Below are 112,894 nucleotides of genomic sequence, written 5' to 3'. Positions count from 1 at the left end.
GAAGGGGGTGCCCGGGGCGAACGTCGAGACCCACTCGCCGTCGAAGGCTCGCGAGGGGCTCACCAGAACGCGGCCCGCGGCGGTGTCGACAATGCTCATGCCGACCTCGGTGGTGGCTTGTTGCCCGTCCCGGCGGCAGCCGGCGACGACCTCGACGTAGCTGCGCGGTCCGGAGAAGACCGCCTCCACCACCGGCCGCGCTGACGCCGGGATCCCCAGGTATTCAACGACTTCCGACAGCGATGCGCCGGACCGCAGCCGCTCGTCGGCCCGGGCGCCGACGCGCATCGGCATGCTGAACTCGTCGAATCGCGCCGGCGGCCGCTGGGCCAGCCCGACGCCGAGGACCGGGACCAGCCCCCGCGCGTCGTCGATGTCCATCGCGGTGAACGTGACCAGCTGCGCGCTGCGCAGCGCGACGACCGTCTTGGCCGTCGCACCGGGTCGCTGCGCCACGGCACCGCGCAGCAACTCACCGGTGCCGGCGGCGGTGGCGGGTCCCACGTAGCGCAGGTCGAACCACCGGTCCGGGAAGCAGACGGCCTTGATCCAGCCGGCGACCGCCGGGTTGACGAGTCCGTCTTGCGTCACCAGACCCATCCGGGTCAGCTCGGCACGCTGCCGCTCGAAGAACTCGGCGCGTTGCGCGGCGTCGCGATAGGGCGTGGTGATCGCGAGAACCCACGGGAAGGTGCCCGCCCCAATGGTTTCCGCGATGAACCACGCGTGGTCGACCGTCAGCTCGACGGCGTTCGGTGCTGTGTTCATCGAGCGCGAGTTAACCGCCCCATTTGGCGGCTTCGGCCTGGTCGCGCGCGAGCATGGCGGTGGTGTTGGCCTCGTGGGTGCTGGCCATCGCCTGGTAGGCGCGCACCAACGACTCCATGGCCTGGTTCCACTGGGCCTGCCACACCTGGTAGGTCATGCCGGTGTCGCCCTGCCAGGCGTTGGACAGCGTCGCCTGCTCGCTGGCGATGTCGGCGCCGAGGCCCTGCAGGGTGCCGGCGTAGCCGGACATGTCCGCGGCGTGGCTCAGCATCGCGGGGTAGTTGTACATGATCTGTGACATCACAAGTCCTTTCGCGGTTATGGCTTTGATCAGATCGAGGTGTAGCCGGAAGCGGCGGCTGCGTCGGCGGCCACGTAGGTGCCCGCGGCGTCACCGAGATTGGCCTGGGCGATGTCCAGCAGGGTGTTGACCCGCGCGGCGGCCTCCACGAAGCGGGCGTGCGCGGCCTGGAACGCCGCCGAGGACTCGCCCTGGTGGAACGCCTGCGCCGACATCGCCTCCTGCTCGGCCTGGCTGATCGTGCTGCGCATCAGCGCCGCCTTGGCGGAGAACGCCGACTGCGCCGCCACCAACTGCGGGATGTGAGCGTCCAACATGCTCATGGTGATTGGTTTCCTTTCGCTCTCTTCGGATTTCGGTTGCTCACTGCCACGTTACGAACCGTCGTCTCCCCCTCTCACCGACTCACCCGGGCCCTCGTGATCCCAGGTGCCGGGCACCATTGGCACCCGCGGCCCGCCGCCGAACTCGTCGCCGGCCAGCTTGGTCAACCCGGCCGCCCCCACGGCGGCGTCGCTGGGTGCGGTCCCCGCGAATCCCAGCCGCCCGGCGCCGCTCCCGGACGCCACGGCCGACGCGAGCTCGTACTCCGGCGGGACGCCGATGTCGGCATCCATGTCGAGGAACTCGTCGCCGTATTCGCGCATTGCCGCCCGCCGGCGCCGCCGTGCCCGCGCCTCCGCCCGGACGGGCGCCGCCGCGCCGGCTGCCGGGATGGTGGCCGCCGGCGCCTTGACCTGTCCGCGGGGGCCGAGCGTCGGCCCGGCCTCCGGGCCCGCACCGGCGCCGAAAGCCACCAGGTAGGGGAAGGTTCCGGTGGCTGCCGCCGGGGCGGGCGCGGCCGGCGCGCCCGATGCGGCAGGCGCGGACGCGGGGGCGCCCGCGGGAGTGGCGATCGCCGAGGGGGCCACGCCGGCGACCGGCCACACCGAGGAAGCCGTCACGGCCGTCACGGCGACACCGCCCGCCACAGGCGCCGCCAGCGCGGGAGCCGCCGCGGCCGCGAGCGCCAGGGCCGGCTGCAGTGCCACCGGGAGCACAATGGCGAGGAACGGACTGAGCAGCAGCGACGGGTACGTGATCCCCGCGCCGACCCAGGAGAAAGCCTGATAGGCGATCGCGAACAACAGCGGGCCGTAAAGTACCAGTGCCTCAGACGGATTCGTCATGAAGGCCTGGATGATCTTCACCGAGTTCCCGATCGGATCCTGGAAGAACGTGGCCAGCTCCTGGAACATGTTTCCGTAGAAGTTGGTGTACTGCGACAGCAGCTGGGACAGCAGGTCGGCCGGGTTGAGCGACGCCGCGCCGTTCTGATTCACGATGCTGGGCGCCGAGGCCGTGCGCGGCGCCGAGGCCAGCGCGCCGCCCGAGGCGGCCTGATAGGCGCCCATCGTGGTGGCGGCCTGCACCCACATCCGCACGTAGTCCGCTTCGTTCAGCGCGATCGGAATCGTGTTGATCCCAAAGAAGTTCGTCGCCACCAGGACCCCGTGGATGACGTGGTTGGCGGCCAGCTCGACCAGGGTCGGCATCGCCGCCAGGGCGCTGGTGTAGGCCGCCGCGGCGACCTCGTGCTGGGCCGCCACGCCCGCGCTGTCGGCGCTGGCCTGCTGCAGCCACGCCAGGTACGGGGCGTGCGCCGCCACGTACTGCTCGGCGCTCGGTCCCTGCCACGCGCCCGCCTGCACCGCCCCCAGAAGCCCGCTGAGTTCGGCCGCCGCCGAAGCGTATTCGGCGCTGAGCGCCGACCAGGCCCCGGCGGCCGCCAGCAGCGACCCCGGTCCCGGACCGGTGCTCAGCGACGCCGAATGCACTTCCGGCGGCAAAGCCATCCAAACGGGCGCCGTCATGCTCTAGCCGCCCGCCACCCCATAGGTCGCGGCCGCCGCGGCGTCACCGGCGAGATAGCTTGCGCCGGACTCACCCACGCCCACGCCGGCGCGGCCGAGCTCTTCGACTCCCTGGGCGGCGATGGCGGCATGCTCCTGGCCCTGCGCGCTGAATCCCGCCGCTGTCTGCAGCGACACGGGGTCCGCCGCCGGCGGCACCACCGCGGTAATCGCGGGGGCGGCCGCCGCGTGCGCGGCCGCCAGTCGCGCCGTCAGCGCCTCCACGGCCGCGCTGGCCGCGGCCAGGCCCTCGGGAACCAATCGCAACGTCATGACTAACTCCCCTTCTGTTGCGTTTCACCAAACATGGCGGCCTCGCCGATCAACGGGTTGACCAATTGCACGTACGTCGGTATGTCGCTGTCGCCCAGCAGAACCCCGCGGCCGGCCGGCATCCGGCCGAACCGCTGGCCCCGGATCTTGCCGCTGTCTTGCGGGTTGCCGGACAGCATCAGCGTGGTCGCCTGCAGGTCGTTGAAGCGGCGCAGCAATGGGCTGGTCATCAGTCCGTGGGCCGAGCCGGTGGCGCGCGCCGTGACGATCACCCGCAGGCCCAGATCGCCGGCCTGCGAAAGCTGCGCGATCAGTGGGGTCCACGGCCGCTGCCCGATGTAGGGACCGCTCATCGCCGGCGAGTCCGGTATCTGGTCTACGTCGTCGATGATCAGGTAATGGGTGTGGCCCTGGTAGGTCCAGCGGGACAGCTCCTCGGGTGACAGGCCGGCCGGCGGCCGCCGCGACTCGATGATGTTGGCCAGACCCAGCATCGCGGGGGCGACCCGGTCGATGTTGGCCGTGTATTCGTTGTCGGGGAACAACGGCTCGTCGACCAGGTGCAGCCGCCGATCCAGCACCGTGAAGGCCACCTGGTCGGCGGTGGAGTGCTCGCGGATGGTGCGGATGACGTGGCGCAGCAGCGTGGTCTTACCGGACTTGCTGTCGCCGAAGACCATCAGCAGCGGGTGCTCGGCGAAGTCGAGGACCACCGGTGCGAGGTCCTCTTCGCGCTGGCCGATGACCACCTTCTCCGCGCCGCGATAGAGCGGCCCCAGCGCGTCGGGCGCGAGATTGGTGGGCAGCAACCGAACCGGGGGCGCGGAGACCCCGGGGTAGCGCGCGTTGATGGCGGCGATCTGGTTCAGCTCGGGAGCCGCGAACAGGAAATGCTCGGCGGCCATGGTCAATCCGCGGCCCGGCTGGTCGTGTGGCACGGCCTCGGCCGGGCGGCGCAGCGCGCCGACCAGCCGCACGTTGCTGTCCCGCGCGTCGTGCAGCTTGAGCTCGAGCCGCAGGCCGAGCCCGTCGCGCATCGCCAGCGGCACCTCCAGCCAGCTCGGCGTGGTGATCACGACGTGGATGCCGTAGGCGAGGCCGACGTTCACCAATTCGGTCACCTTGGCCAGCAGGGGATTACGGGTGTTGAACTGGTCGGTGTTGTCCCGGCCGAACGCGTAGAGGTTGTCGATGACCAGGAACACCTCGCCGTAACCGTCGTCGGGCGCGGACCCGTGCTTCTCCCGGAACGCCTCGCGCTGCTGGCGGGCCAGCAGCAGCTGCTCCAGCTCGCCGAAGGTGCGGCGGATGCGTTCGGGTTCCAGCGCCGACGCGACGCTGCCGACGTGCGCCAGCCCGTCCAGCGCCCGCAGTTGCCCACCGCCGTAGTCCAGGCAGTAGAACGTGACCTCGCGCGGCGAGTGCAGGTTTGCCGCCGACAGGATAAACGTCTGCAGCGCGGTCGATTTCCCGGACTTCGGGCCGCCGTGGATCACCATGTTCCCCGCCGAGGACGCGGCGTCGAAAACCAGCGGGTCGCGGCGCATTTCGAACGGCTTGTCGATCTCGCCGAGCGGCCAGCGCCATTGCCCGTGCGGCACCCCGGCGCGGGCCAGCACCGCGGTCAGCGGTATCGGTTCGTCCAGCGGCGGCAGCCACAGCTGCGGCGCCCGCGGCCCGTAGCCGGCCAGCTGTTCGCCGATCGTCGCGATCAGCTTGCGCGGCGGCCCGGCTACTTCCTCGTCCTCGCCGGTGGATATCACGGTGCCGTGGTCGGGCTCCACCATCCCGGCCGGGAACAGCTTTGGCGCCGGGTTCGATTGCACCACCAGGGTTTTCGCCTTCTGCGGCGGCTCGTAGATGCCGTCGACGTACGTGCTGCGGAACTTGATCGGCGTGGCGCCGGGGGCCGGCACCAGGAAGCCGACGCCCTTGTGCTCCTTGCCGGACTCGATGTGGTAGGCGTCCTCCACCCCGATGATCTGGCGGGACACGCTGGGGCTGGCCACCTTCAACCCGATGCGGTAGGAGGTGTTCTTGTCGATGTCCTTGATCTTGCCCACGTCCAGCGTCTGGGACGCGAACAGAATGTGGATGCGGAACGAGCGGCCCTTGCGGGCCACGTAGTCGAACAGCTCCGCGTACTCCGGATGGTCGGCCAGCATCAGGGTGAACTCGTCCGCGACCACGAACAGCGTCGGGAGCGGCGGCAAGTCATGCCCGGCCGCGATCGCGTTCTCGTACTCGGTCACCGAGTTGAACGCGCTGCCCTGCACGCGGCGCCCCGCCTCGCGCAGCAGCGTCTCGCGCCGCGCCACCTCGCCGCGCAGCGTGTCGGCGAACCGGTCGGCGAGCGACTTCTTCTCGGCCATGTTCGAGATCACCGCGACAACCTGCGGGAAGTTCCGGAAGCTGTCGGCGCCGGCCTCGCCCTTGAAGTCGGCGTAGATGACGATCAGCCGGTCGGCCGAGTGGGTTGTCAACAGCGACAACAGGATCGACATCAGGGTCTGCGACTTCCCGGAGCCGGTCATACCGATCATCAGGCCGTGCGGGCCCATGCCGCCCTCGGCCTCGTCCTTGAGGTCGAACATCAGCGGCTCGCCGGTCGCGGTGACCCCGATCGGAACGCGCAACTCGTCGTCGCGGTGGCGCGGCGCCCACATCGTCGGCACGTCGAGCTGCGACGCGTCGCCGATGCCCAGCAGCGTGGTGAAAGTCGCGCCGCGGGTGGCGGCGGAGCGCAGCCCGGCGTGGGTCGGGTTGGAGTCCCACCGCGACAGCCGACGGGCCAGGTGCGCGGCCTCGGCGGCGCCGAGTTGATCCGCGCTGTCGATGTACGGTTGCCAGCCGCCCGTCTGCCAGCGCTCGATAGCGCCGCGCGCGACCCGCAGGATCGGCCTTTCGGGATCCGAATACTGCTCCCGGTGCGGGGGCGTCGCGGAGCAGTGCACGACGGTGACGCCCGCCCGGCCCAGCGCCAACGCCGAGCCGTTCAGGTCGTAGTCGGGGTCGTCGACGACGATCAGCAAGTGCCGCAAGGCATCCGCGGGCCCACCCGTGAACGCGGGCCGGTCGACGAGCGCCGGTCCCAGCGCCGCGACGAGTTCGTCGGCGTCGGTCGACAGGAAGCGGGCCGGGCCGACGCCGTCGAGCTCGCCGGGAATGTCGACGTGCGGCAACCACTTCAGCCACGACCAGTCCGGGCCCTCCAGGTCGCGCGCGGCCAGCGCGACGCCGAGCACGGTCGGGTCGTGCCACGTCACCGCCTGAGCGATCCAGGCGCGCAACGCCGCCCGCACGTCCGTCACCTCGCCGACGACGGTGATCCGCGAGACCTTGGTCAGGTCGATCCCGGTCGGCACGTCGCGCACGGTGCGCTGGGTGTCGAGCAGGCTGCGCAATGCGCTGTGCGACACGGGTTCCAGGTCGATCTCGTCGGCGGTGTCGCTGACCCGCAGCGCGGCGTCCAGGGGCACGTGGTGGCGGCCGGCCCGCAGCACCAGAAAGTCTGGGTCGTGCGGGTCACGCTCCCACTGGCGGCGTGATCCGGGCACCGCCACGAGGCCGGCCGGGTCCGGGTGAGACCACTCGGCGGCCGCCCGCTGCTGGGCGGCCTGTGTTCGGATGTTGTCCCGGACCACCGACAGGTAACGCAGGTAGTCGGCGCGTTCGGCGTCGACCTCCTCGGTGCGCGCCTTGTTGTCGTTGCCCCGATAGAGCGCGGTCGCCGCGAGCAGCAACACGAACGGGAAGAACAGGGTCTGCGGAGAGATCACCCGCATCCCGGTGGCAACCAGGGCCACCACCATGCCCACGATCAGGATCACCAGCACATAGGGCATCGCCCGGCGCAGGAACGACGGCGGAATCACCCGGGGCAGCTCCGGCGGCGCCTCGATGGTGATGGTGCCCTTGCGGGTGGCCGGCGGTGCCAACCGACGGCGCGCCTCGAAGATCAGTCGGCTCATCGGCCCTCCCCCTCCGCCGAAACCGGGCGCCCGGGCTTGGCGTCGGGCGCCAGGCCGTCATGGGCCAGCAGCGCGTCGCCGCGCGACAGCGTCGGACCCGGCGCGAACAGCGACAACACCGACCACGGCGCCGGAACCGCGGGCGGGTTCAAGCCAAGGGCCTCAACGGTTTTCGAGCGGCCCGCGCCGTCGCCGGTCTCGGTGTCGATGCCGTAGCGCACCCCGGTGTCGGAGACCCAGAACAACGACCCGGCGGGCGGCGCCGCCGATCCGCCGCCCACCGTCTGGGCGAAGTAGCCGGTGCCCGGGGCCAGGGCGACGCGGGCCGCGGCGCCCTGGGCGCCGCCACCGACCAGGTCGACCGTGCGTATCCCCTCGGGCACGGGCAACACCGAGCCGGAAAGCAGGCCGAGCGTGCTGGTCGCGGCCCCGGCCGGCTTGCTCCAGTGGGCACAGGTGACGGGATCCTTGGCCGCGTCGACGAGCACGACCTGCTGGTCCGGATAGCGGGTCGTGTCGAGCATCCGCGACACCGGCAGCTTGGACACCTCGTCGGCGCCGAGCCGCGGCGGTTGTTCCAGGCCATAGGAATTGGAGTTGCGCAGGATCGCGGCCAGCACCGGCGAAATCGGCTGCAGGCCGTCGGGCAGCACCGCGTAGTAGTGCAAGTTCTGCTCGAGGCCGTAGGAGACGACCACGCCACCGACCGGGGCCGGCACCGAAAAGCCCGCGGGGCCACCGGCATTCGGGATCGACGGCGCCGTCAGCGCGGGCGATTCGGGTATCGCGTTGAACAGCCCCTGCGCGATCGGCCGCGCCGCGGGCACCTCGGTACCCAGGCCCAGCGCGTTGGTCACCGCGTGGTTGGCCAGGTCGATCTGGCTGCGCTTGCCGTCCCAGAGCAGCCAGGTGCCGGTGCCGTTGTCGACCAGGATTCCCTGATCGGCGCGGATCGCGCCCGCCCGCGCGCCGCCACCGTCGGGACGACCCACAACCACCGTGACACCCGTGCTGTGGGCGCCATGTGAAGTTCCGCTGACGGCGTCGCACACCGTCCAGTCGGCGTCGTGCGAGGCGTTCTGCACCATGCGCTCCGGGGCGCCCGGAATGCCGATCAGGTTGCCGCGCGGAAAGCGGTCCAGTTCAGAGCTTTTCACCGTGGTCGGGTTGACCGGCTTGCCGACGATCAGCCGGGCCGAGGTCAGGTTGAGCACCGGGTGCAGGTCCTCGCCCACCCGCACGTACAGCGCGGCGGTCGACCGGTCGGCGAGCACCGCGTTGCTACCCGCGGAGCCGCTGGGCCGGATCAGCGAGAACACGAAGCAGCCCGCCAGCCCGGTGATCAGGATGAGCGCGCCCATCAGCACCGCCCGCGACTGGGTGCGCAGCGGGTCGACCAGCATCCTGGTGTCGTGCAGGGCGATACCGGACGCGATACGGCGCATCACGAAGCGCCAGCCCGTCACCTGGTGGCGCGTGACGAAGCCGCGGCGGTATTCGACCCGCTCGGGGTTGTCGTTGACCGGGGTTCGGGACGCGAACGAGCGCCGATCCCCTTCGGGCTCATGGTTATTGGCCGTCATGCCGGCACCGACAGCCCGAGACCGCGCAGCAGCGGCTCCACCGACTTCTCGACGTCTTGGTCGGTGATCGTCATCAGCTCCTCGTCACTGAATTCCCCGGTCCCGGCGTGCTCCGAGTGGTCCAGCCGGAATTCTCGCTCCTCCTCGGAGCGTTCGACGATGTTGCGGACGAACCGGCCGTTGCCGGCGATATCGAGGCTGCGCCGCGAGATTCCGTTCGCGTCGGGCGTCGACTGGCTGGCCAGCTTGGAGAACAAGGCCTCCATGTGCTCGAGCGCGGCGGGCTCGAAGACGCTGTCGCGTTGCTCGGCCATCTTGTGCGCGATCTCCACCAGCTCACCAGGCGCGTAGGAGGGAAAGTCGATGTTGCGGGTGAACCGGGACCGCAGGCCCTCGTTGGTGTCGAGGAACTTGTCCAGGTCGGCCCGGTAGCCGGCGATGATGACCACCAGCCGGTCGCGGTCGTTTTCCATCCGCGCCAGCAGGGTGTCGATGGCCACCAGTCCGAAGTCGTTCTTGGCGCCGGTGGCCACCAGGGCGTAGGCCTCGTCGAGGAACAGCACGCCGTCCAGCGCGCTGTCGATGATCGCGTTCGTCTTGGCCTCGGTCTCACCGATGTGCTGACCGATGAGGTCGGCGCGGTGCACCTCCCTGATGTTCTCCCGCTTCAAAAGCCCCAGGCCGCAATAGATCTTGGCGACGACGCGGGCGATGGTGGTCTTACCGGTCCCGGGCGGTCCGGCGAAGACCAGGTGGTGGGCGCGCTGCGCGACCGCGAGCCCGCGCTGCTTGCGCACCAGCTCCATGGCCACCGAGCTCTTCAGCCGCGACACCTGGTTCTTGACCTCGTCGAGCCCGATGAATTCGGCAAGCTGGCGCTCGGCCTCGTGCAGCAGCACGGCCTTGCGCTCGTGGGCCGCCGGGTCGACGAAGTCGTCGGCGCTGGGCTCGGTGGCGGGGTCCCAGGGGTCGGTGCGGGCGTCGATGCGGGCCGCGGTGGTGGTCACGATCCCAAAGCTGGTGTCGGACAGGGCCTGTTCGATCTGTTCGTTGGCGGGGTGGGCCGCGTACAGGTCGTGCAGCACGTCGCTCGCCGACTCCTCGTCGACGTGCGCCCGCAGCACCAGCGCCTTGGCCAGCGCGCCGTCGACCGCCGCGACCGCGACGGGGCCCTCGGGTTCCTCGAGGTACGACAGCGCGGGCGCGAACATGCCCAGGCGCGCCAGCGCGGTGCCCAGCGTGACTTTCGCCGCGTGCGAGAAGGTTTCGTCGAGATCGGTGTCGTTGACGATCGGGGTGAGCAGCTTGACGACATCCGACCAGCGCTCGGCCCGGTAGTTGATGACGACGGCCACCCAGCGGGCCTCACGCCAGCTCGGGCGGCGTTCGATGAGGCCGGCGACGATCCGGGCGGCGTCGGCAAACCGCCCGTCGGTTGCCAGCGCCGCCGCGTGGGCGAGGTGGAAATCGTCGGGCGTAGCGGCGCGGAACTGTAGGTACAGGCCGGTGTCGTAGCGGAAGCCCAGGGCGCCTGGCGCCAACTCAACGTGGCGCTGCAACGCGCCGGCCGTGGTCGCGGTGGCCGAAACGGCCTCCAACACGCGCAGGGAGACGTCGCCAGCGGCGGCCAGCCCGGTCCAGGCGTCGCATTGGTCGTGCGCGATGCGCGTCAGCGCCGTGAACCCGGTACGCGCGGCCGCCAGGTCGGCGGGCCGCCGGCGCTCGTAGACCGCGATGCCGAGCGCGCGACAACACGTCGCGAACCGGCTCACGATGTCGCCGTCTATCCGGCCGTCCGGCCGAGAATTTGCAGGCCGAGCTGCGAGCACGCCGGCGTCACCGCGTTCCACGGCTGTTGCTTCCCATCTATGTAGCTTCCCCTAACCTAACCCGCCTGAAGTTAGCATTGCCTAAGCTGGATGTCGAGGCAGCCCCCGTTCATCCGACCCCGCCGCCGCCTCCCTTTTCGCCACCGCTGACCAGGACATTCCGACCGAGCACCCCGGACCAGCCGAGCTTACTGAAAATCGTTTTCATTATCAAAACCGTCGGGCGCCCAGGTTTGCGGCATCATCGGCACCGACGGGCCGCCGCCGAACTGGTCGCCGGCCAGCGTGGCCAGGCCCGCCGCCCGGGCCGCCTCCGCGCGGGCGGTCCCGGCGAAGCCCACGGACCCCGCGCCGAGGTCGGACGCGGCGGTCGCGGCCCTGTCCAGGCCGGGCTCTTCGTCCGTTTCCCACTCCGGGTCGACGTACTCGTACCGGAAGCCGCGGTGGTGGTCGTTCATCGCCGCCCGGCGCCGACGGCGCGCCCGGTCCCGTTGTCGCGCCGCCGCCCCGGCGGCCGCCGCGGCCGCGGCGCTATCGGGTTCCGGGGCCTTTCGTCGAGCGGCGGTGCCCATCCCGGTGTCCGCCCCGATCGTCGGGCCGCCCACCAGGTACGGAAAGGCTCCTCCGGCGACACCGGCGGGCGGCGGGGTTGGGGGCCCGGCCGCCACCGACGCCGTGGCCGGCGCGGGAGCCGCAGCCGTGGCCGGGGTCGGGGCCGGGGCGCTGGAGGCAACGGTTACCGCCGGGGCGCCGGCGAGTGCCGGCATGGGGGGCGCGTCGGGCACGGGTGCGGCCACCACGGCGGGGGCCGGGCCCGGCTGGATCCCCGACAGCCCGCTCAGGCCCGCGAACCCGGCCAGCGAACTGGCGCCGAGCGGCGTGATGAGCGCGAGCGGGATGACGGCCTGCAGCTGCGGGAACGTGTCGATGACTTCCCCGACGTGGGTGAACTCGTCCGCAACCAACAGCGGGATGTCGTTCTCGACCTGCGCTATGGACTCGGCGGGGTTTTCAGGAAATTCCTCCAGGTCGCGGCCCAGTGTCTGAGTAACTTCGGTGAGCCGGTTGACCCACCAACTCCATTGCGTCGGGTCGCCGCCGTCGTTGTCGATGATGTCCCCGCTGTCGCCGGTGTCGCTGCCGTCGCTGTTGTCGTCGGCGGCGTGCAGGATCTGTGGCGCCGCATCGGTCTGCGGCGCCGCGGCGACCGCGGTGCCGGCGACGGTCTGATAGGTGGCCATCGTCGTGGCCGCCTGGATCCACATCCGCACGTAGTCGGCCTCGTTCAGCGCGATGGGGATCGTGTTGATGCCGAAGAAGTTCGTCGCCAGCAGCACCGCGTGAATCGCGTGATTGGCGGCCAGCTCCAGCAGGGTGGGCATCGCGGCCAGCGCCGTGGTGTAGGCGGCGGCCGCGGTCTCGTGCCGGGCGGAGGCCGCCGCGCTGTTGGCGCTGGCTCGCGTCAGCCACGCCAGGTAGGGCGCGTGCGCGGCCGCGTACCGCGCGGCGGTGGGCCCCTCCCACGCCCCGGCCTGGACCGCGGCCAGGACGGAGGTGAGCTCGTCGGCGACCGACGCGTACGTCGCGCTCAGCGAGCCCCATGCCGCGGCGGCGGCGAGCAGCCCGCCGGATCCCGGACCGCTGCTCAGCTGCGCCGAATGGATCTCGGGGGGCGACGCCATCCACACGGGCGCGGTCATAGCGGCGACGACTCCTTAACGATCCGGGCTGGACTTGACGGCCGCCTGGGCCGTTGGGCAGCGTCACGAGCCCGTAGGAGTAGTCGCTCACTGGCGCGGGAAAGTTCCCGGCCGGTTTCGGTCAGTCCTTGACGGCGCTGACCAGCGTGTTGCGGGCGATCATCGGGCCGGCCTCGGTATCCGGGCCGGGCACCGGCCGCCCGACCTGTCGCAGGTAATCCGCGAGCGGAGTGCCGACGGCCGTCCATCCGCGCCGGCCGAACCACTCGGTGGCCGGGGCGCACTGCTCGTTGTAGACCAATCGGAAGAACAGGCGCTGGTCACCCTCCGCGGCGGCCGCGCGTTCTTCCTCCACCGCGGCCTCGAATTCGTCCGGCTCGAGGGGGGCGCCGTCTTCGATCGCGACGTGGCTGCCGTGGCCGGCCAGGCCGTCGATGCCGGTGAACAGCTGCTCCTGCGCGCTGGCGGGCAGATAGATCAGCAGGCCCTCCGCGATCCAGGCGGACGGCTTGACCGCGTCAAAACCGCTGTCCCGCAGGGCCTGCGGCCAGTCGTCGCGGAGGTCGACGGCGACTTCGCGACGCTCGGCGCGCGGTTGGGCGCGGTGCTCCGTGAGTACCTCGCGCTTGAAGTCCAGGACCTGCGGGCGGTCCAGCTCGAAGAGCGTCGTCGCGCCCGGCCAGTCCAGCCGGTAGGCGCGGGAGTCGAGCCCGGCCGCCAGGATGACCACCTGCCGCACGCCCACGTCGGCGGCCCGCCGGAAGTATTCGTCGAAGTACCTGGTGCGGGCGCCCTGGAAGTTGACGAAATGCACGCCGAAATCCTCGGACTTCAGCGGGTGGTCGGGGTCCTTGCCGTCGAGGACGTCGGCCGACGGACCGCCGACGGCGCGGCAAAACAGCTCCGCGTACGGGTCGACGGCCAGCGGGTCGGGCTTCTGCGCCTCGAGCGCTCGGGCGGTCGCGACGAACAGCGCCGTCGAACCGACACTCGTTGTGATGTCCCAGGTATCACCTTCGCTACGCACTCAACCGACACTACCGCGAGCCGCTGAGACGTCTCGGCTGCCGTATCGCCGTCGGAATTTCTCCACTTGCCCCGCGCTGTCGACGATGCGTCGACCCCCAGTCCAGAAGGGGTGCGAATCGGAGGTGACTTCGACGACAAGGAGCGGGTACGTCCGCACTCCGAGCGGCGTATGCCACTCGATGGTGCGCGAGCTGGTGAGCGTCGACCGGGTCAAAAACATCGCACCGGTGGTGGCGTCCTGGAACACGACGGGATGGTAATCGGGGTGGATGCCGCGCTTCATCGGCCGCCTCCGTCCTCCGTGTAGCGCGCGGGCGTGTTCTCGACGTCCTGCGTCAGGGCCGGACAGGGGTCTTCGTGCCAGTGGCCGAACGGGTCCTCGTAGTGAGCCCAGTCCAGCGGGGAGCGGTACTCCTCGTCGGTGAGCAACGCGCCGTGCAGGCCGTCGAGAATCTCGGAAAGCTCGGCCCCGCAGATCAGTACGGTCATCGCCGTATGCCGGTCACCATGCCGCTCGTCCCAGCGCAGCTCGGCGAAGGCGCGTCGCTCGGCATCGACGCCGGCCAGCTCAGCGGGGGTCATGGCGGCAAGCCATTTGCCGGCCGAGCTCACCCGCAGTCCGCCGCCGGCCGATTCCAACCACATCGCGTGCTCCGGCTGGCTGGCCAGCCAGAGCCGTCCCCGGGTTCGGATCACGCCGTCGAGCAGTAGGTCCACACAAGCGTGCAGGCGCTGCGGATGAAAGGGGCGCCGGGAATTGAACTCCACCAACGTAATCCGTCCGCGGGAATCCAAGGGCGGCTCTCCGGCCAAAAGCGGACCGTGTGGATCATCGCTTCGCCCCCGCCTCGCGTCGGACGGCAGATTATTCACAGCGCGGTCGATGTGGTCCGGGCCCACCTGAATGCGCGCACGCGGCGACAGACGGCGCAGCGCGCCACCCACCTGCGGGTCGGGCCGGTTGAGCACGACCACGTCGGCGAATTCGGCCTGACCGACGACTACCTGGGCGCGGGTGCGGCCGTCGTCGAGTTCGGCGTCGCCGAGCGCGTCGCCCAGCCACACCGACGAATCGACACAGGCCACCACAGCGGCGATCGACACCTCCAGCGCCGCCGGCCCATCGACGTACTCGGGCGCGACACGGATCGGGACAGTGTTGATGGCGAAGCAGATTGGTTCAGGTTCCAGCCACGGCGCCAGGTGCACGACGATGCGCTCGACGTCGTCGCGGCGGTGTAGCTGACGCAACAGCACCAGCAGGTCGTTGCGGATGGTGCACGACACGCACCCGTGCGCGAGCTCCACGCCGGCCTCCGCGGTCGTCAACACCCGGTGCTGCAGCATCGTCGTCGTCCGGCGCACCACGTGACCGTCGAAACGATGCTCTACGACCAGAGTCCCGGGAGTCCGCAGCAGCGCCCCCACAACCGGGTCGGTGCCGGCCTGGCCGGCCACGAGGATGACGGGCGTTCGCATCGCTCCCCTTCATGACAATCATTTTCAATAAGCCCTCCCGTACGGTACCGTGTTCGGCGGAGCTTGTCGAAAATGATTTTCAATAAGACGTTTAGGTCTGGGGAGGAATGGGTGTCCGCTCGTTGTCAAATAACCGGCCGCGCACCGGGTTTCGGTAATGCGGTATCGCATTCGCACCGCCGCACCCGCCGGCGCTGGTCACCCAACATCCAGCTCAAGACGTACTACCTGCCGTCGGAGGACCGCCGCATTCGCCTGCGGGTCAGCGCCAAGGGCATCAAGGTCATCGACCGTGACGGCATCGAGGCCGTGGTGACCAGGCTGCGCCGGAAAGGGCAGCGAATCTGATGGCGCGCAACGAGATACGCCCCGTCGTCAAGCTGCGCTCCACTGCGGGCACCGGCTACACCTACATCACACGCAAAAACCGGCGCAACGACCCCGACCGGCTGGTACTGCGCAAGTACGACCCGGTGATCCGCCGCCATATCGACTTCCGCGAGGAGCGCTGACGATGGCCAAGAAATCCAAGGTGGTCAAGAACGACAAGCGGCGAGCCATCGTGGCGCGTTATGCGGAACGGCGCGCCGAACTCAAACAGATCATCCGTTCCCCGTCGAGCGCGGCCGAGCAACGGGACGCCGCGCGACGGGAGCTGTCACGACAGCCGCGCGACGCCAGCGCCGTGCGGCTGCGCAACCGCGACGCCGTCGACGGGCGCCCCCGCGGGCACCTGCGCAAGTTTGGCCTGTCGCGGGTACGGGTCCGCCAGTTGGCCCACAACGGACAGTTGCCCGGCGTGCGGAAGGCGAGTTGGTGATGGCGCGGAATGGCTAAGAAACCTCGGCGCGATCGTCGGACCGCGGAACTGCTCGTCAAGCCCAAGAGGAACCTCCTGGCCAGCCTGGGGCTCAGCGCGGTCGACTATAAAGACGCCGCGTCGCTGCGCGTATTCATTTCGGAGCGAGGCAAGATCCGCTCTCGGCGCGTGACCGGCCTAAGCGTCCAACAACAACGGCAGGTCGCCACCGCGATCAAGAACGCGCGCGAAATGGCGCTGCTGCCCTATCCCGGCCCGACCGCGGGCCATTGAGACAAGTGGGCTGCTAGGAGATGACTTCGTCACGCCGCGGTACCGACCGCCCGTTCACCGTCGTCGTATGCACCGCGTGTGCGCCAGACGATGTTCTCCCCGTCATCGAAGAGCTTCGTCCCACCATCCGACGCTGTCCCCACGCCATGCTGGTCTCCGCAGCTTGCATGCTCGGACCACTCACCTGCGCGTCCCGCCCAACCGGATGCGGTGTCATGGCGGTCGTCCAACCCTGCACGGGCGACCGGAAGCCCTGCGGGCCACCCCATTGGATCGGCCCCATCAGTGACAACGACGAGACCGCTACGCTGTGCCGTTGGCTGGAGCGCGGACAATGGGAAAACAGTCCTGCGCCAAGGCATCTCGGCAGGCATCAGTTTTGGACCCGCAATGCCGGTCGAAGCAATTGAGGGTACGAGAAGTCATCAGCGGGCCTTCACCTCTAAAAGTGCGCAACCCTAACTGTCGCGCCGTTCGCCGTCGCGTACACCTTCACCACCCTCACTAGCACCGCCCGTGCCCCACGTGCCCGGCACCATCGGCATCCGAGGGCCACCGCCGAACTCGTCATCGGCCAGCGTGGTTAAGCCGGCCGCCTCGGCGACGGCCTGCCGAGGCTCGGTGCCGGCAAACCCCAATCTGCCGCCGCCCCGCTCCGAGGCCGCGGTCGACGGGGGCTCGTCCCAGTCCGGGTCGACGTCGACGTTCATATCCAGGAATTCGTCGGCGTGGTCGCGGCCCTTGGCACGCCGGCGCCGCCGCGCGCGCGCCTCCTCCCGCGCAGCCGCCGCTGCCGCCGCCGCGGCCGTATCGGGTTCCGGCGCTTTCCTTTTGGCGCTCGAGCTGGCGCCGGCACCCATTCCCGAGCCGGATCCCATGCCGGGGGGCCCGACCGCGTAGGGAGCGAGGAAGCCCACCGGGCCCGCGGTCGCGGGCGGCGCCGTGGGAGCGGGGCCCGCGGGAGCCGGCGGGGCGGAGGGCGCGGGCGCGGGCGCCGGCGCCGAGGCCGGGACCGCGGCCGGCGCGGCGAAGGTCGGGCCCATCGCGACCGGCACCATCGGCGGCGCGGCGGGCACGGGTGCCGGTGCCGGTGCGGCACCGGCTGGGGGTACGGCGGCCAGGCCGGCAAGCCCCCCCAAACCGCCTAGTGCTCCGGGAGCAATGGCGGGGGTGGCCGCAAGCGCCAGCGCCGGGTTGGAGACCGCATAGGAAGCGACTTCGAGTATGTGGGTGGGGAAATCGAACAGTTGCCAGCTAATCAGCCATTGAAAAGCCTGCACCGGGTTTTGCGTCAGGTCGACCCCAAAGTTTTGAAAATCCTCAAAAAGTTCGAGGCTTCGAGCGATCCAAAACGAGGCCTGTCCGGGGTTCGTGAATGTGTCGTAGGTGGCTCCGTTGATGGTGCCACCCGCCGGATCCCAATTAATGCCGAAGTGCTGCAGGATGTTCGCAAGGAAGTCATCGATCGGCAGATCGATCGTCGGGTCGTGCGCAAGCTGACTATTTCCGATACCCAGGTTGTTTTGCAGAAAATTCACCAGCCCCTGCGGAAGCCCCAACGGGTTGTCGCTGTTCATTTGGCCTTGCAGGATCTGCAGGATCTGCTGCTGCAAACCCAGGGGGTTTTGCAGAAACTCCTCGACCTGCTGCGTGATCGCTTGCTCGAACCCCCGGAGCAGGCTAGACGCGTCCTGCGCATAGTTGGACACCGCCGACGCCGGGGCATTGCCCTCGGTTTGCGCGTCGGATTTGAGGATTTGCGGCGCAGGGGTGGCCGGCGGGGTGGACGCCACCGCCGCGCTGGACACCGCTTGGTAGACGCCCATGGTGGTGGCCGCCTGAACCCACATCCGCACATAGTCGGCCTCGTTGAGTGCGATCGGGATCGTGTTGATGCCAAAGAAGTTGGTCGCCACCAAGGCCCCGTGGACGACGTGGTTGGCGGCCAGTTCGGGCAGCGTCGGCATGGCCGCCAGCGCGGCGGTGTAGGCCGCGGCCATCGTCTCGTGCTCGGCGGCCTTTGCCGAGCTGTTCACACCGGCCTGCGTCAACCACGCCAGGTAGGGCGCGTGGGCAGCCACATACGATTCGGCGCTCGGGCCCTCCCAGGCACCCGCTTGGACGGACGCGAGCACCGCGGTGAGTTCATCGGCCGCCGAGGCGTATTCGGCGCTCAGCGCGTTCCACGTCCCGGCCGCGGCCAGCAGCGACCCCGGCCCCGGGCCGCTGCTCAGCAACGCCGAGTGCACCTCCGGTGGCGACGCCATCCAGACAGGCGCGGTCATGGGCACTCCTCGGGCTGTGAGGTGGGACCCGAGCGAGCCTAATGAAAATGATTGTCGTTATCAACCCGGCCGCGCCGGCCTTAGACCAGCGGCCGCCCCGTCCTGATCCGGCGGTCCAGATCCCAGAGCATCCAGTTGAACGGGAACTCTCGGACTCGTCGCGGAAGCAGGTTGTTCACCGCCCCCACGATCTTCATCAGGCGATCGAAGCGGCGTTGTTTGGCGGCATCCCACGGCAACCGCATCTCGTCGCGAAACCGTTGCGGCAAGAACCCGGTGGTGATCAGCAGGTTGAGATCCTCCGACCGCCGTTGCAGCCAACGGGGCAACGAAACTCCGCTAATCCGGGACGCGGCGATCGGGTAGAGGAATTCACGGACGGTGTCGTCGATGTGGATCTTCTCCAGCGATTCCTGCCAGTACCGATCGAAGGCGGCCCGATCCGGTGGCCACATCTCCGGCGGTACCTGCAATGTGGTGCCCAGCGTCATGCCGTCGCGGTAAAAACGCTCCGCTTCCTCGTCGTTCATCTCACCGACGAAGGTGCGATAGATGTCGATGCCGCCCTTGAAAATGCACGCCGCCACCCACAACTGCAGCTCGGGGTCGAACGCGTTGTACGACACCGGGCTATCCGAAGTTGAGTAGACCTGCGCGTGCGAGCCGTTGACGGCGCGGCGAAACGCCGCCTTCTGGGCCTCGGTTCCGGCGTTCGCCACCGCGATATAGGTGAAAGTGGTGCGCGCGCGCTTGATTGGGTGGCGGTCGATTCGGCCACTTTCGACGCGGCTTTCCACGACGCCGTGGCCGACGCCGGGCCGCGACAACTCCATGATCACGTTGGCGGGACCCGCCAGCAACGCCACGCCCATCATGCCGTAGTCGGCCGCGGCTCGCCGGCGCCGAATGGAATGCGGACGCGGCGGATCGGAGACCGGGCGCTCCACATGAGGGATGGGCCCATGGACCGTCTGCTGGATCGCCATGCGGAATCCCCTCTGCGCAAAATGTGCGAACGTATGTTTCCTGATGTTGTCCCGTATCACGGTCGGTGTCAAGATGGTTGTCATGGCGCAGGCATCCGGAGCGCGGCCCTACCGGGGCGTCGACGCCGCCGAGCGGGTGGCCGTCCGCCGCCGCCAATTCCTGACCGCCGGGCTGGACCTGCTGGGGGCCGACCAGCAGGACATCTCCGCGCTGACCGTCCGCGGCATCTGCGACCGGGCGGGCCTGGCGGCCCGTTATTTCTACGAGAGCTTCAGCGACAAGGACCAGTTCGTCAGTCGGGTGTTCGATTGGGTGGTCGCCGAGCTGGCCGCCACCACCCAGGCGGCCGTGGCGGCGGTGCCGGCGTCCGAGCAGACCCGCGCGGGCGTGGCAAACATCGTGCGGACCATCGCCGGCGACGCCCGCATCGGGCGCCTGCTCTTCAACACACAGCTGGGCGACCCGGTGATCGTGCGCAAGCGCGCCGAGTCCAGCGCGCTTTTCGCCATGCTGTCCGGCCAGCATGCCGTCGATACGTTGCGCGCGCCGGCGAACGACCGCGTCAAGGCCGCCGCGCACTTCGCGGTGGGCGGCGTCGGGCAGACCATCAGCGCCTGGCTGGCCGGCGACGTCCGACTGGAGCCCGACCAGCTCGTCGATCACCTGGCGTCGCTGCTCGACGAGCTCACCAATCCAAACCTGTACCGGCTCAAGGAAACAGCGGCAGGTGCCACAGCCGCATCCGGGGATCCAGGAGCCACAAGCGCATCATCGTGAGCCGCATGATGCGAATCGCGCCGCGGATCAGCAAGATCGCCAGCGGCACCTCGATGCCCAGCGCGGTCGCCACCGATATGCGCACGTCCGCGGGTCCGGCGGTCATCAGGTCGAACCACGCGTCGCAGATCAGCAGCACGCCCGCGGTGAACGCGGCGAGCACCACCAGCTGGCGACGCAGGTAACCGAGGAGCGCCGTCGCCACCATGAACACGACCAAAAGGATGTCGAAACCCACCCACGTGGCGGTCCAGTTGTGGGCGACGTAGTTCGACGGCAGCGTGATGGACAGATACCCCAGCCAGGGAACCATCGCGATCGAGCCACCGATCATCAGGCTCATGCGGGTGCGCCGTATCCGGCTCAGGAGCACCGGGTCGATCACGTCGCTCAGCGGCCGCTCCAGCCGGTTGATCAGGTCACGCCGCTGCTCGGGCGTCAGCGCGGCGATCTGAGCGTCGGACAAAATGCCGTTCGTCGTCATGGACATCCCCCGGCTCAGGCACGGTGTTGCCCTTTCAGCGTACGGCCTCCACCGGGGGTCGCCGGTCGGCCGCCGTCTTGGGGACGGCCTTGTTGTCGCTGGCGCTGAATTCCTTGACCCAGCAGGCGAATTCCAGCGTAATGCCGTCGGGATCCTGGAAGTAGAACGAGCGCACGTACACCCCGGGATGCACCGTCGCCGAGACTTGGCGCTCACTCTCGTCGTGGTTCAGCACCGGCCCGACCCGCACGCCCTTGTCCTTGAGCCGCTGCCGGTAGGCGTCGAACTGCTCGGCCGGCACGTGGAATGCCAGGTGGTTCATGGTGCTCACCGCGCTGGTGATGTCGCCGATGCCCGGGATGGCGCCCGGCGACGAGATGCCCGGCACCCGGTCGGCGGCGTCGGCGAACCAGAAGAACGCGACGCAGTCGCCGTTGCCGGCGTCGAAGAAGAAGTGCTGGCCCGCCCCATCGGGCAGATCGAGCGATTTGATCAGGGGCATGCCAAGGATGTTGGAGTAAAAGTCCACGGTCCGCGCCATGTCGGAACACACCAGTGCGACGTGATTGATCCCGCCCAGCTCGAATTCCGCGTTGGCGTTGCGCGGCTTGATCATCGTGCGGCTCCTATCGATCCGCGTAAACCTGGTCAAGAACCGAATCTGAATCTAACATCAGGTCCAGTTCTGCTCCAGGAGGTTTGCGCAATTGTCCACTGCGGCCGAACCTGATGAGCGACCCGGCCCCGTCCCGGCGTTTCCGACGCACCGCGGGCGGCGAACGCAGGCCGCGATCGACATGGCCGCCCGGACGGTGATCGCGCGCAAAGGCGTTCTGGCGACCACGATTGCCGACATCGCCGCAGAAGCGGGCCGCTCGGCCGCGTCGTTCTACAACTACTACGACTCCAAAGAGGCGATGGTCCGCCAGTGGGCCCTGCGGTTCCGCGACGAGATCACCGGGCGTGCGCGTTCGGTGACCGAACATGGCCTGTCCGATCGCGAGCGCGCGTACGAGGCCGCCGCCGCGCAGTGGTGGACCTATCGCAACCGGCTCGCCGAGGTCATCAGCATTTATCAGCTGGCCATGATCAACGACGACTTCGCGCGGTATTGGACCGAAATCTGCGCTACTCCAATAGCTTTCATCAGCGAGTCGGTCCGGCGCGCCCAGGCCGAGGGCCACTGCCCCGACGACGATCCGCGGCTGATCGCCGAGGCCATTTTGGCCATGTTCTACCAGTTCTGCTACATGCAGCTCGCCGGGACCGGTGAACCCGACGACGCCGCGTGCATCCGCACGCTGGCCAACATCTACTACCGAGCCGTCTATGCCGGCGGAGGGGAGCCGAATTGAGCCGTCAAAACGGCGCCCGGGGCGTGATGCAGGAATTCGTCGGGCTGCCATCTCCCACCGCGGGCCGGGCCGGCGCCGGCGGCCACCCCTGCCAGGGGCTCTACCACCGAGCGGTGGGACGCAAACCGAAGGTGGCGATGATCGCCGCGCACTACCAGATCGACTTCGCCGAGCACTATCTCGCCGACTACATCGCCACCCGCGGCATCGGATTTCTGGGCTGGAACACCAGGTTCCGCGGCTTCGAGAGCAGCTTCCTGCTGGACCATGCCCTGGTCGACATCGGCGTCGGCGTGCGTTGGCTGCGCGAGGTGCAGGGCGTGGACTACGTTGTGCTGCTTGGTAATTCGGGCGGCGGTTCGTTGATGGCCGCCTATCAGTCACAGGCGCTCGAACCGAACGTGACGCCCTTGGAAGGCATGCGCCCGGCGGCCGGGCTCACCGAGTTGATCCCCGCCGACGGCTACGTCGCCACTGCCGCCCACCCCGGCCGCCCCGACGTGCTGACAGCGTGGATGGACGCCGCCGTCGTCGACGAGAACGACCCGGTCGCCACGGACCCCGACCTCGACCTGTTCGACGAGCGCAACGGCCCGCCGTACTCGCCCGAGTTCATCGCCCGCTACCGTGACGCCCAGATCGCGCGCAACCACGCCATCACAGACTGGGCCGAGCGCGAGCTCAAACGCATTCGCGCCGTGGGCTTTTCGGACCGGCCGTTCAGCGTGATGCGCACCTGGGCCGATCCCCGCATGGTCGATCCGAGCATCGAGCCGACCAAGCGCCAGCCGAACCTGTGTTATGCCGGCGTCCCCGCCAAGGCGAACCGCTCCGCGCACGGCATCGCCGCCGCCTGCACCCTGCGCAACTGGCTCGGCATGTGGAGCCTGCGGGTGGCCCAAACCCGCGCCGAACCGCACCTGACGCGCATCACCTCCCCGGCACTGGTGATCAACGCCGCGGCGGACACCGGTGTCTTCCCGTCGGACGCCAAGCGCATATTCGACGCGCTCGCCGGCACCGACAAGACCCGGGCGTCGATCGACACCGACCACTACTTCACCACCCCGGGCGCGCGCAGCGAGCAGGCCGATACCATCGCCAGGTGGATCACCAAGAGGTGGCGCTGAGAGTTCTCGCCCATTTCGTCCCCGGCGACAGGGTGCTCGACTTCGTTGCGCCAGAATCGGATTGGCTCGACATCCGGTGGTGCGCCGAGGACGACGATGCGGGCTTCTATCGGGAGCTGCCGCAGGCGGACGTCATCTGGCATGTGCTCCGGCCGCTGTCGGGCGCCGACCTGGGGCGGGGGGCCAAGCTGCGGCTGGTGCACAAGCTCGGGGCCGGGGTGAACACGATCGACGTGCAGACGGCGACGGAACGCGGCATCGCGGTCGCGAACATGCCGGGCGCCAACGCGCCGTCGGTGGCCGAGGGCGCGGTGCTGCTGATGCTGGCCGCGTTGCGCCGGCTGCCGGGTCTGGACCGCGCGGTCCGCGACGGCCGGGGCTGGCCGTCGGACCCGGCACTGGGCGAGACGGTGCGCGACGTCGGCGGCTGCACCGTCGGGCTGGTCGGCTACGGCAACATCGCCAAGCGGGTGGGGGAGATCGTCACCGCGATGGGGGCGACCGTCGTGCACACCAGCACCCGCGACGACGGCCGGCCCGGCTGGCGGCCGCTGCCCGACCTGCTGGCCGCCAGCGACATCGTCTCGCTGCACCTGCCCCTGACGCCGCAGACCCATCACCTGCTGGACCGCGACGCGCTGGCCCGGATGAAGCCGAATGCGGTGCTGGTCAACACGTCCCGCGGCGCGGTGGTCGACGAAGGCGCCCTGGTCGACGCGCTGCGGGGCGGGCGGCTGGCCGCGGCGGGGCTCGACGTTTTCGAGGTGGAGCCGGTGGCGCCCGGCAACCCGCTACTGGGCCTGGACAACGTGGTGCTGACGCCGCACGTCACCTGGTACACCGCCGACACCATGCGGCGATACCTGACGGAGGCGGTCGCGAACTGCCGCCGGCTGCGCGACGGGCAACCGCTGGCCCATGTAGTCAACCAACCGACTGGTTGTTAGCTTGGAAGGCGCTGGCACGAAACGTGAGCCAGCAAAGGGACGAGGAAGGCGACCAATGCCGATCGCGATATCTCCTGAGCATCAAGACCTGGCCGACTCGGTGCGATCCCTGGTGGCGCGGGTCGCGCCGTCCGAGGTGCTGCACGCCGCGCTGGAATCCCCGATCGACAACCCCCCGCCGTACTGGCAGGCCGCGGCCGAGCAGGGCCTGCAGGGCGTGCATCTCGCGGAGGCGGTCGGGGGCCAGGGTTTCGGCATCCTCGAATTGGCCATCGTGCTGGCCGAGTTCGGCTACGGGGCGGTACCCGGGCCGTTCGTGCCGTCGGCGATCGCCAGTGCGCTGATCTCCGCGCACGACCCCGAGGCCAAGGTGCTCGCCGAGCTGGCGTCCGGCGCGGCCATCGCCGCCTACGCGATGGAGTGCTGCGCGCTGACCGCCACCCGCCAGGGACCCAACGAGGAGGTGCTGGTGATCCGCGGCGAGGTCCGCGCGGTTCCCGGCGCCGCGCAGGCCTCCTTGCTGGTGCTCCCGGTCGCGATCGACAGCGGCGAGGAATGGGTGGTGCTGCGCGCCGAGCAGCTCGAGATCGAGCCGGTGAAAAGCCTTGACCCGCTGCGCCCCATCGCGCACGTGCGGGCCAACGCCGTCGAGGTCGGCGACGACGTCGTGTTGAGCAATCTGACGATGGCCACCGCGCACGCGCTGATGGTCACGCTGCTGTCGGCCGAGGCCATCGGCGTGGCGCGGTGGGCGACCGACACCGCGTCGCACTACGCGAAGATCCGCGAGCAGTTCGGCAGACCGATCGGCCAGTTCCAGGCCATCAAGCACAAGTGCGCGGAGATGATCGCCGACACCGAGCGGGCCACCGCGGCGGTGTGGGATGCCGCCCGCGCGCTGGACGAGTCCCACGAGAACGGTTGGGACATGGCGGCTTGCAACGCCGAGTTCGCCGCGGCCGTGGCGGCGACGCTGGCGCCGGCCGCAGCCCAGCGCTGCGCGCAGGACTGCATCCAGGTGCACGGCGGGATCGGGTTCACCTGGGAGCACGACACCAACGTCTACTACCGACGGGCGCTGATGCTGGCCGCCTCCTTCGGGCGCAGCTCGGAATACCCGCAACGAGTCGTGGACACCGCGACCACGACCGGAATGCGCGCGGTGGACATCGACCTGGATCCCGACACCGAAAAGCTGAGGGCCGAGATTCGCGCGGAGGTCACCGCGCTCAAGCAGATGGACCGCGAGCCGCGCACGGTGGCGATCGCGGAGGGCGGCTGGGTGCTGCCCTACCTGCCCAGGCCGTGGGGCCGGGCGTCCAGCCCGGTGGAGCAGATCATCATCGCCCAGGAGTTCGCCGCCGGGCGGGTCAAGCGGCCGCAGGTCGGCATCGCGGCGTGGATCATTCCATCGATCGTCGCGTTCGGCACCGAGGAGCAGAAAGGGCGGTTCCTGCCGCCGACCATGCGCGGCGAAATAATCTGGTGCCAGCTGTTTTCCGAGCCGGGCGCCGGATCGGATCTCGCCGGGCTGACCACCAAAGCGACCCGGGCCGACGGCGGTTGGCGCATCACCGGCCAGAAGATCTGGACCACCGCCGCGCAGTACTCGCAGTGGGGGGCGCTCCTGGCGAGAACTGACGCCTCCGCACCCAAACACAATGGCATCACGTACTTCCTGCTGGACATGCGCAGCGAAGGCGTCACGGTCAAGCCGCTGCGTGAGCTGACGGGCCAGGAGTTTTTCAACACCGTCTACATCGACGACGTGTTCGTGCCCGACGAATGCGTGCTCGGCGACGTCAACCGGGGCTGGGAGGTCAGCCGCAACACGCTGACGGCCGAACGGGTCTCGATTGGCAGCAGCGACGCGAATTTCCTTGCGACGCTTCCCGAGTTCGTCGAGTTCGTGCGCGACGGGCAGTTCGACCAGGTGGCGCAGCACCGGGCCGGGCAGCTGATCGCCGAGGGCCACGCCGCCAAGGTGCTGAACCTGCGTTCGACGTTGTTGACGCTGGCCGGCGGGGACGCCATGCCGTCCGCCGCGATCTCCAAGCTGTTGTCGATGCGCACCGGCCAGGGGTACGCCGAGTTCGCGGTGTCGTCGTTCGGCACCGACGCCGCGATCGGCGACACCAGCCAGCTACCGGGCAAGTGGGGCGAGTACCTGCTGGCCAGCCGCGCCACCACCATCTATGGGGGCACCTCGGAGGTGCAGCTCAACATCATCGCCGAGCGGCTACTGGGCCTGCCCCGCGACCCATAATCGCCTGAAACGGGTCATGCCGACCTGACGCACGTCTGCCAGGCCGGCATGGCCCGGGTCCTTTCGGGCTGGGTCACCACCACCAGTTCCACAGTGGCCACCATGGCCGGTAGCCCAAGCCAGGGGGACCCCAGCCACCATTGCCCCAACCGGGGTGGCCCCAAACGCCGCGGTCCCAGCCGCCGCGCGGACCCCACCAGCCGCCGCGGCCCCAATCGCCGCCGCGGCCCCAGTGACCATTCCAGCCGCCCGGGCCGCCCCAGCCACCGTGGCCGGCCCAGCCGCCGTGACCGCCGCCGCCCGGGCCGCCGTGGCCGCCCCAGCCGCCATGGCCGCCGCCGCCCCAGCCGCCACCGCCGTGGCCGCCACCACCGTGGCCGCCGCCGCCCCCGCCGGGCTTGAGCGGCAGGTCCGGCCCACCGTGCGGGCCGACCGTGTCGAAGCTGATGCCGGGCGGCGGCGCGGCGTGAGCGACGGGAGCGCTACCGCCGAACAGGATCGCTCCGGTCGTCAACCCGGCGGCCGCGACGCCGACCGCGCCGCGGCGGATCGAAAGCACTGAATTCAACATTTGCGAGCTCCTTCCACGATGTTGAACAAGAAGCTTTTGGTCTGAATAACCATATTCTGCTCGTTATACACCCGATTGGCTACGCAATGTGATCCACATCTAGTCGCACCGACAAAGAGATCGGATAACATCGTCGGGTAAATTCGTTTTCGCGTAACCCCTCCGCACCGGTCCGGCTCGCCGCGCCTTTATGCTGCTCAGCAGCCATCTACTGAGATCATGATGTAAGTGAAGACGGAGATTTACATTTACGGAAATTGCACTTTGATGAATTGCCCGGAATTCAACGCCCGGGCATAAAACCAGCGCAGCAAACCCATTTCGGCGCGCGCCCGGAATATCGCTCTCGCGGATCGGTGGGCACGTCAACCCGGGGCGATCCTCCGGGCGCGCACCCGGCACGCCGGGCGCGCGCGACGGTGATATCAATGGGAGGTGCTCGACGACGCGCATACTGACAAGCGGATCTACTGATTTGCACCCCAGAGAGGGTCGCCGCGATGAGTATCAACCCCAACCGCCACGAGTCCAGCCCCAACCGGTTCGCCCGCTACACCGCGAAGCCCCCGCTGCCCGGACAGACCGGACCGACCCAGCGCCTCAACATGTTCGGGGAAGCCCCCGCCCAGCCGTCGGGCGGCCGGCGAACGCGACGAACCGTCGATCTACCGCTGGCCACGCACCGCGCGCTCGACGTCTGGCAGCGTGAGGCCGCCGACCGCATCGGCGTCGCCCGCGTGACCGGGCAAGAGGTCCTCACGGCGCTCATCGATCAGCTGCTGATCGACCCCAAACTCTCCGCCCAGATCATCCGCGCCATTCAGGCCCGCCGATAGTCAATCGATCTCCATCTCGCGCAGTTCGCGCTTGAGGATCTTGCCGGTGGGGTTGCGCGGCAACTCCTCGAGGAACACGACCTCCCGGGGCACCTTGTAGCGCGCCAGGTGATCGCGCACGTAGTGCTTGACGGTGTCCTCGTCGAGGTCGGCGTCTTCCTTCTTGACCACGAACGCGCGCAGCCGATGGCCCCATTCCTTGTCCTCGACGCCAATGGCGGTGGCCTCCACGACATCCGGGTGTCCGGTGATGAGGTCCTCGACCTCGGCCGGGAACACGTTCTCGCCGCCGGAGACGATCATCTCGTCGTCGCGCCCGCTGATGTAGAGCAGGTCGTGCTCGTCGAAGTAGCCGACGTCGCCCGAGGACAGCAACCCGTCGATGATCTGCTTCTTGCCGCCGCCGGTGTATCCCTCGAACGGGAAGGCGTTGCCGACGAAGATCCGCCCGACCTCGCCCTGCGGCAACTCCTTGCCGTTGTCGTCGAAGATCTTGACCTTGACGCCCTTGACGACCGGCCCGACGGTCGACGAATTGAATTCCAGGTGCTTGGGCTCGGCGATGGTGGCAAAGGCGATCTCGGTCGAGCCGTACATGTTGTAAATCACCGGACCCAGGTCCTTGAGCGCCCGCTCGGCCAGGTCGGCCCCCAGCGCCGATCCGGATACGAACACGATTTTCAGGCTGGACAGGTCGGGCTTGGAGTCCATCTTCTCGATCGCGTCGAGGATGCGGGACAGCATCACCGGGACCACGACCATGGCGGTGACCTTGTGCTTCTCGATGTCCTCCAGCACCAGCGGCGGCTTGAACTTGCGCCGCAGCACCAGCGTCGAGCCCAGGAACATCGCAATGGTGCCGTGCAGGAAACCCAGCGCGTGGAACATCGGCGCCGGCAACGACGTCACCTCACCGGCCTTGAACGGCACGTGCGACAGGATGCCGCCGATCGGCGCCAGCGTCGGCGGGGTGCTGCGGTTCGCGCCCTTGGGGGTGCCGGTGGTGCCGCTGGTCAGGATGATGATCGACGCGTGCCTGCTCGCCTTCGGGGCGGGAGACTTGTCGCTGCGCTCGATGAGGTCGGCCAGCGTCTCGTCCTCGCTGCCCGACGGCTCGTCCGCATCGGGGTTGGACCCCAGCGCCCGCAGCTTGCCCAGCTCCGGCTCGGCCTTGCTGACGGCCTTGGTGTACTCGTCGTCGTAGATGATCACCTTGGCGCCCTCGCGCTCCGACACCTCACAGATCTGGGGTCCGGAGAACTCGCTGTTGAGCAGGATGATGCGGGCGCCGACCCGGGCGGCGCCGAAGTAGGCGATCAGGAACCAGCGGGTGTTGCGGGCCAGGATGGCGACCCCGTCGCCGCCCTTGACGCCCTTGTCGATCAGCCCGTTCGCGACCGCGTGCACGGCCTCGTCGAGCTCGCGGTAGGTGAATTCGCCCTCCTCGTCGATGCAGGCCGCGCGGTCGGGGTGGCGTCGCGCGTTGAGCGAGGGCAGCATGCCGAACTCGCCCCACTTGTAGATGTCCGCGGCCATCGCGGCGTAGTTCTGCGGCGGTTCGATCCGGAACGCGCCCGATTCGAAGATCTTGCGCACGTAGTGCAGTTCGGCCGAGCCACGCTCGAGGTACTGCTGAATCTTGGAGACCGCCTGGCCGGGCAGGCCGATGAGGTTAGGCATGAATTCCACCCTATGTGACGTAGGTCGCAGCGCCACTAGTTAATACCCATCGACCTACGATGATGAACATGACCGGCCCGGCGTCAGTGGAGGTGGCCGGGCACGAGGTCACCATCACCCACCCCGACAGAGTGGTCTTCGAAGGCCTCGGCGGCTCGGGGCCGCATACCAAGCTCGACCTGGTCCGCTACTACCTGTCCGTCGCCGACGGGGCGCTGCGCGGGGTGGCCGGCCGGCCGATGATTCTCAAGCGCTTCGTGAAGGGCATCGCGCAGGAGGCCGTGTTCCAGAAGCGGGCGCCGGCAAACCGGCCGGACTACGTCGACGTCGCCGAATTGCACTACGCGCGGGGCACCTCCGCCGCGGAGGCCGTCGTACACGACGCCGCCGGGCTGGCGTGGGTGATCAACCTGGGCTGCGTGGACCTCAACCCGCACCCGGTGCTCGCCGGCGACCTCGACCACCCCGACGAATTGCGCGTCGACCTGGACCCGATGCCGGGCGTGACGTGGCGGCGGATCGTCGACGTCGCGTTGGTGGCCCGCGAGGTGCTGGAGGACTACGGCCTGGTGGCGTGGCCGAAGACGTCCGGGTCCCGCGGCTTCCACATCTACGCCCGGATCGCGCCGCGCTGGGAATTCCGCCAGGTTCGGCTGGCCGCGCAGACCGTCGCGCGCGAGGTCGAGCGGCGGGTGCCCGACGCGGCGACCAGCCGCTGGTGGAAGGAAGAGCGCGAGGGCGTGTTCGTCGACTTCAACCAGAACGCCAAGGACCGCACCGTCGCGTCCGCCTATTCCGTGCGGGCCACCCCGGATGCTCGGGTATCGACGCCGCTGCACTGGGACGAGGTAGCCGGCTGCGATCCCGCGGCCTTCACCATCGATACGGTGCCAGCCCGGTTCGCCGAGATGGGCGACCCCTGGACGGGGATGGACGACGCCGTCGGCGAACTGGATCGGCTGCTGATCCTGGCCGAGGAGATGGGCCCGCCGGAGCGGGCGCCCAAGGGTTCCGGCACCCGCACCGAGCGAGGGCGGGTCTCGTCCAAGCCGCTCATCGAGATCGCCCGCACCAAAACCAAAGACGAGGCGATGGCGGCGCTGGACACCTGGCGCGAGCGCCACCCGGACGCCGCCGCGCTGCTGCAGCCGGCGGACGTCCTGGTCGACGGCATGCGCGGGCCGAGTTCCATCTGGTACCGGATCCGGATCAACCTGCAGCACGTGGCGGCCGACCGGCGCCCGCCGCAGGAGGAGCTGATCGCCGACTACAGCCCCTGGACGGGCTACGAAGGGCCGCGAAGGGGATGAGCCGCGCGGCACAGCGGGTGCGAACGAAGTAAGCGATAATCTCACGCGATGCGACAGGGATGGAATCGCCGGGGATTCCTGCAGCTCGCGGGGGCTGCGGGGGCGGCCGCGATCGCCGGATGGTCGGCGGCGTGCTCGCCGCGCAAATCCTCGCCCGGCGCCGCTCCCGGCGGATCGGTCACCGTCACCCACCTGTTCGGTCAGACCGTCATCAAGGAGCCGCCCAAGCGGGTGGTGAGCGCCGGCTACACCGAGCAGGACGACCTGCTGGCGCTGGGCGTGGTGCCCATCGCGGTGACCAACTGGTTCGGCGATCAGCCCTTCGCGGTGTGGCCCTGGGCCCAGCCCAAGCTCGGCGGCGCCCAGCCCGTGGTGTTGAACCTGGACAACGGCATTCAGGTCGACCAGATCGCGGGCCTCAAGCCGGACCTGATCGTGGCCATCAACGCGGGCCTGGACGCCGACACCTACCAGAAGCTGTCGGCGATCGCGCCGACCCTCGCGCAATCGGACGGCGACGCGTTCTTCGAGCCGTGGAAGGACCAGGCCACCGCCGTCGGCCAGGCGGTGTTCCAGGCCGACCAGATGAGGTCCCTGATCGACGGCGTCGACAAGCAATTCGCCGCCGTCGCCCAAAAGAATCCGCAGTGGACCGGCAAGAAGGCGTTGCTGATGCAGGGCACGCTCTGGCAGGGCACCGTGGTGGCGACCCTGGCGGGCTGGCGGACCGACTTCCTGAACCAGATGGGCCTCGTCATCGCCGACAGCATCAAGCCCTTCGGCAGCGATCACCGCGCCGTCATCCCCCGTGATCAGATCAAGGCGGTGCTCGATTCCGCCGACGTGGTGGTCTGGACGACCGAGAGCCCCGACGACCAGAAGGCGCTGCTCGCCGACCCCGAAGTGGCGGCCTCGCTGGCGACCGCCCAGAACCGGCACGTCTTCACCACCAAGGATCAGGCGGGCGCGATCGCGTTCGCGTCGCCCCTGAGCTACCCGCTGATCGCCGACCAACTGCCGCCGCTGATCGGCAAGATCCTGGGCTGAATCCCGCCTGTTTGAGCGTTCGGTAAGGCAGCTCTGGCATTGCTCGAAAATCCGTCCGCATTCGCTCCCGCCTGCACGGATGCCGGGGTTACCGTTCAGTAATGAGCGTGACGGATATGGGCAGTGGCCTCTCCCAGGAGCTGTCGACCGACCTGGTCGGCAACACCGTGTTCGACTACGGCGACCACGCGCTGATGCTTCAATGCGGCAGCACGGCCGAGGTATTGGCGTGGGTGGACGCGCTGGGCACGGCGGCGCTGCCCGGCGTCGTCGACATCGTCCCCGCCGCCCGCACCGTGCTGGTCAAGCTCGACAGCCCCCGCCGGCAGGGGGTCACCCGGCAACGGCTGCGCCGGATGCGGGTCACCGTCGATGCGGCGGCCCCGGTCGACCGCCGCATCGACGTGGTGATCGACGTCGTGTACGACGGCCCGGACCTCGCCGAGGTCGCCGGCCACACCGGGCTGTCCACGGCGCAGGTGATCGACGCCCACACGTCCACCCCGTGGCGGGTCGGATTCAGCGGCTTCGCACCGGGTTTCGCGTACCTGGTCGACGGCGACGCGCGCTTGCGGGTGCCGCGCCGGTCGGAGCCACGGACGTCGGTGCCGGCCGGCTCCGTCGCCCTGGCCGGTGAGTTCAGCGCGGTATATCCCCGGCAATCGCCCGGCGGCTGGCAGCTCATCGGCCACACCGACGCCGTCCTGTGGGATCTCGACCGGCCCAACCCGGCGCTGCTGACGCGGGGCATGTGGGTCCAGTTCCGCGCCGTGTGAGCAAGGAGATAGCCATGCCGACCTTGGAGATTCTGCGCACCGGGCCGTTCGCCGTCGTCCAGGACCTCGGCCGCCCGGGGCTGGCCCACCTCGGCGTCAGCCGGTCCGGCGCCGCGGACCGCCGCGCGCACAAACTGGCCAACCGGTTGGTCGCCAACCCCGACGACCGCGCCACCGTCGAAGTGACCTTCGGCGGCTTTTCCGCTCGCGTCCGCGGCGGCGATGTCGACATCGCGGTGACGGGCGCCGACACCGACCCCACCGTGAACGGAATCAAGTTCGGCACCAACAGCATTCACCACGTCCGCGATGGGCAGGTGATCTCGTTGGGCGCCCCGCTGGCCGGGCTGCGGACCTACTTGGCGGTGCGCGGCGGGATCTGCGTGGACCCCGTCCTGGGTTCGCGCAGCTACGACGTGATGTCGGCGATCGGCCCGGCGCCGCTGCACAGCGGCGACCGGCTGCCGGTCGGCGAGCACACCGACGACTACCCCGAACTCGACCAGGCGCCGGTGGCGGCGATCAGCGAGCACCTGGTCGAGGTGCAGGTGGTGCCGGGCCCACGCGACGACTGGTTCACCGATCCCGACGCCCTGGTGCACACGATCTGGATGGCCTCCAACCGCAGCGACCGGGTCGGGATGCGGCTGGAGGGCCGCCCGCTGCAGCATCGCTGGCCGGACCGGCAGCTGCCCAGCGAAGGCGCCACCCGCGGCGCAATCCAGGTGCCGCCCAACGGATTACCGGTTATTCTGGGCCCCGATCACCCGGTCACCGGCGGGTACCCGGTGATCGGCGTGGTCACCGACGAGGACATCGACAAGGTCGCGCAGGTGCGGCCGGGCCAGTACGTGCGCCTGCACTGGACGCGGCCCCGCGGCGGGCGGTCATACTCGTAGGGTGCAAGCCCAGGTCCACACCGCCCGCCTGGTCCACACCGCAGATCTCGACGTCGAGACCCGGCAGCGCGTCCACCAGATGGTCGCCGCCGCCTTCGCCGGGGATTTCACCGACGAGGACTGGGAGCACTCGCTGGGCGGCATGCACGCCCTGATCTGGCAGCACGGTGCGATCATCGCGCACGCCGCCGTGGTCCAGCGGCGATTGCTATACGGCGGCGACGCGCTGCGTTGCGGGTACGTAGAAGGGGTCGCGGTGCGGGAGGAGTTCCGCGGCCGGGGCCTGGTGCACGCGCTGCTGGACGGCGTCGAGCAGGTGATCCGCGGCGCCTACCAGGTGGGTGCCGTCAGTTCGACCGACCTCGCCCGCGGCATATACGCGGCGCGCGGCTGGCTGCCGTGGCGCGGCCCGACGTCGGTGCTGGCCCCGACCGGCCCGACGCGCACGCCCGACGACGACGGCGCCGTGTTCGTCCTGCCGGTCGACATCGACCTGGATACCGCCGCGGAGCTGATGTGCGACTGGCGGGCGGGCGACGTCTGGTAGTGCCGGCGTTCGTGTGATCGCGTCGCGAGATGTATTGCACCTCACACTGAATCCGGCGGCCGGACGAAATCACAAACGCCGATTTGCCCTCAGCTATTTACCAGACAACTGGGATTCAACTTACAGGCGATAACCGTCCGAATGAGTTGACTGAATTCAGTACGAAATGTGAGCATCGAAATACACGGCGGGCCAAGCTTGTTCACCCACGAAGCTTGTGCCCGCCCGTCGGCCTAAGAGGCTCAGGCGATTTCGCCCGTGTGAGCGTTCGCAATATCCCCCGTTGGACGAGTTGGACGAAAGGTGCAGACCGCATGGGCCGCAACCACCGCATCACGGACTGGAATCCGGAGGACGTGGCTGCCTGGGAGGCCGGCAACAAGAACATCGCCCGCCGCAACCTGCTGTGCACGGTCGCGGGCGACCACGTCGCCTTCTCGATCTGGACCCTCTGGCCCGTGATGACACTGTTCATGCCCGCATCCGTCTACGGCTTCTCGGCCGGCGACAAACTGCTGCTCGGCGCCGTCGCCACCCTGGCCGGCGGCTGCGCGCGCATCCCCTACACGCTGGGCATCGCCACCTTCGGGGGCCGCAACTGGACGGCCTTCTCGGCGTTCGTGCTATTGATCCCGACCGCCGGCACCATCGTGCTGATGGCCAATCCCGGCCTGCCGCTGTGGCCATACGTGGTGTGCGCGGCGGTGACCGGCCTGGGCGGCGGCAACTACGCGGCATCGCTGGCCAACGTCAACGCCTTTTACCCGCAGCGCCTCAAGGGCGCGGCGCTGGCGATCAACGCCGGCGTCGGCAACCTCGGGGTCGCCGTCATCCAGCTGATCGGCCTGCTGGCGCTCGCGACCGCCGGACACCAGGCGCCGTACTGGGTGTGCGCGGTGTACCTCGCCCTGCTGGCGATCGTCGGCGTCGCGGCGGCGCTGTTCATGGACAACCTCGACCACGGCGTCGAGGTCAACACCATCCGCTCGGTGCTGTTCGAGCGCGACACCTACGTGATCTCGCTGCTCTACATCTGCACCTTCGGCTCCTGGATCGGGTTCGCGTTCGCGTTCGGCCAGGTGCTGCAGGTCAACTTCATGGCGAGCGGCGAAACCGCTAAGCACGCGTCGCTGCACGCCGCGCAGATCGCTTTCGTGGGGCCGCTATTGGGCTCGCTGGCGCGCATCTACGGCGGCCGGCTGGCCGACCGCCTGGGCGGCAGCCGCGTCACCCTGGGCGTGCTTGGGGGCATGATCGTGGGCGCCGGGTCGCTGGTCGTCATCAGCACCGTCGACGGCGGTGGCTCGGCGACCATGGTCGGCTACGTGATCGGCTTCATCGCCCTGTTCGTCCTGTCGGGGATGGGCAACGGCTCGGTGTTCAAGATGATCCCGTCGATCTTCGAGGCGCGCAGCCGGGGGCTGGACCTCCCCGATGCCGGGCGCCGTCACTGGTCGCGGGCGATGGCGGGATCGCTGATCGGCTTTTGCTCGGCGGTCGGCGCGCTGGGCGGCGTGGGAATCAACCTGGCGCTGCGCGAGTCTTACCTCAGCAGCGGCACCGAAACGTCGGCCTACTGGACGTTTTTGGCGTCCTACGTGCTCGCCGCGGCCCTCACCTGGATGCTGTACGTGCGCCGCCCCAGCGTGCCGGAAACGGTCCCCGTAGCAGATCACGCGGGGGTGTGATGGCTGGCGCAACAAGGGCAATGCTGCAGCAATTGCGTGGTAACGCGGCGGAAACGTCCCAGGCATACACAGGTCTTATGGCTCAGCCGAGGTCCACGCCGCTGGCCGGCTACCGGGTCGCGGTGACTTCATCCCGGCGCGCGGAGGAACTCTGCGCGCTGCTGAGTCGGCAGGGCGCAGAGGTTTGTAGCGCGCCCGCGATCAACATGATCGCGCTGCCCGAGGACGACGAATTGCAAAGCCACACTGAGGCTTTGATCGCGCAACCGCCCGACATCCTGGTCGTGCACACCGGCATCGGCTTCCGCGGCTGGCTGGCCGCCGCCGAGGGATGGGGGCTGGCCAACCACCTGATCGCGTCGTTGTCGAAGACCCGGATCGTGTCGCGGGGACCCAAGGGCACCGGCGCGGTGCGCGCCGCCGGGCTGCACGAGGAGTGGTCTCCTGAGTCCGAATCCTCACAGGAAGTGCTCGAGTATCTGCTCGAGTCGGGCGTGTCCGGGCTGCGCATCGCCATCCAGCTGCACGGCGCCGCCGACGCGTGGGACCCGTTCCCGGAATTCATCGGCGGCCTGCGTTTCGCGGGCGCCGAGGTGGTGCCCATCCGGGTGTACCGGTGGAAATCGACCCCGCTGGGCGGCGATTTCGATTTGCTGGTGACCGGCATCGCGCGACGGCAGTTCGACGCGGTCACCTTCACGTCGGCGCCCGCGGCGGCGGCGGTGCTGGAACGCAGCCGCGACCTGGCCGTCGAGGACCAGGTGCTCGACGCCCTGCGCACCGACGTGCACGCGATGTGCGTCGGCCCGGTGACGTCCAAGCCGCTGATCCGCAAAGGCGTCCCGACGTCATCGCCGGCACGAATGCGGTTGGGCGCCTTGGCCCGCCACATCGCCGAGGAGCTGCCGCTGCTGGGATCGTCCACGGTCCAGGTGGCCGGTCACACGATCGACATACGCGGAACGTGCGTGCTGGTGGACGGTGACATCAAGCTGCTGTCGCCGTCGGGAATGTCGGTGCTGCGCGCGCTGGCGCAGCGGCCCGGCGACGTCGTCGCCCGCAACGAATTGTTGCGGGTGCTGCCCGGCAGCAGCAACGATCCGCACGCCGTCGACACGGCCGTCTTGCGGCTGCGAACGGCCTTGGGCGACAAGAACATCATCGCAACCGTGGTCAAGCGGGGTTACCGGCTGGCCATCGACCCGCCGGGCGGTGCCCGGTGGACCTGATCCTGGCGGCACACGGCACCCGCAGGCCCGGCGGTGTCGCGATGATCGGAGACCTCGCCGCGCAGGTGAGCTCGCTGCTCGAGCGCCGGGTGCAGGTGGCGTTCGTCGACGTGTTGGGCCCGACGCCCGGTGAGGTGCTGTCGCGGGCCGCGGCCACCGGCCGCCCCGCCGTCGTGGTCCCGGCCTTCCTGTCGCGCGGCTATCACGTGCGCACCGACGTGCCCGCGCACGTGGCGGCCAGCGGGCACCCGAACGCCACCGTCGCCCCCGCGCTGGGACCGAGCGGACAGATCGCGCGGATAGTCGCCGACCGGCTGGTGGAATCCGGTTGGCGGCCAGGCGATTCGGTGATCCTCGCGGCGGCCGGCACCACGGATGCCAGGGCGCGCGCCGACCTGCACGTGACCGCGACCACGTTGTCCGCGCTGGTGGGATCGCGGGTGCGGCTGGGATTCGCGGCCACCGGCGAACCGTCGGTGGCCGGCGCGGTCGCCGCGGCCCGCCGCGGCGGCGCGCGGCGCGTCGTCGTCGCCTCCTACCTACTGGCCGACGGCCTGTTCCAGCAGCGCCTGCGGGCCAGCGGCGCCGACGTGGTCACCCAACCGCTGGGCACCCATCCCGGGCTGGCGCGGCTGATCGCGAACCGCTTCCGCCGGGCCGCACCCGGGCTCCCGGTGCGGCGAACCCAAGCCCCCCATGTGCTTTCGAATTCGGTGGAGCACAGCAACCGGCCGACCAGGCACGCCGACGCCCGCGACGCTTGATCTTTGATCGCATTCCGACGATCCTGGCACCATGCCGCGTCGCGAAGAGCCATCGCGTGGGCTGCTCGACCCGGTGGCGAAGATGCTGCGGTTGCCCTTCGGCACACCGGAGTTCATCGACCGGATCGTCACCGGCGGGGTCAACCAGGTGGGCCGCCGGACGCTGTACATGCTGATCACCACCTGGGACGCGGCCGGCGGCGGACCCTTCGCCGCCAGCGCGGTCGCGTCCACCGGGCTGGCCAAGACCGCCGAGATCGTGCAGGGCATGTTCATCGGCCCGATCTTCGGCCCACTGCTGAAAATCCTCGGGGCCGACAAGGCCGCCGTGCGGGCGTCGTTGTGCGCCTCCCAGCTCGTGGGTCTCGGCATCATGCGCTACGGCGTGCGCTCCGAACCGCTGCACTCGATGTCGGTCGAGGCGATCGTCGACGCGATCGGCCCGACGATGCAGCGCTACCTCGTCGGGGACATCGCCTAGCTAGGCGGCGAACCGCGCGATCTGGATGTGGCCGTCGGGCGTGACGCGCGCCGGGTAGACCGGCACCGACACCCGCGGATCGTCGAGGCAGGAGCCGTCCTCGAGCGCGAAAGCCTGCTTGAGGATGGGTGATTGGACGGTGACCCGGCCGCCGCGGTCCCCGACGATCCCCCGGGACAGTACGGCCGCTCCAGAGAACGGGTCGACGTTGCCGACCGCGTGCACCGACCCGTCGTCCAGCCGGAACAGCGCCGCCTGCGAACCGTCGTCGAGCAGAACCCCGACGCCGCGCCCGGGAATCAGGCGGTCGTAGTGGCAGGCGGTCGTCCACACCTGAATGTCTTGAGCGTCGTTGAGAAGTGTCATCGTGTCTCCTTGATTACGACCGGACCCGCGGCATGCCAATGGGCACAGGCACTTTGCGCCCAGCGCGTTCGGTGAACGTCACCGTCGAATCGACGGCGTCGGGGGCGTTGACGAAGGAAACGAACCGCGACAGCTTGTCCGGGTCCTCCAACACGCCCTTCCATTCGCACTTGTAGTTCTGCACATGCCGCTCCATCGCGGCCTCGAATTCGTCGGCCAGGCCCAGGGAGTCGTCGCACACGACCTCGCGGACGTGATCCAGGCCGCCGTCGAGCGATTCGACCCACGGCGCGGTGCGCTGCAGCCGGTCGGCCGTCCGGATGTAGTACATGAGGAACCGGTCGACGTAGCGGACCAGGGTCTCGGTGTCCAAATCGCCGGCCAGCAGCTGGGCGTGCTTGGGCGTCATGCCGCCGTTGCCGCCGACGTAGAGATTCCAACCCTTTTCGGTGGCGATGACGCCCACGTCCTTGCTGCGCGCCTCGGCGCACTCGCGGGCGCAACCGGAGACGCCGAGCTTGATCTTGTGCGGCGCGCGCAGCCCGCGGTACCGCAGCTCCAGATCGATGGCCAGCTGCACCGAATCCTGCTGGCCATAGCGGCACCAGTCGCTGCCCACGCAGCTCTTCACGGTGCGCAGGGCCTTGCCGTAGGCGTGCCCGGATTCCATGCCGCCGTCGACGAGCCGCTTCCAGATCTGCGGCAGCTGGTCCACGCGGGCGCCGAACAGGTCGATCCGCTGACCACCGGTGATCTTGGTGTACAGCCCGAAGTCCTGGGCGATCTGGCCGATCAGGATTAGGTGCTCCGGCTTGATGTCACCGCCGGGAACCCGCGGGACCACCGAGTAGCTGCCGTTCTTTTGGATGTTGGCCAGGAAGTGGTCGTTGGAGTCCTGCAGCGAGGCCTGCTCGCCCTCGAGGATGTGGTCCGAGCCGGTGGACGCCAGGATCGACGCGACCACCGGTTTGCAGATGTCGCAACCCTTTCCGCGGCCGAAGCGCTCCAGCAGTCCCGAGAACGTCCGGATCTCGGTGGCGGTGATGATCTCGAAAAGCTCCGCCCGCGACTGGCTGAAGTGCTCGCACAGCGCCTTGGACTGTTCCACGCCCTCGGCTTCCAGCAGCTGCTTGAGCAGCGGCACGCACGACCCGCACGAGGTGCCCGCGGCCGTGCACGACTTCAGCCCCGGCACGTCGGCGCAACCGCCGGCGATCGCGCCCTTCAGGTCACCCTTGGTGACGTTGTTGCACGAGCAGATCTGCGCCGAATCGGGCAGCGCCCCCACGCCCAGGCCCGGCGCGCCGTCGGCCTGGGCCGGCGTGATCAGCGCCAGCGGATCGCCCGGCAGCTCGCTGCCCACCATCGGCCGCAGCACCCCGTACGACGAGGCGTCGCCCACCAGCACCCCGCCGAGCAGGGTCTTGGCGTCGTCGGACAGCACCAGCTTGGCGTAGGTCCGGTTGACCGCGTCGTTGATGGCGACCTCGAGGCAGTTCTCGGTCACCCCCATCGCGTCGCCGAAGCTGGCGACGTCGACGCCGAGCAGCTTGAGCTTGGTCGACAGGTCGGCTTCGCCGAATTCCGCGGCGCCGCCCAGCAGCCGGTCCGCCACCACCTCGGCCGAGGTGTAGCCGGGGCCGACCAGGCCGTAGCACCGCCCGCCGATCGCCGCGACCTCACCGATCGCGTAGATGTCGGGATCGCTTGTCCGGCAGGACAAATCGGTGAGCACGCCGCCCCGCTCGGCGCGCTCCAGCCCGGCCGCCGCCGCCAGCTCGTCGCGCGGCCGGATGCCGGCCGCGAAGATCACCACGCCGGCATCGATCAGCTCGCCGTCGGTCAGGCGCACCCGCGCCGACGTCGAGCCGTCCGGATGCGCGACGGCCTCGATCGATTCGGTGCCCGTCCCCACATGCACGGCGATGTCGAGTTCGGTGACCATCCTGGCGAGCAGCGCGCCTCCGGCCTCGTCGATCTGCTGGGCCATCAGCCGCGGCATCATCTCGACGACGTGCGTCTGCAAGCCGAACTGGCGCAGCGCATTAGCGGCCTCCAGCCCCAGCAGGCCACCGCCGATGACCACCCCCGCGGTGGCGTGGCCGGCCTGAACCGTGCGCTGGGCGTCGGCGCGGATCGCGTCGAGGTCGTCGAGCGTGCGGTAGACGTGGCATTGCGGCAACTCGTGGCCGGGCACGGGCGGGACGAACGCATAGGACCCGGTGGCCAGCACCAGTGCGTCGTAGCCGTGCTGTTGACCGTCGGCGGTGACCACGGTCTTTGTGTCGCGGTCGATTTCGGTGACGCGGGCGTTCAGCAGCAGCCGGACCCGGTCGTCGCCGGCGTAGTCGTTACCGGGCAGCGCCAGCAGTTGCCGGTCCCAGCTTTCGGTGTAGGAGGTCAAACCGACACGGTCGTAGGCGGCGTCGGCTTCCTCCGCCAAAACCGTGATGCTCCAACGCCCTTCGGTGTCGCGGGCGCGCAGCGCCTCGACCAGCCGGTGGCCGACCATGCCGTGCCCGACCACAATGACGTGACGCGCAACACTATCCGCGCACCAGGTTTCGGATTGGGCCATGCCCTGAGGGTAGGGGCGGGAAATTAACTCGGAATCGCGGAATGTGACACCCACATGACGGCGTGCTCACACCTCACAACGACGGCTGTGAAACTGTTCGCCGCGGGCGAACGTCCGAGAGGAACTTTAGCGTGCTCGACTCATGTTTGTAGAAATAGCCGGCCGGCAAGGCGCCGGTCACAGCAAACTCACAATGAAGCATAAGGAGATCCCCATGAGCAACCTCGCATTGTGGTCGCGACCGGCCTGGGACACTGACCGCTGGGTGCGCGACTTCTTCGGACCCGCCGCCGCGTCCGACTGGGTCAAGCCGGTGAACAGCGGTTTCACCCCCGCCGCCGAGATCGTCAAGGACGGCGACGACGCGGTGGTCCGCCTGGAACTGCCGGGCGTCGACGTAGAAAAGGATGTCAACGTCGAGGTCGACAAGGGCCGGCTGATCATCCATGGCGAACACCGCGACGAGCACGCGGAGGAATCAAACGGCCGCACCCTGCGGGAGATTCGGTACGGATCCTTCCGCCGGTCGTTCCAGTTGCCGACGCACGTCACCGGCGAGGCCATCAGCGCCTCCTACGACGACGGTGTGCTGACCGTTCGGGTCGCCGGCGCCTACGCCGGAACCCAGCCGCAGCGCATCGCGATCACCAAGTAATTCCGCGACAGATCAATCCGGCGGGGCCGCGCCAATTCTGGACGGCCTCGCCGGATTCGCGTGTGAAGCCAGGGCTTTGGGTGTGAAGCCACGGCGCTGGGTGTGAAGGGTGGGCGGGAAAGCGCCGAATCCCCGCCATGGCTTCACCCCGAAAACCCTGGATTCACACTAAAGCCCAGGATTCACTCTCAAGCGGCCCGCCGTGCCGAGAGCTTCAGGCCCAGCGGGCCAGCAGCTCCTTGGCCCGGGCCGCCAGCGCGGCCTGCAGGAACGGCCCGAAGCTGACCCGGGCGACGCCGAGCGGGCCGAACGACGCCGGGTCGTCCTGGTCGGGCAGCGCGAACGCGTTGATCGGCAGCGGCAGCTCGGCGGCCAAGCGCCGCAACGTTTCCGGATCGTGGTAGCCCACCGGGTAGAGGACGTCGGCGCCCGCGGCGGCGGCCTCGGTCAGCCGCGCCACCGCCCGCTCGACGCGGTCGGCGTCGTCACCGTCGCGCCGCAGGAACAGATCGGTGCGCGCGTTGATCACGACGTGCACGCCGGCCGCGTCGGCGGCCGAGCGCAGCGCCGCCACCAGCTCGGCGTGCTCGGTCGCGGAGCGCAGGCGCCTGCCCTCCGAGTGCACGGTGTCCTCGATGTTCAGCCCGACCGCGCCGACGCCCAGCAGGCCGTCGATCAGGCGGGTCGGCGGCTGCCCGTAGCCCGATTCGATGTCCACCGACACCGGGACGTCGACCGCGGCGGTGATCTGGGCGACCCGGGTCAGCACGTCGTCGAACGACATGCCCTCGCCGTCCGGCTTGCCGATCGAGTCGGCCAGCGGATGGCTGCCCACGGTCAGCGCAGCGAATCCCGCGTCGGCGGCCAGGCGGGCCGACCACGCGTCCCACACCGTCGGCAGGATCACCGGGTCGCCCGGCCGGTGCAGTTCGAGCAGCGCCGTGGCGCGCTCGGCGGTGGTTTGGCCCGTCATGGTGTCCGACATTAGGCCGCGACGATCGCTACTATCGAGGGCGTACTGTGATCCGCAACACCGTCTGCGCCCGAAGAATTAGTAGGAGATCCGTTGAGCACCACGACTGAACTCGCCGAACTGCACGACCTCATCGGTGGCCTGCGGCGGTGCGTGAGCTCATTGCGGGCGCGGTATGGCGACAGCCCGGCGATGCGCCGCATCGTCATCGACGCCGACCGGATCCTGTCCGACGTCGAACTGCTCGACACCGACGTCTCCGAGTTGGACCTGGACCGCGCCACGGTTCAGCAGTCCGGCGAGAAGATCGTCATTCCCGACACCCAGTACGACACCGATTTCTGGCGCGATGTCGATGACGAGGGTGTCGGGGGTCACAACAGGTCCTGACGACCTCGGACAACCCAAGCCCCCCGCGAAACAGGGGGTTTGCTCTGTGTACCCTTCGACAGACAGCCCGTTCGAAGAGGAACACTAGATGAGCGCACCCACGGCGAACCGTCCTGCGTCCGGTGTCTTTTCACCCACACGCGCCCGCATCCCGCAGCGGACCCTACGCACCGACCGGTGGTGGATGTCGCCGTTGCGCATCGACCTGGGTTTCGCGGCTTTCGTCATCTACGCGACGGCGCGGGCGTTCCAGCAGGATTACTTCTTCGTCCCGAAGTACCACTACCTGACGCCGTTCTACTCGCCGTGCGTCAGCAAGGCCTGCGGTGAGGCCGGCGACATCTGGCCGCAGTTCCTGCCCGACGTCTGGTGGCTGCCCTACGCGGCGCTGTCGCTGCCGTTCCTGCTGCTGTTCCGGCTGACCTGCTACTACTACCGGGGCGCCTACTATCGCACGGTGTGGCAGTCGCCCAGCGCCTGCGCGGTGGCCGAGCCCCGCGTGCACTACACCGGCGAGACCAAGTTCCCGCTGATCGTCCAAAACACCCACCGCTACTTCTTCTATATCGCCGGCATCATCTCGGTGATCAACACCTATGACGCGATCGTCGCGTTCCATTCCGACAGCGGGCCCGGTGGATTCGGCTTCGGCCTGGGCAACCTGATCCTGCTCGGCAACGTCATCATGCTGTGGATCTACACGCTGTCCTGCCATTCGTGCCGGCACGTGACCGGCGGGCGGCTCAAGCACTTCTCCAAGAACCCTGTGCGGTATTGGATCTGGACCAAGGTCAGCGCCATCAACACCCGGCACAAGCTGTTCGCGTGGATCACGCTGGGCACCCTGATGCTCACCGACTTCTACATCGCGCTGGTGGCCAGCGGCACCATTGGCGACCTGAGATTTGTTGGCTGACAAGCCATTTCGCTGATATTAGAGAGAGCTGAGCGAGGTTTCATGGTTGAGGTCGAGCGGCACGCCTACGACGTAGTCGTCATCGGCGCCGGCGGCGCGGGATTGCGGGCGGTGATCGAGGCGCGTGAGCGGGGCCTGAAGGTCGCGGTGGTGTCCAAGTCGCTGTTCGGCAAGGCCCACACGGTGATGGCCGAGGGCGGCTGCGCCGCGTCGATGGGAAACACCAACCCGAAAGACAACTGGCAGACCCACTTCGGCGACACCATGCGCGGCGGGAAATTCCTCAACAACTGGCGGATGGCCGAGCTGCACGCCAAGGAGGCCCCGGACCGCGTCTGGGAGCTGGAAACCTACGGCGCGCTGTTCGATCGCCTGAAGGACGGCAAGATCAGCCAGCGCAACTTCGGCGGGCACACCTACCCGAGGCTGGCGCACGTCGGTGACCGCACCGGCCTGGAGCTGATCCGCACCATGCAGCAGAAGATCGTTTCGCTGCAGCAGGAGGACTACGCCGAAGTCGGCGACTACGAGGCGCGCATCCGGGTGTTCGCCGAGTGCACCATCACCGAACTGATCAAGGACGGCGACAGGATCGCCGGGGCGTTCGGCTACTGGCGCGAGAGCGGCAACTTCGTCCTGTTCGAGGCGCCGGCCGTGGTGCTGGCCACCGGCGGCATCGGCAAGTCGTTCAAGGTCACCTCGAACTCCTGGGAGTACACCGGTGACGGGCACGCGCTGGCCCTGCGGGCGGGCGCGTCGCTGATCAACATGGAGTTCGTCCAGTTCCACCCGACCGGCATGGTGTGGCCGCCGAGCGTCAAGGGGATCCTGGTCACCGAGGGTGTGCGCGGCGACGGCGGGGTGCTGAAGGACTCCGACGGCAAGCGCTTCATGTTCGAATACATCCCGCCGGTGTTCAAGGGCCAGTACGCCGAAACGGAGCAAGAGGCCGACCAGTGGCTCAAGGACAACGACTCGGCCCGCCGCACCCCGGACCTGCTGCCGCGCGACGAGGTCGCGCGCGCGATCAACTCGGAGGTCAAGGCCGGCCGGGGCAGCCCACACGGCGGCGTGTACCTCGACATCGCGTCCCGGCTGACGCCCGACGAGATCAAGCGGCGGCTGCCGTCGATGTACCACCAGTTCAAGGAGCTGGCCGGGGTCGACATCACCAAGGAGCCAATGGAAGTCGGGCCCACCTGCCACTACGTGATGGGCGGCGTGGAGGTCGACGCCGACACCGGCGCGGCTACCGTCCCCGGCCTGTTCGCGGCCGGCGAGTGCTCGGGCGGCATGCACGGCTCCAACCGGCTGGGCGGCAACTCGCTGTCGGACCTGCTGGTGTTCGGCCGGCGCGCCGGCCTGGGGGCGGCCGACTACGTGCGGGCGCTGAGCAGCCGCCCGACGGTCGCGGAGGACGCCGTCGAGACGGCGGCCCAGCGCGCGCTCGCGCCCTTCGAGGGACCGACGAACGGCGCCGCGGCCGAGAACCCTTACACCCTGCAGCTGGAACTGCAGCAGTCGATGAACGATCTGGTCGGCATCATCCGCAAGGCGGAGGAGATCTCCGAGGCCCTCGGCCGGCTCGACAAACTGCGCGAGCGGTTCAAGAACATCCACGTCGAGGGGCAGCGGCGGTACAACCCCGGCTGGAACCTGGCCATCGACCTGCGCAACATGCTGCTGGTCAGCGAGTGCGTGGCCAAGGCCGCGCTGGAGCGCACCGAGAGCCGCGGCGGGCACACCCGCGACGATCACCCGTCGATGGACTCGTCCTGGCGCAAGGTGTTGCTGGTCTGCCGGGCGTCCGGCGGCGACGAGGTGCTGCCCGACATCAGCATCACGCGCGAGGACCAGGTGCCGATGCGGCCCGATCTGCTGGAGCTCTTCGAGATCTCCGAGCTGGAGAAGTACTACACCGACGGAGAACTGGCCGACCACCCAGGACGGAGAGGCTGATGACCTACAACGCGACCATGCGGGTGTGGCGCGGCGACGAGGCCGGCGGCGCGCTGGAGGACTTCACCGTCGAGGTCAACGAGGGCGAGGTGGTGCTCGACATCATCCATCGCCTGCAGCAGACCCAGACGCCCGACCTCGCGGTGCGGTGGAACTGCAAGGCCGGCAAGTGCGGCTCGTGCTCGGCGGAGATCAACGGCTACCCCCGCTTGATGTGCATGACCCGGATGTCCACGTTCGCCGAGGACGAGGTCGTGACCGTCACGCCGCTGCGGACGTTCCCGGTGATCCGCGACCTGGTGACCGACGTCTCGTTCAACTACGAAAAGGCCCGCGAGATACCGTCTTTCGCGCCGCCCAAGGACCTGCAGCCCGGCGAGTACCGGATGGCGCAGGTCGACGTGCAGCGCTCGCAGGAGTTCCGCAAGTGCATCGAGTGCTTCCTGTGCCAGAACGTCTGCCACGTGGTCCGCGACCACGAGGAGAACAAGAAGGCGTTCGCCGGGCCGCGCTACCTGATGCGCATCGCCGAGCTGGAGATGCACCCGCTGGACACGCTGGACCGGCGCAACCAGGCGCAGGAAGAGCACGGCCTGGGCTACTGCAACATCACCAAGTGCTGCACCGAGGTGTGCCCCGAGAACATCAAGATCACCGACAACGCGCTGATCCCGATGAAAGAGCGGGTCGCCGACCGCAAGTACGACCCCGTGGTTTGGCTGGGCAACAAGCTCTTCCGCCGCGGCTAGGTACTCGTCGCTAAAACCCCGGTAGGCCGAACAGCAGTCCGGCCGCGCCGCCGGTACCGGGTAGGCCCATGAGTGCGCCGGCCCCCCGCCCGGGGTTGCCGCCGTTGCCACCGTCGCCGACCAGCACCGCATCCCCGCCGTTGCCGCCGTTGCCACCTCTGGTGCTGAGGGTGGCGCCGCTCCCGCCTTCACCGCCGTTGCCACCGTGGCCGATCAGCCCGGCGCGACCCCCGGCCCCGCCAGAGGCGGCGTTAAAGGAGTTGCTCGAGCCGCCGGTGCCGCCGGCCCCGCCGGAGCCGACCAGCCCGCGGCCGTCGCCGCCGGCCCCGCCGACCCCGCCCGCGGTGCCCAGGCCGCCGGACCCGGCCCCGCCCGTGCCGCCGGCGCCGCCGGAACCGATCAACATGGCGGAGTTGCCGCCCGCCCCACCGGCACCGCCGCTGGACCCAACCCCGCCGGTGCCACCGGCGCCGCCGCCGCCGAACAACCCGGCCGCGTCGCCCCCAGCCCCACCGGCACCGCCAATGGTGACGCCGCTCCCGCCGGTGCCACCGGCGCCGCCGGCGCCGAACAGCAGGCCACTCGTCCCGCCGGCCCCACCGGCACCGCCGGCGAGCGCGGCGCCCGCGCCGCCGGCCCCACCGGCACCGCCGACGCCGAACAGCATCCCGGCGTGACCGCCCGTTCCGCCAGCCCCACCGGCACCGGTCCCGCTCCCGAACCCGCTGCCGAACCCACCGGCCCCACCGGCACCGCCCGCGCCGAACAGCAGTCCGCCGGCCCCACCGGCACCGCCCGTGCCGCCGTTGCCGGCGCCCGACCCGCCGACCCCGCCGACCCCACCCGGGCCGAACAACCCGCCGGCCCCACCGACCCCGCCGGTGCCGCCGGTCCCGGTGATGACGGCGGTGGCCCCGCCGGCGCCGCCGCTGCCGGGGTGGCCCCACAACAGCCCGGCCGCCCCGCCGTTGCCGCCGGTCCCGCCGTTGATGACGAGGCCCGATGCCGACGTCCCGGACCCGCCGGCCCCGCCGTTCCCGAAGAGCCACCCACCGGCCCCGCCGTTTTGGCCGGTCCCCGGCGCACCATTGGCGCCGTTGCCGATCAGCGGGCGGCCCGTGAGCGCCAGAAACGGCGTATTGATCGCACCCAGCGCGTCCTGCTCGAGGATCTGCAGGGGCGAGGCGTTGGCGGCCTCGGTGGCGCCGTAAGCGGCCGCTCCCGCGGTCAGGGATCGCACAAATTGGTCGTGAAACGCGGCGGCCGCGGCGCCCTGCAGCTGATAGGCCTGGGCTTGGTCGCCGAACAACGCCGCGATGGCCGCCGACACCTCATCGGCACCGGCGACGGCTATGGCGGTGGTCAGTGACGCCGCCGACCGATTCGCGACGCTGATCGACGACCCGATCGCGGCCAAATCCGTGGCCGCCGCGGTTAATTCGCTCGGAACAGCGAGTAGATACGACATCGGGCACCTCCGCTTCTCGTGGCCCCCCGCTAGCCCCGGCCCAGCAGCAAACAGCCGCGATACAGCGAAAGCTAACACTTCCCCGAGCCGCCGTCGGCGGATTCGCCACAAGCCACCGCCCCCCCTAGGCACCTAGGCCGCGGCGGCGCCGCGACCGCCTAGACGCCGAGCCGGCGGAAGGTGCTGCGGTGGAACACGATGGGCGCCACCTCGGCGTCGACCGTCACCTCGCTGACCCGCAGCACCACGATGGTGTGGTCCCCCGCCGGGATCAGTTGTTCGATCGCGCTCTCCAGCCACAGGCCGGTGCCCTTGATGAACACCGCGCCGCTGTCGTAGGACACCGTCTCCAGCCCGGCGAAGCGGTCGCCGGTCTTGGCCGCCAACGTGCGCGCGGCCTCGTCATGGACCTCGCCGAGCACGCTGATGCCCAGCATCGGCACGGCCTTGAGTTTGGGCCAGGTCGTCGAGGTGTTCTGCACGCAGAACGACACCAGCGGCGGCTCGAGTGAAACGGGGACGAAGGTGCTGGCGGCCAAGCCTTCTCGGATCCCCTCGACCTCGGCGGCGATGGCCACCACGCCGGACGGAAAGTGGCCGAACGCCTCACGAAGCGTGGACGGCGTCAGATTCTTGTTCGGGTTCACCGCGGTCATTCGCCCCTTGCGCCGAGGACGGAATTCTCGTCCCCGACCCTACCTGCCGAATATCCGTGGGCTGAAGCCACATCCGGATGCGCCCGCAGCCTGCTCTTCCAGGCGTTGCGGCCGTAGACCGAGAAGATCGGATCCGACGGGTCGTCCCTTTTCGCGGCCCGCGCCGCCAATTCCTTGGGCAACGCCAGCACCGGGATCTGCGCGTCCAGCCGCGGGTTGAAGAAGTACGGCACCGAAATGCGCTCCCCGGCCGGGCCGGCCAGGTTCACCCGGTGCTCGGTGGCCCGCAGGTAGCCGCCCGTGGCCACCTCGAGCAGCTCGCCGATGTTGACGATGAACGCGCCCTCCACCGGCGGCACGTCGATCCAGCCCGCGTGGCCGCCCCGTCGCACCTGCAGGCCACGGCTGCCCGGCTCGGCGAGCAGCAGCGTGAGCACGCCGGCGTCGCGGTGCGCGCCCACGCCCTGGGGGCTGGCCGCGCGGGCGGGGTAGCGGATGATCTTGATCAGGGTGGCCGGCGCGTCGGCGAACGCGGCGTCGAACGCGTCCGGCGGGCTGCCCAGCGACGCCGCCCAATGCCGGAGCAGGGTGCGGGCCACCGCGGAAAGGGCGGCGTCCCACTCGTCGATGATCGCGGGCAATTCAGGCAGGGCCGGCGGCCACTGATTCGGGCCCTGCAGCCACAGGTAGTCCGGCCTGCCGGGTCCGCGGATCGGGGGGCGTTCGGGGCCGAGGTCGATCTGCTCGCGCCAGTCCACCCGGCCCCGCGTCAGCTCGCCGCCCAGGCGGGTGTAGCCGCGGAAATGCGGGCTGCGCACCATAGCGATCGCGTCCTTGTCGGCCTCCGGCAGCGCGAACAAGCGGCGCGCCGCGCCGAGCACCCGGGCGGCTAGTTCGCCGGGCACGTCGTGGCCGATCAGGTAGAAGAAACCGACGTCGTGGGCGGCCTCGCGAAGGCCCTCCCGCAGGGCTTCCGGGGCGGCTCGAAGGTCCACCACGGGCAGCGCTGTGACGCGCCTCACGTCCGTCATGGCCACATCATCTCCGCAGGTCAGGCGCGAAAGAAGGGACTGCCCAACCGGTTGGTTAGTTAGACGGTGGAATCTAGCTCACACTCGCTTGCTTCGGCGACAATAACGGTTATATTTTAGGGCAGTTACTGGTGGGTAACTTAGACCTAGTACCCAACCACAAGTGGCATTCTCAACGAGGAGGAACGTAGTGAGCCACTACAAGAGCAACGTCCGTGACCAGGTATTCAACCTGTTCGAAGTCTTCGGCGTTGACAAGGCATTAGGCCAAGGCGAGTACAGCGACCTCGACGTCGACACCGCCCAGGAAATGCTGTCCGAGATCAGCCGGCTGGCCGAGGGCCCGGTCGCGGAATCGTTCGTCGAGGGCGACCGCAACCCGCCGGTCTTCGACCCGGAGACCCACTCGGTGGCGCTGCCGGAGGCCTTCAAAGAGTCGGTCCGCGCCGTCCAGGAGGCCGGTTGGGACAAAGCCGGCGTCGACGAAGCACTCGGCGGCATGCCGATGCCAAAGGCACTGGTATGGGCGCTGCACGAGCACATCCTGGGCGCCAACCCGGCGGTATGGATGTACGCCGGCGGCGCCGGATTCGCCAACGTCATCTACCACCTCGGCACCGAGGAGCAGAAGAAGTGGGCCACGCTGATCGCGGAGCGCGGCTGGGGTGCGACCATGGTGCTCACCGAGCCGGACGCCGGCTCGGACGTCGGCGCCGGGCGCACCAAGGCGGTGCAGCAGGAGGACGGCTCCTGGCACATCGAGGGCGTCAAGCGGTTCATCACCTCGGGTGACTCCGGTGACCTGTTCGAGAACATCGTCCACCTGGTACTGGCCCGTCCCGAGGGCGCCGGCCCCGGTACCAAGGGTCTGTCGCTGTTCATCGTGCCCAAGTTCCTGTTCGACTTCGAGACCGGCGAACCGGGCGAGCGCAACGGCGCCTTCGTCACCAACGTCGAGCACAAAATGGGCCTGAAGGTCTCGGCGACCTGTGAGCTGTCGCTCGGCCAGCACGGCGTGCCCGCCAAGGGCTGGCTGGTCGGCGAGGTGCACAACGGCATCGCGCAGATGTTCGACGTCATCGAGATGGCGCGGATGATGGTCGGCACCAAGGCGATCGCCACCCTGTCCACCGGCTACCTGAACGCGTTGGAGTACGCCAAGTCCCGGGTGCAGGGCGCCGACATGACCCAGATGACCGACAAGACCGCGCCGCGGGTGACCATCACGCACCACCCCGACGTGCGCCGGTCGCTGATGACCCAGAAGGCCTACGCCGAGGGTCTGCGCGCGCTGTACCTGTTCACCGCGACCTACCAGGACGCGGCGGTCGCCGAGGCGCTGCACGGTGTGGACGCCGAGCTGGCCGTCAAGGTCAACGACCTGATGCTGCCGGTGGTCAAGGGTGCGGGCTCCGAGCAGGCCTACGCCAAGCTGACCGAGAGCCTGCAGACGTTCGGTGGGTCCGGCTTCCTGCAGGACTACCCGATCGAGCAGTACATCCGTGACGCCAAGATCGACTCGCTCTACGAGGGCACCACGGCCATCCAGGCGCAGGACTTCTTCTTCCGCAAGATCGTCCGCGACAAGGGTGTGGCGCTGGCCCACGTGTCCGGGGAGATCCAGAAGTTCGTCGACAGCGAGTCCGGCAACGGCCGGCTCAAGACCGAGCGCGAGCTGCTCGGGAAGGCGCTGACCGACGTGCAGGCCATGGCGGCCACCCTGACCGGCTACTTGATGGCCGCGCAGGAGGACGTCACCAGCCTGTACAAGGTGGGCCTGGGCTCGGTGCGCTTCCTGATGAGCGTCGGCGACCTGGTCATCGGCTGGTTGCTGCAGCGTCAGGCCGCGGTTGCGGTGGCGGCGCTGGACGCCGGCGCCAGCGGCGCCGAGCGGTCCTTCTACGAGGGCAAGATCGCGGTGGCATCGTTCTTCGCGAAGAACTTCCTGCCGCTGCTGGCCAGCACCCGCGAGGTCATCGAGACGCTGGACAACGACATCATGGAGCTCGACGAGGCGGCGTTCTAGGCCCTGCCTCAGCAAAACCCCCGCTTCCGGCTGGAAGCGGGGGTTTTTGTATGCCAACAAAAAAGACCGCCGCTGGATCCCCTCAGTCCAGCGGCGGCCCTTTTCGCCCCCCGCGCACGATCGGCGGTCGATTCAGGGATGCCCCGTATTGCCGTCGGGGTCGGGGGGTCAGACCACAACACGGGGCTATCCGGACGGTCGGATACCCAAGAGCCCCGGTTCGTAACCGACTGTGACCGAATTCATTCGCGCCGATGTTTGAGGCGGTCAGGCCTCCAGGATCGCGGCCACGCCCTGGCCGCCGGCGGCGCAGATGGAGATCAGCGCCCGTACGGTGCCGCCGCCCTTCTGCTCGGCCTTCTTCTCGGCCAGCTGCTTGGCGGCCTGCGCCAGGATCCGCCCGCCGGTGGCCGCGAAGGGATGCCCGGCGGCCAGCGACGACCCGTTGACGTTCAGCTTGGCCCGATCGATGGACCCGAGCGCGGCGTCGAGCCCCAGCCGCTCCTTGCAGTACTCCTCGGATTCCCAGGCCTGTAGGTGGGCCAGCACCACCGACGCGAACGCCTCGTGGATCTCGTAGAAATCGAAGTCCTGCAGGCTCAGTCCGTTCCGGGCCAGCAGCCGGGGCACCGCGTACGTCGGCGCCATCAGCAACCCGTCGCGCCCGTTGACGTAGTCCACCGCGGCGGTCTCCGCGTCCATCAGGTAGGCCAGCGGAGTCAGGGAGTGGGCGGCCGCCCACTCCTCGCTGGCCAGCAGCGCGACCGACGCGCCGTCCGTCAGCGGGGTGGAGTTGCCGGCCGTCATCGTCGCGTCGCCATTCTTCACCCCGAACACGGGACGCAGCGTCGCCAGCTTTTCGGTGCTGGCGTTGGCGCGCAAGTTGTCGTCCCGGTAGAGCCCGAGGAAGGGCGCGACGAGGTCGTCGAAAAAGCCCCGGTCGTAGGCGGCGGCCATGTTGCGATGGCTGGCGACGGCCAGCTCGTCCTGGTCGACGCGCTTGATGCCCATCTGCTTGGCGGTGATGGCGGCGTGCTCGCCCATCGACAACCCGGTGCGCGGCTCGCTGTTGGCGGGGATCTCGATCCCCAGCGTGGCGGGCAGCGTGCCGACCAGCTTGAGACGTTCCAGGTTCGACTTGGACCGGCGCAGCTTGAGCAGCTGGCGGCGCAGGTTGTCGCCCAGGCCGATCGGCGGGTCGGAGGTGGTGTCCACCCCGCCGGCGGCGGCCACCTCGTAGCGGCCGGCTGCGACGCCGTCGGCCGCGGCGATCGCCGCCTGCAGCCCCGTCCCGCACGCCTGCTGAACGTCGAACGCGGGCGTGTACGACGACAGCTCGGAGCCCAGCACGCATTCGCGGGTCAGGTTGAAGTCGCGGCTGTGCTTGAGCACCGCGCCGCCGACCACCACGCCCAGCCGCTCGCCGGCCAGCCCGAACCTGTCCACCAACCCGTCCAGGGCCGCGGTGAACATGTCCTGATTGGACGCCTCGGCGTACGCGCCGTCCGACCGCGCGAACGGGATGCGATTGCCACCCAGCACCGCGACTGGTCGCCTGGTCTTAGAACTCGCAGGGGCCACTTTTCTCTCCGTGCATCTCCGGGTACATCACTTTTCGAACCGGCCGTCGTTGGCCATAGTACTCACTGTTCTTACTCTGAAGTAAGTTCGTCCCGATACGGTTGGCCGATAACGGGCACTCCCCAACCGAACGACATGGAAGGCAGCTCAGTGGCTCCCAAAGGCTCGTCCGATCTGTTCTCGCAGGTGGTCAACTCCGGCCCCGGATCGTTTCTGGCAAAGCAACTCGGCATCCCGCAGCCCGAGACGCTTCGCCGGTACCGGCCCGGCGAGCCGCCGCTGGCGGGCTCCCTGCTGATCGGCGGTGAGGGCAGGGTGGCCGAGCCGCTGCGCGCGGCCCTGCATGCCGACTACGACGTGGTGGGCGCCAACCTGGGCGGCCGCTGGGCCGACAAGTTCGCCGGGCTGGTGTTCGACGCCACCGGCATCACGGCGCCGGCCGGGCTCAAGGGCCTCTACGAGTTCTTCACCCCGGTGCTGCGCAACCTGGGCCACAACGCGCGCGTCGTGGTCGTCGGCACCACGCCCGACGCCGCCGCCAGCATCGACGAGCGCATCGCGCAGCGCGCGCTGGAGGGCTTCACCCGCTCGCTGGGCAAGGAGCTGCGCAACGGGTCCACCGCGCAGCTGGTGTACCTGTCGCCGCACGCCAAGCCCGCCGCCACCGGCCTGGAATCCACGATGCGGTTCATCCTCTCGGGCAAGTCCGCCTACGTCGACGGGCAGGTCTTCTACGTCGGCGAGGCCGACTCCACCCCGCCGGCCGACTGGGAGCGGCCGCTGGACTCCCAAGTGGCCATCGTGACCGGCGCCGCCCGCGGCATCGGCGCCTGCATCGCCGAGGTGTTCGCCCGCGACGGCGCCCGCGTCGTCGCCATCGACGTGGAGTCGGCCGCCGAGGCTCTCGCCGAGACCGCCAGCCGGGTCGGGGGCACCCCGTTGTGGCTGGACGTCACCGCCGACGACGCGGTCGACAAGATCACCGAGCACCTGCGCGACCACTACGCCGGGCACGCCGACGTCCTGGTCAACAACGCCGGCATCACCCGCGACAAGCTGCTGGCCAACATGGACGACGCGCGCTGGGACGCCGTGCTGGCCGTCAATCTGCTTGCCCCGCAACGGCTTACCGAGGGCCTGATCGGCAACGGCAGCATCGGTGAAGGGGGCCGGGTGATCGGCCTGTCGTCGATGGCCGGCATCGCGGGCAACCGGGGTCAGACCAATTACGCCACCACCAAGGCCGGCATGATCGGCCTGACCCAGGCGCTGGCACCGGGGCTCTACGCAAAGGGCATCACGATCAACGCGGTCGCGCCGGGCTTCATCGAAACCCAGATGACCGCGGCCATCCCGCTGGCCACCCGCGAGGTCGGCCGCCGGATGAACTCGCTGCTGCAGGGCGGGCAGCCCGTCGACGTCGCCGAGGCAATCGCGTATTTCGCCAGTCCCGCGTCAAACGCGGTGACCGGCAACGTCATTCGCGTCTGCGGCCAGGCGATGTTGGGGGCATGATGAACCAGCCAAGCGGTTTGCGAAACATGCTGCGCGCGGCGGCCGGGGCGCTGCCCCTGCTGCCCCGCTCGGACCAGCTGCCCGGCCGCACGGTGACCGTCGAGGAACTGCCCATCGACCAGACGAACGTGGCCGAGTACGCGGGCGTCACCGGCCTGCGCTACGGCAACCACGTGCCGCTGACCTACCCGTTCGCGTTGACCTTTCCCGCGATGATGTCGCTGGTGACCGGCTTCGACTTTCCTTTCGCCGCAATGGGATCGGTGCACACCGAAAACCGCATCACGCAGTACCGCCCGATCGCGGTGACCGACACGGTCGGCGTGCGCGTGCACGCGGAGAACCTGCGCGAACACCGCAAGGGCCTGCTGGTGGATCTGGTGACCGACGTCAGCGTCGGGAATGACGTCGCGTGGCACCAGGTGACCACCTTCCTGCACCAACAACGCACCAGCCTGTCCGACGAGCCCAAACCGCCGCCGCAGAAGCAGCCGAAGCTGCCCCCGCCGAGCACCGTGCTGCGGATCAGCCCCGGCCAGATCCGCCGCTACGCCGCGGTCGGCGGCGACCACAACCCGATCCACACGAACCCGATCGCCGCCAAGCTGTTCGGCTTCCCGACCGTAATCGCGCACGGGATGTTCAGCGCCGCGGCGGTGTTGGCGAACATCGAGGCCCGGATTCCCGACGCGGCGCAGTACTCGGTGCGGTTCGGCAAGCCGCTGGTACTGCCCGGCACCGCGGGGCTGTACATCGACGAGGGCGACGACGGCGGCTGGGATCTGTCGCTGCGCAACGTCGCGAAGGGCTATCCCTATCTGACCGGCAGCGTCCGGGGCCTCTAGCCCGCGGGCCGGCGGCCGAGCGCGAGCACCTTCAATCCGTAAGCGCCGCAGGCGGTCAGCAGGAAGACGCCGAACAGCCACAGCGGCGGGTGGGCCAGCTCCCAGACGAAGATCGCCGCCCAGATCGGTGAACCCTGGGTCACCGCGAGCACGCCGGCGGCCCCGGCCAACGAGACCGCCGGCGTGTGCAGATGCGTCCCGGCCGCCCAATTGACGGCCAGCACCAGGGCCGATCCCGCCGCCGCGCCGGTCGCCAGCGAGGGCGTGAGCATTCCGCCCGCGCCGCCGGCGCGCAGGAACAGCGCCGTCAGCAGCGGTTTCAACACCAGGATGACCAGGGCCGCCGACAGGGTCATGCGGCTGGCGAGGCTGACGGTCAGGATGCTGCGGCCGTTGCCGGGCAACTCCGGGAACCAATGCGAGCAGATACCCATCACCACACCCGCGGCGGCCAGCGCCGGGACCAGCACCCACGAACGCATTACCCGGGCCGGCCGCGCCGCCGCCATCAGCCGGTTGAACGCCAATCCCACCGCGAGGGTCACCGGCGCCAGGATCAGCCCGTGCGCGGTCAGCAGGTACGACGATTCCGCGCTGGGCCAGGCCAGGCTCGGCTGGTCGTGCGTTTCGGCCGAGCAGATCGCGACGGCCAGGCTCGACGTGAGCAGGGCCGCGCCCACCGCCCGGGGATGCCAGGTGTTGAGCATGATCCGCACGGCGAACAGCGCGCCGGCCAGCGGGACGGCGTAGACGGCGCCAAGGCCCGCCCCCGCCGCACACGCCAGCAAGACCTGGCGGTCGTGGCCGGACAGCCGCTTCAGCCATGCGGTGGCGAAATCGCCCAGGGCCGCAGCGAATTGGCGCGGGGCGCCCTCGCGGCCCAGGGATGCGCCGGAGCCGACCAGCAGCACCTGCAACACCGCGTCGACGCTCCACGCCAGCCGCGGGATCGGCTCGCGGCGGGCGATGGTCCCCGCCAGCGGCGGCACCGGGGTTCGGCTGCGCAGGAGCCACCAGCCCAAACCCGCCAGCGCGCCGCCGACCACCGGCCCCAGGGCGCGGCGGACCGGGCCGCTGCCGGTGATCCCGGTCAGCAGCGGGCCGAAACTGTAGTGATAGGTGACGTGCTCGACGAACCGCAGCACCTCCGTCGTCGCCAACCCGGCGACCCCGGCCAGCAACCCGACGATGACTACGGCGCAAAAGAAGTCGAGGTTGCAGCGAGCAGGCGATCGAGGCGGAGGGGCCACCCCACGAATGTAGGGGTTAGCCGGCTTATCCGGCTTGTGAGGCGGCTTCGCGATCCTCCGGCGTGCCGCGCAGACCGTGCCAGAACAGGTCGATCATCAGCTCGGCCGCCTCGTCGACGCCGAGCTCGCCGCTGGACAGCCGGTTGGCCATCGCCTCCCCCGCGCCCACCAGCGCCACGGCCATCATCTGGTACTCGGCGTCCGACCGCGGGGTGCGGCTGCCGGCCCGCATCAGCTCGGCCACCAGTTCGATGATCTGCTCGCGTCCCTCGCGCACGGTGTGCGCGAACGCCTGCGAGCTGATGGCCTGCGTGTACATCACGATCCAGGACGCGCGGTTGGCGTCGATGTAACGCATGAACGACCTGATTGCGTTGCCCAGCAGGTCCTTTGGGCTCTGGTCGAAGTTGATGTCGGCGCGCACCCCTTCGATGAACCGCCCCAGCTCGCGGTCCAGGCAGGCGCCGAACAGGTCCTCCTTGGAGCCGTAGTACAGATACAGCATCGGCTTGGAGATCTGCGCCTCGGCGGCGATGGTGTCCATCGAGGTCTCGTGGTAACCGTTGACCGAGAACATCTGCACGGCGGCGTCGAGCATCTGCTGCTCGCGGACAGCACGCGGCAGCCGCTTGGTGCCACCCGCCATCGCCGTGCCTCTCTAGCCCGCCAAAATCTGACTACAGGGTAACGATGATGCGGCCTATTGGTGGCCACATGTTCGATTGGCGCCCTTCATCGTCGCCACCCGAACCACCGACTGGTCAACCGCCGCCATCGGCAGGTCTCCGGCGGCCACCGCCTTTTCCAGCCGGTCCAGGACCGCGGGCACCTCTTCGATGCTGACCCACAGCGCGACGTCGGTACCGGCCTGCAGCGCGCGCAGCACCGCCTCCGCCACGCCGTACCGATCGGAGATCGCGGCCATGCTGGACAGGTCGTCGCTGAACACCGGACCGTTGAAGGGCGGGGCGCCGTAGCCGATGCCGTCGCGCAGCAACTGCACCGCGGCCCGGCTCAGGCTGGCAGGGTCGTCGCCGGTCAGCCCGGGGACTTGCAGGTGACCGATCATGACCGCGACCGGGAGCTGGGTCAGTAGCGTCCGATAAGGCACGAGGTCGCTGGTCTGCAGGTCGCTCAGCGGCGGCGTCACGACGCCGCCCTTGTGTGAATCGCCCGAGCCGTGCCCATGGCCGGGGAAGTGCTTGAGCACCGGCAGCAGCCCGGCGTCGCGCAGGCCCTGCGCGTAGGCCCCGGCGTAGGCGGTGACGGTGTTCGGGTCCGCGCCGAACGAGCGGTCACCGATCACGCCGTCCGGGGCATCGGTCACGTCGACCACCGGGGCGAAGTCGACGGTGATGCCCAGGTCGCGCATCTTCTTGCCGCGCTCCACTTCGAGGTCGTGGACTTGCTGGGGCGTCTGGGTCTGCGCCAGCTGCCGGGCCGACGGGGCCGCCCCGATCAGCGACTTCAACCGCGACACCCGGCCACCCTCTTCATCGACGCCCACCGCCAGCGGGAGGGGCCCGGCGCTGTGGGCGACCTCGGCCAGCCCGCCCTTGAAAATCGAGAGGTCCGTCCAGCCACCGATGATGATCCCGCCGACGTGGCTGTCATTGACGACGGTTCGGGCTTCGTCGGCGTTGCGCACGCCCACCATCAGCAGTTGTGCCAGCTTGTCGCGGGTCGACAGCGCGGCCGGGACGGCCGTCGGGTCGGCGCACACCGGCGGCGCGGGGGCGGCGGCCGGCTTGCTCGACGAGGCCGCCGGTGGGTGGGCGGCATGGTGGCCGCAGCCGGCTACCAGCGCTGTTGCGGCGACGAGCACGGCCAGGGTGCGGGGGAAGGGCATCGGGCCATGTTGTCACGGCGGGCGTTTCGTCCCGTGCTCCAGGGGGCACCGCCGGTAGGTTGGCAATCAGCCCATTTGCCTGGCAGGGAGGAGCCGGCGATGGCCGGGTTTTCGTTGGTCGCGGCGGCAAGCATCGCGGCGGGGCTGATGATCGGCGCCGCGGCGACCGTCGGCGTCACACTCGAGGTCGAAGACCACAAGGCGGAGCCGGCGCAGACCGCACCGCAGCAACCCGCCGGGCCGTACCTGGTGAGTTACGGCTCTCGCTGTTGGCATGGCCATTGCATTCCGTGGCCGTGACTCGCCGGCCCGGCCGGCGACGGCGGTTCTGCTAGGTTGGCGCTAGGTCCCCCCGCGAAACTTCAGGAGCCTTTTCATGAACCGGATCATCGCGCCCGCCGCCGCGAGCGTTGTGGTTGGTCTGTTGCTGGGCGCGGCCGCGATCTTCGGGATCACCCTGATGGTGCAGCAGGACACGAAGCCGCCACTCCCCGGGGGCGATCCGCAGTCGTCAGTGCTCAACCGGGTCGAGTACGGCAACCGTAGCTAGCCGCGCGGCAGGGCCGACGCTGGGCGAGCCGGCGGCGCCGGCGCCAGCCGCGCCGCTCTCCCGCCGGTGGTTGTTGTTGGTCGGCGCCGTCGCGCTGGCGCTCACGTTCGCGCAGTCGCCCGGGCAGGTCTCCCCCGACACCAAGCTCGACCTCACCGCCAACCCGCTGCGGTTCCTGGCCCGCGCGACCAACCTGTGGAACAGCGAGCTGCCGTTCGGTCAGGCCCAGAACCAGGCCTACGGCTACCTGTTTCCGCACGGCACCTTCTTTCTGGTCGGCCACGCGCTGGGCGTCCCGGGCTGGATCACCCAGCGGGTGTGGTGGGCGCTGCTGCTGAGCGTCGGTTTTTGGGGGCTGCTGCGGGTGGCCGAGACGCTGGGCATCGGCAGCCCGACGTCTCGGGTGATCGGCGCTCTGGCGTTCGCGCTGTCGCCGCGGGTGCTGACCACGCTCGGATCGATCTCGTCGGAGACGTTGCCGATGATGCTGGCGCCGTGGGTGCTGTTGCCGACGATCCTGGCGCTAAGGGCCGCCGGCGACAGGTCGGTTCGGGTGCTGGCCGCGCAGGCCGGGCTGGCCGTGGCTTTCATGGGCGCGGTCAACGCCATCGCGACGCTGGCCGGATGCCTGCCCGCGGTGATCTGGTGGGCGTGCCACCGGCCGAACCGGTTGTGGTGGCGCTACACGGCGTGGTGGGCGCTGGCGCTGGGCCTGGCCACGCTGTGGTGGGTGGTTGCGCTGGTTTGCCTGCGCCACGTCAGCCCGCCGTTCCTGGACTTCATCGAATCCTCCGGGGTGACGACGCAGTGGTCGTCGCTGACCGAGATCCTGCGCGGCACCGACGCCTGGACCCCGTTCGTGGCGCCGACCGCCACCGCCGGCGCGCCCCTGGTGACCGGGTCGGCGGCCGTCCTGGCCACCTGCCTGGTCGCCGCGGCGGGGCTGGCCGGGCTGGCCAGCCCGGGGATGCCGGCGCGGGGGCGGCTGGTGACGATGCTGCTGGTCGGCGTGGTGTTGATGGCCGTCGGCTACAGCGGGGGGCTGGGGTCGCCGTTCGCCCACGAGGTGCAGGCGTTCATGGACGCCGCCGGCGCGCCGCTGCGCAACGTGCACAAACTGGGACCGGTGATCCGGATCCCGGTGGCACTGGGCGTCGCGCAGCTGCTGGGCCGGGTCGCGCTCCCGGGCAGCGCGCCGCGCTCGGCGTGGCTGCGCGCGCTCGCCCACCCCGAGCGCGACAAGCGGGCCGCCGTGGCGATCGTGGTCCTGACCGCGCTGATGGTCAGCACCTCGCTGGCGTGGACCGGCCGGCTCGCCCCGCCGGGTACGTTCGGCGCGATCCCGGCGTACTGGCACCAGGCCGCCGACTGGCTCGACGAACACAACACGGGCACACCGGTTCCCGGGCGGGTGCTGGTGGTCCCCGGCGCGCCGTTCGCCACCCAGGCGTGGGGCACCACCCACGACGAGCCGCTGCAGGTGCTCGGCGGCAGCCCGTGGGGGGTGCGCGACTCGATCCCGCTGACCCCGCCGCAGACCATCCGTGCGCTGGACTCGGTGCAACGCCTGTTCGCCGCCGGGCAACCCTCGGCGGGCCTGGCCGACACCCTTGCCCGCCAAGGCATTTCGTACGTCGTGCTGCGCAACGACCTGGATCCGGAGACGTCTCGCTCCGCGCGCCCCATCCTGGTGCACCGCGCGATCGCGGGCTCGCCGGGATTGCAGAAGGTCGCACAGTTCGGCGCGCCCGTGGGGCCCGGCACACTGGCGGGCTTCGTCGCCGACGGCGGGCTGCGGCCCCGCTACCCGGCCGTGGAGATCTACCGGGTGGCCTCCTCAAACGGCGGCGACGACCCCGGCGCGCCCTACTTCGTCGACGCCGACCGGTTGGCCCGGGTCGACGGCGGGCCGGAAGTATTGCTGCGCCTGGACGAGCGACGACGACTGCTGGGCCAGCAGCCGCTGGGCCCGGTGCTGCTGACGCCCGACGCCCGGGGTGCCGGTCTCCCGGCCTCGCTCGTGACGGTCACCGACACCCCGGTGGCCCGCGAGACCGACTACGGCCGCGTCGACCAGCATTCGTCGGCCGTCCGGGCGACCGGTGACGCCCGGCGCACCTACAACCGCGTGCCCGACTATCCGGTGCCGGGCGCAGACACCGTCTTCGGCGCCTGGAACGGCGGGCACATCACCGTGTCGAGCTCGTCGTCGGACTCCACCGCCATGCCCGACGTCGCGCCCGCGACGTCGGCCGCCGCGGCCGTCGACGGCGACTCGGGGACGGCGTGGGTGTCCAACGCGCTGCAGGCCGCCGTCGGGCAGTGGCTGCGGGTGGACTTCGACCACCCGGTGACCAACGGCTCGATCGCCATCACGCCGAGCGCGACCGCCGTCGGTGCCCAGGTCCGCCGCATCCTCATCGAGACCGCCAACGGCAGCACCACTTTGCGGTTCGACGAGCCCGGCAAGCCGCTCGCGACGGCGCTGCCGTACGGCGAAACCCCATGGGTGCGGATCACCGCCGCCGGCACCGACAACGGCTCCCCCGGCGTGCAGTTCGGCATCACCGACCTGTCGATCACCCAGTACGATGCGTCCGGCTTCGCGCACCCGGTCAGCCTGCGGCACACCGTTTCAGTGCCCGGGCCGCCGCCGGGCGCGGCGGTCGCCGCGTGGGACCTGGGTTCGGAATTGCTCGGCAGGCCCGGCTGCGCGGCGGCGTCCGGCGGCGTGCGCTGCGCGGCGTCGATGGCGCTGGCGCCGGAAGAGCCGGTCAACTTCAGCCGCACCCTGACCGTCGCGGCCCCGGTGTCGGTGACGCCGACGGTGTGGGTGCGGCCGCGGCAGGGGCCCAAACTGGCCGACCTGGTCGCCGAGCCGAATGCCACTCGCGCCCAAGGCGATTCCGACGCCGTGGACATTCTCGGGTCCGCGTTCGCCGCCACCGACGGCGACCCGGCCACCGCGTGGACCGCGCCCCAGCGGGTGGTGCAGCACAAGTCCCCGCCGACGCTGACCGTCACCCTGCCGCGGGCCACCGAGGTCGCGGGGCTGCGGGTGGCGCCCAGCGCGTCGACGCTGCCGGCGCACCCGACGGTGGTGGCCGTCAACCTGGGCGACGGCCCGCAGGTGCGCCAGCTGAAACCGGGTGAGCCCCAAACGCTTTCGCTCAATCCGCGGGTGACCGACACCGTCAGCATCAGCCTGCTCGACTGGGAAGACGTGATCGACCGCAACGCCCTGGGCTTCGATCAGCTCAAGCCGCCGGGCCTGGCCGAGGTCGCCGTGCTGGGCGCCGACGGCAACCCGATCGCGCCCGCCGACGCCGCCCGCAACCGTTCGCGCGAGATCACCGTCGGCTGCGACCGCGGGCCGGTCATCGCCGTCACGGGCCGGTTCGTGCACACCTCGATCCGCACCACCGCGGGCGCGCTGCTGGACGGCGAACCCGTCGAGGCCCAGCCCTGCGAACGCGAGCCGATCGCGCTGCCGGCCGGTCAGCAGGAGCTGTTGATCGGTCCCGGCGCGCAGTTCGTCGTGGACGGGGCCCGGCTGTCGACCCCGGCCGCCGCCGAGATACCCAGCGCCGCTCCGGTTCGCGCCCACACCGGGGCCTGGGGCCCGAGCCGCCGCGAGGTGCGCGCCCCCGCGTCGCCCGCCGCGCGGCTGCTGGTCATCCCGGAGAGCATCAACCCCGGCTGGGTGGCGCGCACCGCCGCCGGGACCCGATTGACGCCGGTCGCGGTCAACGGGTGGCAGCAGGGCTGGGTGGTGCCGGCCGGGGAGCCGGGCACCATCACGCTGAGCTTCGCGTCCAATTCGCTGTACCGGGCGGGCCTGGCGGTGGGGCTGGCGCTGCTGCCGCTGCTGGCCGCGCTCGCCTGGTGGCGCCCCCGGCGTCGGCGCACCGACGACCCGCCCGCCCGGCCGTGGGCGCCGGGGCCGTGGGCGGCGGTCGCCGTGCTGGCGGCCGGGGTTCTCATCGCGGGCGCCGCGGGGTTGGTCGTGGCCGGCGCCGCCCTGGGCCTGCGGTACGCGCTGCGGCGGCGGCGTTGGGGCGACGCCGCGACGGCGGCGCTGAGCGCGGCCGGGCTGATCCTGGCCGGGGCGGCGCTGTCGCGACTTCCCTGGCGCTCGGTCGACGGCTACGCGGGACACGCGGCGAATGTGCAACTGCTGGCACTGATTTCGCTCGCGATGCTCGCCGCGTCGGCGGTGGCGGTTCCGCGCCGCGAGCCGCGGTCGCGCGAGGAATGACTTTTGGCCGTTGGCTAGCGGTTTCCCTGCTGCTTGACTGGTAATACGTGACGACCATGGATTGGTTCTCGGCACCCGAATACTGGCTGGGCCGGATGGTCCTGCAGCGGGGCGTCGCGGCCATCTACCTGATCGCGTTCGTCGCGGCCGCGCTGCAATTCCGGGCGCTCATCGGCGAGCACGGAATGCTGCCGGTGCCGCGGTTTTTGGCCAGGCAGACGTTTTGGCGCGCGCCGAGCCTCTTTCATCTGCGCTACTCCGACCGGCTGTTCGCGGGGGTGGCCTGGCTGGGCGCGGCGCTGGCGGCCGCGGTCGTCGCCGGCGCGGCCGACCTGGCGCCGGTGTGGGCCGCGATGCTGGCGTGGCTGGCCCTGTGGGCGCTTTACCTGTCGATCGTCAACGTCGGCCAGACCTGGTACGGGTTCGGCTGGGAGTCGCTGCTGCTAGAGGCCGGCTTCCTGATGATCTTCCTCGGCAGCGACCGGGTGGCGCCGCCGGTGCTGACGCTGTGGATGACGCGGCTGCTGCTGTTCCGGGTCGAGTTCGGCGCCGGGCTGATCAAGATGCGCGGCGACCCGTGCTGGCGCGACCTGACGTGCCTGTACTACCACCACGAGACCCAGCCGATGCCGGGCCCGTTGAGCTGGTTCTTCCACCACCTCCCCCGACCGCTGCACCGAATCGAGGTGGCGGGCAACCATTTCGCCCAGCTGATCGTGCCGTTCGGGTTGTTCGCGCCGCAGCCGGTGGCCAGCGCGGCCGGGGCGATCGTCGTCGTCACCCAGCTGTGGCTGGTGGCGTCGGGCAACTTCGCCTGGCTCAACTGGGTGACGATCATGCTGGCGTTCAGCACCATCGACGACGCGTCGCTGGCCCTGCTGTTTCCGCTGCCCGCGCATTCATGGCCGTCGGGGCCGCCGCTGTGGTTCGCCGGCGTGGTGATGGTGTTCAGTGCCGCCGTGCTGTTCCTGAGCTACTGGCCGCTGCGCAACATGCTCTCGCCGCGTCAGCGAATGAACATGTCCTTCAACCCATTTCACCTGGTGAACACTTACGGGGCGTTCGGCAGCATCGGACGGGTGCGACGCGAGGTGGTGATCGAGGGTACCGAAGAATCGCGAGTCACCGACGAAACGGTATGGAAGGAATACGAATTCAAGGGTAAACCCGGCGACGTGCGCCGGCTGCCGCGGCAGTGGGCGCCCTACCATCTGCGCCTGGACTGGCTGATGTGGTTCGCCGCCATCTCGCCCGGTTACGCCCAGCCGTGGCTGAGGCCGTTCATGCAGCGGCTGCTGCGCAACGACCGCCCGACGCTGCGCCTGTTGCGGCGCAATCCGTTTCCGGACTCGCCGCCGCGGTACGTGCGCGCGCAGCTCTATGAGTACCGATTTACGACGTGGCGAGAGCTGCGGCGCGAGCGGGCGTGGTGGCATCGCACGCTGGTGGGCACCTATGTCCGGCCCATGACGCTGGGAAAAGAGCAGTCTCCGCGGGGAGCTTAGCCAGGCGTCAAAACGGCGGTGGATCGTCGTCGTCTTGGGGTGGGGCGGGTCCAAAGTAGCTGGGCCACTCAGCTTTACGGGCCAGGCGGGCGTCGCGGTTGTGGCGGCGTTCGGTGGCCACCCGGTAGGCGCGGTCTTGGGCGCGGGTGCGGCGGCGTCGGGGCATCATCGCGGTGCGCTCGGCGCAGTAGTCGGCCGGCGGGTCGGCCTCCGGTGTGGGCATGCCGCCCACCGAATAACACAGGCTGGGGAACAGCAGCGCGCTGCCCGGGGTGGTGACATACGTCTGTCCGGACGGGGAGGTCAGAATCAGCGTCCCGTCGGGCAGTTGCTGTTCGGCCCAACCCAGAAACGTCTTGATCAAATGATGAGTTCTGCAGTAGCACTTCAGGTTTGACGCGTGCGTGGGCCCACCCTGGGCATAGGGGATCGTATGATCCAGGTCGCAGCCGATGGCCGGGGCGTCGCAGCCCGGCCAGCGGCACGTCAGATCCCGGCAGCGCACGAAATCGGCCAACGCCTGCGAGGGCACATAGCCGTTCTCGGGTGGCGCGTCGCCGGGGTGAACCAGCGGCATGAGCTTGGCCGACTTAGCGATTTCGGCCAGCAGTTCGGGTGGGATGAGGCCGTCGGCGCCTACTTCGGAGCCCGGAGCCGTGCTGGTGCCGTTCAGGCTGGCCCGTTCGGCGATCACATGAATCACCACCGGCGACGCAGCGGGCCGTGTCCCTGCGGCGCAGTCGGGCCGCAAGCAGCGACAGCCCAACCGATCCGCCCCGACCGCCAGCGCGCCGAGCGCATCGGCGCGGCGCTGCTCACGGGTACGCGGATCGTGGACACACACCGTGGCCGCCAACGCATTCAGCCGCTTCTCCAGGGCGTGGGCATCCGGGGTCAGCAGGCTGCCGTGGATCTCCGAGAGCCCGTCTTGAACCCGATCCCCAATCCAGATCTCCCGATCGACCTGACGCTCTTTTCGACGGCGCACCGCATCCACATCGGCTTTGGCCACGATCTTGTCCACCTGACCGGCCAACCGGCCCCGACTCATCGACGGCCAGCGCGCCACATTGGCCGCCAACGTCGCATCCACGCCCGCCAACACCTCGGGGTCCTCGATCAAATCGGTGCGAAACACGACCGTCTGAAACATCCGAAAATCGATGTCCCCCGCCGCGAACACCCCGCCCACCTGCGGCAGGCGCTCACACATCGCCCGGGCATAGTGCAGCCGGCTCGCCGCCAGACCCTGGCTGATCCGCAACGCGGCCGCGACCTCCGCGGCAACCGCCTCCATGGTGTCGATCGCCCAGTCCTCGCTCTCCGAACACCGCGACAACCGATACCGAAACAACTCATGGATCGCGACCAGCTGCGCGGCGGCCTCCCGGTTCTCCGCCCGCGCCGCCGCGCAGATCCGATCCACCATCACCGCCGACTCCGCCGTCGTCGACGGATAGCACCGCTCGATCATCTCGTCGAACCGGGCGATCACCTCAGCACGGGCCGTCTCATCGAACATGTGTTCGAGTATAGCGCGGGCCACTGACTCGTGCTTTTTGGCAGGCCATCCCTGTGGATAACGGGCGGTGTCTCGACTAAAGCGTCTCGTCCAGCTCACCCAGCCGGTCGGTCAACCGCAGGTTCTCGGAATAGTCGACCGGGCGCGCCGTCGCCCGCGACGGCGAGCGCCTTGGAGTCGGGCCGCGCCAGCTTGACGCCGAGGGCCCCGGGCAACGCAACAACGGGTGAATCGGCTCAGCAGGGGGGCGACGCCGGTCTCGGCCCGGGGTGCGTCGGCGTTAAGGTCCGCCGTCGCCGCCGGTGCCGCCGTGCGCGACGGCGCCGGTCCCGCTGGCGAAGGCGGCGCCGCCCCCGCCGCCGCCACCGATGTTGGCGTTGCCGCCGGCGCCGCCCGTGGCGGTGGCGCCGCCTGTGCCGAAGAGGTTGCCGGCCGCACCGTTCGCGCCGGCGCCGCCGAGGGGCTGGCCGGTGCCGCCGACCCCGCCGGCGCCGGGGGCCACACCGTTGGCACTACCCCCTTGGCCGCCGTCGCCGCCGGGGCCGCCGGTGATAGCGCCGCCACCGCCGCCGCCACCACCTGCGGCGACTTCGGTACCGCTTGCGGCGGCGGGTTGGCCGCCGCCCCCACCGGCCCCGCCGCCGGAACCTTGGCCGGTGCTGCCGCTAAAGCCGCCGCCGCTGGTGGCGGTGGTGCTGGTGACATCGGCGCCAGCCCCACCGCCGCCCCCACCACCGGGGCCACCCGCGATCCCGGCGGCCCCACCGCCACCACCGCCGGCGCCGCCGCCGGCGGCGACGGAGCTGAGGCCGACCGTTGCGGCGACGCCGCCGCCGTTGCCGCCTTGGCCGCCGTGGCCGCCGGCGCCGCCGCCCGTGCCGTTGCCCCCGGCGCCGCCGCCACCACCACCGCCGCCGATCGCGATGGCGTCGGTGGTGCCGGTGGCGAGGGCGCTGCCACCGCCGCCCCCGTTTCCGCCGTCCCCGCCGGTGACACCGTTGCCGCCGTTGCCGCCGTTGCCGCCGCGGATGGTTTCCGCGGCCACCAGGCCCGAGCTGTTCACGGTGGCGTTGCCGCTGTTGCCGCCGTCCCCGCCGTTGCCGCCGGTCCCGCCGACGCTGTTGCCGCCGTTGCCGCCGTTGCCGCCGACGCCGGCCGTGCCGCCAGTGCTGCTGCCCCCGTCGCCGCCGTCGCCGCCGGTGCCGCCGGTGCCGGCAAGGCCCGCGCTGGCGCCGGCGCCGCCCGCGCTGCCACCCAGGCCGGCGGTCCCACCGTTGCCGCCCTTGCCGCCGTTGCCGGCGGTGCCGGCGGTGTCGCCCCCTTGGCCCCCCTGGCCGCCGTGGCCCCCCAGGCCGCCCGTGCCGCCGTCACCGTCGTGACCGCCGAAGAATCCCGACACTCCCTCGGCGTGCCCGCCGCTCCCGCCCGTCCCGCCGTTCCCGCCCAGGCCGCCGCCGGTCGCGTTGAGAAAGCCCGTGACGCCGTCTCCGCCGCTCCCGCCGGTCCCGCCGGTCCCGCCGACGCCGCCCGCACCGCCACTGCCGAAAATCAGCCCGCCGTTGCCGCCCACCCCACCGGACCCACCGTTGCCGCCGAGGCCGCCGTTGGTAGGGCTGGCCCCCGCGGCGCCCGCGGCGCCGGTGGTGCCAATGCCGCCGGCCCCGCCCCTGCCGCCGTTGCCGAAGAAGAAAGCGTTACCACCGTTGCCGCCGGGGTGGCCCTGCGCCCCGGACCCCCCGTCGCCGCCGTCGCCGAACAAGATCCCGCCCGGTCCCCCGTTTTGCCCGGTCCCCGGCGCCCCATTGGCGCCCTTGCCGATCAACGGGATCCCGAACAACGCATTGGTGGGCGCATTGACTACGGCCCGTACGTCTTGCCACAGGGGCGTGAGGGTCTGCAATGGCGAGGAGTTTGCCGCCTCGGCGGTCGCATAGGCGCCCCCGGCGGCGTTCAACGTCGACACGAACAGGGCATGAAACTCCGCCGCCTCGGCGCTGAGCGCCTGGAACACCTGCCCGTGACTGGAGAGCACTGACGCTATCGCCGCGGACACCTCGTCCGCACCGGCCGCCAGCAATCCCGTCGTCGGGCCCGCGGCGGCGGCATTGGCGGCGGTCACCGCCGAGCCGATCTTGGACACATCCAATGCAGCCGAGGCCACAAATTCCGGGACCGCTATCAAATACGACATCGCTGCCCCTCCCCACGGGTCGAGGAGTACAGATGAAGAGCACTGAAAGCGTACGCCAATTCCGCGCCGATGTTTCAGCCTTGAGCAAACGGGAGCTTAGAAGCCCGCTCGCCCGCAATCCCGAGCCCGGGCGACTAAAGCGTCTCGTCCAGCTCGCCGAGCCGGTCGGTCAACCGCAGGTTCTCCGAGTAGTCCACCGGGCAAGCGATCAGCGACACCCCGTCGTCGGCCAGCGCGGCCTTGAGCGTCGGCAACAGCTCGGCGGCGCTGGTGATCCGATATCCCTTGGCGCCGAAGCTTTCCGCGTATTTCACGACGTCGGGGTTGCCGAACTTAACGTAGTAGTGCTCGCCGAGTTCGAGGTCCATCTTCCACTCGATCAGGCCGTAGCCGCCGTCCTCCCAGATCAGCACCACGAGCGGGATCCGCTCGCGCACGGCGGTCTCGATCTCCTGGGAGTTCATCAGGAACGCGCCGTCACCCGCGACGGCGAGCACCTTGGAGTCGGGGCGGGCCAGCTTGACGCCGAGGGCCCCGGGCAGCGCAAAGCTCATGGTGGACAGGCCGTTTGAGATCAGGCAGGTGTTCCGCTCGTACGTCGGGTAGAGCCGCGCCATCCACATCTTGGTAGCGCCCGTGTCGACGAGCACCACGTCGCTGCGGCCCAGCGCCTCGCGGGTGTCGGCGACCACCCGCGCCGGCGCCAACGGGTAACGCGAATCCTGTTGCCCGCGAGCGAATTCCTCGGCCAGCAGCCCCGACCCCGGCACGTCGGCGGCGTGCTCGAAGCGGTGGCCGGCCAGCGCGTCCGTGAGCGCGTTCAGCGAATCGCTGATGTCGCCGATGATCCCGACGTCGACCGAGTAGTGCGCGTCGACCTCGGCCGGGAAGCGGTGCACGTGGATGATCTTCTTGTCGGCCTGCGGGTTGATCCGCACGGGATCGAACTCCTGCAGCTCGTAGCCGACGGCGATGACGGCGTCGGCGTTGTCGAACCCGAAGTTGACGTAGTCGTGCCGCATGAACCCGAGGGTCCCGATGCTGTTGGGGTGGTCATCGGGCATCACGCCCTTCCCGTGGAACGTGTTGGCCACCTGGATGCCGAACTCCTCGGAGAACCGGACCAGGGCCTTGGTCGCGTCGGCGCGCGCGGCGCCGTGCCCGGCCAGCACCACCGGCCGCTTCGCCTGGCGCAGGATTTCGACGGCGCGCGCGACCTGCCGGGGCGCCGGCGCGTCGGGGCGAACAACGTTGCGGGGCAATGGCTTCAAGTCGTAGTCGGCTTCGTCGGCGTCGATGTGCTCGGGGACCGCGAGGTAGACCGCGGCCGGGCGTTCGGTTTCGGCGACCTTGAACGCCTTGCGGACCATCTCGGGGATGGCGCGTGGGGTCGGGATGCCCGCGGCCCACCGGGTGATCGGGGCGAACATCGACACCAGGTCGACGTACTGGTGCGATTCCTTGTATTCGCGGTCTTGGCCCACCTGGGCGGAGATCGCCACCATCGGGGTGCTGTTGGTGGTGGCGTCCGCGACGCCGAGTTGCATGTTGATGGCGCCGGGGCCCAGGGTCGCCGACACCACCGCCGCCCGGCCGGTGACGCGCCCGTACATCTCCGCCATGAACGACGCCGCCTGCTCATGGCGGGTGAGCACGTAGCGGATGTGTGATGCGGCCAGCGCCTGCACGAACCGGATGTTCTCCTCGCCGGGCACCCCGAAAACGACGGAAACACCCTCGTTCTCCAGGCACTTCACGATCAGCTGAGCGGCTTTACTCATCCGGCACCTCCATGGGGGGAACGATAGTGGCAGGCTGGGTGTTGGACCTTTTACCAACCTCGAAGCGAAGGATCTCAGCGTGCCCATCGCCACGATCAACCCGGCTACCGGCGAGACAGTAAAAACCTTCACCCCCGCGACCGACGAGGAAGTCGAGGCCGCCATCGCGCGCGCCCACGCCCGGTTCCAGGACTACCGCCATAACACCACCTTTGCCCAGCGCGCCGAATGGGCAAACGCCACCGCCGACCTTCTCGAGAAGGAAGCCGACGAGGTCGGCGCCATGATGACCCTCGAGATGGGTAAGACCCTGAAGTCGGCTAAGGCCGAAGCGCTCAAGTGCGCCAAAGGTTTTCGCTACTACGCCGAGAACGCCGAGCAGCTGCTGGCCGACGAGCCGGCCGACGCGGCGAAGGTCGGTGCGAAGCGGGCCTACACCCGTTGGCAGCCGCTTGGGGTGGTGCTGGCCGTGATGCCGTGGAACTTCCCGCTGTGGCAGGCCGTCCGCTTCGCCGCTCCCGCACTGATGGCGGGCAACGTCGGACTGCTCAAGCACGCCTCGAACGTGCCGCAATCGGCGCTGTATCTGTCGGACGTCATCGCCCGCGGCGGCTTCCCGGGGGGCTGCTTCCAGACGCTGCTCGTTTCGTCCAGCGCCGTCGAGGCCATCCTGCGCGATCCGAGGGTCAAGGCGGCCACGCTGACCGGCAGCGAACCGGCCGGCCAATCCGTCGCGGCCATCTGCGGGGACGAGATCAAACCCACCGTGATGGAGCTCGGCGGCAGCGACCCGTTCATCGTGATGCCGTCGGTCGATCTCGACGAGGCGGTCAAGACCGCGGTTACCGCCCGGACCCAGAACAACGGCCAATCCTGCATCGCCGCCAAGCGATTCATCGTCCACACCGACATCTACGACGCGTTCGTGGACAAGTTCGTCGAGCGGATGGAAGCCCTGAAGGTCGGCGACCCGACCGACCCGGACACCGACGTGGGCCCGCTGGCCACCGAGTCAGGCCGCGACGAGATCGCCAAGCAGGTCGACGACGCCGTCGCCGCGGGTGCCACCGTCCGACTCGGCGGCAAGACCCCCGCCCAGCCGGGCTGGTTCTACCCGCCGACGGTGGTCACCGACATCACCAAGGACATGGCCCTTTACACCGAAGAGGTTTTCGGGCCGGTCGCTTCGATGTACCGGGCCAAGGACATCGACGAAGCCATCGAGATCGCCAACGCCACCACCTTCGGGCTTGGGTCCAACGCCTGGACCAACGACGAGGCGGAGCAACAACGCTTCATCGACGACATCGAGGCCGGACAGGTCTTCATCAACGGGATGACGGTGTCGTACCCCGAACTCGGGTTCGGCGGCGTCAAGCGATCCGGCTACGGTCGCGAACTCGCGGGCCTGGGCATCCGAGCGTTCTGCAACGCCAAGACCGTCTGGGTGGGGTAGCTCCCCGAGGCCCTCAGGCCGACGCGCCCGCCAGCGCCCTCTCGTCCTCGTCCGCGAAGGTGTCCTCCAGCTGCACCGGCGAGTAGTCGAGGTCGATCTCGGCGACGGGGCGGCCCCGCGCGCTGTTGATCGTGCCGAACCGCCGCATGCCCTTGTCGGCGGCATAGGCCATGAACTCGTCCGTCGAAATGCCGAAGGGCATCGGGTCGTACAGGGCGAAGCCCTCTTCGATGAGGCGCAGCCCGAGCGGCATGAGCTCGTTCATGCGCGTTTCGAAGACGCCCCAATTGGCGTCGTCGGCGGCGACGTGGCGCCGGCAGGTGAAGGTGCCCCACGCCATGTGGCGTCGCTCGTCGTCGCCGATGCGCCGCACCAGCTCCTGCATGCCGGGCAGGATGCCGCGCTCCACGCAGATCTTGTGCCAGGCGAAATAGCCCGTCAGCGCCAACATGCCTTCGACCATGTGGTTGTAGGTCACCGACGCCCGGACCTGCGCGGCCGGTGACGGGTCGGTGGACAAGGCGTCGAGGCAGGCCGGCAACTCCTCGTAGAAAATCGTGCGGTAGGTGGGGATGTCGTCGAGATACTCGTGCAGGTCGCCGGTGACGCCGACGGCGTCGAGCCACATGCGGAACACCTGCACGTGCTTGGCTTCCTCGAACGCGAACTGCGTCAGGTACATCTCGTCGCCGAGCCGGCCTTCCGCGCGCATCGCGGCCATGAACGGCTGGATGTCCTCGGTCACCGCTTCCTCGCCGGCGATGAACTCGGCGCACAGCCGGGTGGCGTAGTGGCGTTCGTCGTCCGTCAGCCGCTCCCAGTCCGCGCGGTCACGCGAGAAGTCGATGTCGGCGGGATTCCAGAACTTCGCGTTGCCGCCGGCGAAGAGCCGCAGCGGCAGGCTGTCCCAGTTGAGTCCGCCCGCAACCATCGAGCCCGAATGTGTGCGTGTCATGTGACCTCCTCAGATCGGTGTAAGGCTGGGTGGACGGGCGTCGGGTGCGGTTGCGTCGAGAACGCGGCCGCCAGCACCGCGACGAGCCGGCGCACGGCCAGCGCCGGTTGCTCCGGGGTGGGTTCGTCGAGCCCGAGAACCGGGTCCAGGCCGCGCATGTAGGGGGCCAGCGCCAGGTGCGGAAAGATCAAGAGCATCAATGACAACAGCGCGTCGGTGTCCGCGTCGGGACGCAGGTCACCGCGCAGCTGCGCGTCGCGGACCAATGGGCGCATCACCTGCAGGTAGTGACGGTGAATGACGTTCTGCACACTGACGCGGGCCTCGGTGTCGACTTCGAGAGTGGCCGCGGCGTGCAGCGCGCGTTCATGCGGGTGGTCGGCGAAGTAGGCGACCCACGCGTCGAGCCAGTCGGTCAAAAAATCGAAGAACGGCCGGCTCGGGTTCAGCTCGCGGATGCGTTCCTCCATGTAGGCGCGCACCCGTTGGCTGGCGACGTCGGCGACGTACGCGTAGAGGTCGCGCTTGTCGGCGAAGTACTGGAACAGGCTGCCCTTGGCGACGCCGGCGCGCCGGGCGATGACGTTGAGGCTGCCGCGGGAGAAGCCGTGCGCCCCGAACTCGCCTTCCGCGGCTTCGATCACCGCCGCGCGCCGGGCGGGATCCACGCGCGCCCAAGTCACCGTTGGCATTTGGAGCCTCCTCGCGTTCGATGACCACTGGTCATTCTACGGTGAGCCACGTCACAGTCAAGGCTCGTCTTGTCCAGTGTGCACTCAGCCGCACGCTCGGCGGGGCCGGGGGACTTACGGCCGCATCTGGTAGGCGCCGCTGAGCGGCAGGACGTGTTCCTTCCAGATCTGGTCGTAGCGCGCGGGGTCGTGCGCCGGACGACGGATCATGCGCATCGCGAAGCGGGCCTGTTCGTCCGTCGTCGCCGGCTTGTCGCCGAGTTCCACGGCGTAGCCGTTGAAGTCGCGCACCAGCACGGCAAAGATCTCGTCGATCACGGCGTCGTCCATCCCGGACAGCGGGGCCTCCTCCAGGATGAGCTGGGCGTAGGGCACCGTCGCGAACAGTTGGCCCACCCCGAAGGCGAAGTCAATGTCCTTCTGCTGCACGGCATCCGGTGTGGCGCTGGCCAGCATCTCGGCGAGCACGTCGACCTGCTCGCGCAGCAGCGCGACGTTGGGCAGGTGCCGGAAGGCGTCGAAGGGTGTGCGCCAGTCTCCGAACCGCACCTTGCCCAGGCCTCCGGTCGGCCCCTGGGCGAACAGGAACGTGTCGTCGGCGGCGTCGTCGCGCCGCGATATCACGGGCAATTCGGCGTTCGGCGCGAACAGGAAGTTGGGCATGAACTTGGCGAGCAGCCCGATGTTGATGTGGACGGTGCCCTCCAGGCGGGGCAGCAGGCCGATCTCGCGGGTGACGGCCTCGAAAAAGGTATCCTTCTCAACGCCTTTGGCGGCGATGACGTCCCACATGGCGGTGATGACGCGCTCGCCTTCGCTGGTGATCTTGGCCTTGGTGAGCGGGCTGTAGAGCAGGTAGCGGCGGTCGGCCGCCGACGCGCTGCGCATGTAGTCGCAGGCACGGGTGGCGACCAGCTTCATCGCGACCAGCCGCAGGTACGCGTCGGTGAGCAGGCGCCGCACGTGGGTGAAGTCGGTGACGACGGTCCCGTACAGGACCCGGTTGGACGCGTGGGTGACCGCCTCGTACATGGCGTGGGTGCACATGCCGATGGCGCCCCAGCCCAGGTTGTACTTGCAGACGTTGACGGTGTTCAGGGCGGCGTGAAACGCGTCGGGGCCGCGATGCAGCATGTCGGCCTCGGTGACGGGGTAGTCGCGCAGCGCGTAGTTCGCGACGAAGTTCTGCGAGTTCACCACGTTCTTGATGAGCTCGTACCGGTCGTGCTGGGAGTCGGCGGCGAAGAACACGTACTCGTCGGTCCCGGCGATCTTGCCGAAGGTGGAGACCATGCGCGCGACGTTGGCGTTGCCGATGTAGTACTTCTCGCCGCTGGCGGTCCAGCCGTGTTCCGAGGGCGTCAGGATCATGTCGGTCTGGTAGACGTCGGCGCCGTGCGTCCGCTCGGACAGCCCGAAGGCGAACACCTCGCCGGTCTCCAGCTGGGCGGCGGCCTTGCGCTTGGCGTCCTCGTTGTCGCTCATCCAGATCGGGCCCAGGCCCAGGGCGGTGACCTGGAACGGATACCAGTAGCTCAGCCCGTAAAAACCGACGATCTCGGCGAATTCGCTGATCCGGTAGGTGTCCCAGCGGCAGTCGTCCGCCCCGTACTCGGACGGCGTCAGCAGCGAGGCGAAGATGCGTTCCCGACCGACGTGATCCAGAAAGTCGGAGTACCAGACGCGGTTGTGGTCGTCGGACTTCAGCCGCGCCTTGCCGCGGGACTCGAAGAAGTCCACGGTCGCGGCCATGATCTCCCCCGAGCGGGCGTCCGGGTAGCGGCGTTGCAGGCGGTTGGGATTGAGCAACATGGGGGCAACGTACTCCCACACAGCCCTGTTGGTGAACCGCCCATCCGCCTTAGAGTCAGTCCCGTGCCAGAACTCAATACCGCCCGCGGCGCCATCGATACCGCCGATCTCGGCGTGACGCTCATGCACGAGCACGTGTTCATCATGACCACCGAGATCGCCCTGAACTACCCCGAAGCGTGGGGCGACGAGGATCAACGGGTGGCCGATGCCGTCGACCGGCTGGGCGAGCTGAAGTCCCGCGGGGTGGACACCATCGTCGATCTCACGGTGATCGGGCTGGGCCGCTACATCCCGCGCATCGCGCGCGTCGCCGCCGCCACCGAGCTGAATATCGTTGTGGCGACCGGTCTTTACACCTACAACGACGTCCCGTTCCGGTTCCACTACCAGGGCCCGGGCGCGCCGCTGGACGGCCCGGAGATCATGACCGACATGTTCGTCCGCGACATCGAGGAAGGCATCGCGGACACCGGCATCAAGGCGGGCATCCTCAAATGCGCCACCGACGAGCCGGGCGTGACCCCCGGCGTCGAGCGGGTGCTGCGCGCCGTCGCCCAGGCGCACAAGCGCACGGGAGTGCCGATCTCCACCCACACGCACGCGGGCTTGCGGCGCGGGCTGGAGCAGCAGCGCATCTTCGAAGAGGAGGGCGTCGACCTGAGCCGGGTGGTGATCGGTCACTCCGGCGACAGCACCGACGTCGGCTACCTCGAGGAACTGATCGCCGCCGGCTCTTACTTGGGCATGGACCGGTTCGGCATCGACCTGATCTCGCCGTTCGAGGACCGGGTGAACATCGTGGCCACGATGTGCGAGCGCGGCCACGCCGACAAGATGGTGCTCTCGCACGACGCCAACTGCTACTTCGACGCGCTGCCCGAGGAGCTGCTGCCGGTGGCCGCGCCCAATTGGCATTACCTGCACATCCACAACGACGTGATCCCCGCCCTCAAGGAACGCGGCGTCACCGACGAGCAGCTGCACACCATGCTGGTGGACAATCCGCGCCGCATCTTCGAGCGGCAGGGCGCCTACTCGTGACCCAGCCGGTCCCGCCGATCGGCACCCAGATTTCGCAGCTCGCCGGGTTGGCTCCCGACGAGCCCGCGGTCACCTGCGACGGCCGGACGATTACCCGCGGCGAGCTCGACCGGTCGACGAACCGGTTGGCCCGGGCGTACGCCGAGCGCGGCGTCGGCGTCGGTGACTACGTGACCATGGTGCTGCCCAACTCGATCGAGTGGATCCAGGCCGCGGTGGCGTGCTGGAAGTTGGGCGCGGTGCCGCAACCGCTCTCGGCGCGGTTGCCCGACGCGGAGCTGGCCGGCCTGCTCGAGTTGCGGCCGCCCGCCCTGCTGGTGGGCCGCGATAGCACCGAAATACCCAGCGTGCCAGCCGGTTTCGTCCCCGACCCGGCGCTGTCCGACGCCGCGCTGCCGGAGGCCGTCTCACCGGTGTGGAAGGCGATGGGGTCGGGCGGCAGCACCGGGCGGCCCAAGCTCATCGAGTCCGGCGGCGACAGCCGGATCCCGGCCGCGGTGGGCTATCCGCTCGGCGCGCAGGAGGGCGACACCACGCTGGTGCCGATCCCGTTGTCCCACAACACGGGCTTCACGACCGCGACGATCGCGTTGCTGATGCGCCATCACCTGGTGCTGATGAGCCGGTTCGAACCGCAGGGGTTCCTGCGGCTGATCACCGACCATCGGGTCACGTTCCTGACCACGGTGCCGACGATCATGCAGCGGGCGCTGCCGGTCTACCACGCCGACCCGGGCGCCTACGACCTGTCGTCGCTGCGGCGGTTCTGGCACATGGGGGCGCCCTGCCCGCCCGCCATCAAGCAGGCCTGGATCGACCTGCTGGGCCCCGACGCCGTCTGGGAACTCTACGGCGGCACCGAATTACAGGCGCTCACCTTCATCAGCGGCGACCAGTGGCTGACCCACCGCGGCTCCGTCGGCATCGTGGTCGCCGGGGAGATGAAGGTCCTCGACGACGACGGCAACCCCTGCCCGCCCGGCGTCGTCGGCGAGATCTACATGCGCCCCGCGCCCGGCAGCGCGCCGACCTACCGCTACGTCGGCGTCACGCCTAAGACCCGGGACGGCTGGGACTCGCTGGGCGACCTGGGCTACTTCGACGCCGACGGGTTTCTGTACCTGTCCGACCGCCGGGTCGACATGTTCACCGTCGGCGGCCGCAACGTCTACCCCGCCGAGATCGAGAACGCGCTGTCGGCCCACCCGGAGGTGCTGTCCTGCCTCGTCGTCGGCGTGCCGCACGACGATTTGGGCCAGGTGCCCTACGCCCTGGTGCACGCGGCCGACGGGTCATTGCTTGACGACGACGCCGTGAAAGGCTTTCTGCGCGAACGTATCTCGTCGTACAAGGTGCCGCATACGGTCGAGTTCGTCGGCGTTCCCCTGCGCGACGACGCCGGCAAGGCGCGGCGGTCGGCGGTGCGCGCCGAGTTGATCGCGCGCCTGCAGGCCGCCGAGCCCGCCTGACGACTCCAAGAATCTAGCCTCCCAAATAGGCGGCATCTTTTGCGAGGACTCATCGCGGCGTACGATTCGCTGCTAACTCACTGATGCGGTGGCGATCGGGCCGTCGCTGTATTGGTTGGAGGTCGGGATGTCGTATGTGATCGCCACGTCGGAGATGATGACCTCGGCGGCAAGGGACTTGGCCGCTATGGGCGCGAATGTCAGCGCGGCCCACCTGGTCGCGGCGGCCCCGACCGTCGCGGTGATACCCTCGGCCGCCGATGAGGTATCGGCGGGTATCGCCCATCTGTTCTCCGCGCACGCCAGGCATTATCAGGCCCTGGCCGGGCAGGCCGCGGCGTTTCATCAGCAGTTTGTGCAGAATATGACCGGCGCCGCGGCCTCGTATTCCAGCGCCGAGTCCGGGATCGCCGCGACGCTGACGCCTACATTCCCCAGCCTCGCCGATTTCTTCCAGTTCCTCGGGAGCGATTTCGTCACCGCGAGCGGCAATTTCGTGAACTCGTTTGGCTCCTTCCCCAACGTCAGGTTTGATCAGTTAGGCAGAGCCGCAAGTGATGTGCTGGCCTTCCTGTTATTTCCGATCACCTACCCGGTCTTCGCCCTCACCACGTTCATCGCCGAGGCCGTGATCTACGCCATCATCAATGCCTTTATCCCTTAATCGACACATTTTTTTTCGGAATCCGAGCCCGCTGCCGAATGACTTCAGTTCGACCAGGGGTACGCAAACAACGGTCCGGTGAGTGCGGACGCGAGGAACGACAACACCGCGGCGAAGATCAGCAGCCAGATGGCGTGGGCGAGGAACCTAAGCGCGGCCTTCAGATCATCATTCCGGCCACCTACTTCGCACCGGATGACGGTGCTCAGCCGATCCAGATCGCCGGGAGTCAGGAACACCCTCTCCTGACCGATTGCCATCAGATACCTGCGGGAGCCATTGGCCCGATCGAGGCGAACGAGGTGTAGCTGATCACCGTCACTGTCGCGCAGGCCGACGAGGCTGGTTAGTTCCGGTTGTCTCACGGTGTACCCCCTAGGTCGTCGGAGTTCCGTGGTTGGGTTGGGACGGTCCTGTGGTTGGAACTTCTGACCATATCCGCCGCCGGCAACCGCGCGCAATCCCCTGCGCTGCAGGGGATCTGCATCGTTCCGATACACCGATGTCATCGCCTCCGGTCCGCAGACGCGCCCGGCGCGGTCGAGTTCGTCGGCACTCCCCTGCGCGACGACGCCGGCAAGGCGCGACGACCCCAAGAATCTTCCAAGCGCTGCGCCCCACCATGGGTCCGTCGATGACCGTCGTCCGGGAGAGGGGCCATGCAGATCGAGCCGTTGAGCACGGAGCTGATCGAACGTTATCTGCGATCGCGTCAGCTGCGGTTTTTCCGCAGCAGTGACGGCGAGGAATTCATGATGCTGCTGTCGAGCCATGAGCGCGGCAAGCTGCACGTGAACGTGCGGATCAACGGTTTGCGGCGCGATGTTTTGGAGATCTCGATCAGCCCGGCCGTGTATTACCTGGCGACCGAACGGCCGCGCCTGATGGAACTGGTGAACGACTGGAATCGGGACACCCACTGGCCCAAGGCGTTTGTGCGCGAGACCGCCCGGCCGACCCGCCTGAGCGTGGTCGCCGAGAATGCTTACTTGCTGACCGACGGCATCCACATGGAGGCGCTGGGTAACTTCGTCAGATCGACCGTCGAGTACGGCACCGACCTGTTCGAGAAGATCGAGCGGGCCATCGCCCTGCCGTCCGCGGACGCGTTGGAACAGTGGATGGATCGCTGAGTCAGGGCGCGATCGCGTCCGCCTCGGCGTCCGTGACCTGAGGGGCCGGCTCGTGGCGTTTCTCCCAGCGGCGCAGCGCTTCCCGGCACGGGGATTCGACCAGCGCGTAGCTGACCGCGGCGATCGCCCAACCGAAGATCAGCGTCAGCGCCAGCACCGAGGGCATCCGGCCCGTGAACGGGAACGTGCCGAGCACCGGGAACACCATCGCCAGCGCGGCCAGGTGCCACACGAACAGGCCGTAAGACCAGCGGCCCAAGGTCACCATCGCGGTGCTACCCAGCAGCCGGTGCGGCGTGTCGGCCCGGTCCAGCACCAACGGGGCCACCAACGCGAACGCCACCAGCGAGCCCGCCGCCGTCTTCACCGCGAACTGGGCGGCGGTGCCGGGCACCAGGCCCTCGGGGCCGGCCAGTGGCGAGGCAGCCAGCAGATACGCCAGCACCGCGACGACGGCCATCACCACCCGGCGCCGCGCGAACCGGTGCGGCACCCCGACTCCGCAGTGCACCCACTCGGCCAGCAGCATGCCGGCGGCGAACCAGGAGAAGAAGGCCGGCGGCCAGTTCAGCGGGTTGATCCCAGGAGGGCCGTGCCCCGAAAAGACGGGCACCCAGCCCCACGCCCAGCTCAGCGCCGCCAGCGCGGCGATCGCAGGCACCCGCGCGCCGACCGGCAAGCGGCGGGCCAGCAACGCCAGCAGGGGCAGCGCCAGATAGAAGCTGACCTCGACCGAAAGGCTCCACATCTGCGTCAGGCCACCGGTCAGGGTGAGCGGCACATAGATCTGGGTGAGCGTCAGGTTGGCCAGCCACACGGTCGGGCTGGCGTGGTCCGCGTCGGGCAGCAGGGTCAGGATCACCACGACCGCCACCAGGTAGGCCGGCATGATGCGCACGACCCGCGAGCGCAGGTAATGGCCGGTGCGCGGCCGCGGCCCCAACCCCCGCGCCGCCGCCGCGTGCCCGCGCCACAGGAGGAATCCCGACAGTGCGAAGAACACCGCCACCGCGAGGTCGAAGCGGCCGAACAGCCGGCCGGCGGCGCCGCTGGAGTGGCCCGTCTGGAAGGCGACGTGCGTGACGACCACGCCCATGGCCGCGCACGCGCGCATCCCCTCCACGGCGGGCAGGAAGCTGCGGATTCCGCCCACCTGTTGGCCATCGGTCACGCCACAAGTGTGCCCGTCGGTTGTCCGCCGACGAATGGGGTACGTAAGCCGAGGCCTTAAATTCTGCTGTTAGGGTCGAACGGGTTTGCCACGCTGCTTGGTCGGGTCGGATCGGGTCGCGGCCGACAAGACCGGGGACCATCACGGACCACGAGGGATCGACTAGGAGGGCACGGCAACGTGAACCGAGCAGTCATGTTGCGTTACGCCGCATGCGCGATCATCGGACTCGGGGCTGCCCTGCTGATCGCCGCGCTGTTGCTGTCGACGTACACCAGCAGCAGGATCGCCAAGATCCCGCTGAACATCGACGCCACGTTGATCAGCGACGGCAACGGAACCGCGCTCGACTCCGCGTCGCTGTCCGGTGACCACCTCGTCGTCAATCAGAACGTGCCGCTGGTGTCCCAGCAACAGGTCAGCGTCGAATCCCCGGCCAACGCCGACGTCGTCACGCTGCAGGTGGGCACCTCGGTCCGGCGCACCGACAAGCAAAAGGACAGCGGCCTGCTGCTGGCGATCGTCGACACCGTCACCCTCAACCGCAAGACCGCGATGGCCGTCTCCGACGACACCCACCCCGGCGGCTCCGTGCAGAAGCCGCGCACCGTCAACGACGAGAGCCCGCCCACCGCGATGCCGCTCCGCCACGAGGGGTTGTCCTACCGGTTCCCGTTCCACACCGAAAAGAAGACGTATCCCTATTTCGATCCGATCGCGCAGAAGCCGTTCGACGTCAACTACGACAGCCAGGAAGACGTCAACGGCCTGACCACCTACAAGTTCACACAGAACGTCGGCTACAACGCCGAGGGCAAGCTGGTGGCCCCGGTGGCGTACCCGACGCTGTACGCCGACCAGACGACTGATTCCAAGTTCACCGCATCGGCGGCGATGTGGGGCGTCCAGGGCGGCGATCCCAACGAACAGATCACCATGACCCGCTTCTACGCGGCGCAGCGGACCTTCTGGGTGGACCCGGTGTCGGGGACCATCGTCAAGCAGAAGGAGCACGCCAACCACTACTTCGCCCGTGACCCCCTCAAGCCGGAGATGACGCTGGCCGATTACACGGTGACCTCGAACGAGGACACGATCGAAGCCCAGGTCAACACGGCGCGCGACGAGCGGGACCGGCTGGCGCTGTGGTCGCGGGTGCTGCCCATCACGTTCACCGCGGTCGGCCTGATCGCGCTGATCGGCGGCGGCGTGCTCGCCTCCTTCAGCCTGCGGACCGAGAGCGCGCTGACCGACCCGGGACTGGACCGGACCGACCAGGAACTCTTCGGCCGCGGCCCGGAGGAACGGGTGCCCGGCGCCGAAGCCGAGACCGAGAAGCTGCCCACCCAGCGCCCCGCCGGCGGCGAGGATCCCGACGCAGCGCCCGTCGGTTCGGACGAGCCACCCGAGCCGGGGCCGCCCGACGCGGGACCGCCGGAGTCACCCGGTCCCCCCGAACGGGCCTAGCTTCCCTGGAGGCGCTCACCGTGCGCTGGACCCGGCCGGGGTACGCGCTGCTGCTGGCGCTCCTGGTGGCCGGACCGCTCCTGGCGCCCGGGTACCTGCTGTTGCGCGACGCGGTGTCCACGCCCCGGTCGTATGTGTCTGACACCGCGCTGGGGTTGACGGCGGCGCCGCGGGCGACGCCCCAAGATTTCGCGGTGGCGCTGGCGTCGCATCTGATCGACGGCGGCGTCGTGGTCAAGGCGCTGCTGGTGGCCGGCCTGTGGCTGGCGGGGTGGGGCGCGGCGCGGCTGGTGGCGACCGCGCTGCCCGATGCCGGGGCGCCGGGCGAGTTCGTCGCCGGCACGCTGGCGATCTGGAATCCCTATGTCGCCGAACGCCTTTTGCAGGGCCACTGGAGCCTGCTGGTCGCGTACGGCTGCCTGCCCTGGGTGGCGACGGCGATGCTGCGGCTGCGGACGGCGGCGGATGCGGGGTGGCCCGCCTGGTTCGGCCTGATGTTCTGGGTGGCGCTGGCCGGGCTGACCCCGACGGGCCTGCTGCTCGCCGCGGCGGTGGCGCTGGTCTGCGTGGCCTGCCCCGGCGCGGCTAGACCGCGCTGGGTGTGCGCCGCGGCGGCGTCCGGGGTCGCTCTGGTGGCGGCGGCGCCCTGGCTGACCGCGGCGGCGCTGGGCTCGTCGCTGAAGGCGCACACCGCGGCGAACGCGCTCGGGGTGAACGCGTTCGCGCCGCGGGCCGAGCCCGGCCTGGGCACGCTGGCCAGCCTGGCCAGCCTCGGCGGCATCTGGAATGGCGAGGCCGTACCGGCGTCGCGCACAACGCTTTTCGCGCTGTCCTCCGCCGCAGTGTTGCTGGCGGTGGTGGCGGCCGGGTTGCCGGTGGTGGCCCGTCGGCGCTCGGTGGTTCCGTTGCTGGCGCTGGCGGCGGCGGCCGTCGTGATGCCGGCCGCCCTGGCCACCGGCCCCGGCCTGCATGCGCTGCGCGCGCTGGTCGACGCCGCGCCCGCCTTCGGTGTGCTGCGCGACGGGCAGAAGTGGGTGGCCCTGGCGGTGCCGGGATACGCGCTGGCGGGCGCGGGCGCCGTCGTGACGCTGCGGCGCTGGTTGCGGCCGCCGGTGGCGGCGCTGCTCTGCTGCCTCGCGCTGATCTTGGCGCTGCCGGACCTGGCGTGGGGCGCGTGGGGCGCGGTCTCGCCGGTGCGCTACCCGCGGGGGTGGGCCGCGGTGGCGGCGGCGATCAATGGGGATCCCCGATCCGTGGCGGTGTTGCCCGCCGGGACCATGCGGCGCTTCTCGTGGTCCGGGCCGGCTCCGGTGCTGGATCCGCTGCCCCGCTGGCTGCGCGCCGACGTGCTGTCCACCGGCGACCTCGCCATCTCGGGCGTCGTCATTCACGGCGAGGGCGATCGCGCCCGGGCCGTGCAGGACCTGCTGCTTTCGGGGCCCGACCCGGGCGCGTTGGCGCCGGCCGGCGTCGGGTGGCTCGTCGTCGAATCGGACAGCGCCGGCGACATGGGCGCCGCGTCGCACACCCTCGACGCGCTGACGCCGGTCTACCGCGACGACGAGTTCGCCCTCTACCGGGTCGGCGGCGAGGGCGCCGGTTTGCCCGCCGCGCGGCGCACCGCGACGCTGGTCGCACACGTGGCGTGGCTGGCGATGCTGATCGCGGGCGCCGCCGGCGCCGCGTTCAGCCTCAGACGACGCCGCTGACGAACTCGCCCACCTGGACGGCTTGGAGGACGCCGGCCATCGCGTCGGCGCTTTGCGCCCAGGAGAACTCGCCGCTGCGCGCCTGCGCCTTGGCGCCGAGTTGGTCGCGCAGCACGGGGTCGCACAGCAGCCGTTCGAGGCGGTCCACCAGCTCGTCGCGGCCGTCCACCAAGAGCCCGGTCACCCCGTCGACGATGGAGTCGGACAGCCCGCCCGAGGAGCGGTAGCCGACGGTGGGCACCGCGTGCTGCGCCGCCTCGACGACGGCCAGGCCCCATCCCTCCTTGCGGGACGGCAGCACGTGCACCCAAGAGCTCTGCAGGACATGGTGTTTGGTCACGTCGTCGACGTGGCCGTGGAAGGTCACCGCGTCGGCCATGCCCAGGCGCCGGACGTGGTCGACGAGCCGCTGGCGCCACCACCCGTCGCCGACGATGTCGAGGTGCAGCCCCGGTATTCGGGGCCGCAACGCCGCGACCGCTTCGAGGGCGTCCTCGATCCGCTTGTGCGGCACCAGCCGCGACAGCACGACCACCCTCGGCGCCGCCGAGCGCGGGCCGGTCAACGATCGCGCCGGGGCCTCGTCAAGGCCGTTGCGCACCACCGCGATCTGCTCGTTGCGCACCCCGAGCGCGACCAGGTCGCGGGCCGACGGCAGCGACACCGTCACGTACTGATTGCGCCGGTTCACCCGGGGCGACAACCTCGACTCGACGAACCAGCCGATCCGGCCGAGCACCGGCCCGGCCACCGGCCACTGCTCGCGGTGGCAGTGGTGCACCAGCACCACCACCCGCCGGCCGTACACCAGGCGGGCGAGGAACGGCAGGCCGTTCTGGGTGTCGACGACCGCGTCGGGCCGCACGCGCCGCAGCGGCCCGAGACCGATGCGCGCCGCGGCCATCGCCAGCAACGCCCACACATACACCGAGTACCGGCCGCCGGCGCGGTCGATGCGCACCCCGTCGACCACTTCGCGGCGCGGCGCGCCCGGGTAGCGGGCGGTGCGCAGCGTGACGGCCATCCCGGACGCGGCCAGCTGCGCGCCGACGCGCTGCAGGTAGGCTTCGCTGCCGCCGCCCTGCGGGTGCCCGGTGTCGCGCCAGCACAGCAGCAGGACGGAACGGAGAGCGGACATTACTGGTCAGCGTAGCGGGGTATTAGGTCGAGGCGCGCCGGGCCTTTGCCTCATCCGTCACAGTCGCCTCTGGCTGGAAGGATGTTTTCTGTGTCCACCTCTCAGCGACAACTGGCGAGCGCGGCCCAGTGTCGCTATGAGGTGGACGAACGGCGTGCCTCCCGGCGCGGTGACTCGTGTGGCCAATGTGATCGACGCGGCTGGCGTTGCCTGGGGGGCGACACGTGGGCGTGACCGACGTGTTTGCGCGGCGGGCGAAGCTGCGCCGGTCGCTGCGCCTGCTGTCGGAGTTCCGCCACGAGCGGTCCGACCCGGCCCGCTTCTATCGCGCGCTGGCGGCCGATACCGCGGCGATGGTCGCCGACCTGTGGCGCGGCGCCCATGGCGAGGATCCGGTCGGCCGCACGCTGCTCGACGTCGGCGGCGGCCCGGGATATTTCGCGGCGGCATTCGCCGACGCCGGTCTCCGTTACATCGGCGTGGAACCCGATCCGGGCGAGATGCACGCGGCCGGGCCGACTTTGGCCGCTGCGGGCGGCTCGTTCGTCCGGGCGTCGGGAATGGCGCTGCCCTTCGCCGACGACTCCGTCGACATCTGCCTTTCCTCCAATGTCGCCGAACACGTTCCGCGGCCGTGGCAGCTGGGCGCCGAGATGCTGCGGGTGACCCGGCCCGGCGGGCTGGCCGTGCTCTCCTACACCGTGTGGCTGGGCCCGTTCGGCGGCCACGAGACGGGCCTGTGGCACTACCTCGGCGGCGCCCGGGCCGCCGCGCGGTACGCCCGCAAACACGGCCATCGGGCCAAAAACAACTACGGGTCGTCGTTGTTCGCGGTGTCCGCCGCCGACGGCCTGAGCTGGGCGGCCGGCACCGGCGCCGCGGTGGCCGCATTTCCGCGCTACCACCCGCGATGGGCATGGCGGCTGACGTCGGTCCCGGTGCTGCGCGAGTTCCTCGTCAGCAATCTCGTGCTGGTGCTGAGGCCCCAGTAATGAAACATGTTCTCGTTTTGCGTCGGCTTGGGTAGGGTGGCGGCCATGAGCGACGACGCTAAGACCGAATACGACAAACTTTTCATCGGCGGCAAGTGGACGGAGCCGTCGACCTCCGAAGTCATCGAGGTGCACTGTCCGGCAACCGGCGAGTACGTCGGGAAGGTGCCTCTTGCCACGGCGGCCGACGTCGACGCGGCGGTCGCCGCGGCGCGCGCCGCCTTCGACAGCGGCCCCTGGCCGACGACGCCGCCGAAGGAGCGCGCGGCCGTCATCGCCAAGGCGCTGCAGCTGCTCGAAGAGCGCAAGGACCAGTTCGCCAAGCTGCTGGCCGAAGAGACGGGTCAGCCGCCGATGACCATCGAGACGATGCACTGGATGGGGTCGATGGGGGCGATGCAATTCTTCGCCGGTCCGGCCGTCGACCAGGTCAAGTGGCGGGAGATCCGCAACGGCTCGTACGGGCAGACGATCGTGCACCGCGAGCCGATCGGCGTGGTGGGCGCGATCGTGGCGTGGAACGTGCCGCTGTTCCTGGCGGTCAACAAGCTTGGCCCGGCGCTGCTGGCCGGGTGCACGGTGGTGCTCAAGCCGGCCGCCGAAACGCCTTTGACCGCAAACGCTTTGGCGGAGGTGTTCGCCGACGCCGGCCTGCCCGCGGGCGTGCTGTCGGTGGTGCCCGGCGGGATCGAGACCGGGCAGGCGCTGACCTCCAACCGGGACGTCGACCTGTTCACCTTCACCGGCAGTTCGGGCGTCGGCAAGGAGATCGGCCGGCGCGCCGCCGAAATGCTCAAGCCGTGCACGCTGGAGCTCGGCGGCAAGTCGGCGGCCATCGTCCTCGAGGACGTCGACCTGGCGTCCGCGGTCCCGATGATGGTGTTCTCCGGGATCATGAACACCGGGCAGGCCTGCGTGGGCCAGACCCGCATCCTGGCGCCGCGCTCGCGTTACGACGAAATCGTGGACGCGGTAAGCGCTTTCGTGCAGGCGCTGCCGGTGGGCCCGCCGTCGGAAGCGGGCGCCCAGATCGGCTCGCTGATCTCGGAGAAGCAGCGCGCGCGGGTCGAGGGCTACATCGCCAAGGGCATCGAGGAGGGCGCCCGGCTGGTGTGCGGCGGCGGCCGTCCCGAGGGCCTGGACAACGGATTCTTCGTGCAGCCAACGGTTTTCGCGGACGTCGACAACAAGATGACGATCGCCCAGGAGGAGATCTTCGGGCCGGTGCTTTCCATCATCCCCTACGACACCGAGGAGGACGCGATCAAGATCGCCAACGACTCGGAGTACGGCCTGGCCGGCAGCGTGTGGACCACCAACGTGCCGCGGGGCATCGAGATCTCGGAGAAGATCCGCACCGGCACCTACGCGATCAACTGGTATGCCTTCGATCCGTGCTGCCCGTTCGGCGGCTACAAGAACTCCGGCATCGGCCGCGAGAACGGACCGGAGGGCGTCGAGCACTTCACCCAGCAGAAGAGCGTGCTGATGCCGATGGGCTACACGGTAGACGCGTAGCCGCCTATTCGGCTGGGGGCCTTCGCAGTTGGCCGTCGGCGATGATTTGCTCGGTGGCGTTTCGCCATCGCTCGATCTGGGCACGGTTGGCGAGGGGTTCGGGCAGGTGCCGGTTTAGCTGGGTGCGCAACAGGAACATGCCCAGCACCAGAACCAGCGGGTTGAGCGTCATCCAGACCGGGTCGAGGCCGGGCTTGGCGAGGCCTTGTTCCTTGAGCTGCTCCCAGTGCCCGCCGGCGACCGCGACCAGGGTGTCGAAGACGCGGGTCCCCGTCGGGGTGGCGTCGACGAGCGCTCGACAGAGGTAGTCGACGACGTCGGCGTGGTCGGTGAGCAGCGCGGTCACCCGGTCCGCGATATCGGCGACGGGGTTGTCCGCGGGCGCCTCCGGCGAGGTGGCCAGGGCGGCCGTCAGCACCGTCGTCACATGGTCGTCGACGGCCTGGATGAGGTTGGCTTTGGTGACGAAGTGATGCTGGACCAGGCCGAGCGAAACGCCCGCGGCCGCGGCGATCGTGCGCAGCGAGGTGGCTTCGGTGCCGTGGGCGGCGAACGTCGTCAGCGCCGCGTCGCGAATCCGCTCCACGCGGGACGGCTCGCCCGCGTGGTCGGGGTCGTCAAACGCGTGCTCGCCGGGCATCACCCCAGGGTAGACACGCCCGCCCCGGCGTTGTCGCGACGCGCGCAGCACCGAGGCCGGTGTCCCCGGAACCGGGACCCGAAGTGCTGCGCAGGTTTAGGTGTTATGCAATAAAGCATAATGAGACCGGGATCACGTTCCCGCCAGCCACGGCGCCCAGCGATGCCCGAACACCATTTATCCAGTTGCCCGGGTTACTTAGGGAATAAAAGTTGCTTACTTGACCGATGTCTTATATGCTTCTAAGCATAATCTATGGCCGCACTCAGGCCGGGAGAAAACAATGTGGATCATCGAACTCAACGTCGCCGGCTACCAGTACACGCGCGAGATGCCCGACCTCAAGCGGCGGCCGTTCCGGTTCAGCCCGCGTAATATGCACTGGCCGGTACCGCGGCACTCGCACGCTGCATGACGCTCGCCATGGGAGGTACGACAGTGCCGACTACCACCGACGCCAAGGCGGAACCCGCGCCGACCAAACGCTGCGATACCCGCAAGAAGATGCTGCTCAGCGCCGCCGAGGTGATGCGCGAGCGGGGCGCCGCCGGGGTGACCATCGATGAGGTGCTGGCCCGCAGCGGCGCGCCGCGCGGCTCGGTGTACTACCACTTTCCCGACGGGCGCAATCAGATCCTGACCGAGGCGCTGCGGTACTCGGGCGAGTCCATCACCGCGATGATCGACGACGCGGCCGGGTGGGGCGCCAAGGCGCTGTTGCGCGAGTTCGCCGAGTTCTGGGAGCGACTGCTCGCCGAGGGCGACTTCACCGCCGGCTGCCCGGTGGTGGCCGCCGCGATCGGCTCCGACGACGACCCCAAACTGTCCGGGGAGGCGGCCACGATCCTGGGGCACTGGTGCAGCGCGCTGACGCGGGCGTTCGTCAACGACGGCTTTGACGACGACGAAGCCGCTTCGCTGGCGGTGACGTCGATTGCCGCCTTCGAGGGCGCCATTGTGCTGTCCCGCTCCACCCGCAGCATCGACCCGCTGCGCCGGGTCGGTGAGCAGATCGAATTCCTCATCAAGGCGAAGGAATTCGTGGTCCGCAACAACATCGCGGAGTAGCTTCGGCTCAACCGGCGATAATCCGGCATTTGCTGTCGGCATTAAGTACCATCTGACTCCTGACGACCCGGCTCGGCATGTCGGCTGGTCGGAAGACGCCCTGACATAGCGCCCGCCCGGAGGTATTCGATGTCATTCGTGTTCGCCACGCCGGACGTAGTGTCAGCCGCCGCAACGGATTTGGCGAGCATCGGCTCGACGCTCCGCCAGGCCAACTCCGCCGCCGCGGCACAGACCACCGAGATGGTCGCGGCGGGCGCCGACGAGGTGTCCGCCGCGGTCGCCGAGTTCTTTGCTGCTCACGGCCAGGGCTATCAGGCGCTCAGCGCCCAGGTGGCGGCATTTCACGACCAATTCGTCAAGGCGCTGAACGCGGGCGCGGGCGCCTATGGCAGCACGGAGGCGGCCAACGCCGCGGCCGCGGCGAACCCCTGGCAGGTCGTGCAGCAGGACCTGCTGGGCGCGATCAACACGCCCACCGAGCTGCTGTTGGGCCGGCCGCTGATCGGCAACGGCGCCAACGGGGCAGCGGGGACCGGGCAGAACGGCGGCGCGGGCGGGCTGCTGTGGGGTAACGGCGGTAACGGCGGGTCCGGCACACCCGCGACAGGCTTCGGTCCGGGCGGGCCCGGCGGCAACGGCGGTCCCGCCGGGCTGTTCGGCAATGGCGGCGCCGGCGGCGCCGGCGGGCCCGCCGTCGGCTTCCAGTCCGCCGGGCCAGGCGGCGCCGGCGGCAGCGGGGGCCTGCTGATGGGCAACGGCGGCACGGGCGGCACGGGCGGATTCGCCCTAGCCTCGACCCACGGCGGCGCCGGCGGTACAGGTGGAGACGCCGTCGGATTGTTCGGCAGCGGAGGCGCCGGCGGCGCGGGTGGTTCCGGTCAGGTCAACGACGCGGCGAACTGCATAGCCGGAGCCGGCGGCCAGGGTGGCCATGGCGGGCTGCTGAACGGCAACGGCGGCCGTGGCGGCGACGCCGGAGTCGCCACCCGCGGCAACAGCGGTGGCAATGGTGGGGCGGGCGGGATGTTCAGCGGCAACGGTGGCGCCGGCGGCAACGGGACCGAAGGCAATCCCTCGTTGGGCGGCGGCTCCTACGCCGGCGGCAACGGCGGCTCCGCCGGGATGATCGGCAATGGCGGCGCCGGCGGCGCCGGCGGTTCCGCCACCATGACAACCGCGTTTGCCGATGGTGGTATCGGCGGTAACGGCGGCACCGGCGGCAGTCTGTTCGGCCACGGCGGTCACGGCGGCGCGGGCGGACAATCGGCGTACGGCAATGGAGGCGTCGGCGGTTCGGGCGGCAATGCGATCGGGCTTTACGGCAATGGTGGGGACGGCGGGGACGGCGGCCAAGGGCTCGGCAGAGGCGGTTTCGGCGGCCGCGGCGGCAACGCCGGCATAACCGGAGGCGGCGGTCGGGGTGGCGACGCCGGGTTCGGGACCACCTTCCCCGGAGCCGTCGGCGGCAACGGCGGCGACGCCCGGCTGATCGGCAACGGCGGCGCTGGCGGAACTGGGCAGCTTGCCGTCAACGGCGGGATCGGCGGTGCCGGAGGCCTGCTGCTGGGCGTGCCCGGAGCCGACGGATGACAGGCGCCGTAGCCCGGCGAAATCACGGTCTGCGTTCGCCAATCGCGCTACGATTTTTCCCACGCCGGGGGGCATTGCCGGAGGTGCGGAATGTCTTTCCTGTTCGCGGTTCCCGACGTGGTTTCAGCCGCCGCCACCGACTTGGCGGGCCTGGGATCCACGCTTAGCCAAGCCAACTCCGCCGCCGCGGCCCAGACGACCGACGTCCTGGCGGCCGGAGGCGACGAGGTGTCGGCGGCGGTGGCCGCCTTTTTCGGCGCCCACGCCCAGGACTACCAGGCCGTCAGCGCCCAGGCGGCAACCTTCCATCGGCAATTCGTCCAGTCCCTGAACGCCGGCGCGGCGGCCTATGCCGGCGCCGAGGCGGCCAACGCCGCGGCCACGGCCAACCCGTGGCAGGTCCTGCAGCAGGACATCCTCAACGCGATCAACACGCCCACCGAGCTGCTATTGCAGCGCCCGCTGATCGGCAACGGCACCAATGGTTTGCCGGGGACCGGCCAGAACGGTGGGGCCGGCGGTCTCCTGTGGGGCAACGGCGGCGACGGCGGATCGGGCGCGGCGAACCAAGCCGGCGGAAACGGCGGGCCCGCCGGCCTGATCGGCAACGGCGGGGCCGGCGGCGCCGGCGGCCTGAGCAACACGGCCGGGTCCCCCGCAGCAAAAGGCGGCGCGGGTGGCACCGGCGGGCTGTTGTGGGGCAACGGCGGCCCCGGCGGCACGGGTGGCGCCTACAACGGCACCGCCCTCCTCGGTGGAGCGGGCAACGGCGGCGCGGGCGGCGACGCAATCGGCTTGTTCGGCAACGGCGGCGCCGGCGGCACCGGCGGCACAGCATCTGCCGTCAACCTCACGTCCGGGAACGGTGGTCATGGTGGCCACGGCGGCCTGTTGCACGGCAACGGCGGCGCCGGCGGAAACGGTGGCAGCGGCGCCGGTGCGGCGGGATCCCTCATCGGCGCCGGCGGGGACGGTGGCGCCGGCGGTCTGCTCAGCGGCAGTGGCGGGGCAGGCGGCGTCGGCTATGGCCTGAACGCCGGCAATGGCGGCAACGCCGGGGTGATCGGCCACGGCGGTGCGGGCGGGTCCGCCCAATTCGGCGGACCCGGGGGCAACGGAGGGCTCGGCGGCTCGCTGTGGGGCGACGGCGGTCGCGGCGGCGACGGGGGTCAGACCACCGGCGTGGGTTTCGGCGGCAAGGGCGGTGCCGGCGGCAACGCCATCGGGCTGTTCGGCAACGGAGGGGACGGTGGCAACGGGGGCCAGAGCGTCACCACCGCCTTCATCGGCGGTCAGGGTGGGCGCGGCGGCAACGGCGCCGTCTTCGGCAATGGCGGCGACGGCGGCAGCGGCGGCGCCGGCAGCTCCGTCTTTAACAAGGCCGACGGCGGGGACGGTGGCAACGCCCAACTCGTCGGCAACGGCGGCACGGGCGGCAATAGCGCCGGTGTCGGCGCCACCCCGGGAGTGGGCGGTGGCGGCGGACTTCTGCTGGGACTCCCCGGCCCCAACGGGCATGCGGGCCCGTAGACCGTCAGTCGCTGGCGGGCAGCGGCTTGACCTCTTTGAGCTGCAGGGCGGTCGCGCCGATGCTCAGGCTGCCGGCGCCGGGCTTGGTCACCAGCACCTCGGCGCCGGTCTCGTCGACGTAGCGCTTGCCCATCACGGTGCCCTCGGAGAACGCCGGGTCCAGCTCGCCGGAGCGCTCGCCGCCGATCGGCACCATCGGCGCGCCACCGCAGCGCAGGTCGTCGAGGCTGTCGGCGCTGCGGACCACGATGACCTGGGTGTCGCACACCTGGCTGGCGAGACGGGTTCCGTTCTTGATCATTTCGGCGTTCCTAATGTTCGGAGATTTTCGACGATCTCGCGGCGCAGGACCTTGCCCGTGGGTGTGGTCGGCAACTCGTCGCGAAAGACTACCCGGTCGGGGGTGCGCGACCCGCGCAAACTCTTGCGCACGTGCTCGCGCAATTCCTCGGGATCGGGATCGATGCCTGCCACCGGCACCACCACGGCGACGATCGCCTGGCCCCACTGCGGGTCCTCGACGCCGACCACGGCGACGTCGCGCACGTGGGCGTGCTCGATGAGCACCTCCTCCAGCTCGGCGGGCGCGATGTTCTCACCCCCGCGGATGATGGTGTCGTCGCTGCGCCCACTGATATAGAGGTAGCCGTCCTCGTCGAGCAGGGCCACGTCGCGGGTCGGGAACCAGCCCTCGTCGTCGAGCACCGAGCCGATCCCGGTGTAGCGCCCCGACACCTGCTCGCCGCGCACGAACAGCTCACCGCTTTCGCCGGGCGGCAAAACCGCGCCGTCCTCGCCGCGGATCTGCAGCTCGATGCCGGGCACCGGCCGCCCGACCGATCCCAGCCGCTTGGCCACGTGCGGTGCGGGCGCCGCGTGCGCTTCGCGATGGTCGTCGGGGCCCAGCACCGCGATCGTCGAGCTCGTCTCGGTCAGCCCGTAGGCGTTCACGAAGCCCACGTGCGGCAACAGCTCCAGCGCCCGGCGGACCAGTGGCAGGCCCACCTTGGATCCGCCGTAGGCCAGGCTGCGCAGCGACGCCAGCTCATGGCCGCCGCGTTCGAGGACGGTGACGATGCGGTCCAGCATGGTGGGCACCACCGTGGCCGTGGTCACCTTTTCGGCGTCGATCAGCCGCACCCACTCGTCGGCGTCAAAGTTGGGCAGGTACACCATCTTTCGGCCGGCGTAGAGGTTCGACAGCGCCGCGCTGACCCCGGCGATGTGATAGGGCGGCACACAGATCAGCGCCGCGTCGGCGGGTTCGGCCGATTCGAATTCGACGGTCCCGGTGACGTAACTGGTCAGGTTGTTGTGCGAGAGCTCGACGGCCTTGGGCGCCGATGTGGTGCCCGACGTGAACAGCACGATGGCCACGGATTCCGGGTCGGCGAACTCGGCGGCGGGCTCGGCCTCGCGGGCGGCGGCCAGGAACTCGTCGGACGACATCACCCGCTGCGACGACTCCCCGATCATGTCGCGGTAGCGGTCGTCGACGATCACCAGCGGTTCGGGCAGCCGCTCGATCAGCGCCTGGATCCCCTCCGCGGAGAGCCGGTAGTTCAGCGGCGTGAAGGCGAGCCCGGCGCGCGCAGTCGCGAAGATCAGCATCGGCAGCATCGCGCCGCCGGTGCCCACATAGGCCACATGCCTGGCGCCCGATCCCGCGACGACACCGGCGCCGCCGTCGGCCAGATCGCTCAGCTGCTGCGTCGTCAGCCGCAGCTCCCCGGAGACGACGGCAGTGCGCTCGGGGTTGCTCGACGCGGCCATCTCCAGCAGCAACGAAATGCTCATCCTCGATCCTTCGTGGATCCCCGCCCTTTACAGATCTAGCGCACAGTGTAAGCCATCTAACTAGTGCTACCGGTCGGGGTGCCAAGCCGTGGTAGGCGACGTACTCGTCGTCGTAGCGCGACTAGGTGCCTGCGCCGGTTGTGCGAATAGCACCAACACCGAGCGTGAAGCCATGGCGAAAACCAGCGTGGAATCTCGCAGCAGCCTCACGCTGGGCGTGTCGGGGTTTTCGCGTCTGCTCGCCGGATCAGGTGCCGGTCCAGCGCGCCGGGCGCTTCTCCGCGAACGCGATCGCGCCCTCCTTGGCGTCGTTGGACACGAACACCGGGCCCAGGATCTTGCTCTGCTCCTCCCACCGGGACTCCGGGGTCCAGCCGCGGGACTCGACGATGATGCGCTTGGTGGCGGCCACCGCGAGCGGGCCGTTGGCGGCGATCTTCTCGGCCAGCTCGATGGCGGCGTCCAGCGCCTTGCCCGGTTCGGCCAGCACGTTGACCATGCCCAGCGCGTGGGCGCGCTCGGCGGACAGGTTGTCGCCGGTCAGCGCCAGCTCCATCGCGATGGCCGGCGGGATGCGTTCGGGCAGCCGCAGCAGCCCACCGCCGCCGGCGACCAACCCTCGCTTGACCTCCGGGATGCCGAACGCCGCGTCGCGCGAGGCCACGATCAGGTCGGTGGCCAGGGCCAGCTCGGTGCCGCCGGCCAGCGCGTAGCCCTCCACCGCGGCGATGAGCGGCTTGACCGGAGGCCGCTCGGTGAAGCCCATGCCGCGGCCCTCGACGATGGGCACTTCGCCACGCGCGAAGGCCTTGAGGTCCATGCCTGCGCAGAACGAGCCGCCCGCGCCGGTCACGATTCCCACCGACAGGCCGGTGTCGCCGTCGAGCCGGTCCACGGCGTCGGCCAGGCCCCTGGCGACCGCGGCGTTGACCGCGTTCTTGGCCTTGGGCCGGTTGATGGTGATGATCAGGATCCGGTCCCGTTGTTCGACCAGGACTTCGGGTTCGGGGTTGGCGGCCTCTTCGCTCACAGTCACGGTGCTGATGTTAGCGGCCGACCGGAGCGTCACTAGCGGCAGTCGAGAGTCCCGTTACCGAGACCGCGCCTTAGGCCGGCGCCATCGCCGCCTCGACGACCGTCAGCTCCTCGGGAAGGCCTGCGGCCCTTCGTATTTCGATAAAATCGGCGACCATTGCCTCCGTCACCTCATGCGGGTCCTTTAGGGTGGCCCCGTCGGAGAGCACGGAGATGTTGAGCTGGTCGACGTAGCTCCACACGGTGATATTGAGGCCGCTGCCCGCGGTCAGCGGGCCCACCGAATAGATCTCGGTGACCAGCGCGCCGCCGACCCGGCCGCGCTCCCGCGGCCCGGGCACGTTGGAGATGTTCAGGTTGAGGATCTTGTTGTGCCCGTCGCGGCCGGACGCCCACCGGAAGAAGGCCTGGGTGGGTGCGGGCGGCATGTAGGCCGCCCACCGGCTGACCAGCTCGGGCCCCATCAGCTGGTTGCTTTCCTTGGCCGCGATGGCGTTCTCGTGGCTGCAAGCCACCCGCTCCAGCGGGTCGTCGGAGTCGGTCGGCAGGCCGACCAGCACGCCGGTGAACCGGTTGCCGGAGATGCGCTCCGGCGAGAAGTCGAAACTCATCGGTACCGACGCCAGCAGCGGCTCGGCCTGGCCGTCGTAGCGCAGTTGCAGGGTGCGCAGCGCGCCGGTCGCCATGGCGAGAACCATGTCGTTGATCGTCGCCCCGAGCCGCTTGCCGGTCTCCTTGACGTCGGCCAGCGCAAGCGTGGCGGTGGCGAACCTGCGCTCCGCGGTGATCTTGTGGTTCATGAAGGTCGGCGGCGGCTCGAACGGCCGGGTCAGTTCCGGGGACAGCTTGCGTGAGCTGCGGCGCACCCGGCCCAGCCCCTGCGCGGTGTAGCGAATTGTCGCGGGGATGCGCCCGACGTGGCGCAGGTGATCGGCGAACGCCGAACCCATCAGCTGCCGCGGGGTGGGGGCGGGGTCGGAGTGGTACGGGCGGCCCTCCGGCGCCGGCAGGATGTCCATGCCTCGAGCCAGCAGGTTCGCCGAGGCGACGCCGTCGGCGAGCGCGTGGTGGACCTTGCCGACCACCGCGATCCGGTTGTTGGCCAGGCCCTCGACGAAGTACATCTCCCACAGCGGGCGGGAGCGGTCCAGCGGGGTGCTGGCGATCCGCCCGATCGCCTCGTCCAATTCGCGGCGGCCGCCGGGGGCGGGCAGCCGCCACGGCCGGACGTGGTAGTCGAGGTCGACCTCACAGTTCTCCCGCCACATCGGATGGTGGAACTTGAACGGGATTTCGACCAGCTGATAACAGAACGGCTCGAGCTTGTTCAGTCGGCCGGCGAGCACCTGGCGGAAGCCCTCGATGTCGAAGTCACGCCGATCCGGAGCCAGCTCGATGACCGCGGCTTTGATGGTGTGCATGTGCACGTTCGGCGTCTCGCTGTAGAGCAGTACCGCGTCCCAGCCGCTGAGCCTTTTCACAGCCACCCCTTACCCATACGGGGACCTTACTCAGCGGCGGGTCTTTAGATAACCTCTTTCGCGCCGATCTTTTTGGTGCGGTAGATCTGGTTGAGGAACAGCGACGCGGCGTGCGCGGCCGCGCCGGCCCGCTCCCCGTCGATGAGGTCGTATCCGTGGCCCGCGCCGGGCAGTTCCAGGTAGCCGACCATCGAATGCGAGACGGCGCGCAGCCGTTCGACGAAGCCGCGCGCCTGCTCGACGGGGATGACGCTGTCCTTGCTGCCGTGAATCACGAGGAACGGCGGGGCATTTCGATGCACCCGCGCCATCGGCGACGCGTCGCGGAACACCTCGGGGTGCCGCGCGATCGACTTCTTGACGACCACCCGCTCCAGGAAGTCGACGAACCGCACCCGCTCGGGGGTGGAACGGTCCTCCCAGTCGTAGCGGCCGTAGATGCCGACCACCGCGTCCACCGAACTGTCGGCGCCCTCGGGCAGTTCGGTCCGGTGCGCCGGGTCGTCGTGGGTCAGTCCGGCCAGCGCGGACAGGTGCCCACCGGCCGAACAGCCTGCCACCGCAACGAAATTGCGGTCGCCGCCGAACTTGTCGACGTTGGCGCGCGCCCACGCGATGGCCGTCTTGACGTCGGTGATGTGGCGCGGCCAGCGGTGGTGCGGCGCGACGCGGTAGTCGATCGCCAGGCACACCCAGCCCTGCTCGGCCAGCCGGGACATCAGCGCGGAGCCCTGGCCCATGGACCGGCCGTGCACCCACGCGCCGCCGGGCACGAAGATCAGGACCGGCGCGGGTTGCGCGGGCAGGTCCTTGCGCCGCCAGACCTCGAGCACCTGCGCCGGGTGGTCGCCGTAGTGGACGCCGCGGCGGTAGAGGTAGCGGCGCCGGCGCATCGCGTCCCAGATCGGCGGGGTCCGCTCCGCGGTGGGCCACTCGACGTCGAGGTCCGCGGCCGACACGACGCCCCGTAGCGCGGCGATGGAGACCTCCCGGACGCTCTGCGGGTCCGCGACCGGCACCTCGTCGGCGTGGGGCGTCAGCAAGTCCTTGGTCAGCGCGGACAGCGCTTGGGGTGCGTGGCGGGCGCCCCAGACGCTCATCGCGGTCAGCGCGCCCAGCGGTTCCAGGCGCTTTCCGACGACCGGCAGCGAAGCGCTGGCCACGCTCAGGGCCAGCATGTAGTCGGCGGGGCCGGCCCGCAGCAACCACTTAACGCAGGGTGTCATGCGGGGTGCCCTCGCAGTCATGTACGGACTGTACCCCCGGGCGGGCGCCTGAAACTGACGTTTGCGTTAGAGAACGGGCGCCGGTTTGCCGGTGGCACGCCGGCGTGTCACGGCGAGGCGGGCGGCGTACCAGATGGCGCTCACGGCGAACATCGCCGCGGTGAGCAGCAGCCACCTGCCCAGGAACGGCTGCTGGGTTTGCCCGGTGGCCGCCAGATAGGTCGGGGCGCCCTGTTCGATGATGCCCGGCAGGAAGATCAGCAGCGTCAGCCCGGCGCCCAGGGCGGGCACCCGAATGTGGTTGCGGGCGCTGACGTTTGGACGACAGCGTGCCCGCGCGAACAGCACCCGGTCGGCCAGCGCGTAGAGCGGGAAGAGCAACAGGTCGTGGGCGATCACCGCGGCGGCCAGCCAGACGGCGATCGACTGCCACCAGGTGCCGGAATTCCACAGGGTCGCCGGCTTGAAGGTGGCCAGGACGTAGCCCAGCAGCGCGAACCCGGACACCATCGTCAGCAGGTGCAGCGGGCCGGACCCGTAGACCGCCGCGAAACGCCGTGCGAATGACACCATCTCAGATCGGCTCGAACTCGATGGCCGCCACCCACTTGGTGTTGTGCACTCCCGGTAGCGCCGGCACGATGATCCGGGCCGGGTAGCCGTGATCCAGCGACAGGTCGGCGCCGTTGACCCGTAGCGCCAGCAGGGCGTCGGGGTCACGAACCTGGTTGGGCTGCAACGTCGCCTCGCCGAACGCGCCGCCCCGCTGCAGCGACGTCACCCGCGCCGTGCGTGGGACGGGCACGCCGGCGATTCGGGCAAGGTCGGCCAGCCGGACCCCGCTCCAGGTCTGCACGGTCGACCATCCCTCGACGCACGCGATCGGCAGCCGCGCGGTGTGCTGCGCCAGCCCGGCCAGCGCGTCGCGGTCCAGCACCACCACCGTCGCCCCGCTGCGCAGGACCAACCGCCAACTCGCGCCGACGAGTTCCGGCGCGATGCCCGCGGCGACGGCGGTCTTGTTGACCGGGAAGTCGTGGCCCCGGCCGCGCGGCAGCAGCAGGGCGGCGCCGCGGGACGCCCCGCCGAGGGTCTGGCCGGCCGTCAGCACGCCGACCAGCGCCACGCCGGAGCCGACCAGCGCCAGGGCGCCGCGGCGGCTCATCGTCGGCTCGGCCGGGTCGGCCGCCACCAGGCCGTCGGGATCGGGCGCTTCCGGGCGGGTGTCGCTTCGGTTGGTGCGCAACACTTCACGCAGCGACAGCGACCGCAGCCCGGTTATCATGCGCGGGATCTTCAGCGTGATGTGCATCAGAAAACCGGCGATGAAAACCCACGCCCCGAAATAGTGGGCGTCGTAGAAGCTGAAGCCGAAGATGTAGTCGTACTGGATGTTGAGCACCCCGGTGACGATCTCGAACAACACGCCGCCGACCAGCATCAGCAACGACAACCGTTCCAGCGCTTGGGCGATCGAGCGGGCCGGTGGCCACACGAACAGCCGCGGGATCACCGACCACAGCTTGGCCAGCACCACCGGGATGATCACCAGGCCCAGCCCCACGTGCAGGCCCTGAGTCAGCCGGTACAACCACGACGGGCGCGTCGGCCAGTCGAAGATGGGCAGGCGCAGCCAGCCGACGTCGGCGGGGATCGCCTGGCCGAGCCGCGGCCCGTAGGCGATATAGGACAGCAGCCCGGTGAGGATGACGATCGGCAGGACGATCAGCAGCACCAGCCCGAAAACCGACGTCAACCACGGGCCGCGCAGCGGGCTCCGAAATGCTCCCAGCCGCCGCGCGCCCGGCGGCGGGTGCTGGTCGAGCGCGCGCCACAGCCGGGTGGGAAAACCGTACTCGCTCATAGGGCCGCCAGATTCGCGATAACCCGGCCGCCGATCAGCCGGACGCCGGTCAGAGTCAGGCCGACCTGCGCCGCCAGCGTGGCGGCGCTGTCGACACCGACCGTCGCCCAGCGAAACCAGGGCCCCACGTCGCGGTCGGTCTCCAGGCGCACCCAGCGCGGGCGGACGCCGACGGCGTCGGTCTCGAACTCCGCGACGCAGCGCCCGCCGCGACCGAGCAGCTCGGCGGCACGGGCCAGGATCCGCCGCGGGTCGCCGCCGAGGCCGACGTTGCCGTCGACGAGCAATACCGTCTGCCAAGACCCCGTTCCGGGCAGCGGTTCGAACACGTCGCCCAGCAGCGCGGGGGCGCCGCCACGCCCCGCCAAGCGGATGGCCGTCGCCGACCGATCGATGCCGAGCGCGGGGATCCCCCGCTGGATGAGCTTGGCGACCAAGCGCCCCGGCCCGCACCCCAACTCGATCGTCGGTCCGGTACACATCTGCGTCACCGCCTCGTCGAAGACGTCGTCGAAGGCGTCGCGCGACGCGCTGTCGGGACATCGCTCGCCCAGCCACCGATGCGCCGGCAGCGGCCGAACCTCGCCGTCCTCGTGCCGGACCCAACATCTCTCGCCACCGAGCGCCCGATCGTAGAGATGCCCCAGCATGCCACGCCTCTCGCATCGTGCGCGACCGGGCGGCCCGGACGCGCCTCGGCCCCGGTGGGGGATGTGCTCATGAAACCGCATCGCGGGCACGCCGATGTCCACGGGATACGCCAGCGTTTGGATCAACCGGATCGGTACCCCGATCCGCGATCGGCTAACCGCGCGGTTCACACGGGTTATTCGGCGCCGAAACCGGCCCGGATGGGTTTGGGCTAAGACGAACCGGCGTCGAACAGGAACTCGTCCAGCAGCCGGTTCACCCGGGCCGGGTCCTCCAGCGCGGCCAGGTGCGCGACTCCGTCCAGCACGGTGAACGACGCGTCGGGGATCGAGTCCGCCATGGCCCGGGTTTCGGCCACCGGGAAGGTGGCGTCCTCGGCGCCGGCCACGACGAGCACCGGGGCGGTCACGCCGGCCAGCAGGGCGTGCTGGTCCGGCCGGTCGGGGACCACGCTGCGGACCGCCCAGCGCGCCGAATCGATGTCGACGGCGCGCAAGTTCGCGAGGACGGTCTGGACCACCTCCGGGCGGTCGCGCAGGGTCGTCGGACCGAGGAAGCTGCGCACCGCCGCCCGCGTCAGCGGCGGCCGGATGCCGCCCAGCGTGGCCGCCATCCGCAACATGGCCGCATACCGAACCCGTTGGACGACACCGGCTTTCGACGCAGTGCAGTTCATCAAGACGGCGCGGTCGAGGCGGTCGGGATGGCGGGCGGCGAACGTGGCGCCGATCATTCCGCCCCAGGAATTGCCGACGAAGTGAGCCTTGCCGATGCCGAGCCCGTCCAGCAGGTCGACGACGCAGCGCGCGCAGTCGGCGAAGCTGAACGCCGCGCGCAGGGGCGCGCTGCCGCCGTGGCCGGGCGGGTCTACGAGCACCAGGCGGTGGGCCTCACCGAAGGGGGCGGCCTGGCCGGCCCAGAGGTCTCCCGTCATCAGCAGGCTGGGCCACATCAGCACGGCGGGCCCGGTGCCGGGGCTGACCTGGACGCGGATGCTTCCCAGCGCGGTATCGACCAACCGCGACGCCAGCGTGCTCACGCCGCCACGATAGCTACGCCGGGTATGGCACCGCCCCGATTCGCTGCGGTTGATCGCCCGGGCGAACGCAGATCGTGCCGGCGTCGTCGGCGCGCACCTGGTAGGCGGTGACCGGCGCGCCGGCGCTGCCCACCTCTTCGCCCGTCTCCAAGTCGTAGGCGAAGCCGTGCAACGGGCAGACGACGATCCGGCTGTCGGCCAGTCCGTCCGCCAACGGACCACCCCGGTGCGGGCATACGGCGTCCAGGGCCCGCAGCGAGCCGTCCCTGAGGCGGAAGACCGCGATCTGCCGGTCTCCGACCGCGTAGGCGCGGCTTTCGCCGACGGGGATGTCGCCGACCGGGCCCAACCGGATCTCGGTCATCGCACCGGCACCTGCGGCAGCGGGATCAGCGGCAGCGAAGAGCGGAACTGATTGGGCGGGGCCGCTTTTCGGCTCTCGGCCCACGGATCGCGGTAGGAATCCACCGACTTCTGCATGCGCGCGTCGAGCTCGCCCGCGATGCCCTCACCGTCCTCGACCACGATCGAGCGGATCCGCTCGATGCCCACCCTCGGCACGAAGTCGTAGGTTCGTTCCAACCAGTTGGCATTCTCCCGGTAGTACTGCAGGAACCGACCCGTCAACGCGATGACCTCGTCGCAGGTATCCACCGTCGCCAGCAGATCGCCCTTGCGGACGTGTGAGCCGGCCGCGCCGCCCACGTAGATCTGCCATTGCCCACCCTCGATCGCGACGACGCCGACGTCCTTGCACAGGGCCTCTGCGCAGTTGCGAGGACACCCGGTCACCGCCAGCTTCATCTTCGCGGGGCTGGGCAGGCCCTGGAACCTCTCTTCGATCGCGATGCCAAGTGCCGTGGAATCGCCCAGCCCGTAACGGCAGAAGTCACTTCCCACACACGTTTTGACGGTTCGGAAGCTCTTGCCGTACGCGTAGCCGGACGGCATCCCGAGGTCGGCCCACACCGCCGGAAGGTCCTCCTTGCGCACACCGAGCAAATCGATTCGCTGGCCGCCGGTGAGTTTGATCATCGGAATCTGGTATTTGTCCGCCACGTCGGCGATCTTGCGCAGCTGCTCGGAGTTGGTCACCCCACCCTTGAGTTGCGGGACCACCGAGAACGTGCCGTCCCGCTGGATGTTGGCGTGGACCCGGTCGTTGATGTAGCGACTGTCGCGCTCATCGACGAACTCGTCGCCCCACATCATGTCCAGCAACGAGGCGAGCGCCATTTTCGAGCCGGCGTCCTCGCGGCCTTCCGGCGCCAGCGCGGCGAACACCGACGACACCGAGTGCAGCTCGAGCTCGCGGATCAGCCGCATCAACTCCGGTTTCTCATAGGGGATCCCCGGCACGTACCAATTGGCCCGCTCGTCTTCGGAAATCGCGGCGCCGGTTTCGGAGGCGGCCCACTCGACGATCTGCGCGACCAGGCCCTTGCACGAACCGCAACCCTTGCCGGCACGCGTCGCCGCCATCACGCCGGCGAGCGACGTCTGGCCATCATTGACGCAGCGGACGATCGCGGCCTTGCTCACGCCGTTGCAGTTGCACACCTGGGCGTCGTCGGCCAGTTCGGCCGCGCCGGTCGCCGCGTCGGGGGTGCCGATGTCGAACATCAGCGAGATCCGTTCGGGTGGAAGCGGAAGCCCACGGTCGAAGGCCTGCATCAGGAAGGCCACCTTGCTGACGTCGCCCACCAGGGTGGCACCGACCAGTTTGTCGTCGCGAACCACCACGGTCTTGTACACGCCGTGCTTGGGTTCGGAATACTGCACGAATTCGTCGTCGTCGCGCTCGGGTCCCTTCAGACCCATCGCCGCCACGTCGACCCCCGCCACCTTCAGCTTGGTGGCCGTGCGTGAACCATGATATGCGGCACGGGGATTGGCACTCGTCAGGTGATCGGCGAGCACACCGGCCTGCTCCCACAACGGGGCCACGAGCCCGTAAACCTGCCCGCGGTGCTGCGCGCACTCTCCCACCACGTATATGTCGTCGTCGTCGATCGAACGCATCTGGTCGTCGACGACGATAGCGCGTTCGACGGTCAGCCCGGCGCGCTGCGCCAGCCCGACGTTGGGACGGATGCCGGCTGCCATCACCACCATGTCGCACGGCAGCTGGGTGCCGTCGTCGAATTCGATCGCCGACGGCAAGCCGTCCAGGGTGAGCATCCTGACGGTTTTCTTGCCGGTGTGCACCTCGATGCCCAGCGCCTCCACCAGGCGGCGCAGGATGGCGCTGCCCTGGTCGTCGAGTTGGGCGTTCATCAAGGTGGGGCCGCCCTGCACGACGCCGACGTGCAGTCCCCGATTCTGCAGGCCCCGTGCCGCTTCCAATCCCAGCAGCCCGCCGCCGACAACGACCGCCTTGCTTCGGCCCTTGGCGAATTCGATCATCGCCCCGCAGTCGTCGAGGCTGCGGAAGCCGAAAACGCCGCGCGCCAAGGTCTTGTCGTCCTGCCAGATGCCCTCAACGGGCGGGAAGAACGACCTGCTGCCGGTGGCAAGAATCAGCTTGTCGTAGCGGACGGTGGTGCCGTCGTCGGCGTACACCAGGTGCGCGAAGGGGTCGATGCGCACGACGCGCACCCCCGCCCGCAGCTCAATGTTGTTCTGCGCGTACCAGTCCAGCGGATTGAGGTAGATCTCGCCGGCATCGTCGGACCCGGCCAACACGTTGGACAGCAGGATCCGGTTGTAATTCCCGTACGGTTCGTCGCCGAAGACGGTGGTGGCAAACAGTTCATTGCCACCGCGGGCGAGGATCTCCTCCACCGCGCGCGCCCCCGCCATGCCGTTGCCGACGACCACCAGCTTGGCCAGGCCGACCCTATGGCCGTTGGTTTCGGGTTGCACCAATGTAGCCATGGCGACTCAGATCTCCACCAGGCCGATGTCGACGAACACAGTGCCGCTCAGGCCGTCGGGGGCGGCGACGAACACCTCGAGCACGGTGTCGGCGATCAGGTCTTCGACGACCCGGAGCGGCACGTGCACCGCGTCCTTGGCTCCGACGGGGAAGTACCGCATCGGGGCGCCGTCGCGCATCAGGACGATGGTGACCAGCTCGTCGGTGCTGTTCCCGCCGCGGAAATAGACGGGCTGGGTGATGGCCCCGGCCGGCACGGCATAGCGCAGCGACGCGTCCAGCAGGGACGGCGACTCATACCCCTTGCCGTCGAAGGTGAACGCTCCCTGCAGGAATCGAGGGGTGCTGCCATCACTCATGTCTCATCTCCCTTCGGTGAATCGGCTGCGTCTGCACGCGCCACGGCGACCGCGCAGGCTTTGAAGGAGGGCATCCGGGAATGTGGGTCAAGCACCGGATTCGTGAGCCGGTTGATGCTCGCCGCCCCGCCCCAGTGGAAGGGCGCGAAGACGGTGTCCGGGCGGATCCCGGGGTTGGTCCGCGCCGTCATCGCTAACTCGCCCCGGCGGGTCCTCAACCGAACCTTGTCGCCGCTGTTGATACGAAGGCGTCGCGCCAGCGTCGGGTGCAGCTCGGCCATCGGCTCCGGCTCGGCCTCGGCAAGCGCTACAACCCTGCGGGTTTGGGTCCCGGATTGATACTGCCGCAACACGCGGCCCGTCGTTAGGTAGTACGGGAATTCGTCGTCCGGGGATTCGGGCGCCTCCCGTTGCTCGACGGGATGGAAGTGGGCCCGGCGATCCGGCGTCGGGAAGTCCGCGGTGAACAGTCGAGGGGTGTCGGGGTACAGGGGCGACGGGCAGGGCCAGAACACGCCGTCGCCGGTCGCGATCCTTTCGTAGCTGATCCCGCGGTAGTCGGCCTTGCCGCCCTGGCTCGCGCGGGTGAGCTCCTCGAAAACCTCTTGCGGGCCGGCCGAAAAGCCGTGTGCCCCTATTCGCTTCGCGAGGTCGGCCATGACGTCGAGGTCGCCGCGCACCTGTCCGGGCGGCGCGACCGCAGCCCGCCGCAGGATCACGCGGCCTTCCAGGTTGGTCATGGTTCCCGACTCTTCGGCCCACTGCGTCGTCGGAAGCACCACGTCGGCCAGCTCGGCGGTCTCGGACAGGAAGATATCGGACACTACCAGGAAGTCCAGTTCCTTCATCTTGTCCGCGATTTCTAGCGAATTGGGCGCCGAGACAACGATGTTGGAGGCCATGACCCATAGCGCGCGCACGCCGCCGGGCGTGCCGATGCCGTCGAGCAGTTCGTAGGCCGACCGTCCGGACCACGGCAGGTCCGCCGGGTCGATTCCCCACACCCCCGCGACATTGGCGCGCGCGACCGGGTCCTCGAGCTTGCGGTAGCCGGGCAGCTGGTCGCACTTCTGCCCGTGTTCGCGCCCGCCCTGGCCGTTGCCCTGGCCCGTGATCGTCGCGAACCCGCTATGGGGGCGGCCCGGCAGTCCCAGTGCCAGGGCCAGGTTGATGAAGGCCTGCACGGTATCCGTGCCCGAGCTGTGCTGCTCGGCGCCGCGGGCGGTCAGGATCATCGCGCGGTCGGCCGCGGCCAGCATGCGCGCCGCGGCCACGATGTCGCCCTCGGGCACGCCGGTGATCCGTTCGACCCGGTCCGGCCAGTACAGCCGCACCGCGCGGCGCACCGCCTCGAATCCGGTGGTCCGTTCGGCGATGTAGTCGCGATCGATGAGCCCCTCGCGGGCACAGACGTTCAGCATGCCGTTCGCCAGGGCCAGGTCCGTTCCGGGGACGGGCTGCAGATGAAGGTCGGCCCGCGCTGCCGTGGCGGTGCGCCGCGGATCCACCACGATGTGCCTGGCGCCCTTGGCCCGGCCGTCGTCGAAATGCTGCATCGCGGGCGGCATGGTTTCGGCGGGGTTGCCGCCGACGAGCAGGATGGCGTCGGCGTGCGCGATGTCGGCGAGCGGAAACGGCAGCCCGCGGTCGATGCCGAACGAGCGGTTCGACGCCGCTGCCGCCGAGGACATGCAAAACCGGCCGTTGTAGTCGATGGCCGAGGTGCGCAGCGCCACGCGCGCGAACTTGCCGAGCTGGTAGGCCTTTTCGTTGGTCAGGCCGCCGCCGCCGAAACATCCGACCGCGTCGCGGCCGTAATCCCGCTGCGTCGTGTGGAAGGCGGCGACGATCCGTTCCAGCGCCTCATTCCAAGTGGCCGGACGCAGCGCGGCACCACGCTCGTCGCGAACCAATGGGGTGGTCAGCCGGTCCGGGTGCGCCAGCAGCTCGGCCGCGGTCCAGCCTTTCGCGCACAGCCCACCGCGATTGGTCGGGAAGTCCTCCTGCGGCGCGAGCACGACCTGCCCACGCGACGCGTCGAGGGTGATCCCGCACTGCAAAGAGCAGTACGGGCAATGAGTCTTCGTCGGCGCCAACGCCATTGGCGATCACCGCTTAGCTGGTGAGCCGGCACGCATTTGGCCGGCTCGGCTGGATGTACCTCCCATGCCGCCTCCCGATCGGCCGCTTACCGCCGAAGGTACGTCGTCCGTGTTTCCAAGGCATTTCCGCCGATTGTCCGCACGACTACCGCGGGATCACGGGCCCCTGCGCGGCGTGTGCTTTCGGCCCGGCGATACTTGACCGATGCCGAACGACGACGTTCACCCCGACCTGCGCCGCATCGCGCGCCTCGCCCCGCGGCACCTGATCGGCCCCCGCAGCCTGCCGGTGATGCGGGCCATGGGCGGCCTGACGGGGCGCCGCAAAGCCGACGCGGCCGCGGGTGTCGAGGTGATCACGTTGGGATCCGGGGCCGGCGTGCGGCTGTTCCGGCCCGCCGGCGCGACCGAGCCCTCCCCCGCAAGCGGGAGGTGCCCCCACCCCGCGCTGCTGTGGATCCACGGCGGGGGGTACGTGATCGGCACGGCGCAGCAGGACGACTGGGTGTGCCGCCGGTTCAGCTCGAGGCTGGGCATGACCGTCGCGTCGGTGGAGTACCGCCTGGCGCCCGAACATCCGTATCCCGCGGCGCTGGAGGACTGCTATTCGGCGCTAACCTGGCTGGCGGGGCTGCCCGCCGTGGACCGCGACCGGGTGGCGATCGCCGGCGCCAGCGCGGGCGGCGGCCTGGCGGCGGCGCTGGCGCTGCTGGCCCGCGACCGCGGCGAGGTGAGCCCCGCATTCCAGGTGTTGGCGTATCCGATGCTGGACGACCGGAGTTCGGCCACCGGTGCAAGCCCGAACCATCGCCTGTGGAGCACCCGCAGCAACCGGTTCGGCTGGGACGCCTACCTCGGCGGCGCCGACCCGGCGATCGCCGTCCCGGGCCGCCGCGAGGACCTGAACGGGTTGCCGCCGGCGTGGATCGGGGTCGGCACGCACGACCTGTTCCACGACGAGGACCTGGCCTACGCCCGGCGCCTGACCGAAGCGGGGGTGCCGTGCCACGTCGAGGTGGTGCCGGGCGCCTTCCACGGCTTCGACGCGGTGGCACGCAAAGCCCAAGTGTCGCGGCGGTTTTTCGACAGCCAGTGCGAGAGCTTGCGCGCCGCGCTCGTCCCGGCAGCCTGAGCGCGGGTCAAATCGCGAAGTAGACGAGCTCGCCGCCGATCACGGTGGCGGCGACCATGCCGGCGTCCAGCTCGGCCAGCGCGGTGGCCGGCGGCTCGGTCAGCACGCAGAGGTCGCCCGGCTGGCCGGCTTCGACTGACCGCGGCCGGCCCGGGCAGTCGGGGCGGCCCAGGAACATAGTCAAAGCCGTTAGCGCCGAGACACATTCGTTCGCGTTGAGCACAGCACCGCTCGGCGTGGTTCGGTGCACCGCGGCCCGCATCGCGGTCCACGGGTCCCCGTGGCCGAACGGCATGTCGGTGGACAGCGCCACCGGCACGGATGCGTCCAGCAGCGACGCCACCCGCCACAGCTGAGCGTGCTCGGCGGCGGGGACGTCGGCGAGGTATTGGTCGCCGCGCTCGGCGACCAAGTTGGGCTGCGTCACCACGGTGACCCCGAGCTCCGCCAGGTCCGCCAGGTTGTCGTCGGGCACCACGGCGGCGTGCTCGATGCGATCCAGCGGGTGGCTACCGGCGGCGCGCAGGGCCGCGATGGTGACCACCAGTTGGGCCGCCGTGACGCAGTGCACCGCGACGGGGCGGCCGTCGCCGTGCTGGTCGGCGATCCACGCCGTCAGGGCGTCCAGGTCGAGGCGATCGTCCTGCAGGATCTTCTTGCCGGGCGCCAGAAAGCTTGGCCGCGGCCGAAATTCGCCGCGTCGGTGCGCGACCAGCAGCGCGACCATGTCGTCGGCGCCCAGGTCGGGGGTGGCGTCGGTGACACCCGTGACGCCGGTCGCGGTGATGCGGCGGCTGAGCTCGGCCAGGTCGGTTTCGCGCTGCGCCAGCGCGTCCGACCACCCGCGGTCCGCGCTGCGCAGGCGGCCGTCGGGGTGCTCGGGCAGGCCGACCCGGCCCAGCGCCTCGGAATTGAGGATCCACAGCGCGCCGCTGCGGTGCTGGATGCGCACCGGAACGTCGCGCACGACGGCGTCGAGGGCCGCCCGGTCCAGCTCGCCGGCGACGGACTCGTGATACCCAACGGCGCGAATCCACCCGTCCGGGCCCGGGGTCGCATTCGAAAGAAGTTGCGTCAGTTGTTCTTTGGTGCTGACCCCGGGCGGCCCGACGAAGAACGAATCCAGCGCCGACGCGGCCGAGCGCAGGTGCACATGGTGATCGTGCAGTCCCGGCAGCACGGTTCCGCCCCCGGCGTAGAGCACGCCCTCCCCTTCACTGGCGACCAGCCCGTCGCCCACCTCGTCGATCTGCGCGCCGACGCGGATGTCGACCGTCCGGCCATCGAGCAGGGTGGCGCGGTGAATCAGCATGGCAGGCACTGCCTTTCGGAGACCATCCGGCGCACGGCATCGTTGTCGGCGCCGAGGGCGGGCGCCGCGCCGAGGACCGTCGGCGCGCGCGGCGGCGGCGCCGGGTACGGCGCGGTCGACGCTTCGGTCGGTAAGGCCGCGTGCGTCGCGGCGACCGCGGCCATGGACACGTGGATCAACTCGCCGCCGCCTCGGCGCAGCGATTCGAGCACCGCGAGGGCCGCCTCCAGACCGGTCAGCGGGTCGGCGATCGCATCGCCGCAGAACACCGGGCCGTCGGCGGCGGTACCGACCAGGCCGCCGGCCACCGCGGCGTCGTCGCCGAACGCCGGCCTGAGGTCGTCGTATCCGCTGATGCGCAACCAGATTCGGCCCGTTCGCGGCGCGACGTGATCCGGCCCGAGCCCCCGCCGCTGCAGCGCCGCGGGACGCGAGCCCTCGATCACGATGTCGGCGACGCCGAGCAGCTCGCGCAGCTCGCCGGCCTGCCGGTCGAAATCCACACAGTAGGAAAGCTTCTCACCGTTCATCCAGTCGTAGAAGGCGCGGTTGCCCTCCCGGGTGCCGTCCGGGCGGCGCGGGCTCTCCACCTTGACGACGGTCGCCCCGCCGCGCGCCAGGAGCTGCCCGCACAGCGGTCCGGCCCACATCGAGGACAGGTCGGCCACCAGCAGGCCGGCCAACTCGCGCGGGTGCGCCCGGAAGCCCAGGTGCCGCACCTGTGGGGACGCGGCGGCGACCTCACCCAGCGCGGCGGCCGGGATGTCGAGCAACCCCGCCCGCTCCGTAACAGCGGACACCGGACGCGTTGCGGCCCAGCGCTGCAGCGCCGGCCACGGATCGGTGCCCCCCGCTTCGATCTCCAGCAGCGCGGGGACGGCGGCGACGTCGTCGGGGCGCGACAGCGTGATCGCGCACCAGCCATCGCGGGCCGGCAACAGCCGGGTGGCGCCGCCCACCGACACCCGGCCGCGGCGCGTCAACCCGAGCAGTCCGGCCCGCCCGGCCAGCAGGCCGGCCGGGTCGATAGGGACGCCCGTTCGGCGGCGGACGGCCGTGGCCACCTCCTCGGCGCGGGCCAGCACGTTGGCGCGGGAGAAGTCGGGCGGCCCGTCGGGCAGGCCCGTCAGACAGGCCAGCCCGCTGCTACCCCAGCTCGACGAGGGCGAACTCACGCCCCCTATTGTGCGCTCGGCTTGCCGGCGCGACTCAGAAATGCAGCGCGTCGAACCGCCAGTCCAGCACCGGCCGGTCGGGCGCGCCCGGCGCATCGCCGGCCGCGTAGACCAACGACCGCAGCCCCAGCACCCCACCTTGGCCGGTCGGCCGGGCGGTCTCGACGTGCAGCTCGCTGTACAGGGTGTCACCCTCGTGCACCGGGCCGGTGTGATCGCAGGACTGCCAGCCAAGGACCGTCGCCAGGTTGGGCAACAGCCTGCTGGCCTGCGCGAGCGCCAGCCCGATGGTGTGTCCGCCGTACACCAGCCGGCGCCCGCCGACCCGCGAATCGTGATGGGTGGCAGCGATGTTCAGGGTGAGCCGGGCGAGTTCGGGCGCACCGCTGACCACGTCGCCCGTGCTGCGCAGCACCGCGCCCGCAAGGCCGGGGTCGAAATGTGGGCCCGGCACCTTGTCTCGGAACACGTCGGCGTCCCACTGCGCGGTCGGATCGTGGGCCGGCCCGGATATGTCGACGCCGACGGCCGACAGATCGTCGGCGGGCGCGTTCTCGGGATTCCAGCCCGGGCTGGCCGGCAGCATGCCGCACCGGTAGAAGTCGAGGACCAGCCGGTCGGCCTGGTCGATCGTGATCATCCGCAGCGCCGCCATTCCGGTCGGCTCCCGGCCCGGCTTCGGTGAATTGGCCCGCAGCCCAACCACTTCGGTGCGGGTGTAGATGGTGTCGCCGACGACGGGAAACCGGTGGAACACCAGCCCGCGGTAGAACAGGTTGGCCTTGACCCGCTGGGTGGCCAGCGTCGACTGGCCGATCGCGACGTCGCACACCAGCGCCGGGTGGGCCAGCGGCCCCGGCACGCCCGTCACGGCGGTGCTCAGCACCGCATCGCAGGCCAGCCGCAGCCGGTCCCCCACGATCGCCTGGTGCGCGGCCGCCATCCCCGCCGAGAGCGTCATCGCCGGAGCCCAGTCGAAGACCTCGCCGACCGACAGATCGTCGAAGTACGGGCCGCCCTCCCTTACATGCGCAAAAGTCACGGGGCCAATATGGCACACGTGCGCAGTGAGCTGAACGACGACGAGGACATGCTGGTCGCGACGGTGCGCGCGTTCGTCGACCGCGACGTCAAGCCCGGCGTCCGCGAGGTCGAGCACGCCAACACCTACCCCGAAGCGTGGATCGACCAGATGAAGCGGATCGGCATCTACGGCCTGGCCGTCCCCGAAGAGTACGGCGGATCACCGGTGTCGACGCCCTGCTACGTGCGGGTCACCGAGGAGCTGGCCCGCGGCTGGATGAGCCTGGCCGGCGCGATGGGCGGGCACACCGTGGTGGCCAAGCTGCTGACGCTCTTCGGCACCGAGGACCAGAGGCGGGCCTACCTGCCGCCGATGGCCACCGGCGAGCTGCGGGCCACCATGGCGTTGACCGAGCCCGGCGGCGGCTCGGACCTGCAGAACATGACGACGACCGCCGTCGCGGACGGCTCCGGCAATCTGGTCATCAACGGTTCCAAGACCTGGATTTCCAACGCGCGCCGGTCCGGGTTGATCGCGCTGCTGTGCAAGACCGACCCGAACGCCACACCGCGCCACACGGGCATCTCGATCGTGCTCGTCGAGCACGGGCCGGGCCTGACGGTCTCGCGGGACCTGCCCAAGCTGGGCTACAAGGGCGTGGAGTCCTGCGAGCTGTCGTTCGACGACTTCCGCGTACCGGCGTCGGCGGTGCTGGGCGGCCGGGTGGGCGAGGGCTTCGCGCAAATGATGAAGGGGCTCGAGACGGGCCGCATCCAGGTGGCCGCACGCGCCCTGGGCGTGGCGACGGCGGCGCTCGAGGACGCGCTGGCCTACGCGCAGCAGCGGGAAAGCTTCGGGCACCCGATCTGGAAGCATCAGTCGATTGGCAATTACCTGGCGGACATGGCGACCAGGCTCACCGCCGCCCGACAGCTCACCCGCTACGCCGCCGAGCGCTACGACAGCGGCGAACGCGCCGACATGGAGGCCGGAATGGCCAAGCTGTTCGCCTCCGAGACCGCGATGGAGATCGCGCTGAACGCCGTGCGCATCCACGGCGGCTACGGCTACTCGACCGAGTACGACGTCGAACGCTACTTCCGCGACGCCCCGCTGATGATCGTCGGCGAGGGAACCAACGAGATCCAGCGCAACGTGATCGCCGCGCAGCTCGTTG

The 112,894-nt window shown here is 69.8% G+C and carries 100 protein-coding genes and 1 pseudogene (2 of these 101 cut by a window edge); 46 read left to right on the top strand and 55 right to left on the bottom strand.

From position 1 onward, the window contains the following. The 12 genes from AC5Y5E_RS10505 to mrf all read right to left on the bottom strand — a co-directional run. Nucleotides 1-768: the 5' portion of an ESX secretion-associated protein EspG gene (locus AC5Y5E_RS10505; RefSeq protein WP_499902919.1), read on the bottom strand. The gene continues 114 nt to the left of window position 1, outside the view; 768 of the gene's 882 nt are visible here — the first part of the coding sequence; its start codon is at nucleotides 766-768; its stop codon lies off the left edge, out of view. Nucleotides 769-778: 10 nt separating this feature from the next. Continuing rightward, on the bottom strand, nucleotides 779-1,069 hold the full coding sequence (locus AC5Y5E_RS10500; RefSeq protein ID WP_067013661.1) for a WXG100 family type VII secretion target: 291 nt from the start codon (nucleotides 1,067-1,069) through the stop codon (nucleotides 779-781). Nucleotides 1,070-1,098: 29 nt separating this feature from the next. Next, nucleotides 1,099-1,392 (bottom strand): type VII secretion system protein EsxG, encoded by a 294-nt coding sequence (esxG, locus tag AC5Y5E_RS10495; RefSeq protein ID WP_067013645.1) that lies wholly within the window; start codon nucleotides 1,390-1,392, stop codon nucleotides 1,099-1,101. A gap of 51 nt (nucleotides 1,393-1,443) precedes the next feature. After that, a complete protein-coding gene (locus AC5Y5E_RS10490) occupies nucleotides 1,444-2,922 on the bottom strand; it encodes a PPE family protein (protein WP_499902918.1) in 1,479 nt (492 codons plus the stop codon). Nucleotides 2,923-2,925: 3 nt separating this feature from the next. Further along, nucleotides 2,926-3,234, bottom strand: a complete 309-nt coding sequence (locus AC5Y5E_RS10485) for a PE family protein (protein ID WP_499902917.1) — start codon at nucleotides 3,232-3,234, stop codon at nucleotides 2,926-2,928. 2 nt (nucleotides 3,235-3,236) lie between these two features. Beyond that, complete coding sequence (gene eccCa / locus AC5Y5E_RS10480) at nucleotides 3,237-7,205, bottom strand: type VII secretion protein EccCa (protein ID WP_499902916.1); 3,969 nt, start codon at nucleotides 7,203-7,205, stop codon at nucleotides 3,237-3,239. Then, nucleotides 7,202-8,788 carry a type VII secretion protein EccB gene (gene eccB, locus AC5Y5E_RS10475; protein ID WP_499902915.1) on the bottom strand — a complete coding sequence of 529 codons (1,587 nt, stop codon included), beginning with the start codon at nucleotides 8,786-8,788 and terminating at the stop codon, nucleotides 7,202-7,204. Before eccB ends, eccCa begins: the two co-directional genes overlap by 4 nt. Further along, nucleotides 8,785-10,638, bottom strand: a complete 1,854-nt coding sequence (gene eccA / locus AC5Y5E_RS10470; protein WP_499902914.1) for a type VII secretion AAA-ATPase EccA — start codon at nucleotides 10,636-10,638, stop codon at nucleotides 8,785-8,787. Before eccA ends, eccB begins: the two co-directional genes overlap by 4 nt. A 167-nt stretch (nucleotides 10,639-10,805) precedes the next feature. Then, nucleotides 10,806-12,317: a PPE domain-containing protein gene (locus tag AC5Y5E_RS10465; RefSeq protein WP_499902913.1), complete on the bottom strand. Its 1,512-nt coding sequence runs from the start codon at nucleotides 12,315-12,317 to the stop codon at nucleotides 10,806-10,808. A 121-nt stretch (nucleotides 12,318-12,438) separates the two neighbouring features. Then, nucleotides 12,439-13,344 (bottom strand): class I SAM-dependent methyltransferase, encoded by a 906-nt coding sequence (locus AC5Y5E_RS10460; protein WP_499902912.1) that lies wholly within the window; start codon nucleotides 13,342-13,344, stop codon nucleotides 12,439-12,441. Then, complete coding sequence (locus AC5Y5E_RS10455) at nucleotides 13,345-13,629, bottom strand: type B 50S ribosomal protein L31 (RefSeq protein WP_499902911.1); 285 nt, start codon at nucleotides 13,627-13,629, stop codon at nucleotides 13,345-13,347. It abuts the gene before it with no gap. After that, entirely contained in the window at nucleotides 13,626-14,825 is a 1,200-nt protein-coding gene (gene mrf / locus AC5Y5E_RS10450; RefSeq protein WP_499902910.1) for a ribosome hibernation factor-recruiting GTPase MRF, read from the bottom strand. The genes AC5Y5E_RS10455 and mrf overlap by 4 nt, the downstream gene beginning before the upstream one ends. 111 nt (nucleotides 14,826-14,936) lie before the next feature. Here mrf and rpmB point away from each other — a divergent pair, with 111 nt between their 5' ends. Genes rpmB through rpsR form a run of 4 tightly spaced genes read left to right on the top strand, consistent with a single transcriptional unit; the run spans nucleotide 14,937 to nucleotide 15,918 of the window. Further along, a complete protein-coding gene (rpmB, locus tag AC5Y5E_RS10445; RefSeq protein ID WP_499902909.1) occupies nucleotides 14,937-15,173 on the top strand; it encodes a 50S ribosomal protein L28 in 237 nt (78 codons plus the stop codon). Further along, a complete protein-coding gene (gene rpmG / locus AC5Y5E_RS10440; protein ID WP_499902908.1) occupies nucleotides 15,173-15,337 on the top strand; it encodes a 50S ribosomal protein L33 in 165 nt (54 codons plus the stop codon). The genes rpmB and rpmG overlap by 1 nt, the downstream gene beginning before the upstream one ends. A 2-nt stretch (nucleotides 15,338-15,339) precedes the next feature. Further along, nucleotides 15,340-15,645, top strand: a complete 306-nt coding sequence (gene rpsN / locus AC5Y5E_RS10435; RefSeq protein WP_499902907.1) for a 30S ribosomal protein S14 — start codon at nucleotides 15,340-15,342, stop codon at nucleotides 15,643-15,645. Between the two features lie 9 nt (nucleotides 15,646-15,654). Next, nucleotides 15,655-15,918, top strand: a complete 264-nt coding sequence (rpsR, locus tag AC5Y5E_RS10430) for a 30S ribosomal protein S18 (protein ID WP_499902906.1) — start codon at nucleotides 15,655-15,657, stop codon at nucleotides 15,916-15,918. Nucleotides 15,919-16,376: 458 nt separating this feature from the next. Here the strand turns inward: rpsR and AC5Y5E_RS10425 are convergent, their stop codons facing one another. Next, on the bottom strand, nucleotides 16,377-18,203 hold the full coding sequence (locus AC5Y5E_RS10425) for a PPE family protein (RefSeq protein WP_499902905.1): 1,827 nt from the start codon (nucleotides 18,201-18,203) through the stop codon (nucleotides 16,377-16,379). Nucleotides 18,204-18,283: 80 nt separating this feature from the next. Next, complete coding sequence (locus AC5Y5E_RS10420; protein ID WP_499902904.1) at nucleotides 18,284-19,189, bottom strand: oxygenase MpaB family protein; 906 nt, start codon at nucleotides 19,187-19,189, stop codon at nucleotides 18,284-18,286. An 82-nt stretch (nucleotides 19,190-19,271) separates the two neighbouring features. Here AC5Y5E_RS10420 and AC5Y5E_RS10415 point away from each other — a divergent pair, with 82 nt between their 5' ends. Then, on the top strand, nucleotides 19,272-19,967 hold the full coding sequence (locus AC5Y5E_RS10415; protein ID WP_499902903.1) for a TetR/AcrR family transcriptional regulator: 696 nt from the start codon (nucleotides 19,272-19,274) through the stop codon (nucleotides 19,965-19,967). Here the strand turns inward: AC5Y5E_RS10415 and AC5Y5E_RS10410 are convergent. Together AC5Y5E_RS10410 and AC5Y5E_RS10405 are read right to left on the bottom strand one after the other, a co-directional pair. Next, nucleotides 19,900-20,451: a hypothetical protein gene (locus AC5Y5E_RS10410; RefSeq protein WP_499902902.1), complete on the bottom strand. Its 552-nt coding sequence runs from the start codon at nucleotides 20,449-20,451 to the stop codon at nucleotides 19,900-19,902. The genes AC5Y5E_RS10415 and AC5Y5E_RS10410 overlap by 68 nt on opposite strands. 34 nt (nucleotides 20,452-20,485) lie before the next feature. Then, on the bottom strand, nucleotides 20,486-21,067 hold the full coding sequence (locus AC5Y5E_RS10405; RefSeq protein ID WP_499902901.1) for a VOC family protein: 582 nt from the start codon (nucleotides 21,065-21,067) through the stop codon (nucleotides 20,486-20,488). A 181-nt stretch (nucleotides 21,068-21,248) separates the two neighbouring features. Between AC5Y5E_RS10405 and AC5Y5E_RS10400 the strand changes: the two genes are divergently transcribed. Genes AC5Y5E_RS10400 through AC5Y5E_RS10385 form a run of 4 tightly spaced genes read left to right on the top strand, consistent with a single transcriptional unit; the run spans nucleotide 21,249 to nucleotide 26,149 of the window. Then, nucleotides 21,249-21,806 (top strand): TetR/AcrR family transcriptional regulator, encoded by a 558-nt coding sequence (locus AC5Y5E_RS10400; protein WP_499903286.1) that lies wholly within the window; start codon nucleotides 21,249-21,251, stop codon nucleotides 21,804-21,806. A gap of 26 nt (nucleotides 21,807-21,832) precedes the next feature. After that, a complete protein-coding gene (locus AC5Y5E_RS10395; RefSeq protein WP_499903285.1) occupies nucleotides 21,833-22,936 on the top strand; it encodes an alpha/beta hydrolase family protein in 1,104 nt (367 codons plus the stop codon). Beyond that, nucleotides 22,927-23,883: a 2-hydroxyacid dehydrogenase gene (locus AC5Y5E_RS10390; RefSeq protein ID WP_499903284.1), complete on the top strand. Its 957-nt coding sequence runs from the start codon at nucleotides 22,927-22,929 to the stop codon at nucleotides 23,881-23,883. Before AC5Y5E_RS10395 ends, AC5Y5E_RS10390 begins: the two co-directional genes overlap by 10 nt. A 55-nt stretch (nucleotides 23,884-23,938) precedes the next feature. Next, a complete protein-coding gene (locus tag AC5Y5E_RS10385; RefSeq protein ID WP_499902900.1) occupies nucleotides 23,939-26,149 on the top strand; it encodes an acyl-CoA dehydrogenase family protein in 2,211 nt (736 codons plus the stop codon). Between the two features lie 73 nt (nucleotides 26,150-26,222). Here the strand turns inward: AC5Y5E_RS10385 and AC5Y5E_RS10380 are convergent, their stop codons facing one another. After that, the gene (locus AC5Y5E_RS10380; protein WP_499902899.1) at nucleotides 26,223-26,720 is read right to left on the bottom strand and encodes a hypothetical protein; all 498 of its coding nucleotides are present in this window, start codon (nucleotides 26,718-26,720) and stop codon (nucleotides 26,223-26,225) included. Nucleotides 26,721-27,220: 500 nt separating this feature from the next. Here AC5Y5E_RS10380 and AC5Y5E_RS10375 point away from each other — a divergent pair, with 500 nt between their 5' ends. Then, entirely contained in the window at nucleotides 27,221-27,556 is a 336-nt protein-coding gene (locus tag AC5Y5E_RS10375; RefSeq protein ID WP_499902898.1) for an ATPase, read from the top strand. Here AC5Y5E_RS10375 and fadD2 read toward each other — a convergent pair whose 3' ends face one another. Then, on the bottom strand, nucleotides 27,557-29,236 hold the full coding sequence (gene fadD2 / locus AC5Y5E_RS10370) for a long-chain-fatty-acid--CoA ligase FadD2 (RefSeq protein WP_499902897.1): 1,680 nt from the start codon (nucleotides 29,234-29,236) through the stop codon (nucleotides 27,557-27,559). A gap of 59 nt (nucleotides 29,237-29,295) precedes the next feature. On the opposite strand from fadD2, the gene AC5Y5E_RS10365 reads away from it, so the two are divergent. The 9 genes from AC5Y5E_RS10365 to AC5Y5E_RS10325 all read left to right on the top strand — a co-directional run bounded on the left by AC5Y5E_RS10365 (nucleotide 29,296) and on the right by AC5Y5E_RS10325 (nucleotide 37,977). After that, nucleotides 29,296-30,546 carry a DNA polymerase domain-containing protein gene (locus tag AC5Y5E_RS10365; RefSeq protein ID WP_499902896.1) on the top strand — a complete coding sequence of 417 codons (1,251 nt, stop codon included), beginning with the start codon at nucleotides 29,296-29,298 and terminating at the stop codon, nucleotides 30,544-30,546. Between the two features lie 48 nt (nucleotides 30,547-30,594). Next, entirely contained in the window at nucleotides 30,595-31,593 is a 999-nt protein-coding gene (locus AC5Y5E_RS10360; protein WP_499902895.1) for an ABC transporter substrate-binding protein, read from the top strand. Nucleotides 31,594-31,709: 116 nt separating this feature from the next. Then, entirely contained in the window at nucleotides 31,710-32,369 is a 660-nt protein-coding gene (locus tag AC5Y5E_RS10355) for a 5-oxoprolinase subunit B family protein (RefSeq protein WP_499903283.1), read from the top strand. Nucleotides 32,370-32,383: 14 nt separating this feature from the next. Then, complete coding sequence (locus AC5Y5E_RS10350) at nucleotides 32,384-33,268, top strand: 5-oxoprolinase/urea amidolyase family protein (RefSeq protein ID WP_499902894.1); 885 nt, start codon at nucleotides 32,384-32,386, stop codon at nucleotides 33,266-33,268. Between the two features lies 1 nt (nucleotide 33,269). Continuing rightward, nucleotides 33,270-33,815 carry a GNAT family N-acetyltransferase gene (locus AC5Y5E_RS10345; RefSeq protein ID WP_499902893.1) on the top strand — a complete coding sequence of 182 codons (546 nt, stop codon included), beginning with the start codon at nucleotides 33,270-33,272 and terminating at the stop codon, nucleotides 33,813-33,815. A gap of 314 nt (nucleotides 33,816-34,129) precedes the next feature. Further along, the gene (locus AC5Y5E_RS10340) at nucleotides 34,130-35,503 is read left to right on the top strand and encodes a nitrate/nitrite transporter (RefSeq protein ID WP_499902892.1); all 1,374 of its coding nucleotides are present in this window, start codon (nucleotides 34,130-34,132) and stop codon (nucleotides 35,501-35,503) included. Nucleotides 35,504-35,580: 77 nt separating this feature from the next. Beyond that, a complete protein-coding gene (locus tag AC5Y5E_RS10335; protein WP_499902891.1) occupies nucleotides 35,581-36,732 on the top strand; it encodes a uroporphyrinogen-III synthase in 1,152 nt (383 codons plus the stop codon). Then, on the top strand, nucleotides 36,723-37,496 hold the full coding sequence (locus tag AC5Y5E_RS10330) for a sirohydrochlorin chelatase (protein WP_499902890.1): 774 nt from the start codon (nucleotides 36,723-36,725) through the stop codon (nucleotides 37,494-37,496). The genes AC5Y5E_RS10335 and AC5Y5E_RS10330 overlap by 10 nt, the downstream gene beginning before the upstream one ends. A gap of 31 nt (nucleotides 37,497-37,527) precedes the next feature. After that, on the top strand, nucleotides 37,528-37,977 hold the full coding sequence (locus AC5Y5E_RS10325; protein WP_499902889.1) for a TetR/AcrR family transcriptional regulator: 450 nt from the start codon (nucleotides 37,528-37,530) through the stop codon (nucleotides 37,975-37,977). Here AC5Y5E_RS10325 and nirD read toward each other — a convergent pair whose 3' ends face one another. Both nirD and nirB (AC5Y5E_RS10315) read right to left on the bottom strand, forming a co-directional pair. Further along, nucleotides 37,978-38,343, bottom strand: coding sequence for a nitrite reductase small subunit NirD (nirD, locus tag AC5Y5E_RS10320; RefSeq protein ID WP_499902888.1), 366 nt, complete (start codon nucleotides 38,341-38,343; stop codon nucleotides 37,978-37,980). 13 nt (nucleotides 38,344-38,356) lie between these two features. Beyond that, nucleotides 38,357-40,921, bottom strand: coding sequence for a nitrite reductase large subunit NirB (nirB, locus tag AC5Y5E_RS10315; protein ID WP_499902887.1), 2,565 nt, complete (start codon nucleotides 40,919-40,921; stop codon nucleotides 38,357-38,359). Nucleotides 40,922-41,135: 214 nt separating this feature from the next. Here nirB (AC5Y5E_RS10315) and AC5Y5E_RS10310 point away from each other — a divergent pair, with 214 nt between their 5' ends. Further along, entirely contained in the window at nucleotides 41,136-41,576 is a 441-nt protein-coding gene (locus AC5Y5E_RS10310) for an Hsp20/alpha crystallin family protein (protein ID WP_499902886.1), read from the top strand. A 214-nt stretch (nucleotides 41,577-41,790) separates the two neighbouring features. Here the strand turns inward: AC5Y5E_RS10310 and AC5Y5E_RS10305 are convergent, their stop codons facing one another. Beyond that, the gene (locus tag AC5Y5E_RS10305; RefSeq protein ID WP_499902885.1) at nucleotides 41,791-42,549 is read right to left on the bottom strand and encodes an isocitrate lyase/PEP mutase family protein; all 759 of its coding nucleotides are present in this window, start codon (nucleotides 42,547-42,549) and stop codon (nucleotides 41,791-41,793) included. A 93-nt stretch (nucleotides 42,550-42,642) separates the two neighbouring features. Between AC5Y5E_RS10305 and AC5Y5E_RS10300 the strand changes: the two genes are divergently transcribed. The 4 genes from AC5Y5E_RS10300 to AC5Y5E_RS10285 all read left to right on the top strand — a co-directional run bounded on the left by AC5Y5E_RS10300 (nucleotide 42,643) and on the right by AC5Y5E_RS10285 (nucleotide 46,563). Next, nucleotides 42,643-42,939, top strand: a complete 297-nt coding sequence (locus AC5Y5E_RS10300) for an Rv0250c family protein (protein ID WP_499902884.1) — start codon at nucleotides 42,643-42,645, stop codon at nucleotides 42,937-42,939. A gap of 88 nt (nucleotides 42,940-43,027) precedes the next feature. Then, complete coding sequence (gene sdhC / locus AC5Y5E_RS10295; protein WP_499902883.1) at nucleotides 43,028-43,855, top strand: succinate dehydrogenase subunit SdhC; 828 nt, start codon at nucleotides 43,028-43,030, stop codon at nucleotides 43,853-43,855. A 42-nt stretch (nucleotides 43,856-43,897) separates the two neighbouring features. After that, complete coding sequence (locus AC5Y5E_RS10290; protein WP_499902882.1) at nucleotides 43,898-45,814, top strand: fumarate reductase/succinate dehydrogenase flavoprotein subunit; 1,917 nt, start codon at nucleotides 43,898-43,900, stop codon at nucleotides 45,812-45,814. After that, a complete protein-coding gene (locus AC5Y5E_RS10285) occupies nucleotides 45,814-46,563 on the top strand; it encodes a succinate dehydrogenase/fumarate reductase iron-sulfur subunit (RefSeq protein WP_499902881.1) in 750 nt (249 codons plus the stop codon). Before AC5Y5E_RS10290 ends, AC5Y5E_RS10285 begins: the two co-directional genes overlap by 1 nt. A gap of 10 nt (nucleotides 46,564-46,573) precedes the next feature. On the opposite strand, the gene AC5Y5E_RS10280 is transcribed toward AC5Y5E_RS10285, so the two are convergent. From AC5Y5E_RS10280 to AC5Y5E_RS10270, 3 genes are all read right to left on the bottom strand, one after another. After that, a complete protein-coding gene (locus tag AC5Y5E_RS10280; protein ID WP_499902880.1) occupies nucleotides 46,574-48,031 on the bottom strand; it encodes a PE family protein in 1,458 nt (485 codons plus the stop codon). 158 nt (nucleotides 48,032-48,189) lie between these two features. Beyond that, nucleotides 48,190-48,678 carry a flavin reductase family protein gene (locus AC5Y5E_RS10275; RefSeq protein WP_499903282.1) on the bottom strand — a complete coding sequence of 163 codons (489 nt, stop codon included), beginning with the start codon at nucleotides 48,676-48,678 and terminating at the stop codon, nucleotides 48,190-48,192. Nucleotides 48,679-48,683: 5 nt separating this feature from the next. Further along, nucleotides 48,684-49,718, bottom strand: coding sequence for an isopenicillin N synthase family dioxygenase (locus AC5Y5E_RS10270; RefSeq protein WP_499902879.1), 1,035 nt, complete (start codon nucleotides 49,716-49,718; stop codon nucleotides 48,684-48,686). A 190-nt stretch (nucleotides 49,719-49,908) separates the two neighbouring features. On the opposite strand from AC5Y5E_RS10270, the gene AC5Y5E_RS10265 reads away from it, so the two are divergent. Beyond that, entirely contained in the window at nucleotides 49,909-51,744 is a 1,836-nt protein-coding gene (locus tag AC5Y5E_RS10265; RefSeq protein ID WP_499902878.1) for an acyl-CoA dehydrogenase, read from the top strand. 267 nt (nucleotides 51,745-52,011) lie between these two features. On the opposite strand, the gene AC5Y5E_RS10260 is transcribed toward AC5Y5E_RS10265, so the two are convergent. Then, the gene (locus AC5Y5E_RS10260; RefSeq protein ID WP_499902877.1) at nucleotides 52,012-53,325 is read right to left on the bottom strand and encodes an acetyl-CoA C-acetyltransferase; all 1,314 of its coding nucleotides are present in this window, start codon (nucleotides 53,323-53,325) and stop codon (nucleotides 52,012-52,014) included. 150 nt (nucleotides 53,326-53,475) lie between these two features. On the opposite strand from AC5Y5E_RS10260, the gene AC5Y5E_RS10255 reads away from it, so the two are divergent. After that, nucleotides 53,476-54,840, top strand: a complete 1,365-nt coding sequence (locus AC5Y5E_RS10255) for a 3-oxoacyl-ACP reductase (RefSeq protein ID WP_499902876.1) — start codon at nucleotides 53,476-53,478, stop codon at nucleotides 54,838-54,840. Continuing rightward, nucleotides 54,840-55,685, top strand: a complete 846-nt coding sequence (locus tag AC5Y5E_RS10250; RefSeq protein WP_499903281.1) for a MaoC/PaaZ C-terminal domain-containing protein — start codon at nucleotides 54,840-54,842, stop codon at nucleotides 55,683-55,685. Before AC5Y5E_RS10255 ends, AC5Y5E_RS10250 begins: the two co-directional genes overlap by 1 nt. On the opposite strand, the gene AC5Y5E_RS10245 is transcribed toward AC5Y5E_RS10250, so the two are convergent. Genes AC5Y5E_RS10245 through AC5Y5E_RS10235 form a run of 3 tightly spaced genes read right to left on the bottom strand, consistent with a single transcriptional unit; the run spans nucleotide 55,682 to nucleotide 58,784 of the window. After that, the gene (locus AC5Y5E_RS10245; protein ID WP_499902875.1) at nucleotides 55,682-56,935 is read right to left on the bottom strand and encodes a chloride channel protein; all 1,254 of its coding nucleotides are present in this window, start codon (nucleotides 56,933-56,935) and stop codon (nucleotides 55,682-55,684) included. The genes AC5Y5E_RS10250 and AC5Y5E_RS10245 overlap by 4 nt on opposite strands. Nucleotides 56,936-56,960: 25 nt before the next feature. Next, entirely contained in the window at nucleotides 56,961-57,581 is a 621-nt protein-coding gene (locus AC5Y5E_RS10240; RefSeq protein ID WP_499902874.1) for a TetR/AcrR family transcriptional regulator, read from the bottom strand. A 54-nt stretch (nucleotides 57,582-57,635) separates the two neighbouring features. Continuing rightward, nucleotides 57,636-58,784, bottom strand: coding sequence for a glycoside hydrolase family 3 N-terminal domain-containing protein (locus AC5Y5E_RS10235; protein WP_499902873.1), 1,149 nt, complete (start codon nucleotides 58,782-58,784; stop codon nucleotides 57,636-57,638). A 99-nt stretch (nucleotides 58,785-58,883) separates the two neighbouring features. On the opposite strand from AC5Y5E_RS10235, the gene AC5Y5E_RS10230 reads away from it, so the two are divergent. From AC5Y5E_RS10230 to AC5Y5E_RS10215, 4 genes are all read left to right on the top strand, one after another. After that, on the top strand, nucleotides 58,884-59,084 hold the full coding sequence (locus AC5Y5E_RS10230) for a DUF2613 domain-containing protein (RefSeq protein ID WP_499902872.1): 201 nt from the start codon (nucleotides 58,884-58,886) through the stop codon (nucleotides 59,082-59,084). A gap of 76 nt (nucleotides 59,085-59,160) precedes the next feature. Next, nucleotides 59,161-59,334 (top strand): DUF2613 domain-containing protein, encoded by a 174-nt coding sequence (locus AC5Y5E_RS10225; protein WP_065443914.1) that lies wholly within the window; start codon nucleotides 59,161-59,163, stop codon nucleotides 59,332-59,334. Between the two features lie 19 nt (nucleotides 59,335-59,353). Beyond that, nucleotides 59,354-63,592, top strand: coding sequence for an alpha-(1->3)-arabinofuranosyltransferase domain-containing protein (locus AC5Y5E_RS10220; RefSeq protein ID WP_499903280.1), 4,239 nt, complete (start codon nucleotides 59,354-59,356; stop codon nucleotides 63,590-63,592). Nucleotides 63,593-63,648: 56 nt separating this feature from the next. Next, a complete protein-coding gene (locus tag AC5Y5E_RS10215) occupies nucleotides 63,649-65,097 on the top strand; it encodes a lipase maturation factor family protein (RefSeq protein WP_499903279.1) in 1,449 nt (482 codons plus the stop codon). Nucleotides 65,098-65,104: 7 nt separating this feature from the next. On the opposite strand, the gene AC5Y5E_RS10210 is transcribed toward AC5Y5E_RS10215, so the two are convergent. The 4 genes and pseudogenes from AC5Y5E_RS10210 to AC5Y5E_RS10195 all read right to left on the bottom strand — a co-directional run bounded on the left by AC5Y5E_RS10210 (nucleotide 65,105) and on the right by AC5Y5E_RS10195 (nucleotide 70,591). Next, nucleotides 65,105-66,619 (bottom strand): HNH endonuclease signature motif containing protein, encoded by a 1,515-nt coding sequence (locus AC5Y5E_RS10210; RefSeq protein ID WP_499902871.1) that lies wholly within the window; start codon nucleotides 66,617-66,619, stop codon nucleotides 65,105-65,107. Nucleotides 66,620-66,762: 143 nt separating this feature from the next. Then, nucleotides 66,763-66,837, bottom strand: a pseudogene (locus AC5Y5E_RS10205) (thiamine pyrophosphate-dependent enzyme); the annotation flags it as partial. 62 nt (nucleotides 66,838-66,899) lie between these two features. Then, on the bottom strand, nucleotides 66,900-68,810 hold the full coding sequence (locus AC5Y5E_RS10200; RefSeq protein WP_499902870.1) for a PE family protein: 1,911 nt from the start codon (nucleotides 68,808-68,810) through the stop codon (nucleotides 66,900-66,902). A 134-nt stretch (nucleotides 68,811-68,944) separates the two neighbouring features. Further along, the gene (locus tag AC5Y5E_RS10195) at nucleotides 68,945-70,591 is read right to left on the bottom strand and encodes an acetolactate synthase large subunit (RefSeq protein ID WP_499902869.1); all 1,647 of its coding nucleotides are present in this window, start codon (nucleotides 70,589-70,591) and stop codon (nucleotides 68,945-68,947) included. A 79-nt stretch (nucleotides 70,592-70,670) separates the two neighbouring features. Here AC5Y5E_RS10195 and AC5Y5E_RS10190 point away from each other — a divergent pair, with 79 nt between their 5' ends. Continuing rightward, entirely contained in the window at nucleotides 70,671-72,047 is a 1,377-nt protein-coding gene (locus AC5Y5E_RS10190; protein ID WP_499902868.1) for an NADP-dependent succinic semialdehyde dehydrogenase, read from the top strand. Between the two features lie 13 nt (nucleotides 72,048-72,060). Here AC5Y5E_RS10190 and AC5Y5E_RS10185 read toward each other — a convergent pair whose 3' ends face one another. The 3 genes from AC5Y5E_RS10185 to AC5Y5E_RS10175 form a co-directional block, all read right to left on the bottom strand. Then, nucleotides 72,061-73,002 (bottom strand): R2-like ligand-binding oxidase, encoded by a 942-nt coding sequence (locus AC5Y5E_RS10185; protein WP_499902867.1) that lies wholly within the window; start codon nucleotides 73,000-73,002, stop codon nucleotides 72,061-72,063. Continuing rightward, nucleotides 72,999-73,694: a TetR/AcrR family transcriptional regulator gene (locus AC5Y5E_RS10180; protein ID WP_499902866.1), complete on the bottom strand. Its 696-nt coding sequence runs from the start codon at nucleotides 73,692-73,694 to the stop codon at nucleotides 72,999-73,001. The genes AC5Y5E_RS10185 and AC5Y5E_RS10180 overlap by 4 nt, the downstream gene beginning before the upstream one ends. Before the next feature lie 114 nt (nucleotides 73,695-73,808). After that, nucleotides 73,809-75,506: an acyl-CoA dehydrogenase family protein gene (locus AC5Y5E_RS10175; protein WP_499902864.1), complete on the bottom strand. Its 1,698-nt coding sequence runs from the start codon at nucleotides 75,504-75,506 to the stop codon at nucleotides 73,809-73,811. 63 nt (nucleotides 75,507-75,569) lie between these two features. Between AC5Y5E_RS10175 and AC5Y5E_RS10170 the strand changes: the two genes are divergently transcribed. The 3 genes from AC5Y5E_RS10170 to AC5Y5E_RS10160 all read left to right on the top strand — a co-directional run bounded on the left by AC5Y5E_RS10170 (nucleotide 75,570) and on the right by AC5Y5E_RS10160 (nucleotide 78,683). Beyond that, a complete protein-coding gene (locus tag AC5Y5E_RS10170) occupies nucleotides 75,570-76,550 on the top strand; it encodes a phosphotriesterase family protein (RefSeq protein ID WP_499902863.1) in 981 nt (326 codons plus the stop codon). Next, nucleotides 76,547-78,019 (top strand): AMP-binding protein, encoded by a 1,473-nt coding sequence (locus tag AC5Y5E_RS10165; protein ID WP_499902862.1) that lies wholly within the window; start codon nucleotides 76,547-76,549, stop codon nucleotides 78,017-78,019. The genes AC5Y5E_RS10170 and AC5Y5E_RS10165 overlap by 4 nt, the downstream gene beginning before the upstream one ends. 127 nt (nucleotides 78,020-78,146) lie before the next feature. Then, on the top strand, nucleotides 78,147-78,683 hold the full coding sequence (locus AC5Y5E_RS10160; protein WP_499902861.1) for a PE family protein: 537 nt from the start codon (nucleotides 78,147-78,149) through the stop codon (nucleotides 78,681-78,683). A gap of 44 nt (nucleotides 78,684-78,727) precedes the next feature. Here the strand turns inward: AC5Y5E_RS10160 and AC5Y5E_RS10155 are convergent, their stop codons facing one another. Continuing rightward, nucleotides 78,728-79,048 (bottom strand): hypothetical protein, encoded by a 321-nt coding sequence (locus AC5Y5E_RS10155; protein ID WP_499902860.1) that lies wholly within the window; start codon nucleotides 79,046-79,048, stop codon nucleotides 78,728-78,730. A 294-nt stretch (nucleotides 79,049-79,342) separates the two neighbouring features. Between AC5Y5E_RS10155 and AC5Y5E_RS10150 the strand changes: the two genes are divergently transcribed. Next, nucleotides 79,343-79,816, top strand: a complete 474-nt coding sequence (locus AC5Y5E_RS10150) for a type III secretion system chaperone family protein (RefSeq protein ID WP_499902859.1) — start codon at nucleotides 79,343-79,345, stop codon at nucleotides 79,814-79,816. A 1-nt stretch (nucleotide 79,817) separates the two neighbouring features. Here AC5Y5E_RS10150 and AC5Y5E_RS10145 read toward each other — a convergent pair whose 3' ends face one another. Further along, a complete protein-coding gene (locus AC5Y5E_RS10145) occupies nucleotides 79,818-80,930 on the bottom strand; it encodes an acyltransferase family protein (RefSeq protein ID WP_499903278.1) in 1,113 nt (370 codons plus the stop codon). 237 nt (nucleotides 80,931-81,167) lie between these two features. Between AC5Y5E_RS10145 and pgfA the strand changes: the two genes are divergently transcribed. Together pgfA and AC5Y5E_RS10135 are read left to right on the top strand one after the other, a co-directional pair. Next, nucleotides 81,168-82,454, top strand: coding sequence for a cell envelope lipid trafficking protein PgfA (gene pgfA, locus AC5Y5E_RS10140; protein WP_499902858.1), 1,287 nt, complete (start codon nucleotides 81,168-81,170; stop codon nucleotides 82,452-82,454). Between the two features lie 20 nt (nucleotides 82,455-82,474). Next, the gene (locus AC5Y5E_RS10135; protein WP_499902857.1) at nucleotides 82,475-84,163 is read left to right on the top strand and encodes an MmpA family trehalose lipid delivery protein; all 1,689 of its coding nucleotides are present in this window, start codon (nucleotides 82,475-82,477) and stop codon (nucleotides 84,161-84,163) included. Here AC5Y5E_RS10135 and AC5Y5E_RS10130 read toward each other — a convergent pair. Beyond that, nucleotides 84,147-85,301, bottom strand: a complete 1,155-nt coding sequence (locus tag AC5Y5E_RS10130) for a glycosyltransferase family 4 protein (protein WP_499902856.1) — start codon at nucleotides 85,299-85,301, stop codon at nucleotides 84,147-84,149. The two genes, AC5Y5E_RS10135 and AC5Y5E_RS10130, sit on opposite strands and share 17 nt — an antisense overlap. A 224-nt stretch (nucleotides 85,302-85,525) precedes the next feature. On the opposite strand from AC5Y5E_RS10130, the gene AC5Y5E_RS10125 reads away from it, so the two are divergent. Together AC5Y5E_RS10125 and AC5Y5E_RS10120 are read left to right on the top strand one after the other, a co-directional pair. Then, nucleotides 85,526-86,293, top strand: coding sequence for a class I SAM-dependent methyltransferase (locus tag AC5Y5E_RS10125; protein ID WP_499902855.1), 768 nt, complete (start codon nucleotides 85,526-85,528; stop codon nucleotides 86,291-86,293). Between the two features lie 45 nt (nucleotides 86,294-86,338). Further along, the gene (locus AC5Y5E_RS10120; RefSeq protein WP_499902854.1) at nucleotides 86,339-87,811 is read left to right on the top strand and encodes an aldehyde dehydrogenase; all 1,473 of its coding nucleotides are present in this window, start codon (nucleotides 86,339-86,341) and stop codon (nucleotides 87,809-87,811) included. Nucleotides 87,812-87,815: 4 nt separating this feature from the next. On the opposite strand, the gene AC5Y5E_RS10115 is transcribed toward AC5Y5E_RS10120, so the two are convergent. Then, entirely contained in the window at nucleotides 87,816-88,451 is a 636-nt protein-coding gene (locus AC5Y5E_RS10115; protein WP_499902853.1) for a TetR/AcrR family transcriptional regulator, read from the bottom strand. 283 nt (nucleotides 88,452-88,734) lie between these two features. Here AC5Y5E_RS10115 and AC5Y5E_RS10110 point away from each other — a divergent pair, with 283 nt between their 5' ends. The 4 genes from AC5Y5E_RS10110 to AC5Y5E_RS10095 all read left to right on the top strand — a co-directional run bounded on the left by AC5Y5E_RS10110 (nucleotide 88,735) and on the right by AC5Y5E_RS10095 (nucleotide 92,642). After that, the gene (locus AC5Y5E_RS10110; protein ID WP_499902852.1) at nucleotides 88,735-88,866 is read left to right on the top strand and encodes a hypothetical protein; all 132 of its coding nucleotides are present in this window, start codon (nucleotides 88,735-88,737) and stop codon (nucleotides 88,864-88,866) included. Nucleotides 88,867-88,874: 8 nt separating this feature from the next. Beyond that, the gene (locus AC5Y5E_RS10105) at nucleotides 88,875-89,519 is read left to right on the top strand and encodes a TetR/AcrR family transcriptional regulator (RefSeq protein WP_499902851.1); all 645 of its coding nucleotides are present in this window, start codon (nucleotides 88,875-88,877) and stop codon (nucleotides 89,517-89,519) included. Nucleotides 89,520-89,648: 129 nt separating this feature from the next. Next, the gene (locus tag AC5Y5E_RS10100) at nucleotides 89,649-91,112 is read left to right on the top strand and encodes a PE family protein (RefSeq protein ID WP_499902850.1); all 1,464 of its coding nucleotides are present in this window, start codon (nucleotides 89,649-89,651) and stop codon (nucleotides 91,110-91,112) included. A 90-nt stretch (nucleotides 91,113-91,202) separates the two neighbouring features. Continuing rightward, entirely contained in the window at nucleotides 91,203-92,642 is a 1,440-nt protein-coding gene (locus AC5Y5E_RS10095; protein WP_499902849.1) for a PE family protein, read from the top strand. A gap of 4 nt (nucleotides 92,643-92,646) precedes the next feature. Here the strand turns inward: AC5Y5E_RS10095 and AC5Y5E_RS10090 are convergent, their stop codons facing one another. The 13 genes from AC5Y5E_RS10090 to AC5Y5E_RS10030 all read right to left on the bottom strand — a co-directional run bounded on the left by AC5Y5E_RS10090 (nucleotide 92,647) and on the right by AC5Y5E_RS10030 (nucleotide 107,074). Continuing rightward, complete coding sequence (locus AC5Y5E_RS10090) at nucleotides 92,647-92,943, bottom strand: hypothetical protein (protein ID WP_499902848.1); 297 nt, start codon at nucleotides 92,941-92,943, stop codon at nucleotides 92,647-92,649. Then, nucleotides 92,940-94,439, bottom strand: a complete 1,500-nt coding sequence (locus AC5Y5E_RS10085) for a class I adenylate-forming enzyme family protein (protein WP_499902847.1) — start codon at nucleotides 94,437-94,439, stop codon at nucleotides 92,940-92,942. The genes AC5Y5E_RS10090 and AC5Y5E_RS10085 overlap by 4 nt, the downstream gene beginning before the upstream one ends. Nucleotides 94,440-94,686: 247 nt before the next feature. Continuing rightward, entirely contained in the window at nucleotides 94,687-95,469 is a 783-nt protein-coding gene (locus tag AC5Y5E_RS10080; RefSeq protein ID WP_499903277.1) for a crotonase/enoyl-CoA hydratase family protein, read from the bottom strand. Nucleotides 95,470-95,545: 76 nt separating this feature from the next. Next, the gene (locus AC5Y5E_RS10075; RefSeq protein WP_499902846.1) at nucleotides 95,546-96,955 is read right to left on the bottom strand and encodes a WS/DGAT/MGAT family O-acyltransferase; all 1,410 of its coding nucleotides are present in this window, start codon (nucleotides 96,953-96,955) and stop codon (nucleotides 95,546-95,548) included. 44 nt (nucleotides 96,956-96,999) lie between these two features. After that, nucleotides 97,000-98,202, bottom strand: coding sequence for an alpha/beta hydrolase fold domain-containing protein (locus tag AC5Y5E_RS10070; RefSeq protein ID WP_499902845.1), 1,203 nt, complete (start codon nucleotides 98,200-98,202; stop codon nucleotides 97,000-97,002). Between the two features lie 45 nt (nucleotides 98,203-98,247). Further along, nucleotides 98,248-98,754: a hypothetical protein gene (locus AC5Y5E_RS10065; RefSeq protein WP_499902844.1), complete on the bottom strand. Its 507-nt coding sequence runs from the start codon at nucleotides 98,752-98,754 to the stop codon at nucleotides 98,248-98,250. A 1-nt stretch (nucleotide 98,755) separates the two neighbouring features. After that, entirely contained in the window at nucleotides 98,756-100,045 is a 1,290-nt protein-coding gene (locus AC5Y5E_RS10060) for a molybdopterin-dependent oxidoreductase (RefSeq protein WP_499902843.1), read from the bottom strand. Then, nucleotides 100,042-100,695 (bottom strand): methyltransferase domain-containing protein, encoded by a 654-nt coding sequence (locus AC5Y5E_RS10055; RefSeq protein WP_499902842.1) that lies wholly within the window; start codon nucleotides 100,693-100,695, stop codon nucleotides 100,042-100,044. The genes AC5Y5E_RS10060 and AC5Y5E_RS10055 overlap by 4 nt, the downstream gene beginning before the upstream one ends. Before the next feature lie 212 nt (nucleotides 100,696-100,907). Then, nucleotides 100,908-101,648: an alpha/beta fold hydrolase gene (locus tag AC5Y5E_RS10050; RefSeq protein WP_499903276.1), complete on the bottom strand. Its 741-nt coding sequence runs from the start codon at nucleotides 101,646-101,648 to the stop codon at nucleotides 100,908-100,910. A gap of 100 nt (nucleotides 101,649-101,748) precedes the next feature. Beyond that, nucleotides 101,749-102,099: a Rieske (2Fe-2S) protein gene (locus AC5Y5E_RS10045; RefSeq protein WP_499902841.1), complete on the bottom strand. Its 351-nt coding sequence runs from the start codon at nucleotides 102,097-102,099 to the stop codon at nucleotides 101,749-101,751. Continuing rightward, nucleotides 102,096-104,612, bottom strand: a complete 2,517-nt coding sequence (nirB, locus tag AC5Y5E_RS10040) for a nitrite reductase large subunit NirB (RefSeq protein ID WP_499902839.1) — start codon at nucleotides 104,610-104,612, stop codon at nucleotides 102,096-102,098. The genes AC5Y5E_RS10045 and nirB (AC5Y5E_RS10040) overlap by 4 nt, the downstream gene beginning before the upstream one ends. Before the next feature lie 6 nt (nucleotides 104,613-104,618). After that, complete coding sequence (locus tag AC5Y5E_RS10035; protein ID WP_499902837.1) at nucleotides 104,619-104,972, bottom strand: molybdopterin oxidoreductase; 354 nt, start codon at nucleotides 104,970-104,972, stop codon at nucleotides 104,619-104,621. After that, on the bottom strand, nucleotides 104,969-107,074 hold the full coding sequence (locus AC5Y5E_RS10030; protein WP_499902836.1) for a molybdopterin oxidoreductase family protein: 2,106 nt from the start codon (nucleotides 107,072-107,074) through the stop codon (nucleotides 104,969-104,971). The genes AC5Y5E_RS10035 and AC5Y5E_RS10030 overlap by 4 nt, the downstream gene beginning before the upstream one ends. A 205-nt stretch (nucleotides 107,075-107,279) precedes the next feature. Here AC5Y5E_RS10030 and AC5Y5E_RS10025 point away from each other — a divergent pair, with 205 nt between their 5' ends. Further along, nucleotides 107,280-108,206 carry an alpha/beta hydrolase gene (locus AC5Y5E_RS10025; RefSeq protein WP_499902835.1) on the top strand — a complete coding sequence of 309 codons (927 nt, stop codon included), beginning with the start codon at nucleotides 107,280-107,282 and terminating at the stop codon, nucleotides 108,204-108,206. A gap of 7 nt (nucleotides 108,207-108,213) precedes the next feature. Here the strand turns inward: AC5Y5E_RS10025 and AC5Y5E_RS10020 are convergent, their stop codons facing one another. The 3 genes from AC5Y5E_RS10020 to AC5Y5E_RS10010 are packed head-to-tail and all read right to left on the bottom strand — an operon-like array spanning nucleotide 108,214 to nucleotide 111,735. Further along, entirely contained in the window at nucleotides 108,214-109,518 is a 1,305-nt protein-coding gene (locus AC5Y5E_RS10020; protein ID WP_499902834.1) for an amidohydrolase family protein, read from the bottom strand. Beyond that, entirely contained in the window at nucleotides 109,512-110,693 is a 1,182-nt protein-coding gene (locus AC5Y5E_RS10015) for a CoA transferase (RefSeq protein ID WP_499902833.1), read from the bottom strand. Before AC5Y5E_RS10015 ends, AC5Y5E_RS10020 begins: the two co-directional genes overlap by 7 nt. A gap of 34 nt (nucleotides 110,694-110,727) precedes the next feature. After that, the gene (locus AC5Y5E_RS10010; RefSeq protein WP_499902832.1) at nucleotides 110,728-111,735 is read right to left on the bottom strand and encodes a MaoC family dehydratase; all 1,008 of its coding nucleotides are present in this window, start codon (nucleotides 111,733-111,735) and stop codon (nucleotides 110,728-110,730) included. Between the two features lie 9 nt (nucleotides 111,736-111,744). On the opposite strand from AC5Y5E_RS10010, the gene AC5Y5E_RS10005 reads away from it, so the two are divergent. Then, nucleotides 111,745-112,894 carry the 5' portion of an acyl-CoA dehydrogenase family protein gene (locus tag AC5Y5E_RS10005; RefSeq protein WP_499902831.1) on the top strand. Its footprint extends 17 nt past the window's final position, so the window shows 1,150 of its 1,167 coding nt (coding positions 1-1,150); its start codon is at nucleotides 111,745-111,747; its stop codon lies beyond the right edge, outside the window.

The organism is Mycobacterium sp. NGS54, assembly GCF_059812465.1.
This window is presented reverse-complemented; position numbering and strand designations above follow the sequence as displayed.

Excerpts from the sequence above, each read along its gene's own strand:
- AC5Y5E_RS10160 (WP_499902861.1), top strand. The coding sequence starts at position 78,147 with ATGTCGTATGTGATCGCCACGTCGGAGATGATGACCTCGGCGGCAAGG.
- rpsR (WP_499902906.1), top strand. The coding sequence starts at position 15,655 with ATGGCTAAGAAACCTCGGCGCGATCGTCGGACCGCGGAACTGCTCGTC.
- AC5Y5E_RS10375 (WP_499902898.1), top strand. The coding sequence starts at position 27,221 with ATGAGTATCAACCCCAACCGCCACGAGTCCAGCCCCAACCGGTTCGCC.
- AC5Y5E_RS10395 (WP_499903285.1), top strand. The coding sequence starts at position 21,833 with ATGCAGGAATTCGTCGGGCTGCCATCTCCCACCGCGGGCCGGGCCGGC.
- AC5Y5E_RS10465 (WP_499902913.1), bottom strand. The coding sequence starts at position 12,317 with ATGACCGCGCCCGTGTGGATGGCGTCGCCCCCCGAGATCCATTCGGCG.
- AC5Y5E_RS10290 (WP_499902882.1), top strand. The coding sequence starts at position 43,898 with ATGGTTGAGGTCGAGCGGCACGCCTACGACGTAGTCGTCATCGGCGCC.
- AC5Y5E_RS10455 (WP_499902911.1), bottom strand. The coding sequence starts at position 13,629 with ATGAAGCGCGGCATCCACCCCGATTACCATCCCGTCGTGTTCCAGGAC.
- esxG (WP_067013645.1), bottom strand. The coding sequence starts at position 1,392 with ATGAGCATGTTGGACGCTCACATCCCGCAGTTGGTGGCGGCGCAGTCG.
- AC5Y5E_RS10380 (WP_499902899.1), bottom strand. The coding sequence starts at position 26,720 with ATGTTGAATTCAGTGCTTTCGATCCGCCGCGGCGCGGTCGGCGTCGCG.
- AC5Y5E_RS10500 (WP_067013661.1), bottom strand. The coding sequence starts at position 1,069 with ATGTCACAGATCATGTACAACTACCCCGCGATGCTGAGCCACGCCGCG.
- AC5Y5E_RS10385 (WP_499902900.1), top strand. The coding sequence starts at position 23,939 with ATGCCGATCGCGATATCTCCTGAGCATCAAGACCTGGCCGACTCGGTG.
- AC5Y5E_RS10100 (WP_499902850.1), top strand. The coding sequence starts at position 89,649 with ATGTCATTCGTGTTCGCCACGCCGGACGTAGTGTCAGCCGCCGCAACG.
- rpsN (WP_499902907.1), top strand. The coding sequence starts at position 15,340 with ATGGCCAAGAAATCCAAGGTGGTCAAGAACGACAAGCGGCGAGCCATC.
- AC5Y5E_RS10410 (WP_499902902.1), bottom strand. The coding sequence starts at position 20,451 with ATGACGACGAACGGCATTTTGTCCGACGCTCAGATCGCCGCGCTGACG.
- AC5Y5E_RS10095 (WP_499902849.1), top strand. The coding sequence starts at position 91,203 with ATGTCTTTCCTGTTCGCGGTTCCCGACGTGGTTTCAGCCGCCGCCACC.
- AC5Y5E_RS10215 (WP_499903279.1), top strand. The coding sequence starts at position 63,649 with ATGGATTGGTTCTCGGCACCCGAATACTGGCTGGGCCGGATGGTCCTG.
- AC5Y5E_RS10415 (WP_499902903.1), top strand. The coding sequence starts at position 19,272 with ATGGCGCAGGCATCCGGAGCGCGGCCCTACCGGGGCGTCGACGCCGCC.
- AC5Y5E_RS10070 (WP_499902845.1), bottom strand. The coding sequence starts at position 98,202 with ATGACTGCGAGGGCACCCCGCATGACACCCTGCGTTAAGTGGTTGCTG.
- AC5Y5E_RS10270 (WP_499902879.1), bottom strand. The coding sequence starts at position 49,718 with ATGACGGACGTGAGGCGCGTCACAGCGCTGCCCGTGGTGGACCTTCGA.
- AC5Y5E_RS10035 (WP_499902837.1), bottom strand. The coding sequence starts at position 104,972 with ATGAGTGATGGCAGCACCCCTCGATTCCTGCAGGGAGCGTTCACCTTC.
- AC5Y5E_RS10305 (WP_499902885.1), bottom strand. The coding sequence starts at position 42,549 with ATGACGGGCCAAACCACCGCCGAGCGCGCCACGGCGCTGCTCGAACTG.
- AC5Y5E_RS10355 (WP_499903283.1), top strand. The coding sequence starts at position 31,710 with ATGGGCAGTGGCCTCTCCCAGGAGCTGTCGACCGACCTGGTCGGCAAC.
- eccB (WP_499902915.1), bottom strand. The coding sequence starts at position 8,788 with ATGACGGCCAATAACCATGAGCCCGAAGGGGATCGGCGCTCGTTCGCG.
- AC5Y5E_RS10120 (WP_499902854.1), top strand. The coding sequence starts at position 86,339 with ATGAGCGACGACGCTAAGACCGAATACGACAAACTTTTCATCGGCGGC.
- nirB (WP_499902839.1), bottom strand. The coding sequence starts at position 104,612 with ATGGCTACATTGGTGCAACCCGAAACCAACGGCCATAGGGTCGGCCTG.
- AC5Y5E_RS10235 (WP_499902873.1), bottom strand. The coding sequence starts at position 58,784 with ATGCCCTTCCCCCGCACCCTGGCCGTGCTCGTCGCCGCAACAGCGCTG.
- sdhC (WP_499902883.1), top strand. The coding sequence starts at position 43,028 with ATGAGCGCACCCACGGCGAACCGTCCTGCGTCCGGTGTCTTTTCACCC.
- mrf (WP_499902910.1), bottom strand. The coding sequence starts at position 14,825 with ATGCGAACGCCCGTCATCCTCGTGGCCGGCCAGGCCGGCACCGACCCG.
- AC5Y5E_RS10115 (WP_499902853.1), bottom strand. The coding sequence starts at position 88,451 with ATGCCCGGCGAGCACGCGTTTGACGACCCCGACCACGCGGGCGAGCCG.
- AC5Y5E_RS10230 (WP_499902872.1), top strand. The coding sequence starts at position 58,884 with ATGGCCGGGTTTTCGTTGGTCGCGGCGGCAAGCATCGCGGCGGGGCTG.
- AC5Y5E_RS10325 (WP_499902889.1), top strand. The coding sequence starts at position 37,528 with ATGCCGCGTCGCGAAGAGCCATCGCGTGGGCTGCTCGACCCGGTGGCG.
- AC5Y5E_RS10360 (WP_499902895.1), top strand. The coding sequence starts at position 30,595 with ATGCGACAGGGATGGAATCGCCGGGGATTCCTGCAGCTCGCGGGGGCT.
- AC5Y5E_RS10210 (WP_499902871.1), bottom strand. The coding sequence starts at position 66,619 with ATGTTCGATGAGACGGCCCGTGCTGAGGTGATCGCCCGGTTCGACGAG.
- AC5Y5E_RS10150 (WP_499902859.1), top strand. The coding sequence starts at position 79,343 with ATGCAGATCGAGCCGTTGAGCACGGAGCTGATCGAACGTTATCTGCGA.
- nirB (WP_499902887.1), bottom strand. The coding sequence starts at position 40,921 with ATGGCCCAATCCGAAACCTGGTGCGCGGATAGTGTTGCGCGTCACGTC.
- AC5Y5E_RS10225 (WP_065443914.1), top strand. The coding sequence starts at position 59,161 with ATGAACCGGATCATCGCGCCCGCCGCCGCGAGCGTTGTGGTTGGTCTG.
- AC5Y5E_RS10055 (WP_499902842.1), bottom strand. The coding sequence starts at position 100,695 with ATGCTGGGGCATCTCTACGATCGGGCGCTCGGTGGCGAGAGATGTTGG.
- fadD2 (WP_499902897.1), bottom strand. The coding sequence starts at position 29,236 with ATGCCTAACCTCATCGGCCTGCCCGGCCAGGCGGTCTCCAAGATTCAG.
- AC5Y5E_RS10045 (WP_499902841.1), bottom strand. The coding sequence starts at position 102,099 with ATGACCGAGATCCGGTTGGGCCCGGTCGGCGACATCCCCGTCGGCGAA.
- AC5Y5E_RS10400 (WP_499903286.1), top strand. The coding sequence starts at position 21,249 with ATGGCCGCCCGGACGGTGATCGCGCGCAAAGGCGTTCTGGCGACCACG.
- AC5Y5E_RS10065 (WP_499902844.1), bottom strand. The coding sequence starts at position 98,754 with ATGGTGTCATTCGCACGGCGTTTCGCGGCGGTCTACGGGTCCGGCCCG.
- AC5Y5E_RS10280 (WP_499902880.1), bottom strand. The coding sequence starts at position 48,031 with ATGTCGTATCTACTCGCTGTTCCGAGCGAATTAACCGCGGCGGCCACG.
- AC5Y5E_RS10145 (WP_499903278.1), bottom strand. The coding sequence starts at position 80,930 with ATGCGCGCGTGCGCGGCCATGGGCGTGGTCGTCACGCACGTCGCCTTC.
- AC5Y5E_RS10350 (WP_499902894.1), top strand. The coding sequence starts at position 32,384 with ATGCCGACCTTGGAGATTCTGCGCACCGGGCCGTTCGCCGTCGTCCAG.
- AC5Y5E_RS10180 (WP_499902866.1), bottom strand. The coding sequence starts at position 73,694 with ATGCCAACGGTGACTTGGGCGCGCGTGGATCCCGCCCGGCGCGCGGCG.
- AC5Y5E_RS10020 (WP_499902834.1), bottom strand. The coding sequence starts at position 109,518 with ATGCTGATTCACCGCGCCACCCTGCTCGATGGCCGGACGGTCGACATC.
- AC5Y5E_RS10420 (WP_499902904.1), bottom strand. The coding sequence starts at position 19,189 with ATGGCGATCCAGCAGACGGTCCATGGGCCCATCCCTCATGTGGAGCGC.
- AC5Y5E_RS10425 (WP_499902905.1), bottom strand. The coding sequence starts at position 18,203 with ATGACCGCGCCTGTCTGGATGGCGTCGCCACCGGAGGTGCACTCGGCG.
- AC5Y5E_RS10365 (WP_499902896.1), top strand. The coding sequence starts at position 29,296 with ATGATGAACATGACCGGCCCGGCGTCAGTGGAGGTGGCCGGGCACGAG.
- AC5Y5E_RS10405 (WP_499902901.1), bottom strand. The coding sequence starts at position 21,067 with ATGATCAAGCCGCGCAACGCCAACGCGGAATTCGAGCTGGGCGGGATC.
- AC5Y5E_RS10030 (WP_499902836.1), bottom strand. The coding sequence starts at position 107,074 with ATGGCGTTGGCGCCGACGAAGACTCATTGCCCGTACTGCTCTTTGCAG.
- AC5Y5E_RS10050 (WP_499903276.1), bottom strand. The coding sequence starts at position 101,648 with ATGTGGCCCAGCCTGCTGATGACGGGAGACCTCTGGGCCGGCCAGGCC.
- AC5Y5E_RS10485 (WP_499902917.1), bottom strand. The coding sequence starts at position 3,234 with ATGACGTTGCGATTGGTTCCCGAGGGCCTGGCCGCGGCCAGCGCGGCC.
- rpmG (WP_499902908.1), top strand. The coding sequence starts at position 15,173 with ATGGCGCGCAACGAGATACGCCCCGTCGTCAAGCTGCGCTCCACTGCG.
- AC5Y5E_RS10175 (WP_499902864.1), bottom strand. The coding sequence starts at position 75,506 with ATGTTGCTCAATCCCAACCGCCTGCAACGCCGCTACCCGGACGCCCGC.
- AC5Y5E_RS10085 (WP_499902847.1), bottom strand. The coding sequence starts at position 94,439 with ATGAGCATTTCGTTGCTGCTGGAGATGGCCGCGTCGAGCAACCCCGAG.
- AC5Y5E_RS10060 (WP_499902843.1), bottom strand. The coding sequence starts at position 100,045 with ATGAGCGAGTACGGTTTTCCCACCCGGCTGTGGCGCGCGCTCGACCAG.
- AC5Y5E_RS10340 (WP_499902892.1), top strand. The coding sequence starts at position 34,130 with ATGGGCCGCAACCACCGCATCACGGACTGGAATCCGGAGGACGTGGCT.
- AC5Y5E_RS10195 (WP_499902869.1), bottom strand. The coding sequence starts at position 70,591 with ATGAGTAAAGCCGCTCAGCTGATCGTGAAGTGCCTGGAGAACGAGGGT.
- AC5Y5E_RS10130 (WP_499902856.1), bottom strand. The coding sequence starts at position 85,301 with ATGTCCGCTCTCCGTTCCGTCCTGCTGCTGTGCTGGCGCGACACCGGG.
- AC5Y5E_RS10240 (WP_499902874.1), bottom strand. The coding sequence starts at position 57,581 with ATGGCGGGTGGCACCAAGCGGCTGCCGCGTGCTGTCCGCGAGCAGCAG.
- AC5Y5E_RS10090 (WP_499902848.1), bottom strand. The coding sequence starts at position 92,943 with ATGATCAAGAACGGAACCCGTCTCGCCAGCCAGGTGTGCGACACCCAG.
- AC5Y5E_RS10310 (WP_499902886.1), top strand. The coding sequence starts at position 41,136 with ATGAGCAACCTCGCATTGTGGTCGCGACCGGCCTGGGACACTGACCGC.
- AC5Y5E_RS10490 (WP_499902918.1), bottom strand. The coding sequence starts at position 2,922 with ATGACGGCGCCCGTTTGGATGGCTTTGCCGCCGGAAGTGCATTCGGCG.
- AC5Y5E_RS10110 (WP_499902852.1), top strand. The coding sequence starts at position 88,735 with ATGTGGATCATCGAACTCAACGTCGCCGGCTACCAGTACACGCGCGAG.
- AC5Y5E_RS10200 (WP_499902870.1), bottom strand. The coding sequence starts at position 68,810 with ATGTCGTATTTGATAGCGGTCCCGGAATTTGTGGCCTCGGCTGCATTG.
- eccCa (WP_499902916.1), bottom strand. The coding sequence starts at position 7,205 with ATGAGCCGACTGATCTTCGAGGCGCGCCGTCGGTTGGCACCGCCGGCC.
- AC5Y5E_RS10105 (WP_499902851.1), top strand. The coding sequence starts at position 88,875 with ATGGGAGGTACGACAGTGCCGACTACCACCGACGCCAAGGCGGAACCC.
- AC5Y5E_RS10335 (WP_499902891.1), top strand. The coding sequence starts at position 35,581 with ATGGCTCAGCCGAGGTCCACGCCGCTGGCCGGCTACCGGGTCGCGGTG.
- AC5Y5E_RS10025 (WP_499902835.1), top strand. The coding sequence starts at position 107,280 with ATGCCGAACGACGACGTTCACCCCGACCTGCGCCGCATCGCGCGCCTC.
- AC5Y5E_RS10250 (WP_499903281.1), top strand. The coding sequence starts at position 54,840 with ATGAACCAGCCAAGCGGTTTGCGAAACATGCTGCGCGCGGCGGCCGGG.
- nirD (WP_499902888.1), bottom strand. The coding sequence starts at position 38,343 with ATGACACTTCTCAACGACGCTCAAGACATTCAGGTGTGGACGACCGCC.
- AC5Y5E_RS10285 (WP_499902881.1), top strand. The coding sequence starts at position 45,814 with ATGACCTACAACGCGACCATGCGGGTGTGGCGCGGCGACGAGGCCGGC.
- AC5Y5E_RS10185 (WP_499902867.1), bottom strand. The coding sequence starts at position 73,002 with ATGACACGCACACATTCGGGCTCGATGGTTGCGGGCGGACTCAACTGG.